The sequence below is a fragment of the Bradyrhizobium sp. AUGA SZCCT0283 genome, assembly GCF_018130385.1.
Lineage (GTDB): Bacteria > Pseudomonadota > Alphaproteobacteria > Rhizobiales > Xanthobacteraceae > Bradyrhizobium.
In genome coordinates this window covers 1-81858 of the sequence record NZ_JAFCLU010000029.1, presented here as the reverse complement: position 1 = coordinate 81858, position 81858 = coordinate 1, and the positions used below count along the sequence as shown (strand labels likewise).

The following is an 81858-nucleotide window of genomic DNA, read 5'->3' as shown; positions in this document are numbered from 1 at the left end:
AGCCAGCATGGTGAATCAGAAGCCCGCTGATTTGGGAATCCCAAATCGATTCAACCTAACCCCATCCCGCTTTAGGCCGCCGCCAGCGGGCGGACGCGCAGCGCGCCGCGTAGACCTGCGGCGGTGCCGACCAGAATGCCGGCAAAGGCAATCAGCGACGCCAGTGCCAATGTTGAAAATCCCGTCAGTCCCTGCCCGATCGAGCAGCCGAACGCCATCACGCCACCGGCGCCCATCAGCGCCGCGCCGCCACCCGAACGCAGCATGTGACGCGGCGATTGAAAGCCCTCGAGGTGGAAGCGGCCGGTCAACAACGCCGTAACGAGGCTGCCGACGATTACGCCGAACACGGTGACGATGCCGAAATTCAGCGTCGATCCCGTGGACAGCATGACATATTGCAACGCGTCCGCGATCGGCGCGATGAAGGTGAGCGAGGTGACCGGCACTGGATTGAAATCGTCGGCGCCGAGATAGCCGGTCGCAAACCAGCCGGCCGCGACCAGCAGACCGATCACCAGGCCTGCGGCGACCTGGCCCGGCGATCGACGGAACGCCGGATGCGCAAAGGCGAAGATGATCAGCGCCGCCGAGATGATCGAGGCCGCCAGCATGCGTGCAGCCGTCGCGCTCAGGCCTGCTCCCGCTAGCAGCGCGGGCACCGAGTTTGCGGTGGCGGTGGTCTGCGACGCGCCGACCATCGCGATACGCGCCGGCGCGATCAAGCCCTTCAGCGTCATCTGGGCGAAGATTGCGAGGACGACGACCACCACGAAAGAGCGGAGATTGCCGCGCCCGAGCAGCACCAGCGCGCGTGAACCGCAGCCGTTCGACAGCACCATGCCGTAGCCGAACAAGAGGCCACCGAAGAACATTACCGGCGCGGAGAAAGATGACTGCAGATAGATCGATTTGCCGATATCGGCGAGGCCTGCCGCCGCCAGCAATTGCGTCCCTGCGACGGCCACGCCGATTGCCAGCGCATAGGTGCGGACCAGCCGGCCATCGCCGTCTGCCCAAAAGCCGCGCAGGCTGCTGAGCAGGCAAAACCCGCTCAACAGTCCGACCGATCCATAGACGAGACCGATCAGCAGTCCGCTGATAACGACAACATTGCCACTGTCCAACACCGGCTTTTCCCAGTTTTCTCGCGCGGCCGACCGGCCGTCATCGCTCAAATAGGAAGCAATTTCCGTGCTGCTATTACGTTGGAAGCATGGGGCCGTCCACGGTCTGCCGATGCAGAGAATTAATCTCTCGTCGATCCCCGCAACCATGGAACAAAATCATCGCTCCTGATCAGAATGGGAGAGATTTGTTTTCTACGCAAATTTGGAAGCGGCGGCGTGTGACGGCCTATGCCGAGGGACGCAGGATGACGCGATTGCGCGACGAACCGGCCACGGCGATAAAAGCGGCCTTGGCCTGTTCCAGCGGGTAGACCGCGTTGGCCTTGATAGGGAACGGCTTGAGATGTCCGCCGGCGAAGCCGGCGCCGAGTTCCCTTAAGACCGCGCCGGTCGCGACCGACGACAGGCCGAGCGTATCGATGCCCACATACGTGTGCTGGCCGCGATAGAACTCCAGGATGTTGAACTGCACGATGCGGTCGACCGCAGCGATCAGGATCTGCCGCCCGCGCAGTGCCAGCGATTTGTGCGCGGCCTCGAAATAGGGATCGCCGACGGTGTTGAAGACAATGTCGGCGCCCTCGCCGCCGGTCAGTTCGCGCACGCGCGAAGCGACGTCGGTTGCGGAGGCGTCGATGACCTCGACGTGCGAATTGGAATGGCCTTCATACGGCTCGCTCTTGCGCACCACGCCGATCACCCGCGCGCCGTGCCAGGTCGCGATCTGTGTCGCCGCCTGCCCGACCTTGCCATTGACGCCCATCACCAGCACGGTCTCGTCGCCCTTGGGAATGCCGGCGCGGCGCAGGCCTTCCATCGCGGTGACGAAGGGCACGCCGATGCCGGCGGCCTCTTCCCAGGAAATGCTCTTCGGCTTCTCGACCACGGCTTCTGCTTCCACCACGAGATGCGTGGCATGGGTGCCGTCGCGGCGGATACCGAGATCGCCGGAGGAGCCGAACACCTCGCGGCCGATCCAGCCCTGCGGACCGTCGATCACGACGCCCGCATAGTCGCGGCCCGGCGTGCGCGGGAATACGGCATAGGACATCAGCCCGGTCGCGGCCTTCACGTCAGACGGATTGACGGCGGCGGCCTTGACCTCGATCAGCAGATCATTTTCGCCGCGCGACAGCGCGTGCGTCTCGATGGCCGGCGCGATTAACGCCGCATCGGCGACTTTCGAAAGCAGTCGGACACAGCGCGCCTGGACCGTGGCAGATCGAACATCGGGCTTCTCGGCAAATGACATCAGGCATTCCTGCGGGCTTCTGAGCAGCAGGAGTTACCCTTTCGGCCGCTTGTCGTAAACACGTTTCGCCTTGCCGAGCGAACGTTCCAGCGTGTCGGGGGCCACGGCCTTGATGCGGGCTGTGATGCCGATGGTGTTCTTGATGAAGACCGAGACTTTTTCGGCGTGCACGTGCAGGCCACTGCCGTCCCAGCTCTCGGGACGGGCTTCGGCGAGCACGGTCATTTCGTCCATCCGCCCCTCGCGCGTCAGCTCGATGATGAAATGGCCGCCGCACCAGTCGGTCGCGAGCAGCGCCTCCTCGATCTGGGTCGGGAATACGTTGACGCCGCGCAGGATGATCATGTCGTCGGAGCGGCCGGTGACCTTTTCCATGCGCCGCATGCCCGGACGCGCGGTGCCCGGCAGCAGCCGCGTCAGGTCGCGGGTGCGGTAGCGGATGATCGGAAAGCCTTGCTTGGTCAGCGAGGTGAACACCAGTTCACCCTTTTCGCCATCGGGCAGCACGGCGCCGGTCTCGGTATCGATTACCTCGGGGTAGAAATGATCCTCCCAGATGTGCAGACCGTCCTTGGTCTCCACGCATTCCTGCGCCACGCCGGGGCCGATCACTTCCGACAGACCGTAAATGTCGGTCGCGTCCATGTCGAAGGCCTGCTCGATCTCGACGCGCATCGCGTTGGTCCAGGGTTCGGCGCCGAAGATGCCGAACTTCAGCGATGATTTTCTGGGATCGAGGCCCTGCCGCTTGAACTCGTCGAGAATGGCGAGCATGTAGCTCGGCGTCACCGTGATGATATCAGGCCTGAAGTCGTTGATCAGTTGCACCTGCCGCTCGGTCATGCCGCCGGAGACCGGCACCACCGTGCATCCGAGCTTTTCGGCGCCGTAATGCACGCCGAGCCCGCCGGTGAACAGGCCGTAGCCGTAGGCGTTATGGATGATCATCCCGGTGCGGCCGCCGGCGGCGCGGATCGAGCGCGCCATCACGTCCGACCAGATGTCGATGTCTCCTTGCGTGTAGCCCACCACGATCGGCTTGCCGGTGGTGCCCGAGGACGCGTGGACGCGGACCAGCTTTTCGCGCGGCACGGCGAACATGTTGAACGGATAATTGTCCCTAAGGTCAGTCTTCACCGTGAACGGGAATTTGGCGAGATCGGAAAGCTGCCTGAAATCGGATGGATGCACGCCGGCTGCATCGAACGCCTTCCGGTAATGCGCGACGTTATCGTAGGCGTGCTTGAGCGACCAGGCGAGACGCTTGGTCTGCAGCGCCAGGATCTCGTCGCGCGAGGCGCGCTCGGCCTCATCCAATTCAGCGCTGTAACCGCTTCCGCTGGATTTCAATCTTGCCATGGCCATGGCGTTCCCCTTCTCGCTATTTTTGCGTGGCCTCGTTGTCCGCACCCGGCAGCCACGTTCCGGCGATGGTGCGGGAATGACCGCGGAACTCGGCGATCACGACGTCGCCTGACGTGACGCGAACGTCATAGATGCCGGACCGTCCATTGCGCGAGATTTCCCGCGCGGTCGCGACCAGTACGTCGCCGAGCTTGCCCGGCCTTATGAAGGCGATGTTGCATTGCGCGGCGACCGCGCGCTCGTTGCGGGAGTTGCAGGCAAAGGCGAAGGTGGAATCGGCCAGCAGGAAAATGAAGCCGCCATGGGCGATGCGCTGGCCGTTGACCATGTGCGGCTCGACCGTCATCGTCAGCGTCGCCTGCCCGGGCTTCACCTCGACAATTTTCATGCCGAGGCCCTTGCTGGCGTCGTCTTCCTTCCACATCGCATCTGCGCAGGCGCGGGCGATCTCGTCGGGCGAAAGCGCGACGTTCATAGCGGGTTGCCCGCTCTGCGAGACGGTTCCACGACGTTCTCTCCCTGTGCGTACGGGCCTGTTCGAGCAGGCCTCTTTTTCAGTGTTGGGACGAAGCACCTGCGGTGTCAACGATCCCGGGATTCCTTCGTACCGCCGTCATTCCGGGGCGCGTCGCAGACGCGAACCCGGAATCTCGAGATTCCGGGTCCGGTCCTACGGACCATCCCGGAATGACGTGGTGGTCACACATGGTCGTAATCCACCACGACCTTGTCCGAGCACGGCCGCGCCTGGCAGGTCAGGATGAATCCTGCCTTCAGCTCCCACGGCTCCAGCGAATAGTTGACTTCCATCTGCGCGTCGCCCTCGACCAACTTGGCGCGGCAGGTCGAGCACATGCCGCCCTTGCAGGCGAACGGCAGATCCATGCCGGCGCGCAAGGCGGCATCTAGGATCGATTCATCCTCGGCAACCGGCACCTCGCGGCGCTTGCCGTCGATGATCAGGGACGCCACTGCCCTGGGCGGTGCGGACGCTTCGATGACTTTCTTCGGACGCGGCTTGCCGCCGAATTCCGAGACGAAGCGCTCGACATGGATGCGCTCCTCGGCAATGCCGATCGCGCGGCACGTCGCCTCGATGTCCTCACTCATCCCGGTGGGGCCGCAGATGAAGACGTGATCGACGCTTGAGGCCGGCACCAGCGAGCGCAACAGCACGCGCACTTTATCGCCGTCGAGCCGGCCATGCAGGATCGGAATGTCCTGCTCTTCGCCTGAAATGACATGGAACAGCGAGAGCCGTTGAATGAAGCGGTCCTTCAATTCCTCCAGCTCTTCGAGGAACAGCATGCCTGATGTCGAGCGATTGCCATAGAACAGGAAGAAGCGGCTGTTCGGCTCGCGCGCCAGCACGCCCTTGACGATCGACAGGATCGGCGTGATGCCGCTTCCCGCGGCGAAGCCGACATAGACCCGCGCCTCATCGGGCGCATGGGCGACACCAAAACGGCCGGTCGGCGTCATCACGTCGAGTTGGTCGCCGGTTTTCAGTTCGTCCGCGGCCCAATTGGAAAATGCACCGCCATCGACCTTCTTCACGGCAATCCGCAATTCGCCGTCATCGGGCCCCGAGCAGATCGAATAGGAGCGACGCACTTCCTCGCCGTCCATGGTCGTGCGCAAAGTGAGGTATTGCCCCGGCGTAAAGCTGTAGTCGTCTTCCAGTTCCCTCGGGATCGCAAACGTCATCGATACGGCGTCCGCCGCTTCGCGGCGCAGGTCGTTGACGGCGAGACGGTGAAAGCGCGGTGCGTGCGACATGGTCAATGACACTTGAAATAATCAAAGGGTTCGCGGCAGCTCTTGCAGCGCCATAGCGCCTTGCAGGAAGTCGAGCCGAATTCGGACAGCAGTTCGGTATTTTGCGAGCCGCATTGCGGGCATGCCACCTGCTGCTCGCCGAACAGCGCGCGGCGCGAGTTTGAGGCCTGCGGCGGCGCGATGCCGTATTCCCGGAGCTTGTTGCGGCCGTCCTCGCTCATCCAGTCCGTGGTCCAGGCCGGCGACAGCACGGTGCGGATGGTCGGCCGCGCGATGCCGGCGCGTTCGAGCGCCAGTTCGATTTCCAGCGCGATCATGTTCATGGCGGGACAGCCGGAATAGGTCGGCGTGATCGCAACCTCGACACGGCCATCATGGACCTCGACCTCGCGGAGCACGCCCAGATCGGCGATGGTGAGCACGGGTATCTCGGGATCGACAACCTGCGCTGCCGCCTCCCAGGCGCGCCGGCGCAGATCGCTGTCGCTGAGGACGGCCGCTACCATGTCGCCCCCGGAAAGGTTCGCGGCATCGACTGCAGTTCACTCAGGAGATGGCCGAGATGCTCGCTGTGCCGGCCGCTGCGGCCGCCCTGCTGCATCCAGTCATTCGTCGGCAAGGCAAGCGTTGCCTCGTCCGCGACGCCCGTGATTGTCTTCAGCCATTGCGAACGCAACGGCGCAGGATCGATCGCGATGCCGGCATCGATCAGGGCGCGCTCGCTGTCGTCGACGGAAAACATCTCGCCCGTGAAAGCCCAGAGCTCGTCGATTGCCGATTGCGCGCGGCGGTGGCTTTCCTCGGTGCCGTCGCCGAGGCGGACGATCCATTCCGAGGAATGGCGCACATGATAGGCGCTTTCCTTTTCCGACTTCGCCGCAATCGCCGCCAGCGTCGCGTCAGTAGAGCGCATCATCGCGCGCCAATAGAGGTCGGCGAAGCTCGCGTAGAAGAATTGCCGCACCATGGTGCGCGCGAAATCGCCATTCGGCTGTTCCAGCAGCAGCAGATTGCGGTACTGCCTGACATCGCGCAGGTAGGCGAACTTGTCCTCGTCGTTGCCCCTGCCCTCGACCTTGGCCGCATAGGAATAGAGCTCGCGGGCCTGGCCGAGCAGATCGAGGCCCATATTGGCGAGTGCCATGTCCTCTTCCAGCATCGGGGCATGGCCGCACCATTCCGACAGCCGATGGCCCAGGATCAGCGCATCGTCGGCACGGCGCAGGGTGTAGAGCACCAGCGGCGTTTCGGAGACGGAGATGTTGGCGACGGTCATGCTTTGATTCCTGCCTATTTACATTCCGACCTCATCCTGAGGAGCGCGGAACGCGCGTCTCGAAGGATGGGCCACGAGTCCCTTTGCCGCCATCCTTCGAGACGCTTGCTTCGCAAGCTCCTCAGGATGAGGTCTGTATTCTTGGCTCGACCATCTCATGGTTCGAGACGCGCTTCGCGCTCCTCACCATGAGGGAAGTAAAGAGTCACATATGTCCCACTTCCTCAGGCACGTCGTAAAACGTCGGGTGCCGATAGATTTTCGACTCCGCCGGCTCGAACATCATGCCCTTTTCGGACGGGTCGGACGCGGTGATCGCGTTCGAGGGCACGACCCAGATCGAGAGGCCCTCGCCGCGGCGGGTGTAGATGTCGCGCGCGGCCTGCAGCGCCAGCGTCGCGTCGGTAGCGTGCAGCGAGCCAACATGTTTGTGCGCCAGCCCGTTGCGGCTGCGGATAAAGACTTCCCAGAGCGGCGTGTTCGGCGTTGCCATTCTCGATCTCCTTACTCGGCCGCCTGCAGGGTTGACCGCTGCCGGCGCTTCTCGGCATAGGCCACCGCCGCCTCGCGCACCCAGGCGCCGTCGTCGTGCGCCTTGCGCCGCGCCGCCAAACGGTCGCGATTGCAGGGACCGTTGCCGGCCAGCACCTGCTTGAACTCTTCCCAGTCGATCGCGCTGTATTCCCAGTTGCCCGCTTCGTTCTGTTTCATGCCGGGATCGGGAATCGAGAGCCCGAGGAACTGCGCCTGCGGCACGGTGGCATCGACGAACTTCTGCCGCAGCTCATCGTTTGAAAAACGCTTGATCTTCCATTTCGTCGAGGTGTCGCTGTGCTGGCTGACCTGATCGGGCGGACCGAACATCATCAGCACCGGCCACCACCAGCGGTTGAGCGCATCCTGCGCCATTGCTTTCTGCTCGTCGGTGCCGCGGCACAGCGTCAGCATGATTTCAAAGCCCTGGCGCTGATGGAAGGATTCCTCCTTGCAGACGCGGATCATCGCGCGCGCATAGGGACCGTAGGAACAGCGGCACAGCGGGATCTGGTTCATGATCGCCGCACCGTCGACCAGCCAGCCGATCGTGCCGATATCGGCCCAGGTCAGCGTCGGGTAATTGAAGATCGAGGAATATTTTGCCTTCCCCGCCAGCATCAGGTCGACCAGCTCTTCGCGCGAGGAGCCGAGCGTCTCGGCGGCGGCGTAGAGATAGAGCCCGTGGCCGCATTCGTCCTGCACCTTGGCAAGCAATGCGGCCTTGCGGCGTAGCGACGGCGCGCGTGTGATCCAGTTGCCCTCGGGGAGCATGCCGACAATTTCGGAATGCGCGTGCTGGGAGATCTGCCGCGTCAGCGTCTTGCGGTAGGCTGCCGGCATCCAGTCGTTCGGCTCGATGCGTTCCTCAGCATCGATGCGCGCCTGGAATTGCGCAGCCCGTTCGGCGTCCTCAATATGGCGTTCTTCGCCATCGGACGAATTGAGCGCCTGCGTGTACATGGCGGACCTCCCGGAATTTGTTGGGAGAAAACATATAACATAATTTTCGATATGCAATATATTTCTGTAACATATTCACGAGTCACCAAACCGCTTCGAAAGTTCCGCTCCAGGCTTTGGCAAAGGCCCGTTATCGTTGGTCGCATGGCGGTCAAGCCATTGTTCGGACGCGGGAAGTAGCGCGCGATAAATTTCCCCGCAGAGCGAGCGGGCCGCCCTGCCCGGCCAGTCCATAGGCAACAGCGACGTCGGCAACAGCGGATCGCGCAGCACCACGCGACGATAATGGTGAATCAGCAGCACGCGCGCGGTGAAGGCGTCCGCCTCCGTCAGCCGCTCGCCGCTGATGATCCACCCCCGCAGCGGCTCAAAGGTTTTCATGAACTTCTGATAGGCGTCGGCGGTGCGATGCAGCGGCCAGCTCTCGCTGAGCAGGCGCCGCCCGCTGTCGTCTTCGGCCGAGACTTCGAGGCGGATGGCGCCCGAGGCTTCCGCGGGCACGGGCACGCCCGAGGGCGCAACCCACACGCCCGGCAACGGACTGCCGAAGCCTGCGTTCTTCAGCGCGTCGCGTGCGGCATCACGATCGCCGCCATTGCCGATCAGCAGCAGCTCAAACCGGCCGGTCCAGTCGGAGGCCGGCGGGCCGTAGATGTGTTTCGTTGCGATATCAAAAGTTTGCCGCCCGCTTTGCACCAGGCGATAGAAGCTGTTGCGGCCAATCTTGTTGCGCTCGAACCAGCCGTCCGCGGTCAGCCGCGACATCGCGGTGCGCACCACGCTGGCGTCAATGTCGAGCTCCTGGAAAAACTCCAGCAGCGTGCCAAGCCACACCGAGCCGCCGCGCGGCACGATGGCATCGCCAAATACGGTGATGACGATCGAGCCGGTGCGCGAAGGCTCGCGCTTCAACTGCTGGATGATGCGGGCAAGCGGCGGCGGCATGCGTCAAGGCATAGCGCGTTTTTCGGATTTGCGACAATGGCGGATAGCACGGGGCTTCATCCTTCGAGACGCGGCGAAAACGCCGCTCCTCAGGATGAGGTCTGACAGCTCAGGTTGCGGTCTTGGACCCTCATGGTGAGGAGCGCGGCAACGCCGCGCGTCTCGAACCATGTGGCCGTGATGTACCCGGTCAGGACTTCCGTCGGCTCTACCGATGCGGGTTCGGATACACCAAGCTGCGCCAGCCGCTTCGATCGAACGGCGCCCACGCACCTTCCGGCTGCGCCAGGCGATCGGCGACCGCATAGACGGCGGCGGGGTGATGGCCCATGCCGCAATGGCTGCTCTCGACTTCGATGCTCTCCGATGTCGCCGACGTCTTTTCCATGCAGCCCTGCCAGGCGCAGACGCCGTCGGTGCGGCTGAATACCGCGGTGGTCGGCACCGGCGGCGTCGCCGACAGCGCGCCGCCGAAACGGGCGTCCTCTTCGTCGGCGCGGCGGCCGCTCGCCATCTCGTAGACGCGCCAGGCGTTGGTCGCCTTCGGACCGGACGCAAACGGGCTGCCGAGCGTGATCACGGAGCGCACGCGCTCCGGCATCATCTTGGCGAGCTGGCGCGCGTAGAGACCGCCGAGGCTCCAGCCGACCAGCGAGATCTTGCGGCCGTGCGTGTCGTTCAACTCCTGCACCAGATCGACCATCGCGTTTTGCACACCGTGGCGCAGCCCGAGATTGCGGCCCTGGCGCCAGCCTGAGACGGCGTAGCCGCGGCTCTTCAGGAAGCTGCGCAGCGGACGCGTGGAAGTGTCTGATGCAACAAGCCCGGGCAATACCAGCACCGGGTGACCATCGCCTCGCGGCGCGAGGCTCAGCAGCGGCAAGGCCCCAAGAAACGCACCCAATTCGGAAATGGCTCGCCCCTCCAGAAACATCAGGGTTCTGGACGGCGGCGAAAGCGTCTGTGCAGCAACGGACATTATGTCTCCTCTCGGATCGGCCCCTTACGTCGCGGCAGCCGGCCACTGGTTCAGTTAAGTAGACGCAAACGCAGCAGAATCGTTCCGCAACGCAACATGGCTCCATAAAAAGCTAGGGAACCGATTTTCGTCTTGCAAGCCGGCCCAGTACTGACTGGGACAACTAAAAGCATTGACGTGATCAATTGGTCACAGCAGCCGGAGCAGGTATTCGAGCGTGTAGAGCGCCAGCCCTGCAAGCCCGCCGATCAGGGAGCCGTTGAAGCGAATGTATTGCAGGTCGCGGCCGATGTTGATTTCGATCAGCGAGATCAACTGTCCCATGTCCCAGGATTTCACCTGATCCGAGATGAATGTGGAAACGCCGCTCTTCTGTTCGGCGACGACCGTTCGCAGCACGGCCACGAGGCCCTGGTTGATTTCGGTGCGCAGTTCGACGTCACCGGCCAGCGCCTCGCCTGCCGTCACGAACATGCGCACCAGATACTGCTCCAGCACCTGCGTCTCGCCCGACGCGCTGCGTTCAAAGAACGATCGCGCATTCTCCCAGATGTGACGCGCAAGGCTGGTCAGTTCGGGCCGCGCCAGGAGATCGCGCTTCAGGCCCTGGATGCGCTCGGCATAAGCCGGATCGGTGCCGAGCCGATCGACGAAGGTCAACACCATGCGATCGAACTCGCCGCGGAACGGATGCGCGGGATCGTTGCGGACTTCCTCGAAGAACGCACTGGCCGATGCCACGATCTTGTTCACGAGAAACTTGTCGGCGCGATAAAGTTTCAACAGCGTCGGCAATTCGGCGCGGATCTTGTCGCGGATCATCGCCATGGTCTCGGCCTGCGTCATCGTCTGATGCACCGCACGCAGGATGTCGTCGAGCAGACCCTGATGCCGCCCCTCCTTCACGAAGGCGCGCAGCGTGCCGGCGGCAAGCGGCGCCAGATCGAGCGACATCAGTTGCGCGGTGATGCGGCGGCTGACGAACGTCATCAGCCCGGAATTCTCCGTTGCCGCCACTGCCTCGGGCAACAGCCGCAGCGCAAAGCGCGCGAGATCCTCGCTGCGCTTGCGGTCGCGCAGCCAGTCGGCGATGAACGAGCCGAAATCGATCTGCCGCAGTTTTGCTTCGACGGGGGCAGATTCGAGGAAATGCACCTCGATGAATTCGCCGAGCTTGTCGGCGATGCGCTGCTGGTTGCTCTGGATGATCGCGGTGTGCGGGATCGGCAGGCCGAGCGGCCTTTTGAACAGGGCTACCACGGCGTACCAGTCGGCCAGACCGCCGATGGTGGCCGCCTCCGCAAAGGCTGCGATGAAGCCGAACGCCGGATGCATCGGCACCAGCGCCTTCGCGCCAAGGAAAATCGCAAACGTCGCCGCCAGCACCCCTGTCGCCAGCAGCTTCACGCGCCGCAACTCGGCGGCGCGGGCGGCGTCGCCGGGGGTGTCGATGACGAATGTGCCGGGAAGGCTCATGACGGCTTTCGCATGGACGACGACCCTCATCCTGAGGAGCCGCGAAGCGGCGTCTCGAAGGATGAGGCCCCATCGTGGCCTCATGGTTCGAGACGGCGCAAGAGCGCCTCCTCACCATGAAGGTCCAGACTGACTTATGCCAACGCCCGACAAAAAGAAGGCCCGCCTAAGCGGGCCTTCGAAAATGCAGTTGTCAGGCGGATCGCGATCAGGCGGTCTTGGAATAGACCTTGGCGAAGTTGTCCTGCGCGTTCTTGGCACCCTCGGTGACGAGCTTGCCGAGATATTCGGTGGTGGCCTTGGCCCGCGAGACGAGCAATTCGCCACGCGCACGGACCATGTCCGACTGGATCTGGGCGGCTTCGCTCAGCGACTTGGCCGAAGCGAGCTTGTCGATGCCGGCGAAGAACGCTTCCGCGTCCTGATAGAACGCCTGCTGGATGTTGCGGCTGATCTTGGCGGCCTCGGAAACCGAACCGGCAACGGCGGTCTCGATGGCAGCGGTGACCTTCTCGGAACCGGCATGCATGTCGGCGGCGCGAACCTTGGCGGTCTCGGCCTGCTTCTTCACGAATTCACGGGCGGCTTCCGGAACTTCCATGTTCTGGAGCTTGGTGAACGCCTCGGTGACGGGCGCGAAGGCTTCCTTGACGGTGTTCAGCACGGAATTGGTTTCGGTGGTCATTGGGGTTCTCTCCATCCTCAGGGTTTGAGCTATGGGCTCACCCCGTCCGGATTGGCCCGGGGCACGAGCGTTGTGCCATAGTTAATGGTGCGGCGCAATATCTATGTTGCACCGCGATATCACGAATTCGTGATCAGCGTGATGAATGGGCAGTTCACCCAGAGAACCGGCAAAAGTTCCACTTTAGTCCAATGCCGAAGCCGCCACGCTCTACTTTGCATGGGGTTGTTTTGCGCGTTTTGTGTCCGGGCGGTGTCCGGCCGGTCAGTGCTGGACCGCCCCCGGCAGCCCATAAGCTTCCATCTGGGCGCGCACCTGCGCCACATTATGTCCGAGCACGACGATGTCATGCTTCTTGCCGTCGACGTCCCGGACGTGATCCCGCAGCAGGGCCTCCGCCTTGAAGCCGAGACTCTCGAACAGCGCGATCGCCGCCTGCTGGTCGACCGTCATCTGCACCGACAGCTTTTCCAGGCCGGCGCCCAGGGCCAGCGCAAACGTCTCCTGCGACAGCGCCCGGCCGACCCCCTGCCCGCGGACATCCAGCGACACCACCATCCGGATCTCGCCGACATGGGGCGACCAGGAATGCGGGTCGCGCACCAGCGTGCCGCTGCCGACCACGATGCCGCCCTTCACCGCCAGCAGGCTGACGATGGCGCCGCGCTCGATCTCGTTGATCCAGGCCGACAGCACCTTGGGCTGGCTGATATTGCGCGGCAGGAACAGCAAATCATGGGTCGGAAGCTTTTGCGCAAACGCCAGCACCGCGGCCTCGTCGCTGCGCGCCATCAGGCGGAACTCAATATCGCCGGCATCGGTCTTGACGTGGCGCGGATAGGAACGTGTTTCGCTCATGTTGATCTCTTACCTAGCCAGGAGTCCAGTTTCGGCCACAGCCGCTTGATCGCGTTGGCGCCGGCGACGAGGCTGACATGGCCGCCCTTCAGCATCACCTCTTCCTTGTCAGTCGAGCCGACCTTGGTAATCAGATGCTTGGCGGCGTCATAGGGTACGATGTGATCGTGCTCGGCGACCGCATGCAGGATCGGCACCTTGATCCTGGAAATATCAGCCGCGCGCCCACCGACGGTCATGGTGTCGTTGAACAGCTTGTTGTCCCACATCAGGTCCTTGGTAATGGTGCGAAAGTACTCGCCGGCCAGCGGCAAGGTGTCCGTGCCCCAGCGATCCATCATTCGGTAGGCTTTGACGTATTCGTCGTTCCAGATGTTCTCCCACAATTGCACCTGGCTGACGGTGCGCGAGGCCGGCCGCAGCATTTCGAATGACGACAGAATCATTTCGGGTGGCACATTGCCGACGCTGTCGACGAGGCGATCGACATCGAAATAGCGCCGGTCGGAGAAATTCGAAAACAGCTTCATCTCGCGGAAATCGATCGGTGTGGTGAAGCAGATCAGGTTCTTCATCGGCCCGTCGTTGAAGATCGAGCCGTACAACAGCGACAGCACGCCGCCGAAGCAATAGCCGATCACGGTGACGTCGTGCTCGCCGGAATCCTGCTGCACGCGGCGGACGCAGTCCGGGATGAAGTCGAGGACGTAGTCCTCCATCCGCAAGGATTTTTCTTCCGGCTTCGGCGCGGTCCAATCCAGCATGTAGACGTCATAGCCGCGCTTCAAGAGAAACTCGATAAAGCTCTGGCCAGGTACCATGTCGAGGATGTAGCCGCGGTTGGTGGTCGCCATCACGATCAGGATCGGAACGCGGTAGATTTCATCCGCGATCGGCCGGTAGTGATAGAGGTTCATGGTGCCGCGGACGGCCAGAATGTCCTTCGGCGTCGAGCCGAGCGAAGGGCCGGATGAAGCGATATATTCGACGCCCTTGATGCTGCGCTGGATCGCGCGCTGCACCTCGGACTGGATCCGTTCCGGGATGTCAGCCAGATCGAGGCCCGCGGGGGCGTTCATTTCTGCTCTCCCTCCGTTGGCGGACGTTTGGTGCGCGGCGGCCGCGGTGTGCCAAGGCTGCTCTCCGGTGACAGCGAGTTATGATGCACCTGATGCAGCATCGCCTTGATCTCGTTGAGCTGGCCTTCGATCGACTGCAGCCGCTCGGCCATGCCGACCATCTGCGCCCGGCTCGGCAGGTTCATTGCCAGCAGGTATTTCTCCATCAGCTCGCCGAGCTGCTTTTGCGCGCCTGCAGAAACGCCGCCGACCTGATTCATCACCTTGGAAAATTCAGGCGACGCCATCGCCTGGTTGGCGAAGGAGTTGAACCCCTTTTCCATCTCCCCAAGCATGGTCTGCCAGATCACGGCAGGATCGTTGCCTTTGTCGGCCATAGGCGCCCTCTCCCGAAAGGTTACGAGCGCTTGCCACGCTTCGCTTCTATTGCCCCCATACCACACCGTTGCGCCGGGCCGGTCAACCACCGCAAGCCTTCTGCGGTGCGGGAAACCATGCCATAGTTACTCAAAGCTCAGGTCACACCTAAGGGAAGACAAACGCGATGCTCGCCCATCAGCCGCCACAGATCGCTCGCGCCAACGGCATCGACATCTGCTACGAAATTTTCGGGGATCCGGCCGCGGAACCGCTGTTGCTGATCATGGGGCTCGGCGCCCAGATGATCCATTGGGACGACGATTTCTGCCGCCAGCTCGCTGCGCGCGGCTTTCGCGTCATCCGCTTCGACAACCGCGACATCGGCAAATCCTCGCATCTTTCCGGCGGCAAGCGCCTGACCCCGTTCGAGCTGCTCAAGCTGCGGCTCCTGAAGATCCCGGTCGCTGCAACCTACAAACTGATCGACATGGCCAAGGACACGGTCGGCCTGATGGACGTGCTCGGCATCAAGTCGGCGCATCTGGTCGGCGCATCGATGGGCGGCATGATCGCCCAGGAAGTCGCGCTGTCGTTCCCGCAGCGGGTGCGCTCGCTGACCTCGATCATGTCGACCACGGGCAACCCCAAAGTGCCGCCGCCGACACGCGAGGCCGCCGCCGTGCTGATGGCGCCGCCGCCCACCACCAAGGAAGAGTATTTCGCGCGGTTTGCCAAAACCTGGAAGGTGTTGCGCGTCGGCTCGTTCCCGGAAGACGAGGCGCTCGATCCCTCACGCGCCGCCCGCACCTTCGAGCGGGGCCTCAATCCAAACGGCGTCGGGCGGCAGTTGCGGGCGGTGCTGGCGTCCGGCAGCCGCAAGGAACGGCTGCATCACCTGAAGATCCCGACGCTCGTCATTCACGGCACGGTCGATCCACTGGTGCGCCCCGAAGGCGGCAAGGACACCGCGGCATCTATTCCCGGCGCAAAGCTGCTGATGATCGAAGGCATGGGTCACGCGCTGCCGATCCCGATGTGGCCGCAGATCATCGGCGCGATCGACGAGCACGCGCATCGCGCGGCGGCGAAGGCAGCGTAACAAGCGATTAAATCAGGCGCGAACTTGGATGGTGGGCACGCTTCGCTTTGCCCACTGAGAAGTTGCGAGACTCAATTCTTTGTCGCAATCCAGATGATATGGCGCGCGCCGCCGCCTCTGCCGGTGGCACGGATGTTGACTTCGTTGACGTCAAAGCCTGCGCCATGAAGGCGCTTTGCGAATGCCGGATTGGGTCCGGACGACCAGACGGCCAGAACGCCGCCCGGCCGCAGCGCGGTGTGCGCCGCCTTCAGTCCCGCTGAACTGTAGAGCGCATCATTGGCCTTGCGAGTCAGCCCTTCCGGACCGTTATCGACGTCGAGCAAAATTGCATCGAATTTCGAACGGTGCGAGCGGATGATTTCGGTGACATCGGCTTCCCGGATACTCACCCGGGGATCGCCGAGGCTGTCGCCAAAAATTTCCGCCATCGGGCCGCGTGCCCAGGCGACGACGGCTGGGACGAGTTCAACCACGACGATTTGCGCTTTGTTACCGAGCGCACCCAGCGCGGCACGCAGTGTAAAGCCCATGCCGAGGCCGCCGACGAGCAAATGAGGTTTTGCAACCTTTTCGATTTTCTTCGCCGCAAGCGTCGCCAATGCCGCTTCCGACCCCGAGAGGCGGCTGTTCATCAGCTCGTTGGTGCCGAGCATGATGGAGAACTCCTTGCCGCGGCGCATCAGGCGGAGTTCATCCTCAGTGCCCGGAATGCGGGCAGTGTCGATCTTTTCCCAGGGAATCATGTCATGGCTTGTAGCATGATCGGCTGGCGCTGAACCGTAGAGTGGGCAAAGCCCCCGGGTCGCGCGAATGCGCGCCCGATGGCTTTGCCCACTCTACGAAAAATCTACCCGCCCGCCCAGACGTCGAGCACGTAACGATTCTTCGTGCCGAGATCGTCGATCCAGCGCAGCCCGGCCTCGGCGTCGGCGCCTGACTTTTCGCGATAGATCGCGACCAGTGCGGCCTTGACGTCCGGCTCCATCTTGCCGCCGTCGCCGCAGACATAGACGATCGCACCCTGCTCGATCAGGCTCCAGACATGGTCCTTCTGCGCCGCCACCTGATGCTGCACATAGGTCTTCGGCCCGTCGGCGCGCGAGAACGCGGTGAGCAGTTCGGCAATGCCGTCGGCGGCAAAGGCCTTCAATTCATCGGCGTAGAGAAAATCCTGATCAGGATGCCGGCAGCCGAAGAACAGCATCGCGGGGCCGAGTTTTGCGCCCTGCGCCTTGCGGTGCGCGCGCTCCTGCAGGAAACCGCGGAAGGGCGCCAGCCCCGTGCCGGGGCCGATCATGATCACGGGCACGGAGGGATCATCGGGTAAACGGAAGCCGGCCTTGGTCTCGCGCACGGTGGCATACACGCTGTCGCCGACGCGGCGGCCGGAGAGATAGTTCGAGCACACACCCTTGTAGACGCCGCGTCCCGAACTGGCGGGCGCTTCCACGACGGCGACGGTGACGCTGCAGCGCGCCGGGTCGATCGAGGGCGACGACGAGATCGAGTAATAGCGCGGCGCCAGCAGCGACAGCATTTCGAGATAGGCGTGGAACGGCAGTTCGCAGGCCGGATGTTCTTCCAGCAGATCGAACACCGACTTGCGCCTAGTCAGGACGTCCGAGCGATAGCGCTCCGTCGAAGCCTCGTCGTCGCCGACATAGGCTAGCAGCTTCGGCCTGGTGACGGGACAGCGCGTGTGCTCCGTCATGATCTGGATCTGTTTGCGGGTCGCGATCTGCTGCAACTCGACGAACTCGGTCAATAACCGCCCGACCGACACGGTATCGTCGACCGGCAATTGCGCGCGGCGGCCTTCGGCGACGTGGAGCCGGATCTGGTCGGCCGGCAAAAAGCCGAAGCGGCGCGCGACGGAATCGACCAGCGCCGGATCGTTGCGCGGGACGACGCTGAGATGATCGCCGACGCGGTAGGTGATACCCGGCGGCAATTGCACCTCGATATGCCGCGTCGACCGGTCGGAGGGATGGGCGCCGCTCTTGTTCTGCAGCTCGGAATTATCCAGCACCTTCATCGGCGCGACCCCGCCCTGCGCGACGATGGTGTGAACGGCTGAGGGCGCCACCGGCTCGATCGAATAGAGCGGCGCGTCGTCGGCGCTGCGAGCGAAGCTGGAATCGACGCCCAGCTCCTTCATCGCCGCGGGCGCAGCCGTCGCGAACCATTTTTCGAACTGGCCGTCGAGATCGCTGCGGGCATCGCCCTCGCCGCGGGCATAGAGACTGCGCGCGCCATGCGCCGACAACTGCTCGTCGATCATGCGCGGCACGGATTGATAGGTCGCCGCCCAATCGCTGTTGCCGCAACCGAACACGGCATAGCGCACCTCGGCGAACGCATCCTTCGGCAGGCCGCCGTCCAGCCATTTGACGAACTGCGTGGCGTTGTCCGGAGCCGCGCCATTGTAGGAAGCGCAGAAGATCAGCAGCCCACCCTCCTCCGGCAGCTTGCCGACATAATCGTCGAGCGCGCCGAGCTTGGTTGCAAAGCCGTTGACCTCGGCAAGGTCTGCCACCCGCGTCGCCAGCTCTTCCGCCGTGCCGAGGTTGGAACCATAGAGCACCAATAGCGGCGTGTTGTGTCCCGGACGGGTCCGCGCCTGCGGCGCCGCCGCGTTCGAGGCGGCTACAGCCACGGCCGCACGGCCGGCGAACGCGCTGCGATCCTTGTCGGCGCGCGGCCGCACCTTGATCTTGAAGCCGTCGGGCTTGATCGTCAGCGTTTCCTTCAGGTGCATCTGGTAGCGGTGGGTGTCGATCAGCTTGAAGCGCTGCAGGATCATGCCGATCGCGAGCGCCGCCTCGTGCATTGCAAAGCCGCGGCCGATGCAGGCGCGCTGTCCGTTGCCGAACGGTTTCCAGGCGTTGACCGGGCGCTTGGCCTCGGCCTCGCGGCTGAAATTTTCTGGATCGAACACGTCCGGGTTCGGGCCCCAGACGCTGGGGTCGCGGTGCAGCGCCATCACCAGCACCGTGACGAAGGTGTTCTTCTTGAGCTTGTACTTGCCGCCGATGGTCTCGTCGTTGAGCGGCGCGATGCCGTACGCCGGCGCCGGCGGCCACAGCCGCAGCGCCTCCTTCAATATCTGGGTGATGTAGGTGAGCTGCGTTACCTGCTGATAGGTCGGCTTCGCATTGACATCGGGGCCGAGCACCCGGTCGACTTCCTCATAGGCTTTCCTGAGCACTTCGGGATGCTTGAGCAGCGCATAGATCGTGCACGACAGAAGCCCACTGGTGGTCTCGTGGCCCGCGATCAGGAATGTGTTGATCTGGTAGCGGATGTTGACGTCGTCGAGCTGCTCGCCGGTGGCACGGTCGACGCCGGTCATCATGGCGCCGAGCATGTCCTTCTTGCCTTCGGCGGCCTCGGCGTTGGCGCGACGCTCGGCGATGATCTCGTCGACCATCTTGTTCATGAAGATGACGTCCTCGGCGAGTGTCTTGCGCCGCTTCTGCAGCCACAGGCCTTCCAGCGGAATGCCCCGCGTCATCATGATGGTCTCGAGCGAGCGCACCAGCGATTCCACGAACGGATGGTAGTCGCGGCGGTAGAACGAATTGAAGCGGTAGTCGAAGCCGCACAGCCCGATGGTGTCGAGCGTCAGCGCGGTCATGTCGTGGACGACGTCGATTTCCTCGTCGCCGTTGAGCCGTTCCCACTTTTTCACGAGCTGTTCGGCGATATCTACCATGCTCGGGTGATAGGACTGCATTGCGCGGTTGCCGAACGGCTGCAGCAAAATGTTGTGCGCCTTGCTCCAGTTCGGCTCATTGGTATCGGCGGTGAACAGCCCGTCGCCGCCGACGGCGCGGACACGGCGCAGCGAACCGCGCACCGCCTTATCGAAACGCTTCTCGTCGGAGAGCTCGTCGATCAGATCGTGACCGGAGACGATGACGAGCGGCGCGCCCATCATGTCGAGCCAGAAGATCGGCCCCAGCTCCTTGGTCAGTCGCACCAGATGCTGCACCGGCGCGTTCGGATCCAGCGACAGCATGTTGCCGACGACCGGCTTTTTCGGCGGATGCGGTATCGGATTTAGTTTGTTGCTGGCCGCCATTTTCGAAGTATCTCCTGCCTGCCTCAACCGTCATTGCGAGCCAACGGGTCGCGCGAATGCGCCCGATGATAAACTCCGCGAAGCAATCCATCGCTCAGCGGAATGAAAGAATGGATTGCTTCGTCGCTGCGCTCCTCGCAATGACGCCTTGCCCTGTATGCCCTATCCAAACCGCTTCTTACGCCATTCGATCAGTTTGGCGCTGACCTCGTCCGGCTTTTCCTGCTGCGTCCAATGCCCGCTGTCGCGCACGAGATATTTTTCCAGATCGGGGATGATCTTCTCCATGCCGTCGGCGGCCGATGGCGGCAGCACCGCGTCGTTCTCGGCCATGATCATCAGCGACGGCACGCGCACCGTATGGTCGAGGCCTTCCGAGCGCTGCCAGTTGCGTGAAAAGTTGCGGTACCAGTTGATGCCACCGGTGAAGCCGGTCCTGGTGAAAGTATCGACGAACACCTTCTTTTCTTCCGGCGACAGGATCGGCGTGCGCGGATCGAATTTCGCGTCGTAGGCGGCGATCATCTGCGGAAAGGCCAGATTGGTCTTGGCCGATGCGCCGACACCCGCAACAGACGACGCGGCCGAGGCGTCATCCTTGCGCGGCGGCGGCTTGCGCATGAAGGCGTCAAACGTCTGCTCGACGCGGCTGCCGAAGATCTTGTCGGGCTCGCCGGCGGGATCCTGAAACTGAACGATATACATGCTGTCGCCGAACCGCTTGCGGAACAGCTCGATCGGATCGGCCGGCAGGCGGTCGTAATGCGGCGTGTTGACGCCGATCACGCCGGCGACGCGATCGGTATGACGCAGCGGCATCTGCCAGACGACGAAACCGCCCCAGTCGTGGCCGACGAAGATCGCCTTTTCGATCTTGAGATGGTCGAGCAGTCCGACGAGGTCGCCGGTCAGATGCTCCATGTCGTAGGCCTCGACCGGCTCGGGCCGGTCGGTCGCGCCATAGCCGCGCTGATCCGGCGCGATTACCCGGATGCCGGCCTCGCTCAAGGCCTTGATCTGGTGACGCCAGGAAAACGCGATTTCCGGCCAGCCGTGGCACAGGATGAGCGGCGGCGTGTCGGACTTGGGCCCCGCCTCGTAATAGCCCATGCGAATACCGTTCACCTGGGCGAACTGCAGCGGCGGCATTTCAATCATCACCAGACCCTATTCAGCAGCACTGGTCATGCTCGACGGCGGCGCGAACGCCGCCTCCAGCGCTTCAAATTCGCGAGGGAGCATGTCGCACAGAACCTGGACATGAGGAATGATGTTGGCGCCGGCGATGAAGCCGAAATCGAGCTGGTCACGGTAGCTCTGCACGGTGATGTTGAGCGCGATCCCGTGGGTCGAGATCGACACCGGGAAGATGTGCAGCAATTCCGCGCCCGCGGCATACAGCGTCTGCCGCGGCCCCGGCACGTTGGACACCGTGATGTTGGCGGACGGCGGCAACACGTTCGACAGGTCCGAGCGGCTGTAGAGCAGCGCCAGGATCTGCACCAGGATCGGCGCGCCGAGCATCGAGACGTTGGAGACCTGCGGCATGAAGGCCCGCAGCGGATGCGACATCTCCTTGGACTTGGTGGACTGCGCGATGATCGCCTCCAGCCGCGCCTTCGGGTCCTCGATATTGGTGGCGATCGAGCAGATCATGCCGAACACCTGGTTGTTGGCCTCGGTGTTGCCCTCCTCGCGCAGCGAGATCGGCACCGCGGCGGTCATCGACTTGGCCGGCAAGGCGCCGCGCTCCAACAGATAACGCCGGACCACGCCGGAGGACAGCGCCAGCACCACATCGTTGAGCTTGCCGCCGGAAAGCTTGGCGAGCGCCTTGGCCCGCGACAGCGAGATCGAGGTGCCGGCGAAACTGCGCTCCGACGAAATCGCCTTGTTCAAAATCGTCGGCGGCGAAACCATGCTGGCGATGCTGTCGCGTGACTTCGGATCGGAGATCTTGCCGACCACGTCGGAGACGCTCTTGAGCATCGCCGGAATGCTGCCGGCGAACTTCACCGCGCTCTCGATCTGGAACATGGCGTTGTCGAACAGGATCGATCCGAGATCGCTCTTGCCCGAGCGCGGCAGGTCGAGGGTCTTCGGCGTCGAAGAACCGTCGAAAGGCTGACGCCAGAGCTGCTGGTAGGAATCGATCAGGTTCGCGGCGATGTCGCGCGGCTCGTTGCCGCCCTTGGCCTGTGGGATCGGTTGCTCGACCACGCGCGGCACCGGGGTGACGTCGTAGATCATGTTGGTCAGCGCCGCGCCGGCGCCGCCGTCGATGCAGGCGTGATGCATCTTGGAATAAAGCCCGATCTCGTTGTCCTTCATGCCCTCGAAGACGTAGAACTCCCAGAGCGGCCGGGCGCGGTTCAGAAGCTTGGCGTGCATCCAGCCGACGATGCGCTCCAGCGTAGCGCGGTCATACGGTGCCGGCAGGCTACCGCGGAAGATGTGCCGGTCGATGTCGAACTGGTCGTCCTCGACCCAGGACGGATGATCGATGTCGAGCGGGGCCTTTTCCAGGCGTGCTTTGAGGATCGGCGCGATGTGCAGCCGCGAGGCGATCATCGCCTTGAAGTCCTCGAAGAAGTTGCCGTTATAGTTCTCTGGCAGGCGGAAGATCGCCATGCTGCCGACATGCATCGGCATCTCGGGCGTTTCCAGATACAGAAACGACGCGTCCATCGAAGACAGTTTCCTGGCGTCCGCCATATTTTCCTCCCGCAGTAGAAAACGCGGCGCCTTGGTGGCGCTTCTGGCGTCTAGAATGTCTTTGTTATTGGAGCATATCCGAAAACCTCTCACCATCCCGCATCCATTGCGGGGGGATCTTTCGGGATTATGCCCTTAAGCTTGGGGCGTTGGCTCAGGATTGTGCATTTTCAGGGGGGCCGTAGGCAATGGCAAATGGTCCTGATCGGTCAAAATGCTTAAATTCACCCTCGGGCTGCGCCAGACGGTCTGCCACCGCCCATAATGCTGCGGGGTTGACGCCGAGCCCGATATGGCTGGCGAGATGGACCTCGATGTTTTCGGCGGTTTCGGAGGGACGCAACCGGCTGGTGTGCCAGTTCACGATCCCATCGGTACGGGAATAGATCGAGGTCGCCGGTACTGGCAGATCACCGGCGATCGCCTCTCTTATCTCAGGATTGTCGTCGACGGCCTCCCCCGAAAGCGCCTCGTAGAGCCGGGTGGCGTTGGTCGCGCGGATGTCGTTGGCAAACGGACTGCCGAGCGTGATCACGGAGCGCACCATGTCCGGCATCTGCAGGGCGAGATCGCGTGCATAGACGCCGCCGAGACTCCAACCGACCAGGCTGACCTTGAGGCCGGTCTGGTCGTGAATGCGCCGCACGAGGTCGCGCAACGCAGCACGCTTGGAAGCGACGCCGCCGAGATTGCGGCCCATGTTCCACGCATGGGCGTCGTAGCCAAGTTCTTTCAGGTAGCGCCGCATCGGCGCCATCGAGAGATCGCTGGCGAGAAAGCCCGGCAGCGCCAACACCGGATGCCCGTCGCCCTTCGGCGCGCTCAACAATAGCGGCGACAGCAGCAGGCTCGAGTTCAGTTCGAACAAGGCCCTCGTTTCGGCCAGCATCAGGAACAGGCTCGGCGGCCGAAGCCGCTGCTCTTCCGTCGCCGCGCCGCCTTCCGCGATGGCCACTTATTTCTTGTCCTTCTGACCCATGGCGCCGAGGCCGGCCATGGTCACGAACATATCCTGGAACCGCTCGGCGATCTTGGGATCGAACGTGAACCAGCTCTGGATCAGCGATTCCGGAGAAACCTTTTCGATATTGGCCATCACCTGCTGCTGCATCTTGTCCATCACGGCGGTCTGCATCGGCGAGACGTCAGGTAGTCCGAAAAACTGCCTGGCCTCCAGCGGCGTGCAATCGATTTCGACGTTAACTTTCATGACCGCTCCTCTTGCTGGCTCGTTGCAGTATCGCCACGATAACCCTGATCGCGCAAGGACAAGACACGGCCCCCGGGCATCTCAATTCCCGGTATGGTCAACCAAAGCGTTCGACGGCAAAGGGCCTGGCATCGGCAAACGGGGTCTCGCCGGTCATCATTTCGGCCAGCAGGCGGCCGGTTGCGGGTCCGAGCGTCAGGCCGTGGTGCTGGTGGCCGAAATCGAACCATAGTCCGTCATGGCGGGGGGCCTTGCCGATGACCGGCAGCATATCCGGCAGACAGGGCCGTGCACCCATCCAGGGCTTGGTGTCGACCGGCTCGCCCAGCGGAAACAGTCGATGCGCCCGCGGCAGGGCCTGCTCGACCTGGACCGGGGTCGGCGGCGCATCACGGTGGGCAAACTCCGCCCCGGTGGTCAGGCGAATGCCGCGGTTCATCGGCGCCAACAGATAGCCAAGATCGGTGTCCAGCACGGGGTGATTCAAGACCGCGTTGCCGCGCGGCTTGACGTGCAAATGATAGCCGCGCTTGACCTGAAGCGGGATCGAATAGCCGAGCGGCGCAAAAATCTGATCCGACCACGGCCCCATCGCCACCACGACGTCGCGCGCCGTAATGGTGCCTTCCAGCGTCGCCACCCGCCACCGTCCGCCGGACTGTTCGAGCGTTCGTGCATCACCGACAAGGTATCGCCCGCCCTTGCGGCCGAACAGCGCCGAATAGGCTTTGGCCAGGCCGCCGGGATCCGGCACGAAGCCCGGCGTCGGAAAATGGATTCCGCCGCTGAAATCGCCGGTCAGATGCGGCTCGCGCGCATTAATCGCCGCCGTGTCCAGGATCTCGCCCGCGACCCCATACTGTCTGGCGCGCTCCAGCTCCCCCACGGCGCCCGCAAGCGTCACCTCGGAGCGAAACAGCTTGATCCAGCCGATCCGCCGCAACAGATCAGGCACATTGGCTTCCGCAATCAGCGCTTCATGCTCGATCAGGCTGCGCTGGATCAGGGGCAATTCGGCCATCGCACTGTGCAGTGCACGCTGCGGCGACGAGGCGAGGAAATACCGTGTCAGCCACGGCAGGAAAGCCGGCAAATCCCTGAAATGGTAACGCACCTGCGGCGCGCGAAGTAACGCGTAGCGCAGGATCTGGCCCAAGTCCCGCGGAAACATGTAGGGAAAGACCGAGGCGCATTCGATCAGTCCACCGTTGCCGTAACTGGTTTCCTCGCCGGCTACCTCGTGCCGGTCGATCAGAACCACGTTCCGGCCACGTTTCTGCAGGTGCAAGGCGGCGCTGACCCCTACCATGCCCGCACCCAGGACGAGAACGTCCGCCTTCAGTTCCGCCATCCGGCACTCCGAAAGTTCAATGTCCCGTGCTTGCGCGCACGGCTTATGGTGAAGCTAGCCATTACTGCACCGCCGCGCAAACCGGCACGCGGTGCGGGATAATGATGCTTGCGCGGTGGCTGGACTCTGGCAACATGGCTCGGCAATATCCGCCGCTAGTCGCGGAAATGGCTGATCAAAGCGGGGAAATCGAACAAATGTCGTTACGTCGGAATTTGCTTGCAGCGGCTACGGCTTCCATCATCGCGCTCGCGATGGTCCCGGCATCGGCCCAGACCCTGCGCTACGCCAACCAGGGCGACCTCAAATCGCTCGACCCGTACACGCTGAACGAGAGCACCACCCACGCCCATCTCGGACATGTCTTCGAAGGCCTGGTGGCCCGCGACAGGGATCTGAAAATCATACCCGCCTTGGCGGAAAGCTGGGAGACGCCGGAGCCGACCCGCTGGCGGTTCCATCTGCGCAAGGACGTGAAATTCCAGAACGGCGACCCCTTCACTGCCGACGACGTGGTTTTCTCGGCGGACCGCGTTCGCAAAAAAGGCTCGAACCTGCAGACCCGCATTCCCACCGACGCCAAGGTCGTCAAGGTCGACGACTACACGGTGGACTTCATCCTGACCTCGCCCAATCCCATTCTCAATTCGCAATGGGACACCTGGTACATCATGAGCAAGAAATGGGCCGAGGCGAACAATTCCGTCGACCCGACGCCCGCGGCGGCAACGACACCGAGCTTTGCCTCGCTCAACGCCAACGGCACCGGCGCCTTCTCGATCGAAAGCCATCAGCCCGGCGTCAAGACCGTGTTCAAGGCCAACCCGAACTGGTGGCGCAAGGCGGAACATAACCTGAAAGAAATCATCTTCACGCCGATCGGCTCGGACGCCACGCGCGTGGCCGCCCTGCTCTCGGGCGAAGTCGACGTCATCGAGCCGGTTCCGATCCAGGATATCACGCGCGTCGATTCCAGCCCCAACGCCCAGGTGCTGAAGGGACCGGAACTCCGCACCATCTTCCTCGGCATGGATCAGGTGCGCGACGAACTGCTCTATTCCAACATCAAGGGCAAGAACCCGTTCAAGGACGTCAAGGTGCGTGAGGCCTTCTTCAAGGCCGTCGACATCGAACTGATCAAGACCCGCGTCATGCGCGGCCTGTCGACGCCCTCGGCACTGATGATCGCCCCGCAACTGTTCAAGCTGTCCGGTGACTTCACGCGGCCGAAATTCGATCCCGACGGCGCCAAGAAGCTTCTGACCGAAGCCGGTTATCCCGACGGCTTCGAAGTCACGATGGACTGTCCGAACGACCGCTACGTCAACGACGCCGCGATCTGTCAGGCGGTCGTCGGCATGCTGGCCCGCATCGGCGTCAAGGTAACGCTGCTGGCACAGCCCAAGGCGCAATATTTCGCCAAGGTGCTGAAGCCCGGCGGCTACCAGACCTCGTTCTTCCTGCTCGGCTGGACACCCGGCACGCTCGACTCCCACAACGTCCTGTTCGACATCATGGGCTGTCGCGACGATCCGAAATCCAGCCGCGGTGAGGCCAATCTCGGCGGCTACTGCAACAAGAAGCTCGACGAACTCACCGACAAGGTGCTCCAGGAGTCCGACATGACCAAGCGCGATCTCCTGATCAAGCAGGCGTACGAAATCGGCGCCAAGGACTTTGGATATATCCCGCTGCACCAGCAGGCGCTGGCGTGGGGCGTGTCGAAAAAGGTCAAGCTGAGCCAGCGCGCCGACAACCAGGTCCTGCTGTACTGGGCGACCAAACAGGACTAGTCAGGCGTCAACACAGGTCCCGGCGGCTTAGCGGCTTCCGGGACTTTTCGTTTCCAGGCGACAGCGACGTCCGCCGCCGCATCAAGAGCATGATCCGGAAAAGTGGGTACCGGTTTTCCGAAAAGATCATGCTCAAACAAAGAAGATGACCGACGAGCATGATTCAACTCAGTTGAAGCATGCTCTAGAGAGCAGTGAAAGGAATCCATGCTCGCTTTCACTCTTCGCCGTGCTATCCAGGCCATCGGCGTCATGATCGCGGTCGGCGTCATCGCGTTCTCGATGTTCCGCTTCGCCGGCGACCCCGTCAACCAGATCGTCTCATTGGATACGCCGGCCGCCGAGCGCGAGGCGGTGCGCAAGTCGCTCGGACTCGACGATCCCGTCCCGGTGCAGTTCGCCCGCTACTTCGCCAATGCCGCGCAATTCAAGTTCGGCGTCTCCTATCAATTCCGCCAGCCGGTTTCGACCCTGTTGATGGAGCGGATGCCGGCGACGCTGGAACTCGCGGCCTGCGCCACGGTGTTTGCCATGGTGCTCGGCATCCTGATGGGGGTCTATTCGGCGTTGCGACGCGACACGTTTTTGACCAAGATATTCCAGGCGGTGTCACTGATCGGAATCTCGTTGCCGACGTTCCTGATCGGCATTCTCATGATCTATCTGTTCTCGGTGACGCTGGGCTGGCTGCCCTCGTTCGGGCGCGGTGACGTGGTGCGGATCGGCTGGTGGACCACCGGCCTGCTCACCCTTTCCGGCCTTAAGGCGCTGATCATGCCATCGATCACGCTCGGTCTGTTCCAGATGACTCTGATCATGCGGCTGGTGCGCGCCGAAATGCTCGAAGTGCTCCGCACCGATTACATCCGCTTCGCCCGCGCCCGCGGACTGACCACACGTGCAGTCCATTTCGGCCATGCGCTGAAGAACACGCTGGTTCCCGTCATCACCGTCGCAGGACTGCAGTTTGGCTCGGTAATTGCATTTGCCATCATCACCGAAACGGTCTTCCAATGGCCGGGTATGGGGTTGTTGTTCGTGCAGGCCGTCCAGAATGTCGATATCCCGATCATGGCGGCCTACCTGCTGATGGTCTCGCTGATCTTCGTCACCATCAACCTGGTGGTCGATATCCTCTACACCATCGTCGATCCGCGCCTGCGCTCGACCATCAGCCGCCCGGCCTAAAGCGAGACGCCCGATGTCCGACGCCGTGGTCCCACACCGAATAGAGCCGAGCGCGCAAACGTCGCGATCCGGCAGGAACTGGCTGAAGCGTGCGCTCGACAGCGACATCTTCTACTCGTTCCGCCGCTCCCGGATGACCATGGTGGCGGCGGCCGTCACCATTCTGTTTTTCCTGCTGGCGATCTTTGCATCGCAGCTCGCGGTGCAGAACCCATTCGATCCGGCGCAACTGCAATTGATGAATTCGCGAATCTCGCCGCTCTGGACCGCCGACGGCCAGAGCCCGTTCCTGCTCGGCACCGACGAGCAGGGCCGCGACGTGTTTTCGGCCATTCTTTACGGCTTGCGAATTTCGCTCGTGGTCGGCGTGCTCGGCGTCATCTTTGCCGGCGCGCTCGGCATCACGCTTGGCCTCATCGCGGGCTATGTCGGCGGCGCGGTCGACGGGCTGATCATGCGCATCGCCGATGTGCAGCTCACCTTCCCCGCGATCCTGATCGCGCTAATCGTCAACGGCGTCGCCAAATCCGTATTCGGCAACCGGCTTGACGCCATGAGCACGCTGGCGGTGCTGGTGGTCGCAATCGGTCTGAGTTTCTGGGTGCAATATGCCCGCACCGTGCGCGGCTCCGTCATGGTCGAGAAGAATAAGGACTATGTCGCGGCTGCGCAGTTGATCGGCCTCCCCGCACCCAAGATCATCTTCCGGCACGTGCTGCCGAATACGATGGGCCCAATTCTGGTGATCGCAACCATCAACCTGGCGCTCGCCATCATCACCGAGGCGACGCTGTCGTTCCTGGGCGCCGGCATGCCCGACACCATGCCCTCGCTCGGTACCCTGATCCGGATCGGCAACAATTATCTGTTCGCCGGCGAATGGTGGATCGTCGCCTTCCCCGGCATTGCGCTGGCGGGACTGATCCTTTCCATCAACCTGCTCGGCGACTGGCTGCGCGACGCGCTCAATCCAAAGCTCCGATGACCATTCCCGTTCTCTCCGTGCGTAACCTCGAGGTGGAATTCCTCACCCGCCGTAGCACGCTGCGCGCGATCAACGGCGTCTCGTTCGACATCGCCAAGGGCGAAGTGCTCGGCGTGGTCGGAGAATCCGGCGCCGGCAAATCAGTCACGGGACTGGCCGTAATCGGATTGATCGATCCGCCCGGCCGCATCGCGGGCGGCGAGATCTATCTGTCGGGAATGCGGATCGACCATCTGCCGCCGGAAGAAATCCGCCGCATCCGGGGCAAACGGATCGGCATGATCTTCCAGGATCCGCTGACCAGCCTCAATCCGCTCTACCGGATCGGCGACCAGATCGTCGAGACGATCCGGACCCACATGAACCTGTCCGAGACCGCAGCGCGCAAACGCGCCATCGATCTCCTGGCCGAAGTCGGCATCCCCGCGCCGGAAAAGCGCATCGACGCCTATCCGCACGAATTCTCCGGCGGTATGCGCCAGCGCGTCGTGATCGCGCTGGCGATCTGCGCCGAGCCGGAGCTGATCATCGCCGACGAGCCGACCACCGCGCTCGACGTCTCCGTGCAGGCGCAGATCATTTCGCTGATCAAGCGCCTCGGGCGCGATCACGGCACCGCGGTGATGCTGGTCACCCACGACATGGGCGTAATCGCCGAAACCTCCGACCGGGTTGCCGTGATGTATTCGGGGCGGATCGCCGAGATTGGCCCGGTGCAGGACGTGGTGCAGAACCCGCTGCACCCCTATGCCAAGGGATTGATGGGCGCGATCCCGACGCTGGCCGGCGAAGACAAGCGGCTGGTGCAGATTCCGGGCTCGATGCCGCGGCTGTCGGCGATCCCGCCCGGCTGCTCGTTCAACCCGCGCTGCGCCTTCGCGTTCGACCGCTGCCGCGTCGATCGGCCGGAACCGATCAAGCACGGCTCGCACGCCGTGGCCTGCCATCTCTTCGATACCGCGCCGAACGAAAACGCGAAGGAGACCGCGGCATGACGGCCTCCTTTGTCGATGTCAGAAACTTGCGCCGCGTGTTCGACGTCTCAAAACCGTGGCTCAACCGCGTCCTCGAAGGCGGCCATCTGGAATTCTTGAAGGCCGTCGACGGCGTGACCTTCGATATCAAAAAGGGCGAAACCTTCGCGCTCGTCGGCGAGTCGGGTTCAGGCAAGACCACCGTGGCGCGGATGGTGGTGGGATTGCTTCCGCCGAGTTCGGGCGAAGTGATCATCGATGGCGTGTCGATGACGAATGCGCGGCAGGCCCAGTCGCGGCAGCGGCTCCGCCGCCGCATCCAGATGATCTTCCAGGACCCCTATGCGAGCCTCAATCCGCGTTTTCGGGTCGATGCCATCGTCTCCGAACCGATCCGCGCCTTCGACCTGATCCAGGGCGAGCGCGATATCCGAACGCGCGTCGGTGAATTGTTGAGCGTCGTCGGCCTGCATCCCGACGACGGCCTGAAATATCCGCACGAGTTTTCCGGCGGCCAGCGTCAGCGCATCGCGATCGCGCGCGCGCTGGCGTCCGAGGCCGAATTCATCGTCTGCGACGAGCCGACCTCGGCGCTGGACGTTTCCGTCCAGGCGCAGATCCTCAATCTGATGCGCGACCTGCAGGACAAGTTCGGCCTGACCTATCTTTTCATCAGCCATAACCTCGCCGTGGTTCGCCATATGGCGACCCGGATCGGGGTGATGTATCTCGGCCGCATCGTCGAGATTGCGGAAGGGCGCGAGCTGTTCGCCAATCCCCGGATGCCCTACACCAAAATGCTGCTCGGCGCGGTTCCCGATCTGGCCATGTCCGGCCGCCAGCGCATCCCGGTCAAGGGCGAGATTCCCAATCCAATCGATCCGCCGCCCGGCTGCGCCTTCAACCCGCGCTGCCCGCTGGCCTTCGATCTCTGCCGGAAGGAAGCGCCCGTCCTGATCGACGGCGTCGCCTGCCATGCTGTCAACCATCCGGTTGAGGCCACCGCCCTGGTATGATCACGGAGATGGGTGCAATGCGTGGCATCCCAGCGGTTGGCATCCAGCCTCGCCTGTGGTCAAGTGCGCCCACATCGCGATACCTGCACCGCATCGGATTCCCATGAGCAACATCAATCCCGATCCGTTCACCACCCGGCCGGAAATCGAAGGCACATTCGGGGTTGTCACCTCGACCCACTGGATCGCGACCGCTGTCGGCATGGGCATTCTGGAAAAGGGCGGCAACGCCTTCGACGCCGGCGTGGCCACCGCCTTCACGCTGCAGGTGGTCGAGCCGCATCTGAACGGTCCCGGGGGCGATGTGCCGATCATCGTTCACGACACCAAGCGCGGCCGCACCGAGGTGATCTGCGGCCAGGGTCCCGCGCCGGCGAAGGCGACCATCGCGCATTACAAGAGCGAAGGCCTGGAAATGGTGCCCGGCACCGGACTTCTCGCCGCCTGCGTCCCCGGCACGTTCGAATCCTGGATGCTGCTCTTGCGCGATTACGGCACGATGCGGCTGCGCGACGTGCTGGAGCCCGCGATCGCCTATGCGCGCGACGGCTATCCGCTGGTCGAGCGGGCCTCGGCGACCATCCAGGTTGTCGAGCAATTGTTCCGCAATCACTGGACGACATCGGCGGCAGTCTACCTGCCAAACAACGAGGTGCCGAGGCCCGGCACGCTATTCACCAACAAGCAGCTGTCGGAAACCTACGCCCGCATCCTGAAGGAAGCCGAAAGCGTCGGCTCCGACCGCGTCGCCCAGATCGAGCGTGCGCGAAAGTCCTGGTCGCAGGGTTTTGTTGCAGAGGCGATCGACAAGTTCTGCCGCACCCAGGAAGTCATGGACGTCAGCGGCTCGCCGCATCGCGGCGTGCTTTCGGCCGATGACATAGCGCGCTGGCAGCCGACCGTCGAGGCGCCGCTGACCTATGACTATGGCCGCTACACCGTCTGCAAGCCCGGCGTCTGGAGCCAGGGGCCCGTCATGCTGCAGCAGCTCGCGCTGCTGAAGGGATTTGAGCTCGACGGGCTCGATCCCGCCGGCCCCGAATTCATCCATCTGCAGATCGAATGCGCAAAACTCGCCTTCGCCGACCGCGAGAAATTTTATGGCGACCCGAAATTCACCGACATCCCGATCGCGACCTTGCTGTCGGATGCCTACAACGACGAACGACGCAAGCTGATCTCGAAAGACAAAGCCTCGCTCGATTTCATCCCGGGCTCGGTCGAAGGTTTCGGTTCAATCGTAAAGCTGCGCCGGGCGGAAGGCCATCGCGAGGCGGTTGGCGCCATGGGTGCGGGCGAGCCGACCGTCGGCCGCTTCGGCGAGGTGCGCGGCGACACCGTGCATTTCGACATCATCGACCAGGCCGGCAACATGATTTCGGCGACGCCATCCGGCGGCTGGCTGCAATCCTCGCCGGTCATTCCCGAACTCGGCTTCTGTCTCGGCAGCCGCGCCCAGATGTTCTGGCTGGAGGAAGATCACCCGGCGGCGCTGGCGCCCGGCAAGCGCCCGCGCACCACGCTCTCGCCCACCATGGCGCTGCGCGATGGCGAGCCGTACATGGCCTGGGGCTCGCCGGGCGGCGACCAGCAGGATCAATGGACGACGCAATTCTTCCTGCGCCATGTCCACGCCAAATTGAATCTGCAGGAAGCGATCGACGCGCCGGCCTGGCACTCCGAACACTTCCCGATCTCGTTCTGGCCGCGCACCGCGCGTCCCGGCGTACTCGTGGTCGAGAACCGCGTGCCGAAGGCAACTATCGACACCCTTAAAGGCCGCGGCCACGTCGTCGAGATCGGCCCCGACTGGTCGGAAGGCCGCCTCACGGCAGCCTCCAAAGTTGGCCGCCGCCGCCGCGCCGCCGCCAATCCCAGGGGCATGCAGGGCTACGCGGCTGGACGATAGTTAGAGAAGAGACAAGATGACCTGGTCGATCATCGCGCGCGATCCCTCCACCGGCCAGATCGGCATTGCGGTTGCGACCCGGTTTTTCGCGGTCGGCGCGCGCGTGCCGCACATTGCCCCCGGCATTGGCGGCGTCGCGACGCAGGCGCTGGTCAACCCCTATTACGGCATCGACGGCGTAAAACTGCTGCGCGAGGGGCGCAGCCCGCGCGAGGTGGTGGACACGCTGATTGCCACCGACGACGGCCGCGAGGCCCGGCAGCTTCATGTCATGGATATTAAGGGTCGGATCGCCGCGCATACCGGCGCCGAATGCGTCGACTGGTGCGGGCATATTCAGGGCGACAACTTCTCCCTCGCCGGCAACATGCTGGCGGGCGCCGCCGTGCTCGACGACACCGCGCAGGCCTTTATCGCCAATGCCAGCCTGCCCTTTGCGCAGCGGCTGATCGTGGCCATGAAAGCCGGCGAAGCCGCCGGCGGTGACAAGCGCGGCAAGCAATCGGCCGCGCTGGTGATCCAGGGCGAGGAGGAATGGTCCGATCTCGACCTGCGCGTCGACGACCATACCGATCCACTTGCCGAACTCGAGCGGCTGGAACAGGTCAGCCGCGAGCGCTGGGTGCATTTCCGCCCCTTCCTGCCGACGCGGAAGAACCCGGCCGGGATCACCGACCGCGCGGTCATCGATGCAGCGATTGAAGCAGCGACGGCGGCCAAGGCATGACCGCGAGCCCGCTGATCGAAATCGAAGGCCTGCGCGTGGTCTTCCACGGCGACGACGGCCGCACCACGCATGCGGTCGACAGTGTCGATCTCAGCGTGGCCAATGGCGCGACGCTCGGACTGGTCGGCGAATCCGGCTGCGGCAAGAGCGTGACCTCGCTCGCCATCATGGGGTTGCTGTCGAAGCACTCCGCCGAAGTCTCCGGCTCGATCCGCTTCGACGGCTTCGATCTGCTCGACGTCCCCGACGAGACCCTGCGCGATCTGCGCGGCAACCGGCTGGCGATGATTTTCCAGGAGCCGATGACCTCGCTCAATCCGAGCTTCACCATCGGCGACCAGATTATCGAGACCATCCTGCGCCACCGTGGCGGCTCGCGGCGACAGGCGCGCGAGCGCGCCGTCGAGCTGCTGCGCCGCGTCCACATCTCCTCGCCCGACAAGCGGATCGACGAATATCCGCACAAGCTCTCCGGCGGCATGCGCCAGCGCGTGATGATCGCGATGGCGCTGGCCTGCGACCCGCGCCTTTTGATCGCGGACGAGCCCACCACGGCGCTCGACGTCACCCTGCAGGCGCAGATCCTCGATCTGATGCGCGAGCTGAAGGCCGCCAGTGGTGCGGCGATCATCCTGATCACCCATGATCTCGGCGTGGTCGCCGAAGTCTGCGACGAGGTTGCGGTGATGTATGCCGGCGAGATCGTCGAGCGCGCGCCGGTCGACGAGCTCTTTGCTAACCCGCAGCATCCCTACACCGTGGGCCTGCTCGGCTCGATCCCGCGGCTCGATCGCCGCGCCTCGCATCTGGCGACCATCGAGGGCATGGTGCCGAACATGGCAAACCCGCCGTCCGGCTGCCGCTTCGCCGCGCGCTGTCCGTTCGTCATTGAAACCTGCATCGCCGCGCCGCCGCCGCTGGCCATCGTGAGCACGGGCCATGCCTCGCGCTGCATCCGGGCGCCGCTGGAGCGGCTGGTATCATGACCGCGCTGCTCGAAGTCGAAGGGCTGGTGAAGCATTTCGTCGCCGCGCGTTCGGTGTTCGGCCGGCCGACCGCCTATGTCAAAGCGGTCGATGGCGTTAGCTTCACCGTCGAAGCCGGCAAGACGCTGGCGCTGGTCGGCGAATCCGGTTGCGGCAAATCCACAGTGAGCCGGCTGGTGCTGCGGCTGATCGAGCCGGATGCCGGAACCGTGCGCTTCGAAGGCCGCGACCTCGGAGCGCTTGACGCCAACAAGTTGCGCGCTTTCCGCCGCGACGCGCAGATCATCTTCCAGGACCCCTACGCGTCCTTGAACCCGCGCATGACCGTCAGCCAGATCCTCACCGAACCGCTGGCGCTGCACGATCTGGTGCCGGCTGCGCGCCGGCGCGAGCGGGTCGAGGAGCTGCTGCGGCTGGTCGGGCTGGAGCCGCGCTTTGCCCGCCGTTATCCGCACGAGTTTTCCGGCGGTCAGCGCCAGCGCATCGCGATTGCGCGGGCGCTCGCGGTGGAGCCGAAACTGATCATCTGCGACGAGCCGGTATCCGCGCTCGACGTCTCGATCCGTTCGCAGATCCTCAATCTGCTGCGCGACCTGCAGGACCGGCTCGGCCTCGCCTACATCTTCGTCTCACACGATCTGGCGGTCGTGAAGCACATCGCCGACCGCGTCGCCGTGATGAATCTCGGCGGCATCGTCGAGACCGCGGCCGCCGACGCGCTGTTTGCCGCACCCCGGCATCCCTTTAGCCGCGCGCTGCTGTCGGCCATTCCGGTGCCGAAGCCGCAGGCCAAACGCAGCCGCATCGTCCTGGAGGGCGAGATGCCAAGCGCGCTCAATCCGCCCTCTGGCTGCCGCTTCCATACCCGCTGCCCCTACGTCATCGCGCGCTGCCGCACTGAAATTCCGCCGCTGCTCGCCGACGGCACGGGACACGCCACCGCCTGTCACCGCACCGCGGAATTGCCGGCCCCCGAGAATATCGTGCCCGCCGATGGCGGCTTTTCGCCGGTGCTGGAAAAATTGGTCGCCGCCTTCAGCGGTGACACGGAAGGTGCAGGCCGCGCCGGGGTTGATATGATCGGAATACAGCCAACAGCGGTGTAATCGTAGACAAGGGGATGGCAGCAATGAAAATCTTTCGTTTGGCAATCACCGCAGCGGCGCTGCTGCTGTCGCTCGGGGCAACCGTTCAGGCCCAGTCCACGCTGCGGATCGGGCTTGCCGAGGATCCTGATATCCTCGATCCGACCATGGCGCGCACCTATGTCGGCCGCATCGTGTTCGCGGCATTCTGCGACAAGCTGTTCGACATCGACGAAAAGCTCAACATCGTGCCGCAGCTCGCGCTGAGCCACGAGACCTCGGCCGACGGCAAGGAAGTCACCATCAAGCTCCGGCCGGGCGTCAAGTTTCACGACGGCGAAACGCTGGATGCTGAGGCCGCGAAATATTCGATCGAGCGCCACCTCACCATGCCCGGCTCGTTCCGCAAGCCGGAGCTGGCCAGCGTCGATCGGGTCGAGGTGGTCGACCCCCTCACCATCAAGCTCGTTCTGAAAGCGCCGTTCTCGCCGCTGATCGCGCAACTCACCGATCGCGCCGGCATGATGGTCTCGCCCAAGGCGGCCAAGGAAGCCGGCGACAAATTCGGGCTGCGCCCGGTCTGCGCCGGGCCCTACAAATTCGTCGAGCGCGTTCAACAGGACCGCATGGTATTCGAGAAGTTCGCCGACTACTGGAACAAGGACGACGTCTTCATCGACCGCGTGGTATTCCAACCGATCGTCGACGCTACGGTGCGTCTCGCCAATCTGAAATCGGGCGGGCTCGATCTGATCGAGCGCGTGCTGGCGACCGACATCAAGGATGTGAAGAGCGATTCACGGCTGAAGCTTTCGACGGCGATCGAGCTTGGCTATCAGGGCATCACCCTGAATATCGGCAAGGACAAGGCCAAGGGACCGCTCAGCCAGTCGGCCAAGGTACGTCAGGCGCTCGATCTGTCGATCGATCGCGAAGCCATCAACCAGGTGGTGTTCAATGGCGAGTTCAAGCCGGGTAATCAGTGGGTCAACCCGGATCATCCCTATTACCAGAAGGCCTTCCCCCTTCGCGGGCGCGACGTCGCGAAGGCCAAGGCGCTGTTGAAGGAAGCGGGCGTTACGCCACCGGTCAACGTCGACTTCATGGTACCGAAAGGCGCAGAGACCGAGGCGGTCGCACAGGTGGTACAATCGATGGCATCGGAATCCGGATTCGACATGAAGATCAGGGTCACGGAGTTTGCGACCTCGCTGAAACAGGCCGAGGCCGGCGAGTACCAGGCCTTCATGCTGGCCTGGAGCGGACGGATCGATCCGGATGGCAATTCCTACGTCTTCCTGAAAACCGGCGCGCCGCAGAATTACAGCGCCTGGAGCAATGCTGAGGCCGACAAGGCCCTCGACGACGCCCGCCTTGTCACCGACCTGGCGCAGCGTAAGGCGATCTATGAGAAACTGGCCAAGGCGGAGATGGAAGACGAAGCCATCCTCTACATCTATCACCGCCGCATCCTGATCGCACACACTACCAAGCTCGATGGCTACAAGCAGATGCCGGATGGGCTGGTGCGCGTGGTCGGGCTGAAGCTGAAGTGAACATGGCAGCGCCCGGGATCGCGTCATGCTGAATTTCCTGACACGGCGCATCGTGCAGCTCATCCCGACGCTGTTCTTCGTCTCGATCCTGATCTTTTCGCTGCAGCAATTGCTGCCGGGCGATCCGGCGCTGGTGATGGCGGGTGAGGAACGCGACCCCGACGTCATCGCGCAAATCCGCCAGCAGTACCGGCTCGATCAGCCGGTGCCGGTGCAATATGTCTACTGGATCAAGGGCGTGCTTTCGGGCGATTTCGGCGAGTCGCTGCGGAACAAGGTGCCGGTGCGCGAGTTGATCGCGCAGAAACTGCCGGTGACGATGCAACTGGCGTCGATGGCGATCGTCATCGCCTTCCTGATCGGCATCCCCGCGGGAATCATATCGGCAGTCAACAAGGGCACGGCCTGGGACTACGGCGCGAATTTCTTCGCGCTGTGGGGCATCTCGACACCCAACTTCTGGCTCGGCATCATGCTGATCTTCCTGTTCTCGATCAAGCTCGGCTGGCTGCCGGCGTCGGGCTATGTGCCGCTGGCCGAGAACTGGCGCGCCAGTATCGCCTCCACCATCATGCCAGCCTTCGTGCTGGGCAATGCGATTGCCGCGATCCTGATGCGGCATACCCGCAGCGCCATGCTGCAGGTACTCGAAAGCGACTATGTCCGCACCGCCCGCGCCAAGGGCCTTTCCGAGCGTTCCGTCATTCTCAAGCATGCCATGCGCAACGCGCTGACGCCGATCATCACCCTCGGCGCGCTCGAACTCGGCACACTGCTGTCGGGCGCCGTGCTCACCGAGCAGATTTTTTCCATTCCGGGTTTCGGCAAGCTGATCGTCGATGCGGTGTTCAACCGCGATTATGCGGTTGTGCAGGGCGTCGTGCTGACGACGGCGACGATCTACATCACGCTCAACCTGATCGCCGATATCGCCTATGTGCTCGTCAATCCGCGGCTGAGGACGTAAGCATGACCGACGCCACGCTTAGCGCGTTACCGATTGCCGTCTCCGACGAACTGGAGAGCCCGGCGCGGCGCGCGTTGCGGCGTTTGTTCAAGCGCAAGGGCGCGGTGGCGGGCCTCGTCGTGATCGCCACTTTCGTCCTGCTTGCGGTGTTTGCGCCGCTGATCTCGCCTTATGAACCGATCGCGACGAGCTGGTCGCTGGTGCGCAAGCCGCCTTCCGCGCTGCACTGGTTCGGGACCGACGAACTTGGCCGCGACATTCTCGCCCGCGTGATCTACGGCGCGCGCGCATCGCTGCTGGCCGGTGCGATCTCGGTCGGGATCGCGCTTTCGATCGGCGTACCGCTCGGCCTCTTGTCGGGCTACCGCGGCGGCTTCATCGACGCCCTGATCAGCCGCATGACCGACGCGATGCTGGCCTGCCCGTTCCTGATCCTCGCGATTGCGCTGGCCGCATTCCTGGGTCCCAGCCTCGGCAACGCCATGATCGCGATCGGCATATCCGCGACGCCGATCTTCGTGCGCCTCACGCGAGGCCAGGTGATGAGCGTCAAGGTCGAGGATTATGTCGAGGCCGCGCGCGCCATGGGCAATCCGCGCTGGCGGATCGCGCTGTTTCACATCCTGCCCAACATCATGCCGGCGCTATTGGTGCAGGCGACGCTGTCGATCGCCGCCGCGATCATCGCGGAAGCCGCGCTATCCTTCCTCGGTCTCGGCCAGCAGCCACCGGCGCCATCCTGGGGCAGCATGCTCAACGCCGCGCAACGCTTCCTGACCAACGCACCCTGGATGGCGGTCTGGCCGGGGCTGGCGATCTTTCTCGTGGTGCTATCGTTCAACCTGGTCGGCGACGGCCTGCGCGACGCGCTGGATCCGAGGGAGCGGTAGGCGCTGGAAGGCCGTCATTGCGAGCGCAGCGAAGCAATCCATAGCGCCGCAAGGAAGGTGGATTGCTTCGTCGCTTTGCTCCTCGCAATGACGAGAAACCTGACTGCTGTCAAATCACCACTTCCCGCATCACCCGCCGGCAATCCATCTCATATTCCAGATCGATCACCGGCGGCCGCGCAAAGTGCCAAGTCAGGCCGGAACGCGCGGCGCCGCGGCGAACGAGCGCATCGGCAAAGACGTGGTGGAAATCGTGGATGGTGTAGGTCTGCACATCAGTCGCATCCTTCCAGCCATAGCCGAATTCGCCCATGCGCCGCTCCATCACGCCGGCGACGTAACGAACCTTCTCCGCAATGCCTTCCGGGCTGACGTCCCGGTAGCGCACCGTGCGCTCGGCATAGCTCGCATTGCCTTCCTGGGACTCGCCGCTGCCTGCGATGACAAAACTTGGCGTCGTTCCCTGGCTCGGCCGCGTGAATGAAAACGCATAGAACGAAGGCTCGGCCGGTGGATCGATCTCCGGACAGACATTGCTGCGCGCGACCGGGTTGGTTTTGCCGTCATAGACGCCCCACTCCGCCAGCGTCTTGACGTAGTGCAGGTTGAAATTGCGAAATCCTTCGTCGGTGAAGGCGGCCGGCGATCGCAGCTCGCAGGCACAGAACGACGTCAGCGGCCTGCCCGCCGCCTGAATGTATTTTGCGATTTGCGCAAAGCCCTCGGCCAGCGGCACCGTTTTGTCGAAACGCACCCGCTCGATTTCATAGCCGGGATTGGCTGCTACCCCGCCGGAATATTGAAACACGGCTGGAATGAAGCGGTAGTTGCCGGCTGCAAAGTCGCTGGTCATGTTGGCTCCCTTTTTCTTGTTTCCTAGCATGGAGAGCCGACCGCGTCGCCGGGGGCCGCACACCCCCGACACGAAAAAAGCGACGGCAGTGATCTCCGCTGCCGTCGCCCGTAACTTCTTGCCGCGCGAGACGGCTCAGGTCGGTTTGAGCGCCGATCTCCCGAGATCGAAATCGGCGATCTCCTTGGTCCGCTCCGAGCCGGCCTTCGCCTGGTGGTCGGTGGCCATCCAGACATAGACCGCCGGCAGCACGAACAGAGTGAACAGCGTGCCGATCGACATGCCCGCGACCACCACGAGACCGATCGAGAAGCGGCTGGCCGCGCCCGCGCCGGTTGCCGTCAGCAGCGGGATCAGGCCGGTGACCATCGCCGCCGTCGTCATCAGGATAGGACGCAGCCGGATGCGGGCCGCCATCTCGATTGCCGATCGCTTGTCGAGACCTTCCTTGAGCTGCAATTCGTTGGCGAACTCCACCATCAGGATGCCGTGCTTGGTGATGAGACCGACCAGCGTCAGCAACCCGACCTGGGTGTAGATGTTGATGGTCGCCATGCCGAAGAACAGCGGGATCAAGGCGCCAACGATCGCCATGGGAACGCTGATCATGATGACCAGCGGATCCCGCAAGCTTTCGAACTGCGCCGCCAGCACCAGGAAGATGATGATCAGCGCGAAGCCGAAGGTGATCGCAAGCTGGTTGCCTTCCTGCACATATTGGCGGGAATCGGCCAGATAGTCGTGACCGAAGCCGGCCGGCATCTTCTTCGCTTCGCCCTCCAGGAAGTCCACCGCCTGCCCGACCGTCACGCCCGGCATCGGCACCGCCGAGAAGGTCGCGGAGTTGAGCTGGTTGTAATGCGTCAGCGAGTTCGGATCGGTGGCCGTCTCGATCGACACGATGGTCGACAGCGGCACCAACTGTCCGGTGTTGGTCGGGACATAATACCCGCCGAGCGATTCCGGCGACAGCCGCATGCCGCGCGGCACCTGCGGGATCACCTGATAGGATCGTCCCTCGAGGTTGAAGCGGTTGACGTAGTTGCCGCCCAGCAGCGTCTGCAGTGTGGCGCCGACCTGCGCCATGTTGATGCCGAGGTCGCTCGCCTTGGAACGGTCGACGGAGACGCGCACCACCGGCTGATTGAAGTTGAGATCGCTGTCGGAGACGATGAACAGGCCGCTCTTGCGCGCCGCGTCCTTCAGCTTCTCCATCTGCTCATAGACAGTCTGGAAGCCGGAGGTCGAGTTGATCACCATCTGCACCGGCAAACCACCCGGCCCGCCCGGGAGCGGCGGCAGGTTGAACGCGAACGCCTGGACGCCTTCGATTTTGCTGATCTCGGCCTGCACCAGCGGCTTCAGCTTGATCGAGGAACGCGTACGCTCGTCCCACGGCTTGAGCAGCATGCCGGCGATGCCGCCTTGCGGCCCGTTGATGCCGTTCAGGACGAAGCGCAGGTCGGTTTCGGGAAATTTGGCAAACGCCTTGTCGAGCTTTTCGCCGTAGAAATCGACGTAGTCGATATTGGCGTATTTCGGCGCCTTGGTCACCGAGAACACGATGCCCTGGTCTTCCTCGGGTGCCAGCTCCTTGGAGGTGTTCATATAAAGGAAGCCGACCAGACCGAGGATCGTCAGCGCGAACACGCCGGTGATCGGCCGATAGTCGAGCGAGCGGTCGAGCTGCCGCCCATACCAGCGCGTCATCGCGCCGAACACGCGGTTGACCAGCCTGGCAAACCGTCCCTCGTCCGCGCTCTTGAGCAGCACCGAGCACATCATCGGCGACAGCGTCAGCGCAATCACGCCCGAGACGATCACCGAGCCCGCCAGCGTGAAGGCGAATTCGCGGAACAGCGAACCGGTCAGGCCGCCGAGGAAGCCGATCGGCGCGTACACGGCCGCCAGTGTGATCGTCATCGAGATCACGGGACCGACAATTTCGCGCGCGCCCTGCAGCGACGCCTGTACCGGCGTCTTTCCTTCCTCCAGATGGCGGTGGATGTTCTCGACCACCACGATGGCGTCGTCGACCACGAGCCCGATCGCCAGCACCATCGCCAGCAGCGTCAGCAGGTTGAAGCTGAAGCCCATCGCCAGCATCAGGCTGCAGACGCCGATCAGCGACAGCGGAATCGTGACCACGGGGATGATGACCGAGCGGAACGAGGCCAGGAACAGGAAGATCACGACCACGACGATCAGCACCGCCTCGATCAGCGTGTTCTTCACCTCGTCGATCGACGACTGAATGAACTTGGTGGAATCGTAAGCCACCTTCATCTTCATCGACGGCGGCAAATTGCGTTCGAGCTCCGGAAACAGCGCGCGCACGCCCTTGACCAGCGTCAGCGGATTGCCCTGTGGCGTCGCCTGCACGCCGATGAAGATCGCGCGCTCGCCGCTGAATGCAACGCTCGCATCCGAGCTTTGGGCGGCGAGTTCAACGGTTGCGATATCCTCGATCCGCACGAAGCCGCCGTCCTTGGACTTGACGATCATCTTCTTGAACTGCTCGAGGTTTCGCAGGTCGGTATTGGTCTGAACGTTCGAGACGATGAAATAGCCCTTGGCCTGGCCGGCCGCGGCCTGGAAGTTGTTGGCAGAGATCGCCGCCGAGACGTCGCTCGGCGACACGCCACGCCCCGCCATCCGCACCGGATCGAGCCACAGCCGCATCGCGAACGTTTGCCCGCCGAGAATGTCGGCCGACGCCACGCCGTCGACCGTCGACAGCACCGGCTGCACCACGCGCGTCAGATAATCGGAGATCGCCGAGCCCGAGAGCTCGTCGCTGGAGAAGCCGAGATACATCACGGCCGTGGTCTGGCCGGTCGTCTTGGTTACGATCGGATCGTTCGATTCCTTCGGGATCAGGTATTTGACCGAATTCACCTTGGCGAGAACTTCGGTCAGCGCCTGGTTCGGATCGAAATTGAGCTTGATGTAGACCTGAATCGTGCTGGTGCCCTGCACCGATGACGAGGTGATGTAATCGACGCCCTCGGCGGAGGCGACCGCCTGCTCGATGGGTGTGGTGATGAAGCCCTGAATCAGGTTAGCCGACGCGCCTGGATAGACGGTGGTGACGTTGATCACCGTGTTCGACAACTTCGGATATTGCCGGATCGGCAATACGCTGGCGGCCCTGAGACCGATCAGGAGGATCAGCAGGCTGACGACGACCGACAGGACCGGACGCTTGATGAAAATATCGGTTAAGGCCATCGCAAATTATCCCGCTGAGTTCAGCATTTTCGGGCGCGGTCCTTCTCCAGGACCGCTGCCCGCCTTTCGCCATCGCGGCCCCTCTAGGCCGCAATCATGTGTCAGTAGCGCGGCGGCTTCGCCGGGATCGGCGGCGTCGGATCGTTCGAGATCGTCACGGCCGCTCCCGATTGCAGCTTGAGCTGGCCGACCGCCACGACGCGGTCGCCGTCCTTCAAACCTTTCAGAATTTCAGCCCGCCCTTCGACGCGCTTGCCGGTCTGCACGAAGGTCCGCGTGACCGTCAGGCTGGTCTTGCCGTCTTCCTCCTTCTTCTCGTTGAGGAGGTAGACCGAGTCGCCATAGAGCGTGTAGTCGACCGCGGTTTCGGGCACGGTGATGACCGGCGGTTTGTCCGGCAACACCACCGTGGTGGTTGTGAACATGCCGGGCTTGAGGATCTTGTCCGGATTCTGGATCGTCGCCTGCACGCGGATGTTGCGCGTCTCGGTCGCGATCTGCGGCTCGATGGTGGTGATCTTGCCCTCGAAGGTGCGATCGGGATAGGCATCGACGGCGATACGAACGATCTGGCCGACCTTGAGCTGGCCGGAATCCTTCTCGGTCACGGTGAAGTTCGCAAACAGCACAGACAGATCGGTCAGCGAGACGATCTGCGTGCCCGCGGTCAGATATTGTCCGACCTCGACCTTGCGAACGCCGAGCTCGCCATCGAACGGCGCCCGCACCAGCTTCTGCGAGATGATGGCTTCCGTCTTGGCGATGCCGGCGCTGGCCTGATCGAACGCGGCCTGCGCCGTATCCACCGTCGCCTGCGGTCCGACCTGGCGCTCGGCCAGTTGCTTGGCGCGATCCAGCGATATCTGCGCCACCCGCTGTTGTGCCTTGAAGTTGGCAAGGTCCCCCTGCTCCGGACCGTCGAACAACTGCACCAGCGGCGTGCCCGCCTTCACGCTGGCACCGGGCGAGAACATGATGTCGGTGATGCGTCCGTTGACGTCCGACGTGACGTTAACCTGATGCACGGCGGCGAGATCGCCAACCGCGGTCAGGAGGTTCGGAATGGTCTCGGACTTCGCCACGGCAACGTTGACGCTCACCGCCGGCGGCTTGTTGTTCGCGAAGAACTGCGCGATCATCTTGCCGCGGAAGTAGTTGAACCAGACCAGGCCGCCGACCAGCAAGGCCAGCATCGTCCCCACGACGATGAACCAGCGCACCAGCCGGACCGGCCGCTTGTGCGGCTTGTCGGCGATCGGCTTTCCCGAAAGTTTGGGTTCAGTCACGATATTCATGTCATGCACTTTCTGCAGTTACCGATTGTCCCGGATTCGGTGACAGCTCGCAGCCCAGATGAGAAGCAATTGCGGCCTCGGTAAGTCCGATACCGCGCAGGATGAATTGAGAGAGCTGCCGCTCCAGATCGGCGGCGTTGCCGTAGGAAAGACAGGGCACGGCGGGAAGCCTCGTCAGCGCCGCCATCAGCACGGTGTGGTGGGCGAACCAGAACAGGTTGAGCGGATCGCTGCCGATCCGCGCCGCGTCACCGGCCGCAACGGCGCTTTCGATCGACGCGGTGAACACCGGCCCGATCAGGCCGCTGATCTTGTCGTAGAGCAGACGCGCGAACTCGCCGTCGTCGAGATGGCTGGTCGTCATCAGCCGCAGCCGCTGCGCTTCCTCCTGATCCGACCCGTCGGATACTTCCATGAAATGGCCAACCATGCCCTTGACCAGTTCAACCAGTGTGGCAGTTGAAGGCTCCTGGTCGAGCAGGTGTGCGAAATCCGGATCGGCCTCACACTCCTCCGCAAGTATCTCGGCATAGAGCGCCGCCTTGGAGGGGAAGTGTTTGAACAGCAGCCCTTCCGAAATGGCCGCGGCCGCCGCCACGCTCTTGGTCGTGGTGCCGGCAAAGCCATTACGGGCGAAGCATCGCTTGGCGGCACTCAGGATCAATTGCCGCCGCAAGTCACTGGTCATGCGCAGGGTAGACATGAGGGCGTGAGTAATCACTCACCTTGACGAAGTCAAGGATCTATTGCAGCGCACCCGTCGAATTTCGGCACGCTGCGGCAGCAGGAACACACCCTCATGGTGTTGTTTAAAAACCAGTTTTTCGCAAACCCCGCTCTCACCAGCTGTGGCACATTCCGATCGCCTGCAACCCCAGCGCGCCGCCAGTGGTCCCGGCCGGGGAGCCGTGGCGGTATGGCTTGGCGGTCCTGCGGTACCGCAGGCCGTCGCCTCACCACGAGCACCCTGCGCTGGCCGTGCCGCGCGCCGGTCATTCGTCATCTCTTCAATCCGAGTTGACGCCAGGTACGTCATTTAAGATAGTTGCAATTGCGACTAATTAGACGGTCGCCTACCTATTGTTCCCAAAGAGTGTGGCGGGCCATGAATTTGGATGCGCGCGAACTGGCGGCTACATTCGACCTCGAAAGGCTGACGCCGGAGTTCTATGCCAACCCCTACCCGACCTATCGCGCGCTGCGTGAGACCGATCCGGTCAAGCGGCTGCCGAACGGCTCGTATTTCCTGACCCGCTACGACGATCTGGTCGCAGCCTACAAGAACACCAAAACCTTCTCGTCGGACAAGAAGAAGGAGTTCTCGCCGAAGTATGGTGCCTCCCTGCTCTACGAGCACCACACCACGAGTCTCGTCTTCAACGATCCTCCGGCCCATACCCGCGTCCGCCGCCTGATCATGGGCGCGCTCTCGCCGCGCGCGATCGCCGGCATGGAGCCCGATCTGATCCGGCTGGTCGACCGCCTGCTCGACGCCATCGCCGCCAAGGGCAAGGTGGACCTGATCGACGATTTCGCCGCCGCGATCCCGATCGAGGTGATCGGCAACCTGCTCGACGTGCCCCAGCGCGAGCGCGAGCCCTTGCGCAACTGGTCGCTGGCCATCCTTGGCGCGTTGGAGCCGGTGATCGGCCCGGACGCCTTCGCTCGCGGCAACAAGGCTGTGAAGGACTTCCTGTCGTACCTCGAAGGGCTGGTGGCGCGGCGGCGGGCCAAGCCCGGCAATCCCGACCGCGATGTGCTGACCCGACTCATTCAGGGCGAAGACAATGGCGAGCGGCTGACGGAGAAGGAATTGCTGCACAATTGCATCTTCCTGCTCAATGCCGGCCACGAGACCACCACCAATTTGATCGGCAACGGCTTGGTGGCGCTGTCGAACCACGCGAGCGAGAAACGCCGGCTGATCGAAGACCCTTCGCTGATCAAGACCGCGGTCGAGGAACTGCTGCGGTTCGAGAGCTCCAACCAGCTCGGCAACCGCATGACCGTCGAGCCGTTCGAACTCGGCGGCATCGCGATGCCAGCGGGCACGCCGGTGACGCTGTGCATCGGCGCCGCTAACCGCGACCCCGCGCAATTCGCCGATCCCGAACGTTTCGATATCGGCCGTACGCCGAACCGGCACCTGGCCTTCGGCACCGGCGCGCACCAATGCGCAGGGATGGCGCTGGCGCGGCTCGAAGGCGCGATCTCGATCTCGCGCTTCCTTGCGCGCTTTCCGGATTATGCGCTCGCCGGCGAGCCGGTCCGTGGCGGCAGGGTGCGCTTCCGTGGATTTTTGAACGTGCCGTGCGAGGTCGGCTAGGGCGAATTTTCACCGGCCCCTGCGTCGGAAGACCGCAATGTAAGTCATGGACGAGGAGCGAACGATTTCTGCGCTTGCGCGTTGATGTGTTTGGGCGAGGGAGTTGAGATCATGCTTTCGCCAGGCGCTCGCATTGCAGCATTTTTTCTTGGTGTCTCCGCGATCACGGTGAGCACCGGCTCGTTCGCTCAAGATAGAAGAGGCCACGGCCCTGGTGGCGTGGCTGCGCCAGCAGCCCGGCCAGTGGGACCGCCACCGGCGATGGCCCGCCCAGCGGCGCCTCCGGCCATGGCGCGACCCGCCGCGCCGTCGTTCCGTGCAGCGCCCCCGCCGCAGCGTCCAGCTATGGCCCCGCATGCGCCGCCGCGTATCGCCGCGCCGTCGCGACCGGCTGCACCGCACATTGTGGCACCACGACCTGAGATCCATCGCGCCGCGCCATCGCAGCGACCGGCGATGACGCGACATCCCGAGCCACGCATCGCCGCGCCATCGAGCCCGGGCGCATCGTCCGCTGTGCGACCGTCGCGAAAGGAACAGATTGAGACGCGTGCACAGCAGCGCGAGCAGCGCATCCAGCAGCGGCAGCAAATCGTGCAGGAGCGGCAGCGTGACATGCTGTCGCGCCAGAGCACAGAGCGGCAGAACCGCATCGATCGCTTGCAGCAGCGCGTGCAGCAATTGCAGTCGCAAAAGCCGGAAGGTCTGCGGGCGCAACGCGCGCAGCAAAGGTCGCTGGAGACGCAGAACCGCCTGCTCCAGCGTGAGCAGCGCATGCAGCAAAGCGATCAGGCCCGCCTGCAGCGGCTGGGACCGCAGCCTTCGGCTGAACGAACTGCCGCTATGCAGGCTGCCGCACGCGGGCGATTTGCCGCACAGTTCCGCAGCAATGATGCCCTGCAAGCCCGGGCGGCGCTCACGGCCCGGGAAAATGGTTGGGCTCCCCGCCATGCCTGGCGTCGCGGTCATCGCGCCGCGTTTGTGGCCTGGCTCGGCCCGGTGTTCTGGCCCTACGCCTATTCTGACATCTTCGAATATACGTTCTGGCCCACCGCTTACGACCCCGGCTATTGGGCCTACGCTTATGACGACTTCGTCGACACGGTGTTCTGGGGTACCGACAGCCCGTATTCGGCCTACGCCCGATATCCGGAGCCTGGCGCGGCGATCACCGATTTTCGAGCGCGCGGACGCGCAAGCGTGAGCCCACGGACTCTCCGGCAATTGTGCGCAGATCCGGATAAGGGCGTGACCGCCTGGCCGATCGCGGAGATCACACGGGCAGTACGGCCGACGCCCGAGCAGCGCGCCCTGCTCGATGAGTTGAAGGCCGCCGCGGCAAAGGCTGCCGACGTGTTCAAGGAATCCTGCGCCGATTCCTATGCGATGACGCCGCCCGGTCGCTTGCGGGCGATGACGAACCGCGTAAGCGCCACACTCAACGCGGTCAAGATCGTGCGGCCAGCACTCGAGCAGTTTTATAATTCGCTGAACGACGAGCAAAAGGCGCGTTTCAACGCGCTCGGCCCGAATATCGGCGAGCGTTCGCAGCAGCAAGAAGCGAATGCTCAGGCCGAGGGCTGCGGCGATCCGAAATCCAGTCTCACCCAGCTGCCGATCGAACGGATCGAGGCTGTCGTACGGCCGGCTGGCGAGCAAAAGGAAGCGCTCGACCGCTTGAGCGACGTGACCAAGAAGGCGGTTGCAGGGCTGCAAGCTGCCTGCCCGGACGACGTGCCGCTTACGCCGATCGGTCGGCTGGACGCGATGGAGAAGCGGCTCAAGGCCATGCTCGAGGCAGCCGATTGGGTGCAAGATGCATTGGACAAGTTCTATGCCGCGCTGAGCAACGAGCAGAAGGCGCGCTTCAATACGCTGCAACAGACCGCAAGCCCCTGACCGAAAACCTTGACCCGATCCTCTTGCTGACGAGGTGATCGATTGAGGCAATGGCACTTCATCATGCTTCTCGCCTGGCCGACGGCCGGCCGGCGGCGCCGTAACCGGATGTTCCTGGTAGGCGCGTTGAGCGCAATGGCATTCATGCTTCCATCGCCTTCCGTGCTGCCTCAGGCGTCACAAGGCAAAGAGGACGCCTCAGGGCAGCAGGCGTTCAACAACGCCTGCCGAACGTGTCACATGGTGAGAGAGGGTGACAATCGCCTGGGCCCCAACCTGCACAAGGTGGTTGGACGGAAGGCAGGATCGCTGCCGGACTACGGGTTTTCCAGCGCCATGAAGGAGGCAGGCTTCGTCTGGGATGAGGAGAAGCTCGATCGCTTCATTGCAAACCCCGATGAGGTGGTACCCGGCAACAGCATGAAGCCGTATGGTGGCCTCCCATCGAGCGACGACAGAAAGAAAATCATCGCCTTCCTTGCTCAATCGCGATAGCGCCGCAGCCTCAGGCGTTTTCGGCTGCTAGGCCTCCCCCGTCACTTTCCCGTGCGCGCCAAGGCCAAGGCGCGCTCCATCGCCTGCGTTACGATCACCGCAGAGCGTTCGTCGAGATGAACGCCGTCGGCCCAGCGCAGCTCGCTTCGGTTCACTTCGATAGGCAACCATCGCTTCGAATCCGGAAACGCAGCGTGGACGATCTCCCGCGTGGTCGCAGCAAACCGCGAGCCTTCGATCGGTTCGGCATAGGGTAGCTCGAACAGCAACACCCGCGCGCCGCGTTGTTCCACCAGCCGGATCAACTCCTCGACTCGCTTCGCATTGAACTGAACGACATCCGTCGGATCCTCCGCATTGAACTGCTGCAGCGCGTGGTTCACATAGACTCGGTTGTCGAAATCGCCCGGCGGCTGCCCGACCAGTCGGCGCAGGTCGAGCGCAACCTGCTCATGCGTCAGCGGCGCATGAAGACGCTGCTCATACGCGGCTACCGCGGCCCGCACGGGGCGAAAGAAAAGCGGTTCAATATCGCCGCGCGAGTAACGTTTGACCAGCGCAGCATCGGTGGGACGGGCGAGAACATTCGCCTCGACCAGAATGACACCGGGGAGCCGCGGCTGCTTCGCAACGATCTCCAGCCCGGTGACCGGAGAGCCTCCCGCAAGCGCCAGATTCCGCAAGCCGGGCGTTGCAAAATATTCCTCCTTGAGGCGGAACGTGATCGAGCTGCCCACCAGCACGATGTCAGGCACCGGCTCGCGCAGGTAACGGCTCAGGGTGACCAGCGTGCCGTCCCGCGTCGTCGCCGCCGGCATTTGCAGCCCGCCGCCGAAGCGAACGGTGGCGAAGCCGCAGGCGATCAAGACAATCGCCGCGCCGGCACCACATTTTATCAACCACCGAACGGCAGACATTTTTCCTCGTCCCTAGAACTGAAAGTAGATGAACGACGTCTCAGCACCGGCCTCCAGATACATCAGCGCGGCCATCGAGCCGTAAAGATATGGCTCCGCCCAGCGGAGTCTTCCCTCGAACAGCGGGCGGAAACCAAGGTGCTGAATCATGACCGGCAGCGAATAGAGCAGCGCCAGGCTGTAGAACAGCTTGGTCGGGTTGGGATTCGTGGTCGGCGTAAACATGCCTGCGAGGTAGCCGACTGCATGATCGAAGTTCGGCAGCTTGAAGAAAATCCAGAGCATGGTGACGCAGACAAAAACCACGGTCATCCGCGCCGCCCGAAACACCGCAAAGTCGATCGAAGCCAGGCGCGCCAACAAGGGACGTTCGAGCACCAGCAGCAGACCGTGCAGCAGCCCCCACATCAGATAGCCGAGGCCGGCACCATGCCAAAGGCCGCCTAATCCCATCACGATCATCAGGTTCAAGTAGGTCCGCCATACGCCGTGCCGATTGCCGCCGAGCGGGACGTAGAGATAGGTGCGCAGCCAGGTCGACAGCGAGATATGCCAGCGCGTCCAGAACTCGGAGAACGAGGTCGAGATATAGGGAAGATTGAAGTTGATCGGCAGGCGGTAGCCGAACAGGAGACCAAGGCCGATCGCAATCGCAGAATAGCCGAGGAAGTCCGCGTAGATCTGATAGCTGTAGAGGAAAACGAGCAACCAGCGATCCTGGGTCTGCAGCGTCTCGTAGAGCGGGAAGCTTATATAGGACGTCATTTCATTGAGATTGTTCGACACGTAGAGCTTGAAGAAAAACCCGGTCAGGATCCATTTCGCGGCCTCGACGAACGCAATGTCCGCGAAATATTTCGGCTTGATCTGCGGCATGAACATTTCCGCGCGCGTGATCGGACCAGAAACGAGCTGCGGAAAGAAGATGATGTAGAGGAAGACGCCGGTCAGCGTCGGCGGCGTCGCCTTCTGCCGGGTGAGGTCGACCAGCAGGCTGATGTTGTGGAAGACGAAAAATGAAATGCCGATCGGCAGCGGCAGTTTCAGCAGGAAATCAAGCGGCGCGAAGTCGACCAGGCTGGGGGACGCCGGATCGATGAACAGCAGTTTGTATTTGAAGAACGCGAGCAGCGCGAGGTTGAATGCGATGCCGACCGGAAGCCAGACCTGCCGGTTTCGCAATGCCAGGACCAGGAAGAGGTAGGTTCCGAAAACCGCGACGGCGAGCAGCGCCAGCAGTTCCGGCTGGCCATATCCATAGAAGAACAGGCTGGCGAAGACCAGCAGCTGGACCTGAAACGCTCGCAGGGCCGGCAGGTAATAGGCCGCAAATACGATCGCGACGAAGACGCCGAACTGCCAGGAAGTGAAAGTCATGCCGCCCCAACGGTAGTCGGGGAAGCTCTAGCATTTCGACTTGGGAGGGCATAGCCGAAACCGGACTGCCGGTTCGCAGCAGGCCGCTCGATTCGGCGCAAATATACGGAGGATTCTAATTCCCGGCGGTGTTGAAGCGGGAAAGATCGCAATCCCGTTCGGCATATTTCACGCGGCGCAGGCCCTCGCGGTCTTCGACCACGGTCGGCCGGCAGCGTTCCTTCCAGGCGGCCTGGGCGGCTTCATCGGCCTTCAGCTCTTCGGCCGTCCGCGGCGCGATCTTTATGGTGCCGCCGCTGCCGACGAAGAAATTGGTCTGCTGGCTGGGAAGTAGCGGCGCGCCGGAGGCAATCGCCGCGGCCTTGGCATCCGCTGCAGCCCTCGCCGCACGGGCGGCCTGGGCGGCATCCGCGGCGTGGCCGTGGTCCATCGCAAACTGCGCGGACGCGGACGATACCGAAGCGACGACAATCGAGATTGCGATGAAGACGCGCATGGACACTGCCTCTTGAAATGAATGCCGTGCGTCAGCAATGACGGACAAGCATTGAGGCGCCGTAAAGCGGCGTGACTAACCGGATCGCAATTTGGTCGATAAAGATTTAGAGGTCTTTCGGGCGTGGCTAAGCGCCGAAACCATCGGGCACGGAAGGCCCGGAGCGCTCCTCGCTGGTTGCGAGGAGCGGAAGCGATGGGTTACTCGCTGCGGCCGAACTCGCAGCCCTTGCGGGCGTAAAGCAGACGGACGACGCCTTCATCGTCATAGGTGCGCTTCGGCTTGCAGAACGCTTCCCACTTTTCGATGCTGGCGCGTCTTGCCTTTTCGTCTTCCTGATCCTGCGCCGCGTTGCGCACCGGATCATCCAGGTAGGACGTCGTGCACACCCTGCCATAGAACTTGCTGTGGGTGCAGCGTTCCACGATCTGCCATGCCTGTGCCGATGTCGACAGCAGGACGAGGGTCGCAATTGCGTAAAGGATTTTCATGTTGTCGCTCTTCGCTATCGGAGACGTTCTCCGTGCGGTCTAGCTAGCGCCTCGACAAATGCGGGCGCAACGGTAACCCTTTGTTAATCTAAATAGCCGCGCAAAAGGTTAAATCTGGAACCGCGCGCTGTCTCTTCGCGCTACGTTATCAGAGTAAAGAGCGCATAGCAGTTCACATACGAGACAACACCGTCGGCCATTGAGACGTGAACAAGCGACTTCGATCGACGGCCGTTAGACCACCGTGCGATGCCGCGCGATGCAGGTCCGCAAAACCTCGTCCATCGGCTTGTTCCACCAGTCATTCGAGAAGATTTCGATCTCGGAATAGCCGGCAAAACCCTGCGCCTCGACCGCCGATCGCACAGATGTGATGTCGATGACGCCATCGCCCATCATGCCGCGGTCGTTGAGAATGTCCTTCGTGGGCACCAGCCAGTCACAGACGTGAAACGCCAGCAGACGATCCTTTCCGGCACGCGCGATCTCCGGCATCAATTCCGGATCCCACCAGATGTGATAGACATCGAGCGCGACACCGAGCGCGCCGGTGCGCTGCGGATCGAGCTGGTCGCAGATATCCAGCGCCTGCTTCGTCGTATTCACGCAGGCGCGGTCGGCGGCATAGGCCGGATGCAGCGGCTCGATCGCCAGCGGCATGTCGGCCGCTTTCGCATAATCCAGCATTTCGGCGATCGCGTCGCGGACCTGCGCCCGCGCCCCTGCCATGTCCTTCGAGGGCGCGCTTCCCGGGCGCGAATATTGAGGCAGGCCGCCGACGACCAGCACGATGCAGGGCGCGCCCAGCGCTCTGGCTTCGTCGACGGCGCGGCGATTGTCGTCACGCGCCTCGATGCGGTGCGCCGCATCCGCCGTGAACATGCCGCCGCGGCAATAGCCTGACAGTTCAAGCCCGGCATCGCGGACGGCCCGCACCGCGCGGTCGAGGCCTATGGCCGCAACCTGGTCGCGCCAGGGATCGATGGCGCGAATGCCGTGGCGCGCGCAGGCCTCGATGATCTGAACGAGATCACCCTGCTTGCGGACCGTCGCCGTATTCAGCGACAGCCAGCGATGATCGAAAGAAAAATCGCGCATCAGGGCTCGATGCCGCGCGTTGCCAGCACCGTCTTCATGCGCCGTGTCGCCAGTTCGGGGTTGGAGAGAAGCCCGGCCCCGTCGGCCAGACGAAACAGGCCGGCCAGATGCAACGTCGAGCGCGTGCTCTCCTGCCCGCCGACCATGGTGAAGTGATCCTGATGGCCGTTCAGATAGGCCATGAACACGATGCCGGTCTTGTAGAACCGCGTCGGCGCCTTGAAGATATGCCGCGACAACGGCACCGTCGGCCCCAGCACGTCATGGAAGCCGGCCGCGTCGCCCGCGGCCAGCCGCGACAGCGCATAGGACGCCGCCGGCGCGATGGCGTCGAAGATGCCGAGCAGCGCGTGCGAGAAACCCTGGTCGTCGCCGGCGATCAGTTCGGCATAGTTGAAATCGTCGCCGGTATACATCCTGACGTTCTTGTCCAGCCGCCGGCGCATGTCGATCTCGCGCCGCTTGTCGAGCAGCGAAACCTTCACGCCATCGACCTTGGCCGCGTTGGCATTGATGATGGCAAGCGCTGTATCCATCGCCTTGTCGAGGTCTGCCGTGCCCCAATAGCCTGATAGCGCCGGATCGAACATGTCGCCGAGCCAGTGAATGATCACGGGTTCGCGGACCTGTGACAGCACGCGGTTATAGACTTTGGCGTAGTCGTCGGCGTTGCGGCCGAGCTTTGCCAGCGCGCGCGAGGCCATCAGGATGACCCGGCCGCCGGCTTTTTCGACTGCCGCGATCTGCTCCTCATAGGCGCGGATCACGTCATCGATGGCCTTGGCGTCTTCCACCGCGAGGTGGTCGGTACCGGCGCCGGAAAATACCAGCGCGTTGCCCTTGGCCTTCGCCGCCTTGACCGAGCGCTGAATCAGCTCCAGCGAGGTCGGCCAGTCCAGCCCCATGCCGCGCTGCGCGGTATCCATCGCCTCGGCAACGCCGAGGCCGAGATCCCAGACATGCTCGCGGAACGCAATGGTCCGGTCCCAGTCGATTGCGGATGTCAGCCACGGATCGTTATCGGCAAGCGGATCCGCCACCACATGCGCGGCCGAGAACGCCACGCGGTTGAGCGTCCCTTCAAGCTTCGCCGGAAACGTCCGCGACGCCGCCAGGCCATAGGTTTCGATCGAACGATCCGCCGTCGGCAGTTTCAGTGACAGCGAAGACATCGGCAGGACAGGCCTGTTCATGGTTATGCCTCCTCACACCTTGATCGGGGCGACGTCGATCCAGCGCCGCTCGCGCCAGCTCTGCAGTGCGCATTCGGCAAGCTGTACGCCCTTGGCGCCTTCCAGCAGCGTGTATTTATAGGGCGCGTCCTCGCAGACGTGACGGATGAACATCTCCCACTGCTCCTTGAAGCCGTTGTCGTAGACGACGTTTTCGGGAACCTTCTGCCAGTCGGCATAGAAATCGTGGGTGCGCTTCTCGTCGGGATTCCACACCGGGCGCGGCGTCGCCTGGCGGGCCTGGATCACGCAATCGGTCAGGCCTGCCACCGCGGAGCCATGGGTGCCGTCGACCTGGAAGGTGACGAGATCGTCGCGGTAGACCCGCGTCACCCAGCTCATGTTGATATGCGCGATCACGCCGCCCTTGAGGCGGAAGGTGGCGTAGGCGGAGTCGTCGGCGGTCGCCGTGTACTTCTTGCCCCTCTCGTCGAAACGTTCGGGGATATCAGTGGTGCCGAGACAGCTGATGCTCTCGACCTCGCCGAAGAGGTTGTCGAGCACGTAGCGCCAGTGGCAGACCATGTCGAGAATGATGCCGCCGCCGTCCTCGCTGCGGTAATTCCACGACGGCCGCTGCGCTTCCTGCCAGCCGCCCTCGAACACCCAATAGCCGAACTCGCCGCGCACCGAGAGCATGCGGCCGAAGAAACCGGAATCGCGCAGGAACGCGAGCTTCTTCAATCCCGGCAGGAACAGTTTGTCCTGCACCGTGCCGTGCTTGACGCCCTTGGCGTTGGCGAGCCGCAGCACTGCGACCGCCTCATCGAGATTGGTAGCGATCGGTTTTTCGCAATAGACGTGCTTGCCGGCCTCGATCGCCTTGGTCAGCAGCGAGGGACGCGCCTGCGTAGTCGCGGCATCAAAGAAAATGGTGTCATTCTTGTCGGCCAGCGCCTGGTCGAGATCAGTCGACCAGCGCTCGATGTTGAAGCGCTTGGCAAGCCGCTCGACCTTGTCCGCATCGCGGCCGATCAGGATCGGATCGGGCAGCATGCGGTCGCCGTTGGACAGCAGCACGCCGCCCTGGTCGCGGATCGCGATGATGGAACGGATCAGGTGCTGATTTAGCCCCATGCGGCCGGTCACGCCGTTCATGATCAGGCCGAGGCGTTTGGTCGTCATACTGCTTTCTCCAGGGGAATTCGTGTTGCCGGGTGCGCCAGCGGCGACATCGCCGACCAGTCCGGATGAACTGAAGTGGCGAAGCCGGGTGTCGTCAGCGATCCCGTCAGGAGATCGCCGTCGTGGATCGCAAGCCGAACCTTGCCGCTGTCGCGGACATAGAGGTCGGGATGCGCTGATAAAAACGCCTCCGCTTCGGCGGCCGGCGTGTCGCCAAAACCGTCGACGTAATGATGGCCGTTGCGTTCGGCATGGGTGACGCCGATTAATGCGCCGAGTGCGAGATCCTGCTGCACCGCAAGGCCCGCCTGGCAGGTCAGGTCCTCGCCGGCGATGAAGCATTTTTCGCCGCCCGCGCTCCACTTGGCCGCACGGGTTGCGTTAATCACCGACTTGTAGATGCCCTTGCAGGATTTCGAGGAGATGCCGCGATAGCCGAGCGCCCGGGCCACCGGGAAGGCGTCGTAGGAATCGTCAGCCTCATCGACGATGAAGTCGCGCCGCGCCAGCGCCCCGAGCGGCGATTGGCGCGTGATGTCGCGCGGCATCGGCTGTTCGATATACAAGAGCTTTTGCGCGATCGGCCGCAGCGCAGCATCCCGATCGAGCCGATCGACCAGCGTGCTCAGTGCCGCCAGATCGGCATATTGCTCATTGGCGTCGAGCGTGACGCGGTAGCCATACGGCAGTGTGGCGAGTTCCTTGCCGATCCGGATCAGGCGCTCCGCATCGTGCGCGGGATCGCCGTTGAGCTTGAGCTTGAAATAACGCGCCCCGGCGTTTTCCCTGATGTCAGCGGCACCGCCCTCGCCTTCGACCTTGTCATCCATGCCGACCGTGTGCCGGATTGCCACGCGCTCCAGCCGCTTGCGGCCGGCAAGAAACTGCGACACGTCGGCTTCCGTCAGATCGCGCGACAGCCGCGCATCGACATCAGCGATATTGGCCGCCATGCCATCAAAGAAGTTGGCTCCTGTACAGCGCAGCAGCGCATCCAGGATCGCCTTGTCGATTTCGGCCGGCCCGTAGGCCGCCGCCAGTGGTGGGATATCTTCTCTGGCGCAAGCCTCGACCTGCGCGCCGATACAGGCGGCGTGCAGGCCGAATGCGGTCTCGAAGGTGGAATACGCCAGATAGATGTCGCGCGCGATCAGCAGCGAACGCCGCAACTCCTCAACCGTCTCCTGCGGTGAAAGCTGCGGCCGCTTGTCGAACCACTTTGGGACCAGAAACTCCGCGCTGGCGCCGACAGCCCTACCCCTGCCTTCGACCTCGATCTCGACGCGCACGAAAGCCTGCGGCGTCCCGTTGATGACGACCGCACCGAACCGGAACGGCCGAGCAAAACGCACCGGGCGCTCAAAGAACGATATATCGCGTACGGACAAACGATACGGCATCGAAGGCCTGCCTCAGTCCAGCGCGCTCTGGGTAAAGAAATGCTTGCGAATCCGCTGCACCAGCTCGGTGAAGGCGGGATCGGCCATGGCGTCGAGCGAGCGCGGGCGCGGCAGCGGCACGTCGTAGATCGCCGCGATCGCACCGGGCCGTTCGGTCATGACCAGCACGCGATCGGCCAGGAACACGGCCTCCGGAATCGAATGCGTGATCAGGAGTACGGTCTTGCCGGTCTCGCGCTGAATGCGCATCAGCTCGACATTCATCTTCTCGCGCGTCATGGCGTCGAGCGCGCCGAACGGCTCGTCCATCAGCATGATCTTGGGATCGTGCACCAGCGCGCGGCAGATCGAGGCGCGCTGCTGCATGCCGCCGGACAATTGCCAGGGCAGCTTCTTCTCGAACCCTTCGAGCCCGACCAGTTTCAACAGCGCCTTCGCCCGCGGCAGATATTTTTCGCGCGACAGCCGTTTCATGTCGATCGGCAACATCACGTTGGAAAGGATGTTGCGCCAGGGCAGCAGCAACGCGTTCTGGAACACGATGCCGACATTGCCGTGCGGCTTCGTCACCTGTTCGCCCTCGACCAGGATTTCACCGGTCGATGGCGCCAGCAGCCCGGAGATCATCTTCAGCAGCGTGGACTTGCCGCAGCCGGACGGGCCGACCACGACAAAGAACTCGCCCTCGTTGATGTGGAAATCCAGCGGCCGCAGCGACGGCACGTCGCCGTCGCGCGAACGATAGGTCTTTGAGACGCCTGACAGCGTGATGCCGGGCGCGGCGCCGCCGGCGCGATCCGACACCAGGCGCAGGTGGGCGCCTTGGCTCATATCGGATGGTTTAGTCGCCGGGTTCATTCAGGTGAGTCCATTCGGAAGAACCTCCCACAGCCCGTCGTCCCTGCGAACGCAGGGACCCATATGCCGTGTCGTTTCGTTCGGGCACCCTGGTAGATACCATCTGCAACAACCAGGGCCGATGGTTATGGGTCCCTGCGTTCGCAGGAACGACGATAGAATCGTCGCAAGTCCGCTCACGAACCGCCCTGCGGCAGGTAGTCGTTGGTGTAAAATGCCTTCGGATTGTCCTTGGCCTTGGCATCCAGCCCGCCATATTCGACCATCAGGTTGACCGTGTCGGTCATGTTCTGGTCGGTGACCTGGAACGGCCGCTTGCCCTTGGTTTCCGCCGTGCGGTAGAGCGGGATCGTCAGCTCAAAACCCTGCGTCAGCGTCTCGATCTTGCCGCCCTTCGGGTTGGCGTCGAGGATCGACTGCGCCGCGCCCTTCGGGTCCTTCTCGGCGGCTTCGACCGCCTTGGTCGTCGCCGACATGAAGCGCTTGACCAGATCGGCATTGGCCTTGACGAAGTCGGTGTTGGCGACGACGCCCGAGCAGACCATGTTGATGCCGTAGTCGGCGAACTTGATGGCGTTGACGTCCTTGCCGGTGGCATCCTTGATCTTCATCGACTGATCCATGACGTAGCCGAGCAGCAGGTCAGCCTGGCCGTTGATGACGGCGTTCAGCTTGGTCTGGCCGTCGCCGGCCACCGTCTGGAAGTCGCTTTCCTTCAGGCCGGTCTTCTTCAGGAACAGCGGCCAGATCTGCGTCATCGAGTCAGCCGGGGTGATCGCCACCGTCTTGCCCTTGATGTCCTCGGGCTTCTTGATGTTCTTTTCGACAAGGCCCATCGCCGACATCGGGCTGGTCTGCAGCAGCACGCCGGTGGCGACGATCGGGGCGCCCTTCACGGCCGCGCGCATCATGGTGGGCACGTCGACATAGCCGAAATTGGCGGTCTTGGCCGCAACGGCCTGCGTGGTCGCCGCCGAGCCGCGGCCTTCCTGGATCTCGAGGTCGATACCCTCGGCGGCATAGATGCCCTTGGCCTTGCCGTAATAGAACGGCGCGTGTTCGCCATAGACGTACCAGTTCAGCATCAGCACGACCTTGTCGGCGGCCGATGCGGGAAGCACTGAAAGCGCGGTCCAGATCAACGTCGCGAAAACTGCAGCTATCAATCGCATTTGTCTTCCTCCCTGTTTTTTCGTCATTGCCTGCAACAAACGCGAAGCGTTTGTTGCAGGCAATGACGTGCCGTATTGTTGTTTTCGTGCAGTAGTCCTCAAGAAGCAAAAATGATGTCTTCGCGCTGGCTGACATGCCAGGGAATCACGAGGCGCTCGATACGGTCGACGGCCCAGAACAGCACCACGCCGAGTAGCGCCAGAATCACGAGAGCCGCGAACATCGTCGGCAGATCGAAGGTGCCGATCGAGCGCTGCAACACATAGCCGATACCGGAATTGGAGCCGACGAACTCGCCGACCACGGCGCCGACGACCGCGAGCGTCACTGACACTTTCAGCCCGGAGAAAATCGCAGGCATTGCGTGCGGCAGGTTCACCGCGCGAAACACCTGGAAGCGGCTGCCCTGCATCGCACGCGCGAGATCGACCATGTCGGGGTCAACCGACTTGAATCCCTGCACGGCCGATACCACCACCGGGAAGAAGCCGAGCAGAAACGCCGAGATCACTTTCGGGATGATGCCGAAGCCGAACCACACTACGAACAGCGGCGCGATCGCAATCTTCGGCACCGACTGCGAGAACACCACCAGCGGATAGACGTAGCTTTCCACGGTCTTCGATCCCGCAATCAACATGGCGACGGGGATGCCGAATACGGCCGACAGCAGGAAGCCGCAGAGGGTGGCGTAGGTGGTGGGCCACGCCTGCCGCAGCAGTTCCGGCCAGTCGGTCCACAGCACAGCCACGACATCGCCGGGCGCCGGGATCTGGTAGGCCGGAATTCGGAATACGCGGATGGTGAGGTCCCAGATGACCACGATGAAGATCAGGAACAGAAACGGCCGCAGCCACGCCGCATTCAGCGCTTTCGACACGCCACTCTCGCGCTTCAGCTCGGCCACGTCCCGCTCCCTGTTCGTCTTTTCCGGGACGAAATTAACCCGTTGGATAAATACTGGCAAGCGGGATTTCGTGCAGTATTTTGTCAAGCGTTCGCGCTACGCCGGTGCGTGTCGAGTGCGCCAAACTGCCCGCGCTCAAATCACTTCTGATTTTCCGAAATCGTGTCAAGCCCGGGAATCAAAAATATTCCGCTTCACACGTCGCGCAAATCAGCCGCATATCTCCGCCCGTCTCACCCATTGAGGGGCGCTCGCGATCGTCACGGACGTGCGGTGGGATGCGGTGGACGCGAGAGGCGCGCGAGACGTACGCGCCTTGAGCGTACGGCGAAGTCGTGTGGTTCGGGCGCCGCGGTGCTGGCGTTAAGTCGTGCGGAAGCTTTCCGCGCGGCGATGGAGGCAAGAAAGCCGTTCTCCGGGAAGAGCACGAAGTAAGCCGTAAAGCCATTGCGCAGGGAAGGCCGGGATGCTCCCGCTGTACCTGTATGCTCGTGTGCCGCATCTTTTTGTGTGCATTGGCACGCGGGACCGCGGGTGCAGCCAGCACCCGGTCTTCCCCGCGCCCTCTGAACAAGAGGGCGGGAAGTTCAAGAGCAAAGCTCGGGCAGATGATGCCGCGAGATCGCGAAACTGTGTTTGGTGAGTACGCGTTGGCTGTTTGACAGGTTTGTTCGATATACGAGGCGCGCGACGGGCGCGCCGCAAATTCTGTCGCCCCTGCGAACGCAGGGGCCCATAGCCACAGGGCGTTGTGAGTAAGCAAGGCGTCAACCACCGCCTTTCATCCGCCGGGCCGCGGCGTATGGGTTCCTGCGTTCGCAGGAACGACAGCTAAACCGGCTGATGCGCCGGGGACCGCACGCCTTGCTCTACGGCCTTGCCGAAATCCGCGGTCGATTTGCCTGTCAGCGCCGCCAGTACCAGCGCCACCATGTGGGCGAGACGCTCGTCCCTCGCCTCCTTCTTCAGGAGGTCACGGCCGAAGATCACGGAGAGCGTGGCGCTATTAGAGAGATAGAAGAAGCACAGCGCCGCGATCGAGATGTAGAGCTGCACCGGATCGACAGCGACGCGGAAATCGCCGCTTTCGACGCCGCGCGTCACCACCGTGCGGATCATCTCGACGAACGGGGAGTGCATCGATTTGACCTTGGTCGAGCGCTTCAGATGGCGCGCTTTGGCAAGATTTTCGGTGTTGAGCAGCGCCAGAAATTCCGGGTTACGCAGGAAATAGTTCCAGGTGAAGTCGATCAGCCGCTCGATCGCCTCGGGCGGGTCGAGATGTTCCAGATCGAGCCCGCGCTCCTCGGAACGGATCTTCTCATAGGCGCCTTCGAGCACCGCAAGGTAAAGGTTTTCCTTGTTGCCGACATGGTAATACAGCATGCGCTTGTTGGCGCCGGCATTGGCCGCGATGCGGTCGACGCGCGCGCCCGCCAGGCCATGGGCGGCGAATTCCTGCTTGGCGGCCTCGAGAATGCGGATCCGCATCCCCTCGGGGTCGCGCTGCCATTTCTGAACGCGTTTTGCCTTTGCCAAATCAATTGCTCGATGGTTGCACGAAGCAAGCTGTAGCACGCGCGGAAGCGTTTGAGAATGAATGATGCTCTATCCCCGTCATTGCGAGCGTAGCGAAGCAATCCATCTCTCCGCACGTGGAGCATGGATTGCTTCGTCGCTTGCGCTCCCTTGCGCAAACGCTCCGCGTTTATCGCAGGCAATGACGAATGGGGCGGATCAGGACGAGGGCCCCGCCGACGGCTGCACCAGCAGCGTCGGGACGCCGCACGTGCCGCTGCGCACCGTCATGACCCGCGTCCCCGGCTTGCGGCCGGTGCGGACTTCCGAGACGTCGACGCCGGCCTCGACGAGCCGTGCGTGGGTGGCGTCGATATCGGAGACGCGCCAGCACAGGCCGCGCAGCCGGTCCTGCGACGTATCCGTCTCCTTGCCCGGCCGGTGCGTGACCTCGACAATGAGGTCGCCGCAGCGGAAGAACATCAGCCGGCCCCAGTCCGGGTGCGAACGATCGAGCGCCATGTCGAGGCCGAGCCGCGCGCCATAGAGCGCTGCGGCCCGCTCGGGGTCCGGCGTCGAGACCACGACATGGTCCAGCGCCGTGATCGATCCCGTCGTGGTTCGCACCGACAGCGGCCGCTCCTTGTCGCGCTCGAGGAAGAACATACGGACGCCGCGCGTGGTTTCCGTTGCCGCTCGCGTGCGCTTCCATGACAGCGTCGCACCGGAGATCGCATCGCGGCTTTCGACCTCAGCAATGGGATCAGGCTTCAGCGTGAGCCGGTCGAGCCTGCGATGCATTCTGGCAATGTCGCTGGTCCGGAAGCAGATGCTTGCGAGTCCCTCGCCCTGTGCGGCCAGCACCGCGAGAATGCGGTCCGCATTGGCGCCCTCGCCGTTCGGCGCCACCAATTCCAGCGTCGTGTTATCGAGCGTGAACAGGACGCGATCGGCGCCATCGCCGCTGTACTGCCAGGACGGCGCGCGGGCAAACAAGGTCTGGTAAGCGGCAGAGGCCGCGTTGATATCGCCGGTGAGAACGACGACATGATCGAGGCCGGTGATCACGGGAACAGGCCTCGCGTGTTCTTGGCGGCGCGGACCTTCTCCACGCCGATCGCCATCGCCGCGGTCCGATGCGGGATATTGTCCGCTCTCGCACGCTGCACCATGTGGTCGAAGGCGCGATCGAGGATCGCGTATTCGCGCCGCGTCACTTCCTCTTCCTCCCAGAACAATTGCTGCAGGTCCTGCACCCATTCGAAGTAGCTGACCACCACGCCGCCGGAATTGCAGAGAATATCGGGGATCAGGAATACCTCGCTTTGGCGCTTCTCCAACACCAGATCGGCATCCGGCGTGGTCGGGCCATTGGCGCCCTCGGCCAGCACCCGGCATTTGAGGTTTTCGGCGACCTTCGCATCGATCACCCGCTCCATCGCCGCCGGCACCAGAACGTCGCATGGCAGCGTGAGCAATTGCTCCGGATCGAAGGCGAGCTGGTTGGAGAAGCCAGCGATGCTGCCGTGCCTTCCCGCATGGTGCATCAACGCAGGAATATCCAGCCCCTTCGGATCGTGCAGCGCACCGGTGTGATCGCTGACGGCGATGATCTTCAACCCGTACTGATGCAACTCCAGCGCCGCATAGGAGCCGACATTGCCAAAGCCCTGGATCACGGCGGTCGCGGTGCCCGGATTGATCGACAGCTCCTTCAGCACGCGCCTGGCGAGATAGGCGACGCCGCGCCCCGTCGCTTCGCGCCGGCCGAGCGTGCCGCCCGACGATACCGGCTTGCCGGTGACGATCTCGGTCACGGTGCGGCCCTGGTACATCGAATAGGTGTCCATAAACCAGGCCATCACCTGCTCATTGGTGCCCATGTCGGGCGCCATCACGTCGGTATGCGGACCGACGAAGGGAATCATCTCCTGCATGTAGCGGCGCGACAGCCCTTCCAGCTCGCGCCTGGAGATGGTGGAGAGATCGACATTGACGCCGCCCTTGGCGCCGCCATAGGGCAGCCCCACCAGAGCGCATTTCCAGCTCATCCAGATCGCGAGCGCCGCGACCTCGCCGATGTCGACGGAGGGCGCAAACCGCGTGCCGCCCTTGGTCGGGCCGAGGGTGAGGTGATGCTGGACACGATAGCCCTCGAACACGGCGACCGTGCCGTCGTCGCGGTGGATCGGGCATGAGACGGTAACCGACCGCTTCGGCATCAGGATTCGGTCGCGCTCATCCATCGGAATTTCGAGATGGTTGGCGATGACGCCAAATTGGTTAACCGCCATGTCGAACACCGGACCGGAATAAACGGTCATCATTTCCTCCACTTTTGTCGCACCGTCAGGAACCGCGAGCCGCGGTCGGCCGTTATCGGCAGATGCTGGCGATGGCCCCGAGGATTAGCCCAAGCACGAGCCCCAAGAAACCAGCCCAAGAAACCAGCCCAAGAACGGTCGTAGTCTCCTCATACTCCCATCTCAAGCTGCAAAGACGGCACGGTTGCGAATAATTTCAGCGAATGCATCCGATAACCGGTGCTAATGTGTGTACGCCGGGCCGGGACCACCCCTCAGCTCATGACGGAAAACGAATGCAGGCTCTCTTCATCGGACAGACCTATATCGACGTTACCTTCATCACCGACCACATGCCGACCGGCGACGAGAAACATGTGGCCTCCGCCTATGCGGTATCCTTTGGCGGCAACGCCGTCACCGCGGCGTTTTGCTGCGCCAAGCTCGGCATCGTGCCCGACCTGATTGCAACGGTGGCGAACGACTGGCTCGGCCGCATGTTTCAGGACATGAGCGCGAAATACGGAATCTCGATCCATCCGCGCAAGGTCAACTCCTCCTCGCTGTCCTTCATCATGCCAAAGGACGGCAAGCGCGCCATCGTGCGCTGCCGCGACGACGAGCATATTCATCCGTTTCCGATCCTCAACCTGAAGGGTTGCCGCGCGCTGCATGTCGACGGCCACCAGCCGGATGCTGCAATCCACTACGCCAAGCTCTGCCGCGAGGACGGCATCCTGACCTCGCTCGATGGCGGCGGCCTGCGGACCAATACCCATGAACTGCTGGAATTCATCGACGTCGCCATCGTGGCCGAGCGGCTGTGCGAACAGATGGACAAGACGCCGGACGCCATGCTCGACTATCTCAAGAGCCGCGGCTGCCGGGTCGGCGGCGTCACCATGGGAGAGCAAGGCCTGCTCTGGTATGACGAGACCGGCGCGGTCCGCAAGCTACCGGCGCTGCCAATCGCGCCCGAGCGCGTGATCGACACCAACGGCGCCGGCGACGTTTTCCACGGCGCCTATGTCTATTCCTATCTCAGCAATCCCGCTAAAAGCTGGCAGGATCATTTCGAGTTTGCGCGCGCGGCCTCGACCTACAAGATCCAGCGCCTCGGCAACGAGGCTGGATTGCCGACGCTTGCCGATATCGATGCCGTCAGGCAGGAGTTCCAGATCGGGCGCAAGAAGGAATTTTGGGATTAGGCATGGGACGCGTCTTCGTCGCCGGCAGCATCAATATGGATGTGGTGGCGACGGCCACCAGGCATCCCAGGGTCGGCGAGACCGTTGCCGGCAACGCCGTGCATTATTTTCCGGGCGGCAAGGGTGCGAACCAGGCGGTTGCCGCGGCGAAGCTGGGTGCATCGACCACGCTGATCGGCCGGCTGGGCACAGATGCGTTCGGCCGGCAATTGCGGACGTTCCTCGCCGCGCAAGGCGTCGACCTTGCGCTGGTCAAGGACACCGCCGGGACCCATAGCGGGACGGCCATCATCACCATCGCCAATGCCGACAATACCATCGTGGTGGTGCCCGGCGCCAACGCGCTCGTCAGTGCCGACGACGTCGCCGCCCCCGTGCTCGCCAAGGGTGATGTCGCCGTCAGCCAGTTCGAAATCCCATTGCCCACGATCGCGGCCTTCTTCAAACGGGCGCGCGCGGCCCAAGCGACCACCATCCTCAATCCCGCGCCGGCGATGGCCTGCAGCCCCGAGTTACTCGATCTCGTCGATATCCTCATTCTCAACGAGACCGAGCTTGGGCTTCTCGCGCAGACCGAACTTCACGATACTGACGAGCCCGCCCGTTTCGTTGAAACAGCGCGGCGCCTGCCAACCGCTTCAGACAAGATCATCTGCGTCACGCTGGGCAAGCGCGGCGTGCTCGCGCTGGTGGGCGGCGAGCCCTCGCTGATTGCGGGGCGCGCCGTGAAGGCGGTGGACACCACCGGCGCTGGCGACTGCTTTGTCGGCGCCCTCGCCGCGCAGCTTGCCAATGGAAACGCGATCCGCGACGCGCTTGGCTACGCCAATGCCGCCGCATCGATCTGCGTGCAGCGGATGGGCGCCGCACCGTCGATGCCGACGGCCGCCGAGGTGGCGGCATTGCGCGGCTAGCTACTTCAGCGCCTGCAACTCATCGTACTGCGCCCTGGTCCAGCCAGCCCCGGCGGACGCATCATTGTGCAGCGGGATCGCCGCCTTTCGGAACGCCTCGCGATCAGGCTCGACCACGGTCTTGCCGAGCTTCTTGAACTCCCCGGCCAAAACCCTCTCGGACGCCTCGATTGCCTCTGTCGCCCTCGCGGCGGCTTCCTTCAAGGTATCCGCAAACAGCTTTTGCTCATCCGGCGTCAGCTTGTTCCAGACGTGACTGCCGACCACCGTAACCATCGATTCCGTGATGTGGCCGGTGAGCACGATGTGGCTCTGCACCTCGTAGAATTTCTTGGCCATGATCGTCGGCAGCGGATTCTCCTGGCCGTCGACCAACCCCTGTTGAAGCGCAGTGTAGACATCGGAAAAGGCGATCGGCGTTGCTTTGGCGCCGACGGATTGGGCGAACATCAGGAACAGCGGCGCCGGCGGCACACGCAGTCTCATGCCCTTCATGTCCTCGGGCTTGCGGATGGGCTTGTTGGCGGTGACGTGGCGCTGGCCGTAGTAGGTGAGCGCGACGATCTTGTGCCGGGTCTTCTCGTCGTAGCCCTGCACGAGATCGGAAAACAGCTTGCTGTCGCGATAGGCCTTCCAGTGATTGAGATCGCGCAGCATGAACGGCGCGCCCGTGATGCCGAGCGGCTGGTAGGTAGCCGCGACGAAGTTGATCCCGACGTAGACGATGTCGACGGCGCCGAGCCCGAGCCCTTCATTGAGCTGGTTCTCATTGCCGAGCTGGGAAGCCGGAAACACCGCGATATCGAATTTGCCGTTGGTGCGCTTCTTGATCTCGCTGGCCGCCCACAATGCCTCGGTGTGGTAGGGTTCGGTGACCTCGTAGACATGCGCCCATTTCAGCTTGGTCTGTGCGTAAGCTGGGCCACCAATAACCAGGGCGATGATGGTCGCACCTATCAATCTGAGATAGAACGTCCAAACGGACATATACCCTCCGAAAACCGACCGCCGGAGACCCCTTGGATTTCCGGCGCCAACGTTGCCGAAATGATCGGCAGACGCAAGCAGACTGGCGCCGCGGTAAGTCCAATTTAAGTCAGTGCGCGTTCTAAGTCAGGGCACTCTTCAGGTCGAAGCCAGCATCGGCCGCCTGCTCGGGCGTAATCGACCCGTGAGCGGCAAGCAGGCGCCGTCCGAACATGTGGTCGCCGGCGCGATTGACGGACTCGATGCCGACGAGTTGGCCGGATTTGTAGCAGAACGCGGAGAACGCCCCCCGCGCGCGATCGCCACGCACCACTACGCGGTCATAGCCGGTGGTCAGTCCCACCATCTGCAGCTTGTCGGGGCCCTGATCGCTCCAGAACCAGGGCAGGCCGTCATAGGGCTTGGCATCGCCGGTCAGCCGGGCCGCGACGCAACGCGCGTGGTCGGTGGCGTTCTGCACCGACTCCAGCCGCAGCGAGCCGCCGAACCGCGGGCTCGCATACAGCGCGCAATCGCCTATCGCCGAGATGTTCGGATCGGAGGTCAGCAAATGCTCGTCGACCACAATTCCGGCCGCAACCTTCAGCCCTGCCTCCGCCGCAAGTTCGACATTGGGCAAAACGCCGACGCCGACCACGATCAAATCGGCCTTGATATGCCGCCCGTCGCTGAGGCTCACCCCGGTAACCTTGCTGCCGTCGCTCTCGATGCTCGTGACCTGCACGCCGAGGTGAATCCGGATACCGGCCGCGGTGTGCCGCGATTGAAAATATTCCGAGATTTCCGCGGTTACCGCGCGCGCCATCACCCGCGGCGCGAGCTCGATGACGTCGACTTCGAGGCCCTTGGCCCGCGCGGTCGCAGCGAATTCCAGGCCGATGAATCCGGCGCCGATCACGATGACGCGCTGACCCGGAGCGATGTAGTCCCGCAACGACTGGCTTTCGTCGAGCGTCCGCAGGTAGCGGACGCTGTCGAGATTGGCGTTGGGAATATCGAGCAGGCGATTGCGCGCGCCGGTCGCCAGCACCAGGTGGCCGTATTCGAGCGAAGCGCCGGAGGCGAGCAACACCTTGCGCGCGGCGCGGTCGATCGACACCGCGCGATCGGAGATCAGATCGATGTTCTGGTCGGAGTAGAATTTTTCCGGACGGAACATCAGGCTGTCGGGTCCGCCGGTCCCCTTCAGGTAGGCCTTGGATAGCGGCGGCCGCTGGTACGGCAGATGGCCTTCGTCGTTCAACAGCGCGACGCGTTCGGAAAAGCCGTGCTGGCGCAGCGACATCGCAAGCTGGAAGCCTGCATGGCCTGCGCCGATGATGACAACCGGTCCCGCCGTCATGGGAACATCCTACGTTCGAGCGCACGGGAATGACCCATGTCGTTTCCTCTCCACTGATTTTGGCTTGCCTGTCTCGTCCCCTGGGCGCGGCGCTCGTGTCCGTCCCGAACGATGACAAGCCCTATCTGACCTCATGGCGCGAAGAGACGCAAGGGCGCCAGCGGCCATAAGGGCAGCCTTTATCGTATTTTGCAGGCCTGACCGGGGATTGTCACCTCTTGCCTTCTCCATTTAAATGCCCGGCCCATCCGCGCGCCCCGAGGCTTTGCCATGCCGACCTCCGATGATACCGCCGCCGCCGCACCTGCCCTGCTCAGGATCGAGGGCCCGATTGCCACCATCACCCTGAACCGGCCTGCAGCCTTCAATTCCATCAATCTGTCGATCGCGCAAAAGCTCGAGCAACTCGGCGCCGAGGTCGAGGGCAACGACGATATCCGTGTGCTGGTGATCGAAGGCGAAGGCCGCGCCTTCTCGGCCGGCGGCGATCTGCAGACCATCGGCGCTGCCGCCGCCAACGACACCATCGCGCCCGTGGTCGGCGAGTTGCTGAAGCACTACCACGCCTTTATCGAGACGGTGCGGCGGATGCCGAAGATCGTTCTCTCCAGCGTCCACGGCTCCGCCGCCGGCGCCGGCATGGGGCTGGCCTTCGTCACCGACCTCTGCATTGCCGCCGACGACGCCCGCTTCACGCCAGCCTATGCCAAGATCGGCGTCTCGCCGGATGGCGGCAGCACGGTCGGCATGGTCGGCACCGTCGGCCCCCGCCGCGCGCTGCAGATATTTCTGGCCGAAGACAGTTTTACCGCGCAGCAGGCCTATCAATGGGGCCTGGTCGCCCGCGTCGTTCCGGCGGCGGAGCTAAAGGCAGAGACGCGCAAATTCGCGGAACGGTTGGCGCAGAACCCACCGGCGGCCATCGCGGGCACCAAATCGCTGGTCTATCAGGCCGCGGTTACGCCGACCAGGCAGCAACTCGATGCCGAGGAAACCAAGATCATCGGCGCCATGCAGACCGACGACTTCCGCGTCGCGGTGAAGAAGTTCACCAGCAAGTCGAAGTGAAGCGATTGGCGACGCCGTCGCGCTCTTTCCTCTGCCTCCGCCACGGCGTCACCGACTGGAATCGGCAGGGCCGGTTTCAGGGCCGCACTGATGTTCCCTTGAACGACGAAGGCATCTCGCAAGCGCACGCGGCCGCCGATCGGCTACGCAAGCTTTCATTCGACCATGTCGTCGCCAGCCCGCTCGTCCGTGCGCGGCAGACTGCCGAGATTATCGCCGCGGCGGCCGGCAAGCCGCTCGAGGTCGACGACGGCATTATCGAGTGCGACTTCGGCAGCCTCGAGGGCGCTTCGATCGCGGAGACGATGAAGGCGCACGGCCTGAGGACAGTGGAAGACCTCGTTTCCGTCCTGCCGGGGGATCGCGAGCCATGGCCGTCGATCTCTGCACGAGCACTAAGCTGCGTCAGCCGATGGCTCGACCGCCATCCGCGGGCCATGGTCCTGTTCGTCTGCCACGACGCGGTGATGCAGGCGATGTCGGAAGCGCTGCGCGGACGGTGGTTCAACAACAGCCACGGAACGCCTTTCCGGTTCGAGCGAACGGGCGACGTGTGGAGCGTTGATGAGGTGAGTTAACGTCGCCCCCTCGCGACGTCGTCCCTGCCCGGTGCGCCATTGCGCACGGGAGCAGGGACGACATGACCTAGTCCTTGCCCTGCCGGCGCATGAAATCGAAGTCGCAACCCTCGTCGGCCTGCAGGATGGTCTCGTTGAACAGGTGCGCATAGCCGCGCTTCGCCCAATCCGGCATCGTTGCCGGCGCAAGCGCCGCGCGACGCTTCTCCAGCTCTGCCGCGTCGACCAGGAGATCGATGCTGCGTTTCGCGACATCAAGGCGGATCATGTCGCCGTTCTTCACCAGCGCCAGCGGCCCGCCCACGGCGGATTCCGGCGTGATGTGCAGCACGATGGTGCCGAACGCGGTGCCGCTCATGCGCGCATCCGATATCCGCACCATGTCCTTGACGCCGCCGCGCGCGAGTTTCTTCGGGATAGGCAGATAGCCCGCCTCCGGCATGCCGGGCGCACCCTTGGGGCCGGCATTGCGCAGCACCAGCACGTCGTCGGCATTGACGTCGAGATCGGGATCATCGACCCGCAGCGTCATGTCCTCGACGGATTCGAACACCACAGCACGCCCCGTATGCTGCAGCAGTTTGGGACTCGCCGCCGATTGCTTGATGACAGCTCCGCGCGGCGCGAGGTTGCCGTGCAGCACCGCCATCGCGCCTTCTGCCTTGATCGGATTGTCGCGCGGACGGATGGCGTCCTGTCCCGGCACCTCTTCGGCGACGGCTACGACATCGCGTAGCGTTTGCCCCGTAATGGTTTTAGCATCGAGGTCGATGAGATCGCCAAGCTGCGCCATCAGTTTGGGCACGCCGCCGGCATGATGGAAATGCTCCATGTAGTGCTCGCCTGACGGTTTCAGGTCGATCAGCACGGGCACCTCGCGGCCGAGATTGTCGAATGCTTCGAGATCGATGCGGTGTCTGGTGCGATTGGCGATTGCCGTCAGATGGATGAGCCCGTTGGTCGACCCGCCAATCGCCTGCAGCACCACCTGCGCGTTCCGGAATGAGGCCGGGGTCAGCAATTCACTCGGCTTTGGACCCTTCGCGACAGCCATCGCAGCAGCCACCCTGCCGCTCGCCTCGGCGGAGCGAAAACGCTCGGCATGCGGCGCCGGGATCGTCGCGCTCATCGGCAGCGACAGACCGAGCGCCTCGGTAATGCAGGCCATGGTGCTGGCGGTGCCCATCACCATGCAGGTGCCGACCGACGGCGCCAACCGGCCATTGACGGCTTCGATTTCAACGTCGTCAATTTCGCCGGCGCGATATTTTCCCCACAGCCTCCGGCAATCCGTGCACGCCCCCAACACCTCGCCCTTGTGATGCCCGACCACCATCGGCCCCACCGGAATGACGACGGTCGGCAGATCGGCGCTGACCGCGGCCATGATCTGCGCCGGCAAGGTCTTGTCGCACCCGCCGATCACGACCACGGCGTCCATCGGCTGCGCGCGGATCATCTCCTCGGTGTCCATCGCCATCAGATTACGCAGATACATCGAGGTCGGAAACGCAAAGCTCTCGGCGATCGAGATAGTCGGAAACACCATCGGCATGGCGCCGGTCAGCATCACGCCGCGCTTCACGGCTTCGATGATCTGCGGAACGTTGCCGTGACAGGGATTGTAGTCGCTATAGGTATTGGTGATGCCGACGATCGGCCTGTTCAGCGCATCATCCGAATAGCCCATCGCCTTGATGAAGGCCTTGCGCAGGAACAGCGAGAAGCCAGCGTCGCCATAACTCGTCAGTCCCTTGCGAAGTCCGTCGGCCATTTTCTTACTTCCTGTCGTCGTGGATGGGCACTAAAGGGGGCCTTCGAATTATTGTCAATATTTGATTATCTAGTCCTATAATGGCTCATTTTGCCGGATAATGCGTAGCATTATTGACAATAGAGCGGGTGCGTGCTGATTTCCGGCCATGACCGGAAACGCGCGCCCATGAATCATCCATTGCGCATTGGCCTGATCGGCGCTGGGATGGTGAGCCGTCATCATCTCGTCGCCTGGGCGAGCATATCAGATCAAGCCCGCGTCGTGGCGGTCGCCGATCCCTCCAGCGAAAATGCTTCGCGGCGCGCGAGCGAGTTCGGAATTTCGCAGACCTACGCCAGTGCCGAGGCGATGCTCGCCGCTGTGGCGCTCGACGCCATCGATATCGCCGCCCCCCGCGAGATGCACGCGCCGCTGGTGCGACTCGCCGCCGCGAAGCGATTGCCCGTGCTTTGCCAGAAGCCGCTCGCGCCCAACCTGCAGGAGGCGGCCGAACTCGCGGCCGAGGTCGAGGGTTCGACGCGACTGATGGTGCATGAGAACTGGCGGTTCCGCGGTTATTACCGCGATGCCGCGGCGTGGCTGCGCGAGGGCCGGATCGGCAACGTCAAGCAGGCACAGCTGACGCTTTTGACATCGGGGGTGCTGCCGGGATCGGATGGGCTCTGCCCGGCGCTGGAGCGGCAGCCCTTCATGCGCCGTGAACGGCGCATGCTCGTCGCGGAAGTCTTGATCCATCATCTCGATACGCTGCGCATGCTGCTCGGGCCGCTGCAGGTGACCGCGGCGCAACTCTCCCGCTCGAGTGAGCAACTCGTCGGCGAAGACGGTGCGGTGATCCAGCTTCGGACCGGCAACGGTGCGGGCGTTACGGTCTTTGCAAGCTTTGCCGCCCACGGCCATCCGGCCGCTCAGGTCGACCGGCTGGAGATTCTCGGCGACACGGGCGCGATCAGGCTCGACGGGCCATCGCTGACCTGCTCGGGCGCATCACCCGGCGAACTCATCTACGATCTCGCCGCCGAGTATCAGGGTTCCTATAACCGGACGATCGCGCATTTCGTGAAATCGCTTCGCGACGTCACGCCCTTCGAGACGGCACCGCAGGACAATCTCGAGACCTTGCGCCTGGTCGAGGATTGCTATCGGCTGTCGGGCTGGGAGGCTTTGCGATGAGGCCACAGGAATCATTGACCGACACTTCCGCGCCGACGCGTGAAGAGGAGCAGGCGGAGGTCATCCGCCGGCTGGAGGAGGACATCATCTTCGGACGCTTCGCGCCGGGGTCGCGGCTGGTCGAGGACACGCTGATGCAGCGCTACGGCGCCAGCCGGCACTTCGTGCGCCAGGCGCTGTTCCAGCTCGAACGCCAGGGCATCGTGCTGCGCGAGAAAAACATCGGCGCCACGGTGCGGTTCTATTCGGCTGACGAAGTGCGCCAGATCTACGAGGTGCGGGAAATGCTGACGCGGCAGGCGGCGCTGATGATCGCCCTGCCTGCCCCTGCCAGCCTGATCGCGCAGTTGAACGAATTACAGCGGCAATACTGCGCCAGGGCCGACGCGCAGGATTTGCGCGGTATCCACGAGGCTAACGACGCCTTTCACGTCGCGCTGTTCTCGGCCTGCGGAAACCCGTATCTGGTCCGCTCGCTGCAGGACTACATGAACCTGACGCTGCCGATGCGCGCCAAGAATCTCGCCGACAAGGAGGGGCTGGCGCTATCCCGCCGCCAGCACGAATTGATGGTCGAACTGTTGAAGGGCCGTGACAGCTGGGCGCTGGCGCAGCTCTGCGTCGATCACATGCAGTTCAGCAAGTCGGACTATCTCGGCCGCATAGCGGGGGATGAGAGCAAGCACTAGCGCTTGCTCCAGTCCACGATCCGGCCCTTGTCGCCGTCGAACTCCATGCTGCAGAACGTGCCGCCCTGGTAGTAATCGCCGATCGGGTCCGGCTTCAGCTTGGCCTGCTCGGCCATCGCATGTTCGCGGAAATCTTCACCCCGGCCGGTCGGCCGGTAGCCGAGTTCGTAGGCGCGATGGTTGTCCCACCAGGCACGCTCGTTATGAGAGGCGCCGTAGAATAGCTCGAAGTGGATGTCGGGATGATCGAGCCCGATGCGGCAGAGCTGCACCAGGTCTTCCGGCTTCAGCCAGATCGACAGGCGGCGATGATCGAGCGGCATCTCGCCGAAATTGCCGATCCGGATGCAGGTCACGCCAAGCCCGTGCTTGTCGGCGTAGAGCGCGCCGACCGCTTCGCCGAATACCTTGCTAACGCCATAGCGGCTGTCGGGGCGCGCGGTGACATCGGTACCGATCCGGTGATGCCGCGGATAGAAGCCGACCGCATGGTTCGACGAGGCGAACACCACGCGCTTGACGCCCTTCCTGCGCGCCGCCTCGAACAGGTTGTAGCCGCCGATGATGTTGGCCTGCAGGATCTGGTCCCAGGGGCCTTCGATCGAATAGCCGCCGAAATGCAGGATGCCGTCGACGCCTTCGCAGATCGCCTCGACCTGGGCGAGATCGGCCAGATCAGCCGCCTTGAACTTCTCGTCCTTGCCGAGATCGGCCGGCGCCTTCAGATCGCTCAGCACCAGGTCCGGATAGATCGGCGGCAGCAGCTTGCGCAATGATGTGCCGATCCCGCCGGCGGCGCCGGTCATCAGTATGCGTGGCATTTCGTTCCTCTTAATCTTGCAACCGATTTGCGGTCATTAGCCGGGAATGATAGCAAACTCAAACGCTCAGGGAACGCAACAACGAGAACAGCAAATGTCCGATGCAGCATTGCATTCAGCCGGCTGGCGCCCAGCCACCTATTATCCCGATCCGGCCATCCGCGCCCTCGATCCGCGATTTGAGAAGTATTGGCTGAAGCTGTCGGCGGTGGAGCGGCTGACCACCGGCCTGCGCTGGGCCGAGGGCCCGGTGTGGTTCGGCGACGGGCGCTACCTCCTGTGCAGCGACATTCCGAACCAGCGCATCCTCAAGTGGGAGGATGAGACCGGCGCGGTCAGCATCTTCCGCAAGCCGTCGAACTTCGCCAATGGCAACACCCGCGACCGGCAGGGACGGCTGGTCACCTGCGAGCACGGCGGGCGCCGCGTCACCCGTACCGAATATGACGGATCGATCACGGTGCTGATGGACTCCTTTGACGGCAAGCGGCTCAACTCTCCCAACGACGTCGTCGTGAAATCCGACGGCTCGATCTGGTTTACCGATCCGGTGTTCGGCCTGCTCGGCAATTACGAGGGCTACAAGGCCGAGCCCGAAATTGACGCCAATGTCTACCGGATCGATGGCGCGACCGGCAAAGCAACCATCGTCGCCGAGGGCGTGCTGGGACCGAACGGGCTCGCCTTCTCGCCCGACGAAAAAATTCTCTATGTCATCGAGTCCCGCGGCGTGCCGAACCGCAAGATTCTCGCCTATGACGTCTCGCCTTCCGGCGACAAGCTTTCCAACAAGCGCGTGTTTGTCGATGCCGGACCAGGCACGCCGGACGGTTTTCGAATAGATATCGACGGCAATCTGTGGTGCGGCTGGGGCATGGGCGATCCCGAGCTCGATGGCGTGGTGGTGTTCGCCCCCGATGGCGTCATGATCGGCCGCATTGCGCTACCCGAACGGTGCGCCAATCTCTGCTTCGGCGGCTTGAAGCGCAACCGCCTGTTCATGGCCGCGAGTCAGTCGATCTACGCGTTGTATGTGAACACGCAGGGCGCGCCCGGCGGATAAGTCCGCACGCGCCCTTCGCGCCGGTTACCCCTTCTTCTCCTGTGCGGCGGCCGTCTGCTTGACCAGCGCGTCTTCAAACGCCTTCTCAAGTGTCGCGGCGTAGGCATTGAACTCGCCGGGATTGACGAACGGATTGGGCGCGCCATCCGAGAGCATGGCACGCTTGTCCTGCATCCTGTACATTTCTGGATGCGGCGCGAGCAGCACGTCCACCTTCATGTCCTTCGCCCGCGCGAATGTTTTCCGATAATCAGAGACGATTCCGGAATAGGTCGGGTTGGGGACGAGGCGGTTCAGCGCCACGGTGCCGCTGCAGAAGATGAGGACGGAGCGCGTTGCGTCGCCATCCTTCACGGAGAATTCCCAGCTCGTGCAGCCGGGCGAATGGCCGGGGGTTTCACGGGCGGTGAGCGTCACGTCCCCCACCTTAACCGTGTCGCCTTCGCGCACCGTGCGATCGACCTTCACCGGCGGAAACGCCAGCGCGGTGTCTTCCTGCGCGCCCGGATAATAGCCGCCTTCGAGCAACGGCTTGTCGGCTTCGCCGGCGATCATTTGGCCGCCGCTGGCCTGCTTCAATTCGGCAAGGCCGCCGGTGTGGTCGATATGCGCGTGGGTGTTAACGAGGTATTTGATGTCGGTGATCTTGAAGCCCAGCTTCTCGATGCTCGCTCTGATCTGCGAGGTTGCTTCCGGCATCACCGTATCCACCAGGATATGGCCTTGCGGCGACGTGATCAGGTAGGACGCCAGGCCGTCGGTTCCGACATAATAGACGTTGCCGATCATCTTGAACGGCTCGGTTGGCGTGTTCCATTTGACCTTGAGGGTTTCGAGCAGATCCTTGACGGTCTGGGCCTGCACCATTCCGGCAAGCGACATCAGCGTGACAAGCGCAACGACGATTTTCTTCACGGGCATCCTCCACTTTCTTGTTGCGTTGTTGCGTCGTCGCCGCGTCGCCTTGCGCATTGACGCTGGCTTCAGCTTGACGATGATTCTGGTCAAAAAAATGCCGGCCGCCTTTCGGCAGCCGGCATCTTTCACGATCGGCGCGGGCGCCGCATCAATTTACGCCGCGTTGTAGCCGGCGACGGCCTTCACCTCGAGATATTCCTCGAGGCCGTACTTGCCCCACTCGCGGCCGTTGCCGGACTGCTTGTAGCCGCCGAACGGCGCGGTGCGGTCGTTCGGCACGCCCTGCAGGTTGATATTGCCGGCGCGGATCTGTTTGGCTACGCGGCGCGCGCTCTCCACCGTATCGCCCGAGACGTATCCGGCGAGACCATAGGGCGTGTCGTTGGCGATCTTCACCGCATCGGCTTCATCCTTGGCGCCGATGATCGTCAGAACCGGTCCGAAGATTTCCTCCCGCGCAATCGTCATGTCGTTGGTGACGTCGGCGAAGATGGTCGGGCGGACATAGAAGCCCTTGTTGACGCCCTCGGGGAGGCCGGGACCGCCGGCGACCAGCGTCGCGCCTTCGTCGATGCCCTTCTTGATCAGCGCCTGGATCTTGTCCCACTGGATGCGCGACACGACCGGGCCGATGGTGGTGCCCTCGGCGCGGGGATCGCCCGCCTTGGTCTTGTCGGCGACGCCCTTGGCGATCGCGGCGACTTCCTTCATCTTCGACAGCGGCACGATCATCCGCGACGGGGCGTTGCAGGACTGTCCGGAGTTGTTGAACATGTGCATCACGCCGCCGGTGACCGCCTTGGTGAGGTCGGCGCCTTCGAGGATGACGTTCGGCGACTTGCCGCCCAGTTCCTGGCTGACGCGCTTCACGGTCGGGGCGGCGCGCTTGGCGACATCGACGCCGGCGCGGGTCGAACCGGTGAACGAGATCATGTCGATATCGGGATGCTCGGCCATCGCGGCGCCGACTTCAGGGCCGAGGCCGTTGATCAAGTTGAACACGCCCTTCGGCACGCCGGCTTCATGGAGGATTTCCGCGAAGATCAGCGCCGAGGTCGGGGTGAATTCCGAGGGCTTGAGGATCATGGTGCAGCCGGCGGCCAGCGCGGGCGCGACCTTGCAGGCGATCTGGTTGAGCGGCCAGTTCCATGGCGTGATCATGCCGACGACGCCAACCGGCTCGCGCACGACCACGGCGGTGCCGACGTTTTCCTCGAAATGATAGTTCTTCAGCACTTCCAGCGTGGAGGCGATATGGCCAAGGCCGGCACCGGCCTGCAGGCGTTCGGCCATCGGCAGCGGCGCGCCCATTTCGTCCGACACGGCGGCGCCGATGTCCTTCATGCGGCCCTTGTAGATCTCGATGATCTTTTCCAAGAGCGCAATGCGCTCCTCGCGGCTGGTCTGCGAATAGGTCACGAAGGCGCGCTTGGCGGCGGCCACGGCCTTGTCGACGTCGGCCTTGGAGCCGAGCGCAACTTCGTACATCGCTTCTTCGGTCGCCGGATTGACGACGGGGGTGGACTTCTTGACGGCGGGATCGACCCAGGCGCCATCGATGTAGAATTGCATGCGATTGACCATCGGAAACCTCTTTATCTCGGAGCAATGGAGGGGAACGGAAGCGTTCGGCAGGCATCCTTGCACGAAAGCCGGGGCAGTTGAACCCGCCATATGCGGGGTGCCGCGATGCGGCAGGCGCTGGATATAAGGACAGCGGCGTGGAGGTGGCAAGGCTCCTCCGCCATCATTCCGGGGCGCGCAGCGCGCGAGCCCGGAATCCATCGAGCCGCATATCCGTCTCACGATAGATTCCGGGCTCGCGACTTCGTCGCGCCCCGGAATGACGGCCGCAGATACCTCCTCACACCGCCATCTTGCGGTGCCGCACCGGCGCCCCGATGGTCACGCTTTCCGCCGCGTCGATGATGGCGTTGGCGTCGATGCCGTAGTGGCGATAGAGGTCGCCGATTGTTCCGGTCTGGCCGAACTGCTCGACGCCGAGCGCCTCGGCGCGGTGGCCGCGCACACTGCCGAGCCAGCCGAGCGCGGCCGGATGGCCGTCGATCACGGTCACGATGCCGCAGTCACGCGGCAACGGCGCCAGCAGCTTTTCGACATGGCTGAGATACTGGATGCCACGGCGCTCGCGCCGCAAATTCCGCGCGGCGGACCATCCACCATGCAGCCGGTCGGCCGAGGTTACCGCCAGTAAACCGACATCGCGGTGGCTTTCGCCGATGAAGCCGGTGGCCTCGATCGCCTCCGGCGCCACCGCGCCGGTATAGGCGATCACGATGTCGCAATTCGGCCCCGGCTCGCGCAGCCAGTAGGCGCCCTCGGCGATGTCCCGTTGCAGCTCCGGCGCCATGATCCGCTGCGGCTGGTCAACCGTGCGGGTCGAGAGCCGCAAATAGACCGAACCGCCCTCGCGGCCTTCGCGCTGCATGTGGCGGAAGCCCCACCCCATGATCACGGCAAGTTCATCGACAAAGGCCGGTTCGAACGAGGCCAACCCGTCCTGCGCCATGCCGATCAGGGGCGTCGCGATCGATTGATGCGCACCACCTTCCGGCGCCAGCGTGATGCCCGACGGCGTCGCCACCACCATGAAACGGGCATCCTGGTAGCAGGCGTAATTCAGCGCATCGAGGCCGCGCTCGATGAAGGGATCGTATAGCGTGCCGACCGGCAGCAGCCGCTCGCCGTTGATCTGATGCGACAGGCCCAGCGCCGAGAGCATGATGAACAGGTTCATCTCGGCGATGCCGAGTTCGAGGTGCTGCCCCTTCGGCGAGAACTCCCAGGTGTAGGCGGACGGGATCTTCTCCTGCCGGAACAGGTCGTGGTTCTCGGCCTTGGCGAACAGCCCGCGGCGGTTGACCCAGGCGCCGAGATTGGTCGACACGGTGACGTCAGGCGACGCGGTGACGATCCGCGCGGCCAGTTCGGTATCGCCGCGCGCGAGTTCATTGAGCACCAGCCCAAAGCCCTGTTGCGTCGACATCTGCGCCGCCGGCTTGAAGGTGAGCTGTTGCGGAACGTCGATCGCGGGCGCGGTCAGGCGACGGCGGCCCTCCTGATTGAACGGCGCTGCCGCCAAAAATGCTTCGAGCTCGGCCGGCGCCTGCGACAGGCCTTCGAACTTTTCCCACTCATGGCCCGGGCGGATGTTCTGCGCACTACGCCACTTTTCCATCTGCGCAACCGTCATCAGGCCCGCGTGGTTGTCCTTGTGGCCCTGCATCGGCAGGCCCACGCCCTTGATAGTGTAGGCGATGAAGCAGACCGGGCGATCATGATCGATCGCCTCGAAAGCTTCGATCATGCTCGCCATGTCGTGGCCGCCGAGATTGGACATCAGCGCCAGCAGTTCGTCGTCGCTGCGCCGGTCGATCAGTTGTGACACCTGCCCCTGATCGCCGATGTCGTCCTGCAGATGCTTGCGGAAGGCGGCGCCACCCTGGAAGCACAGCGCCGCATACATCTGGTTCGGGCAATTATCGATCCAGCGCTTGAGCGCCTCGCCGCCGGGCTCGGCGAACGCCGCCTGCATCAGGCGGCCGTATTTCACGATCACGACCTCCCAGCCGAAATTGCGGAACATGGATTCGAACTTCGCCCACAGCCCTTCGCGCACGACGGCATCGAGGCTCTGCCTGTTGTAATCGACCACCCACCAGGTGTTGCGCAGCCCGTGCTTCCATCCCTCCAGCAGCGCCTCGAAGATGTTGCCCTCGTCCATCTCGGCGTCGCCGACCAGCGCGATCATCCGCCCCTCGGGCCGGTCCTTCATCCAGCCATGCGCGGTGACGTAGTCCTGCACCAGCGACGAGAACAGGGTTTGCGCGACGCCGAGACCGACCGAGCCGGTGGAGAAATCGACGTCATCGGTATCCTTGGTGCGCGACGGATAGGATTGCGCGCCCTTGTAGCCGCGGAAATTCTCCAGCTTCTCGCGGGTCTGGTGGCCGAACAGATACTGGATGGCGTGAAACACCGGGCTCGCATGCGGCTTCACCGCAACACGGTCCTGCGGACGAAGCACGGAGAAATACAGCGCCGACATGATATTGGCGAGCGAGGCGGACGAGGCCTGATGGCCGCCGACCTTCAGCCCATCCGCGTTGGAGCGGACGTGGTTGGCGTGATGGATCGTCCACGACGACAGCCATAACACCTTGCGCGCCAGCGCGGACAATAGTTCGAGGCGTGCGGGCTCGATGGGCATGGCGATGCTCCGGACAGGGTCATTATGCGCCGATTTTAGCGGGCGGTGGGGCGCCAAAATTCTCAATTTCCTGCGACATACCGCCCAATATTGGGATAATTTACCACAATGCGCCCCGAAACCATGAGTTCATCCCAATGCCTACCCTCGATGCCATCGACCGCAAGATCCTCAGCCTGCTGCAGACCGACAGCCGCATGACCATGCAGGAGCTGGCCGACAAGGTCGGCTTGTCCGTCTCGCCCTGCCACCGCCGCGTCAAGCTCCTGGAAGAGCGCGGCGTCATCACGCGCTACATCGCGACCGTCGATCAGAAATCGTTGGGGCTCCATGTCAGCGTCTTCATCTCGATCAAGCTGGCGCGGCAGAAGGAAGAGGACCTCAACCGGTTTGCGAAAGCGATTTCGAAATGGGACGAGGTGCTGGAATGCTATTTGATGACCGGCAACCGCGACTATCTCCTGCGCGTCGTCGCCGCCGATCTCTCCTCCTACGAAGCGTTCCTGAAGAACAAGCTGACGCGGCTCGACGGCATCGCCTCGATCGAGTCGAGCTTTGCGCTGAGCCAGGTGAAGTATTCGATCGCACTGCCAGTGTAGAAGACTTTGCGCAACCCCAACGGCTGTCATCCCCCGCGAATGCGGGGGATCCAGTACGCCGCGGCTTATCGGTCCAACCACTGCTGCCTCTGGGATACTGGGTCGCCCGCCTTCGCGGGTGACGACGACTGAATATGACTTCGCATTCTCGCGGCGCTGGTCGCCCGAGGTTTGCATCTTCGTTTGCCCTCCTCCAAATCAGAGGGCGCAGGGAAGACCGGGTGCTTGCTGCACCCGCGGTCTCGCGTGCGATTTGCGCAAACAAAAGTGCACACGA

The 81858-nt window shown here is 63.3% G+C and carries 72 protein-coding genes; 24 read left to right on the top strand and 48 right to left on the bottom strand.

The features are described 5' to 3' along the window. Window positions 1-71: 71 nt before the first annotated feature. From JQ624_RS30095 to JQ624_RS30020, 16 genes are all read right to left on the bottom strand, one after another. Window positions 72-1130: a YeeE/YedE family protein gene (locus JQ624_RS30095; RefSeq protein ID WP_409334388.1), complete on the bottom strand. Its 1059-nt coding sequence runs from the start codon at window positions 1128-1130 to the stop codon at window positions 72-74. Between the two features lie 226 nt (window positions 1131-1356). Then, entirely contained in the window at window positions 1357-2382 is a 1026-nt protein-coding gene (locus tag JQ624_RS30090) for a zinc-binding alcohol dehydrogenase family protein (RefSeq protein WP_212422535.1), read from the bottom strand. 33 nt (window positions 2383-2415) lie between these two features. Further along, complete coding sequence (paaK, locus tag JQ624_RS30085) at window positions 2416-3747, bottom strand: phenylacetate--CoA ligase PaaK (RefSeq protein WP_212422534.1); 1332 nt, start codon at window positions 3745-3747, stop codon at window positions 2416-2418. A gap of 16 nt (window positions 3748-3763) precedes the next feature. Continuing rightward, window positions 3764-4222, bottom strand: coding sequence for a hydroxyphenylacetyl-CoA thioesterase PaaI (gene paaI, locus JQ624_RS30080; RefSeq protein WP_212422533.1), 459 nt, complete (start codon window positions 4220-4222; stop codon window positions 3764-3766). Window positions 4223-4446: 224 nt separating this feature from the next. Beyond that, complete coding sequence (gene paaE / locus JQ624_RS30075) at window positions 4447-5526, bottom strand: 1,2-phenylacetyl-CoA epoxidase subunit PaaE (RefSeq protein WP_212422532.1); 1080 nt, start codon at window positions 5524-5526, stop codon at window positions 4447-4449. 2 nt (window positions 5527-5528) lie between these two features. After that, a complete protein-coding gene (gene paaD / locus JQ624_RS30070) occupies window positions 5529-6032 on the bottom strand; it encodes a 1,2-phenylacetyl-CoA epoxidase subunit PaaD (protein WP_212422531.1) in 504 nt (167 codons plus the stop codon). After that, the gene (paaC, locus tag JQ624_RS30065; RefSeq protein WP_212422530.1) at window positions 6026-6802 is read right to left on the bottom strand and encodes a 1,2-phenylacetyl-CoA epoxidase subunit PaaC; all 777 of its coding nucleotides are present in this window, start codon (window positions 6800-6802) and stop codon (window positions 6026-6028) included. The genes paaD and paaC overlap by 7 nt, the downstream gene beginning before the upstream one ends. Window positions 6803-7007: 205 nt before the next feature. Further along, window positions 7008-7295, bottom strand: coding sequence for a 1,2-phenylacetyl-CoA epoxidase subunit PaaB (gene paaB, locus JQ624_RS30060; RefSeq protein WP_212422529.1), 288 nt, complete (start codon window positions 7293-7295; stop codon window positions 7008-7010). Window positions 7296-7306: 11 nt separating this feature from the next. Further along, window positions 7307-8299 (bottom strand): 1,2-phenylacetyl-CoA epoxidase subunit PaaA, encoded by a 993-nt coding sequence (gene paaA, locus JQ624_RS30055; RefSeq protein ID WP_212422528.1) that lies wholly within the window; start codon window positions 8297-8299, stop codon window positions 7307-7309. Window positions 8300-8374: 75 nt separating this feature from the next. Continuing rightward, complete coding sequence (gene paaX / locus JQ624_RS30050; RefSeq protein WP_212422527.1) at window positions 8375-9244, bottom strand: phenylacetic acid degradation operon negative regulatory protein PaaX; 870 nt, start codon at window positions 9242-9244, stop codon at window positions 8375-8377. A 208-nt stretch (window positions 9245-9452) separates the two neighbouring features. Beyond that, window positions 9453-10223: a triacylglycerol lipase gene (locus tag JQ624_RS30045; RefSeq protein ID WP_212422526.1), complete on the bottom strand. Its 771-nt coding sequence runs from the start codon at window positions 10221-10223 to the stop codon at window positions 9453-9455. A gap of 189 nt (window positions 10224-10412) precedes the next feature. Beyond that, entirely contained in the window at window positions 10413-11699 is a 1287-nt protein-coding gene (locus JQ624_RS30040; RefSeq protein WP_212422525.1) for a DUF445 domain-containing protein, read from the bottom strand. Window positions 11700-11907: 208 nt separating this feature from the next. Continuing rightward, window positions 11908-12384, bottom strand: coding sequence for a phasin (locus tag JQ624_RS30035; protein WP_212422524.1), 477 nt, complete (start codon window positions 12382-12384; stop codon window positions 11908-11910). 264 nt (window positions 12385-12648) lie between these two features. Continuing rightward, the gene (locus tag JQ624_RS30030; RefSeq protein ID WP_212422523.1) at window positions 12649-13242 is read right to left on the bottom strand and encodes a GNAT family N-acetyltransferase; all 594 of its coding nucleotides are present in this window, start codon (window positions 13240-13242) and stop codon (window positions 12649-12651) included. Further along, the gene (locus tag JQ624_RS30025; RefSeq protein ID WP_212422522.1) at window positions 13239-14321 is read right to left on the bottom strand and encodes an alpha/beta fold hydrolase; all 1083 of its coding nucleotides are present in this window, start codon (window positions 14319-14321) and stop codon (window positions 13239-13241) included. Before JQ624_RS30025 ends, JQ624_RS30030 begins: the two co-directional genes overlap by 4 nt. Further along, window positions 14318-14698 (bottom strand): hypothetical protein, encoded by a 381-nt coding sequence (locus JQ624_RS30020; protein WP_212422521.1) that lies wholly within the window; start codon window positions 14696-14698, stop codon window positions 14318-14320. Before JQ624_RS30020 ends, JQ624_RS30025 begins: the two co-directional genes overlap by 4 nt. Window positions 14699-14865: 167 nt before the next feature. Here JQ624_RS30020 and JQ624_RS30015 point away from each other — a divergent pair, with 167 nt between their 5' ends. Next, a complete protein-coding gene (locus JQ624_RS30015) occupies window positions 14866-15780 on the top strand; it encodes an alpha/beta fold hydrolase (RefSeq protein WP_212422520.1) in 915 nt (304 codons plus the stop codon). 71 nt (window positions 15781-15851) lie between these two features. Here JQ624_RS30015 and JQ624_RS30010 read toward each other — a convergent pair whose 3' ends face one another. The 7 genes from JQ624_RS30010 to JQ624_RS29980 form a co-directional block, all read right to left on the bottom strand. Then, the gene (locus JQ624_RS30010; protein ID WP_212422519.1) at window positions 15852-16526 is read right to left on the bottom strand and encodes a spermidine synthase; all 675 of its coding nucleotides are present in this window, start codon (window positions 16524-16526) and stop codon (window positions 15852-15854) included. 104 nt (window positions 16527-16630) lie between these two features. After that, window positions 16631-19867 (bottom strand): bifunctional cytochrome P450/NADPH--P450 reductase, encoded by a 3237-nt coding sequence (locus JQ624_RS30005; RefSeq protein WP_212422518.1) that lies wholly within the window; start codon window positions 19865-19867, stop codon window positions 16631-16633. Between the two features lie 162 nt (window positions 19868-20029). Next, window positions 20030-21025 carry an alpha/beta fold hydrolase gene (locus JQ624_RS30000; protein WP_212422539.1) on the bottom strand — a complete coding sequence of 332 codons (996 nt, stop codon included), beginning with the start codon at window positions 21023-21025 and terminating at the stop codon, window positions 20030-20032. Window positions 21026-21034: 9 nt separating this feature from the next. After that, window positions 21035-22582, bottom strand: a complete 1548-nt coding sequence (locus JQ624_RS29995; protein ID WP_212422517.1) for a wax ester/triacylglycerol synthase family O-acyltransferase — start codon at window positions 22580-22582, stop codon at window positions 21035-21037. A 154-nt stretch (window positions 22583-22736) separates the two neighbouring features. Continuing rightward, window positions 22737-23531: an alpha/beta hydrolase gene (locus JQ624_RS29990; RefSeq protein WP_212422538.1), complete on the bottom strand. Its 795-nt coding sequence runs from the start codon at window positions 23529-23531 to the stop codon at window positions 22737-22739. Between the two features lie 6 nt (window positions 23532-23537). Continuing rightward, window positions 23538-23792 (bottom strand): DUF6489 family protein, encoded by a 255-nt coding sequence (locus JQ624_RS29985; RefSeq protein WP_212422516.1) that lies wholly within the window; start codon window positions 23790-23792, stop codon window positions 23538-23540. A 97-nt stretch (window positions 23793-23889) separates the two neighbouring features. Then, the gene (locus JQ624_RS29980; protein ID WP_212422515.1) at window positions 23890-25143 is read right to left on the bottom strand and encodes an FAD-binding oxidoreductase; all 1254 of its coding nucleotides are present in this window, start codon (window positions 25141-25143) and stop codon (window positions 23890-23892) included. 197 nt (window positions 25144-25340) lie between these two features. On the opposite strand from JQ624_RS29980, the gene JQ624_RS29975 reads away from it, so the two are divergent. The 12 genes from JQ624_RS29975 to JQ624_RS29920 all read left to right on the top strand — a co-directional run bounded on the left by JQ624_RS29975 (window position 25341) and on the right by JQ624_RS29920 (window position 39219). Then, entirely contained in the window at window positions 25341-26936 is a 1596-nt protein-coding gene (locus JQ624_RS29975) for an ABC transporter substrate-binding protein (protein ID WP_212422514.1), read from the top strand. A gap of 207 nt (window positions 26937-27143) precedes the next feature. Continuing rightward, window positions 27144-28124 carry an ABC transporter permease gene (locus tag JQ624_RS29970; RefSeq protein WP_212422513.1) on the top strand — a complete coding sequence of 327 codons (981 nt, stop codon included), beginning with the start codon at window positions 27144-27146 and terminating at the stop codon, window positions 28122-28124. Window positions 28125-28137: 13 nt separating this feature from the next. Next, entirely contained in the window at window positions 28138-29109 is a 972-nt protein-coding gene (locus tag JQ624_RS29965) for an ABC transporter permease (RefSeq protein WP_212422512.1), read from the top strand. Beyond that, window positions 29106-30104 carry an ABC transporter ATP-binding protein gene (locus JQ624_RS29960; protein WP_212422511.1) on the top strand — a complete coding sequence of 333 codons (999 nt, stop codon included), beginning with the start codon at window positions 29106-29108 and terminating at the stop codon, window positions 30102-30104. Before JQ624_RS29965 ends, JQ624_RS29960 begins: the two co-directional genes overlap by 4 nt. Then, a complete protein-coding gene (locus JQ624_RS29955) occupies window positions 30101-31099 on the top strand; it encodes an ABC transporter ATP-binding protein (RefSeq protein WP_212422510.1) in 999 nt (332 codons plus the stop codon). The genes JQ624_RS29960 and JQ624_RS29955 overlap by 4 nt, the downstream gene beginning before the upstream one ends. 103 nt (window positions 31100-31202) lie before the next feature. Next, window positions 31203-33008 (top strand): gamma-glutamyltransferase family protein, encoded by a 1806-nt coding sequence (locus JQ624_RS29950; protein WP_212422509.1) that lies wholly within the window; start codon window positions 31203-31205, stop codon window positions 33006-33008. 16 nt (window positions 33009-33024) lie between these two features. Then, entirely contained in the window at window positions 33025-33735 is a 711-nt protein-coding gene (locus JQ624_RS29945; RefSeq protein ID WP_212422508.1) for a DUF1028 domain-containing protein, read from the top strand. Next, window positions 33732-34721: an ABC transporter ATP-binding protein gene (locus JQ624_RS29940; RefSeq protein WP_212422507.1), complete on the top strand. Its 990-nt coding sequence runs from the start codon at window positions 33732-33734 to the stop codon at window positions 34719-34721. The genes JQ624_RS29945 and JQ624_RS29940 overlap by 4 nt, the downstream gene beginning before the upstream one ends. Next, a complete protein-coding gene (locus JQ624_RS29935) occupies window positions 34718-35827 on the top strand; it encodes an ABC transporter ATP-binding protein (protein WP_212422506.1) in 1110 nt (369 codons plus the stop codon). The genes JQ624_RS29940 and JQ624_RS29935 overlap by 4 nt, the downstream gene beginning before the upstream one ends. 23 nt (window positions 35828-35850) lie before the next feature. Beyond that, entirely contained in the window at window positions 35851-37362 is a 1512-nt protein-coding gene (locus JQ624_RS29930) for an ABC transporter substrate-binding protein (protein WP_212422505.1), read from the top strand. Window positions 37363-37387: 25 nt separating this feature from the next. Next, window positions 37388-38329, top strand: a complete 942-nt coding sequence (locus JQ624_RS29925; RefSeq protein WP_212422504.1) for an ABC transporter permease — start codon at window positions 37388-37390, stop codon at window positions 38327-38329. Window positions 38330-38331: 2 nt separating this feature from the next. Then, window positions 38332-39219, top strand: coding sequence for an ABC transporter permease (locus JQ624_RS29920; protein ID WP_212422503.1), 888 nt, complete (start codon window positions 38332-38334; stop codon window positions 39217-39219). A 109-nt stretch (window positions 39220-39328) separates the two neighbouring features. On the opposite strand, the gene JQ624_RS29915 is transcribed toward JQ624_RS29920, so the two are convergent. From JQ624_RS29915 to JQ624_RS29900, 4 genes are all read right to left on the bottom strand, one after another. Then, window positions 39329-40072, bottom strand: a complete 744-nt coding sequence (locus tag JQ624_RS29915; protein ID WP_212422502.1) for a hypothetical protein — start codon at window positions 40070-40072, stop codon at window positions 39329-39331. Window positions 40073-40207: 135 nt separating this feature from the next. Further along, complete coding sequence (locus JQ624_RS29910; protein ID WP_212422501.1) at window positions 40208-43303, bottom strand: MexW/MexI family multidrug efflux RND transporter permease subunit; 3096 nt, start codon at window positions 43301-43303, stop codon at window positions 40208-40210. A gap of 101 nt (window positions 43304-43404) precedes the next feature. Further along, on the bottom strand, window positions 43405-44598 hold the full coding sequence (locus tag JQ624_RS29905) for an efflux RND transporter periplasmic adaptor subunit (protein WP_212422500.1): 1194 nt from the start codon (window positions 44596-44598) through the stop codon (window positions 43405-43407). Between the two features lies 1 nt (window position 44599). Next, the gene (locus JQ624_RS29900) at window positions 44600-45286 is read right to left on the bottom strand and encodes a TetR/AcrR family transcriptional regulator (protein ID WP_212422537.1); all 687 of its coding nucleotides are present in this window, start codon (window positions 45284-45286) and stop codon (window positions 44600-44602) included. A gap of 417 nt (window positions 45287-45703) precedes the next feature. Here JQ624_RS29900 and JQ624_RS29895 point away from each other — a divergent pair, with 417 nt between their 5' ends. The 3 genes from JQ624_RS29895 (at window position 45704) to JQ624_RS29885 (ending at window position 49318) form a co-directional block, all read left to right on the top strand. After that, on the top strand, window positions 45704-46924 hold the full coding sequence (locus tag JQ624_RS29895) for a cytochrome P450 (protein WP_212422499.1): 1221 nt from the start codon (window positions 45704-45706) through the stop codon (window positions 46922-46924). A 168-nt stretch (window positions 46925-47092) separates the two neighbouring features. Continuing rightward, window positions 47093-48823 carry a Spy/CpxP family protein refolding chaperone gene (locus JQ624_RS29890; protein WP_312014518.1) on the top strand — a complete coding sequence of 577 codons (1731 nt, stop codon included), beginning with the start codon at window positions 47093-47095 and terminating at the stop codon, window positions 48821-48823. A gap of 63 nt (window positions 48824-48886) precedes the next feature. After that, window positions 48887-49318, top strand: a complete 432-nt coding sequence (locus tag JQ624_RS29885; protein WP_409334387.1) for a c-type cytochrome — start codon at window positions 48887-48889, stop codon at window positions 49316-49318. A gap of 41 nt (window positions 49319-49359) precedes the next feature. On the opposite strand, the gene JQ624_RS29880 is transcribed toward JQ624_RS29885, so the two are convergent. From JQ624_RS29880 to JQ624_RS29815, 14 genes are all read right to left on the bottom strand, one after another. Next, window positions 49360-50136 carry a hypothetical protein gene (locus tag JQ624_RS29880; RefSeq protein ID WP_212422497.1) on the bottom strand — a complete coding sequence of 259 codons (777 nt, stop codon included), beginning with the start codon at window positions 50134-50136 and terminating at the stop codon, window positions 49360-49362. Between the two features lie 111 nt (window positions 50137-50247). After that, entirely contained in the window at window positions 50248-51612 is a 1365-nt protein-coding gene (locus tag JQ624_RS29875; RefSeq protein WP_212422496.1) for an MBOAT family protein, read from the bottom strand. A 115-nt stretch (window positions 51613-51727) separates the two neighbouring features. Then, a complete protein-coding gene (locus JQ624_RS29870; protein ID WP_212422495.1) occupies window positions 51728-52108 on the bottom strand; it encodes a hypothetical protein in 381 nt (126 codons plus the stop codon). Between the two features lie 200 nt (window positions 52109-52308). After that, the gene (locus tag JQ624_RS29865) at window positions 52309-52599 is read right to left on the bottom strand and encodes a hypothetical protein (protein WP_212422494.1); all 291 of its coding nucleotides are present in this window, start codon (window positions 52597-52599) and stop codon (window positions 52309-52311) included. 234 nt (window positions 52600-52833) lie between these two features. Further along, window positions 52834-53697 (bottom strand): sugar phosphate isomerase/epimerase, encoded by an 864-nt coding sequence (locus JQ624_RS29860; protein WP_212422493.1) that lies wholly within the window; start codon window positions 53695-53697, stop codon window positions 52834-52836. Continuing rightward, window positions 53697-54890, bottom strand: coding sequence for a dihydrodipicolinate synthase family protein (locus tag JQ624_RS29855; RefSeq protein ID WP_212422492.1), 1194 nt, complete (start codon window positions 54888-54890; stop codon window positions 53697-53699). Before JQ624_RS29855 ends, JQ624_RS29860 begins: the two co-directional genes overlap by 1 nt. A gap of 12 nt (window positions 54891-54902) precedes the next feature. Continuing rightward, window positions 54903-56054: a Gfo/Idh/MocA family protein gene (locus JQ624_RS29850; protein ID WP_212422491.1), complete on the bottom strand. Its 1152-nt coding sequence runs from the start codon at window positions 56052-56054 to the stop codon at window positions 54903-54905. Continuing rightward, complete coding sequence (locus JQ624_RS29845; protein WP_212422490.1) at window positions 56051-57454, bottom strand: mandelate racemase/muconate lactonizing enzyme family protein; 1404 nt, start codon at window positions 57452-57454, stop codon at window positions 56051-56053. Before JQ624_RS29845 ends, JQ624_RS29850 begins: the two co-directional genes overlap by 4 nt. A gap of 12 nt (window positions 57455-57466) precedes the next feature. Continuing rightward, window positions 57467-58312, bottom strand: coding sequence for an ABC transporter ATP-binding protein (locus JQ624_RS29840; RefSeq protein WP_212422489.1), 846 nt, complete (start codon window positions 58310-58312; stop codon window positions 57467-57469). 176 nt (window positions 58313-58488) lie between these two features. After that, window positions 58489-59484, bottom strand: coding sequence for an ABC transporter substrate-binding protein (locus tag JQ624_RS29835; RefSeq protein WP_212422488.1), 996 nt, complete (start codon window positions 59482-59484; stop codon window positions 58489-58491). 98 nt (window positions 59485-59582) lie between these two features. After that, on the bottom strand, window positions 59583-60392 hold the full coding sequence (locus JQ624_RS29830; protein ID WP_212422487.1) for an ABC transporter permease: 810 nt from the start codon (window positions 60390-60392) through the stop codon (window positions 59583-59585). Between the two features lie 831 nt (window positions 60393-61223). Continuing rightward, window positions 61224-61931, bottom strand: a complete 708-nt coding sequence (locus JQ624_RS29825; RefSeq protein WP_212422486.1) for a TetR/AcrR family transcriptional regulator — start codon at window positions 61929-61931, stop codon at window positions 61224-61226. Window positions 61932-62129: 198 nt separating this feature from the next. Then, window positions 62130-62978, bottom strand: coding sequence for a VOC family protein (locus JQ624_RS29820; protein ID WP_212422485.1), 849 nt, complete (start codon window positions 62976-62978; stop codon window positions 62130-62132). Then, complete coding sequence (locus JQ624_RS29815) at window positions 62975-64234, bottom strand: Glu/Leu/Phe/Val dehydrogenase (protein WP_212422484.1); 1260 nt, start codon at window positions 64232-64234, stop codon at window positions 62975-62977. Before JQ624_RS29815 ends, JQ624_RS29820 begins: the two co-directional genes overlap by 4 nt. Before the next feature lie 275 nt (window positions 64235-64509). Between JQ624_RS29815 and JQ624_RS29810 the strand changes: the two genes are divergently transcribed. Next, entirely contained in the window at window positions 64510-65421 is a 912-nt protein-coding gene (locus tag JQ624_RS29810) for a sugar kinase (protein WP_212422483.1), read from the top strand. 2 nt (window positions 65422-65423) lie between these two features. Further along, window positions 65424-66335, top strand: a complete 912-nt coding sequence (locus JQ624_RS29805) for a ribokinase (protein WP_212422482.1) — start codon at window positions 65424-65426, stop codon at window positions 66333-66335. Here the strand turns inward: JQ624_RS29805 and JQ624_RS29800 are convergent, their stop codons facing one another. Both JQ624_RS29800 and JQ624_RS29795 read right to left on the bottom strand, forming a co-directional pair. After that, entirely contained in the window at window positions 66336-67322 is a 987-nt protein-coding gene (locus tag JQ624_RS29800; RefSeq protein WP_212422481.1) for a sialic acid TRAP transporter substrate-binding protein SiaP, read from the bottom strand. Between the two features lie 121 nt (window positions 67323-67443). Continuing rightward, window positions 67444-68664, bottom strand: coding sequence for an NAD(P)/FAD-dependent oxidoreductase (locus JQ624_RS29795; protein ID WP_212422480.1), 1221 nt, complete (start codon window positions 68662-68664; stop codon window positions 67444-67446). A gap of 270 nt (window positions 68665-68934) precedes the next feature. Between JQ624_RS29795 and JQ624_RS29790 the strand changes: the two genes are divergently transcribed. Both JQ624_RS29790 and JQ624_RS29785 read left to right on the top strand, forming a co-directional pair. After that, the gene (locus JQ624_RS29790) at window positions 68935-69732 is read left to right on the top strand and encodes an enoyl-CoA hydratase/isomerase family protein (protein ID WP_212422479.1); all 798 of its coding nucleotides are present in this window, start codon (window positions 68935-68937) and stop codon (window positions 69730-69732) included. A 5-nt stretch (window positions 69733-69737) separates the two neighbouring features. Continuing rightward, complete coding sequence (locus JQ624_RS29785) at window positions 69738-70310, top strand: histidine phosphatase family protein (RefSeq protein WP_212422478.1); 573 nt, start codon at window positions 69738-69740, stop codon at window positions 70308-70310. A 67-nt stretch (window positions 70311-70377) separates the two neighbouring features. On the opposite strand, the gene JQ624_RS29780 is transcribed toward JQ624_RS29785, so the two are convergent. Beyond that, a complete protein-coding gene (locus JQ624_RS29780) occupies window positions 70378-72084 on the bottom strand; it encodes an IlvD/Edd family dehydratase (RefSeq protein ID WP_212422477.1) in 1707 nt (568 codons plus the stop codon). 168 nt (window positions 72085-72252) lie between these two features. Here JQ624_RS29780 and JQ624_RS29775 point away from each other — a divergent pair, with 168 nt between their 5' ends. Both JQ624_RS29775 and JQ624_RS29770 read left to right on the top strand, forming a co-directional pair. Further along, window positions 72253-73260, top strand: coding sequence for a Gfo/Idh/MocA family protein (locus JQ624_RS29775; RefSeq protein ID WP_212422476.1), 1008 nt, complete (start codon window positions 72253-72255; stop codon window positions 73258-73260). Then, window positions 73257-73949 carry a GntR family transcriptional regulator gene (locus tag JQ624_RS29770; RefSeq protein WP_212422475.1) on the top strand — a complete coding sequence of 231 codons (693 nt, stop codon included), beginning with the start codon at window positions 73257-73259 and terminating at the stop codon, window positions 73947-73949. The genes JQ624_RS29775 and JQ624_RS29770 overlap by 4 nt, the downstream gene beginning before the upstream one ends. Here JQ624_RS29770 and JQ624_RS29765 read toward each other — a convergent pair. Further along, complete coding sequence (locus tag JQ624_RS29765) at window positions 73946-74770, bottom strand: NAD(P)-dependent oxidoreductase (protein ID WP_212422474.1); 825 nt, start codon at window positions 74768-74770, stop codon at window positions 73946-73948. The two genes, JQ624_RS29770 and JQ624_RS29765, sit on opposite strands and share 4 nt — an antisense overlap. A 94-nt stretch (window positions 74771-74864) precedes the next feature. On the opposite strand from JQ624_RS29765, the gene JQ624_RS29760 reads away from it, so the two are divergent. Further along, complete coding sequence (locus JQ624_RS29760; protein ID WP_212422473.1) at window positions 74865-75833, top strand: SMP-30/gluconolactonase/LRE family protein; 969 nt, start codon at window positions 74865-74867, stop codon at window positions 75831-75833. 24 nt (window positions 75834-75857) lie between these two features. Here JQ624_RS29760 and bla read toward each other — a convergent pair whose 3' ends face one another. The 3 genes from bla to JQ624_RS29745 form a co-directional block, all read right to left on the bottom strand. Next, entirely contained in the window at window positions 75858-76748 is an 891-nt protein-coding gene (bla, locus tag JQ624_RS29755) for a subclass B3 metallo-beta-lactamase (RefSeq protein WP_212422472.1), read from the bottom strand. Between the two features lie 156 nt (window positions 76749-76904). Continuing rightward, the gene (locus JQ624_RS29750; RefSeq protein ID WP_212422471.1) at window positions 76905-78335 is read right to left on the bottom strand and encodes an aldehyde dehydrogenase family protein; all 1431 of its coding nucleotides are present in this window, start codon (window positions 78333-78335) and stop codon (window positions 76905-76907) included. 280 nt (window positions 78336-78615) lie between these two features. After that, window positions 78616-80982 (bottom strand): transketolase, encoded by a 2367-nt coding sequence (locus tag JQ624_RS29745; protein ID WP_212422470.1) that lies wholly within the window; start codon window positions 80980-80982, stop codon window positions 78616-78618. A gap of 137 nt (window positions 80983-81119) precedes the next feature. On the opposite strand from JQ624_RS29745, the gene JQ624_RS29740 reads away from it, so the two are divergent. After that, window positions 81120-81581, top strand: a complete 462-nt coding sequence (locus tag JQ624_RS29740; RefSeq protein ID WP_212422469.1) for an Lrp/AsnC family transcriptional regulator — start codon at window positions 81120-81122, stop codon at window positions 81579-81581. Window positions 81582-81858 lie beyond the last annotated feature (277 nt).

Bases quoted from the DNA above. Each gene is read 5' to 3' on its own strand.
- JQ624_RS29845 (WP_212422490.1), bottom strand. From the start codon at position 57,454: ATGCCGTATCGTTTGTCCGTACGCGATATATCGTTCTTTGAGCGCCCG.
- JQ624_RS29770 (WP_212422475.1), top strand. From the start codon at position 73,257: ATGAGGCCACAGGAATCATTGACCGACACTTCCGCGCCGACGCGTGAA.
- JQ624_RS29915 (WP_212422502.1), bottom strand. From the start codon at position 40,072: ATGACCAGCGACTTTGCAGCCGGCAACTACCGCTTCATTCCAGCCGTG.
- JQ624_RS29885 (WP_409334387.1), top strand. From the start codon at position 48,887: ATGCTTCTCGCCTGGCCGACGGCCGGCCGGCGGCGCCGTAACCGGATG.
- JQ624_RS29935 (WP_212422506.1), top strand. From the start codon at position 34,718: ATGACCGCGCTGCTCGAAGTCGAAGGGCTGGTGAAGCATTTCGTCGCC.
- JQ624_RS29750 (WP_212422471.1), bottom strand. From the start codon at position 78,335: ATGGTCAATCGCATGCAATTCTACATCGATGGCGCCTGGGTCGATCCC.
- JQ624_RS29865 (WP_212422494.1), bottom strand. From the start codon at position 52,599: ATGAAAATCCTTTACGCAATTGCGACCCTCGTCCTGCTGTCGACATCG.
- JQ624_RS29910 (WP_212422501.1), bottom strand. From the start codon at position 43,303: ATGGCCTTAACCGATATTTTCATCAAGCGTCCGGTCCTGTCGGTCGTC.
- JQ624_RS29875 (WP_212422496.1), bottom strand. From the start codon at position 51,612: ATGACTTTCACTTCCTGGCAGTTCGGCGTCTTCGTCGCGATCGTATTT.
- JQ624_RS29855 (WP_212422492.1), bottom strand. From the start codon at position 54,890: ATGAACAGGCCTGTCCTGCCGATGTCTTCGCTGTCACTGAAACTGCCG.
- JQ624_RS29880 (WP_212422497.1), bottom strand. From the start codon at position 50,136: ATGCCGGCGGCGACGACGCGGGACGGCACGCTGGTCACCCTGAGCCGT.
- paaX (WP_212422527.1), bottom strand. From the start codon at position 9,244: ATGCCGCCGCCGCTTGCCCGCATCATCCAGCAGTTGAAGCGCGAGCCT.
- JQ624_RS29760 (WP_212422473.1), top strand. From the start codon at position 74,865: ATGTCCGATGCAGCATTGCATTCAGCCGGCTGGCGCCCAGCCACCTAT.
- JQ624_RS30090 (WP_212422535.1), bottom strand. From the start codon at position 2,382: ATGTCATTTGCCGAGAAGCCCGATGTTCGATCTGCCACGGTCCAGGCG.
- JQ624_RS29905 (WP_212422500.1), bottom strand. From the start codon at position 44,598: ATGAATATCGTGACTGAACCCAAACTTTCGGGAAAGCCGATCGCCGAC.
- paaK (WP_212422534.1), bottom strand. From the start codon at position 3,747: ATGGCCATGGCAAGATTGAAATCCAGCGGAAGCGGTTACAGCGCTGAA.
- JQ624_RS29995 (WP_212422517.1), bottom strand. From the start codon at position 22,582: ATGGCGGACGCCAGGAAACTGTCTTCGATGGACGCGTCGTTTCTGTAT.
- JQ624_RS29740 (WP_212422469.1), top strand. From the start codon at position 81,120: ATGCCTACCCTCGATGCCATCGACCGCAAGATCCTCAGCCTGCTGCAG.
- JQ624_RS29780 (WP_212422477.1), bottom strand. From the start codon at position 72,084: ATGGCCGACGGACTTCGCAAGGGACTGACGAGTTATGGCGACGCTGGC.
- JQ624_RS29945 (WP_212422508.1), top strand. From the start codon at position 33,025: ATGACCTGGTCGATCATCGCGCGCGATCCCTCCACCGGCCAGATCGGC.
- JQ624_RS29850 (WP_212422491.1), bottom strand. From the start codon at position 56,054: ATGACGACCAAACGCCTCGGCCTGATCATGAACGGCGTGACCGGCCGC.
- JQ624_RS29965 (WP_212422512.1), top strand. From the start codon at position 28,138: ATGTCCGACGCCGTGGTCCCACACCGAATAGAGCCGAGCGCGCAAACG.
- paaC (WP_212422530.1), bottom strand. From the start codon at position 6,802: ATGACCGTCGCCAACATCTCCGTCTCCGAAACGCCGCTGGTGCTCTAC.
- JQ624_RS29940 (WP_212422507.1), top strand. From the start codon at position 33,732: ATGACCGCGAGCCCGCTGATCGAAATCGAAGGCCTGCGCGTGGTCTTC.
- paaB (WP_212422529.1), bottom strand. From the start codon at position 7,295: ATGGCAACGCCGAACACGCCGCTCTGGGAAGTCTTTATCCGCAGCCGC.
- JQ624_RS30015 (WP_212422520.1), top strand. From the start codon at position 14,866: ATGCTCGCCCATCAGCCGCCACAGATCGCTCGCGCCAACGGCATCGAC.
- JQ624_RS29810 (WP_212422483.1), top strand. From the start codon at position 64,510: ATGCAGGCTCTCTTCATCGGACAGACCTATATCGACGTTACCTTCATC.
- JQ624_RS30000 (WP_212422539.1), bottom strand. From the start codon at position 21,025: ATGATTGAAATGCCGCCGCTGCAGTTCGCCCAGGTGAACGGTATTCGC.
- JQ624_RS29925 (WP_212422504.1), top strand. From the start codon at position 37,388: ATGCTGAATTTCCTGACACGGCGCATCGTGCAGCTCATCCCGACGCTG.
- JQ624_RS29950 (WP_212422509.1), top strand. From the start codon at position 31,203: ATGAGCAACATCAATCCCGATCCGTTCACCACCCGGCCGGAAATCGAA.
- JQ624_RS29980 (WP_212422515.1), bottom strand. From the start codon at position 25,143: ATGGCGGAACTGAAGGCGGACGTTCTCGTCCTGGGTGCGGGCATGGTA.
- JQ624_RS30005 (WP_212422518.1), bottom strand. From the start codon at position 19,867: ATGGCGGCCAGCAACAAACTAAATCCGATACCGCATCCGCCGAAAAAG.
- JQ624_RS29920 (WP_212422503.1), top strand. From the start codon at position 38,332: ATGACCGACGCCACGCTTAGCGCGTTACCGATTGCCGTCTCCGACGAA.
- JQ624_RS30020 (WP_212422521.1), bottom strand. From the start codon at position 14,698: ATGGCCGACAAAGGCAACGATCCTGCCGTGATCTGGCAGACCATGCTT.
- JQ624_RS29745 (WP_212422470.1), bottom strand. From the start codon at position 80,982: ATGCCCATCGAGCCCGCACGCCTCGAACTATTGTCCGCGCTGGCGCGC.
- JQ624_RS29765 (WP_212422474.1), bottom strand. From the start codon at position 74,770: ATGCCACGCATACTGATGACCGGCGCCGCCGGCGGGATCGGCACATCA.
- JQ624_RS29975 (WP_212422514.1), top strand. From the start codon at position 25,341: ATGTCGTTACGTCGGAATTTGCTTGCAGCGGCTACGGCTTCCATCATC.
- paaI (WP_212422533.1), bottom strand. From the start codon at position 4,222: ATGAACGTCGCGCTTTCGCCCGACGAGATCGCCCGCGCCTGCGCAGAT.
- JQ624_RS29790 (WP_212422479.1), top strand. From the start codon at position 68,935: ATGCCGACCTCCGATGATACCGCCGCCGCCGCACCTGCCCTGCTCAGG.
- JQ624_RS29960 (WP_212422511.1), top strand. From the start codon at position 29,106: ATGACCATTCCCGTTCTCTCCGTGCGTAACCTCGAGGTGGAATTCCTC.
- JQ624_RS29900 (WP_212422537.1), bottom strand. From the start codon at position 45,286: ATGACCAGTGACTTGCGGCGGCAATTGATCCTGAGTGCCGCCAAGCGA.
- paaE (WP_212422532.1), bottom strand. From the start codon at position 5,526: ATGTCGCACGCACCGCGCTTTCACCGTCTCGCCGTCAACGACCTGCGC.
- JQ624_RS29815 (WP_212422484.1), bottom strand. From the start codon at position 64,234: ATGACCGTTTATTCCGGTCCGGTGTTCGACATGGCGGTTAACCAATTT.
- JQ624_RS29800 (WP_212422481.1), bottom strand. From the start codon at position 67,322: ATGTCCGTTTGGACGTTCTATCTCAGATTGATAGGTGCGACCATCATC.
- JQ624_RS30025 (WP_212422522.1), bottom strand. From the start codon at position 14,321: ATGAACGCCCCCGCGGGCCTCGATCTGGCTGACATCCCGGAACGGATC.
- JQ624_RS29860 (WP_212422493.1), bottom strand. From the start codon at position 53,697: ATGCGCGATTTTTCTTTCGATCATCGCTGGCTGTCGCTGAATACGGCG.
- JQ624_RS29870 (WP_212422495.1), bottom strand. From the start codon at position 52,108: ATGCGCGTCTTCATCGCAATCTCGATTGTCGTCGCTTCGGTATCGTCC.
- JQ624_RS29970 (WP_212422513.1), top strand. From the start codon at position 27,144: ATGCTCGCTTTCACTCTTCGCCGTGCTATCCAGGCCATCGGCGTCATG.
- JQ624_RS29930 (WP_212422505.1), top strand. From the start codon at position 35,851: ATGAAAATCTTTCGTTTGGCAATCACCGCAGCGGCGCTGCTGCTGTCG.
- JQ624_RS30035 (WP_212422524.1), bottom strand. From the start codon at position 12,384: ATGACCACCGAAACCAATTCCGTGCTGAACACCGTCAAGGAAGCCTTC.
- JQ624_RS30040 (WP_212422525.1), bottom strand. From the start codon at position 11,699: ATGAGCCTTCCCGGCACATTCGTCATCGACACCCCCGGCGACGCCGCC.
- JQ624_RS29985 (WP_212422516.1), bottom strand. From the start codon at position 23,792: ATGAAAGTTAACGTCGAAATCGATTGCACGCCGCTGGAGGCCAGGCAG.
- JQ624_RS29895 (WP_212422499.1), top strand. From the start codon at position 45,704: ATGAATTTGGATGCGCGCGAACTGGCGGCTACATTCGACCTCGAAAGG.
- paaA (WP_212422528.1), bottom strand. From the start codon at position 8,299: ATGTACACGCAGGCGCTCAATTCGTCCGATGGCGAAGAACGCCATATT.
- JQ624_RS30030 (WP_212422523.1), bottom strand. From the start codon at position 13,242: ATGAGCGAAACACGTTCCTATCCGCGCCACGTCAAGACCGATGCCGGC.
- paaD (WP_212422531.1), bottom strand. From the start codon at position 6,032: ATGGTAGCGGCCGTCCTCAGCGACAGCGATCTGCGCCGGCGCGCCTGG.
- JQ624_RS29840 (WP_212422489.1), bottom strand. From the start codon at position 58,312: ATGAACCCGGCGACTAAACCATCCGATATGAGCCAAGGCGCCCACCTG.
- JQ624_RS30045 (WP_212422526.1), bottom strand. From the start codon at position 10,223: ATGTCCGTTGCTGCACAGACGCTTTCGCCGCCGTCCAGAACCCTGATG.
- JQ624_RS29955 (WP_212422510.1), top strand. From the start codon at position 30,101: ATGACGGCCTCCTTTGTCGATGTCAGAAACTTGCGCCGCGTGTTCGAC.
- JQ624_RS29795 (WP_212422480.1), bottom strand. From the start codon at position 68,664: ATGACGGCGGGACCGGTTGTCATCATCGGCGCAGGCCATGCAGGCTTC.
- JQ624_RS29805 (WP_212422482.1), top strand. From the start codon at position 65,424: ATGGGACGCGTCTTCGTCGCCGGCAGCATCAATATGGATGTGGTGGCG.
- JQ624_RS29835 (WP_212422488.1), bottom strand. From the start codon at position 59,484: ATGCGATTGATAGCTGCAGTTTTCGCGACGTTGATCTGGACCGCGCTT.
- JQ624_RS30010 (WP_212422519.1), bottom strand. From the start codon at position 16,526: ATGATTCCCTGGGAAAAGATCGACACTGCCCGCATTCCGGGCACTGAG.
- JQ624_RS29775 (WP_212422476.1), top strand. From the start codon at position 72,253: ATGAATCATCCATTGCGCATTGGCCTGATCGGCGCTGGGATGGTGAGC.